Below are 115,343 nucleotides of genomic sequence, written 5' to 3' on the forward strand. Positions count from 1 at the left end.
CATTGCCTTGGATGACTGTTCTCGATAATGTGGGTTTGGCTTTACAATATCAGGGTATATCCAAAAAAGATAGAGATGCCAGAGCCATGGAACTCATACAGTTGGTTGGGCTGGATGGCCATGAAAAAAAATACGCCATGTATCCAACACTTTCCGGCGGTCAGTTGCAGCGAGTAGCCATAGCGAGAAGTATACTTGCAAATCCTGAAATATTATTGATGGATGAGCCATTTGGAGCCCTGGATATCAAGACCAGGATACAAATGCAAGACTTACTTCTTCAACTTTGGGAAAAATTTCATTCTACAGTGATTTTTGTTACTCATGATATTTCGGAGGCCGTATATCTCGGTGATGATATATATATAATGAAATATGCCCCATCCAAAATAGTTGAACATATTCACATTGACCTGCCACTGCATCGTACGCGTGATACTAAAAGAGATACTCATTTTACCCAATTAGTGCATCATGTGGAGGATACTATGATGAAAGTCAGCAGTGAAAAATAATAGCGAGGTTTAAAAATTAGACCCTAATAGTACAATTATTATTTTTTTGGAAAAAATGAGGTAATCCTGATAAAAGTAAGTTTAATTTTTGTTTTTGGATAATAAATTAACAAATTTTATTGCTAAAGAATAAACTTTAAATATGCTCTAAATTCAGGGTATTGTATATGAATATTTGATATATTAAATTTTGCAATATACCATAAAAGTCCTATCTTTACAATTTATTTGAATAACCTGATTATCTCAGTATAATGAAACATTTCCTTCTTCTTACCTTCGTGTTCCTGATTTTAGTCAATGTTGCTTTCGGTCAGAATATAGAAGGGAGGCTATTGGACAATGTTTCTGGGGAGCCCATCGTGGGAGCAGAATTTATGTTGAGGAAGACGAACAATTCAGTTTATTCAAATGCTTCTGGGAAGTTTAAATTTAATGAAATAAAACCAAATTATTATGTGCTGGAGATAAAGGTAAATGACATAGTTATCAAAAGTATTGAAATCACACATCTTTCTACAGGAACCAACCTTGGAGATATTTCAGTTACAGTCAGTAATACCCAGTCAATCAATGATATTTCAGTCATTGATATTTCTGATCTGGCATCTATCGAAAATGAAAATGATAATTTTTCAAGTGCTCTTTCAGCAGGCCGGGATCCATTTATTGATGCTACAACTTTCAATTTAATAGCCGGAAGGTTTCGGCCACGCGGATATTTTAATGAAGACGCAGAAATGATCATGAATGGTATGTTGATGAATGATCAGGATGATGGAAGAGTGCTCTGGACCGCCTGGAATGGGCTTAATGATGTGATGCGCAACAGGACAAATGTTGTAAATCTGTCTGAAAGTGACCTGACTTTTGGAGGTATAGGAGGAGCATCCATTATCGATCTGAGAGCATCAAGCCAACGAGATGAAAAAAAAATCACCTATGCCAACTCTAACAGGACTTTTCAGCACAGGTTAATGGCGACCTATAGTACTGGTTTGATGAAGAATGGATGGGCTATTGCTGCAACAGCATCTCATACTTATGGTACTCAGGGCTACATAAAAGGAACCCATATGCAGGGCAACAGTTATTTTTTGTCAATCGATAGAAAACTAAACGATAATCATGTGCTTAATTTTGTAGTATTTGGTTCTCCGCAGAGAAGGGGGAGATCTACCGGATCAGTTCAGGAAATGTATGATATTTCAGGTGATAATTTTTATAATCCCAATTGGGGTTTTCAAAATGGAGAAGTGAGAAGTGCCAGAGAATACCGAATTCATCAACCTGTATCAATACTGAGACACGACTGGAAAATAAGTAATAATACTAAAGTCATGACTAGTATTGGTGTTCAGACAGGCAGATATGGCAGTACACGATTAGATTGGTTTGATGCGCCTGACCCCAGACCAGATTATTACAGAAGATTGCCCAGTTACGCCACTGTACCGGAGACCAAAAGCCAAATTACAGAGTTTTTAAAGGCCAATGAAGGTAATAGACAAATTAACTGGCAAGCATTGTACGATGCAAATGCTACAAGAAATTATACTATTGAAAATGCAGACGGTATTGCCGGTAATAACTTAAATGGAAAATTGGCTGCTTACATCATGGAGTCGGAAAATTATGACAATCAAAAAATTAATTTCAATTCCGTAATAAATTCCCAAATAAGTGATAAAATCAACTTTGCCGGCGGTGTTCAATATTTGAATGAAAAAGTACATTATTACAGAAGAGTAGAGGACTTACTTGGGGCTGACTTTTATATCGACTTTAACAGATTTGCTTTAAGAGATTTTCCTGACAATAAGGACGCCGGTCAAAATGACATCAATCGCCCAAATCGTATTCTGAAAAAGGGTGATACATTTGGACATGATTATGATATTCACACCAATCGTGCATCTGCTTGGGGGCAATTGATTTATGTTACCCCAAAGTTCGATTTTATGACGGGACTGATGTTGACTCATCAATCATTTTATAGAGAAGGATTTACTAAAACAGGCATATTCCCTGATAATTCTTTTGGTAAGTCCGAGAAGAATAATTTTTTCAATTCAGCATTAAAAGGTGGCATTACATATAAAATTGATGGAAGAAACTACCTGACTTTAAATGGAACATACAGAACACGCGCACCTTTTGCCAGTGAGAGTTTTGTTTCGCCTCGCGTGAGAGATCAAGTCGTAAGTGATCTGAAGAATGAGCAGATCACTTCAGCAGATATTTCTTATCTCGCACGCTATACAAAACTAAAAGCGAGGGTGAGTGCATTTTATACGGATTTCAGAAATAAAATAAGTAATGACGTGTTTTATCATGAAGATTTCCGGACTTTTGTAAATTACATCATGACTGGAATAGATAGGAAACACACTGGTCTTGAGATAGGTATGGAGTACAACCTTACTTCCAAAATTTCGCTTTCCGCTGCAGGTGCTCTGGGAGAATACTTTCATTCCGGCAGACCTGTTGCTACCATTTCCAGGGATAATAGTGCTGCTGATTTTGTGACAGACAGGACCATTTTTATCGATAATTATTATTTCAGCGGGACACCCCAAACAGCCGGTACCGTAGGTATTACTTACCGAAGTACTAAGTTTTGGTTTTTTGACATCAACGTAAATGGTTTCAGCAAAAATTATCTTTCTTTTAATCCTGACAGGCGAACAGCAGAAGCAGTTAAGACGATCAATCCTACTGAACAAAACGAATTGTACCAATCGGTGATTCAACAGGAAAAGTTGCCGGATGGGATCACTGTGGACTTCTCAATGGGAAAGTCATTAAAACTTAAAGACGGTTCTTACCTTCGAATCAATCTCAATGCCGGCAACATTTTGAATAATACAAAATTTATATCCGGTGGATTTGAACAGTTGAGATTTGATTATGAAACAAAAAATGTCAACAGATTTCCCCCAAGATATTTTTATTCCTACGGGCTCAATTATAATCTTAATATTTCTTACACATTCGCGAGATAAAATATTTCTTGTTAGACAAAAAGCATAATCGTGATGCATCCAAAAATCATAAAACAATATAATCTAATCATTGGGGCACCATCTGACAGCCTTTTGCTCCGATGAGGCAGCTATACAATTAAAATACAAATATAAATAAAAATACATATGAAATTTTCAATTTATAAAATTTTTATCATGTCTATGCTTGGAACTGCATTGTTGCAAGCTTGTCTTAAGGGAGAGTTTGACGCTCCACCCACAGGTGGAAATGATCCGCAAATACCTGCTGAACAGATCATCAGTCTTCAGGAAATCATGTCCAAATATTATACTCCCGGGAAGTATACCAATATTGATATAGATAAACATATCAAATGTGTTGTAGTCGCAGATGATAAATCAGGAAATTTTTACAAGAACATCATTATTGAAGATGAAAATTCTGATCTTGGGATATCCTTATTGATTGATGAAAATGAAATTCACTCTTCATATCCAACAGGAAGAAGGGTATTTGTAAAGTTAAAAGGGCTGACAATTTCGGATTATAATGGACTGCCGCAATTGGGTATGGGTGTGGATAATTCCAGCAGTTCGCCCCGGTTAGGCCAGATACCACCTTCTCTAATGAGTCAGATCATTATTCCGGGATCATTTAATATTCCTGTTACACCACGCAAAAAGAAAATTTCAGAATTAGGGCCAAGTGATTTAAACACCCTAATACAGATTGAAAATGTCCAGTTTGTAAATGTGGGAGCGAATAAAAAATATGCCAACAACCAAGTAGATCCTCCTATCACTATCAATCAGGATCTTGCGGATTGCAGTGGCAATAGAGTTTTAGTAAGAAATAGCGGTTATGCAGATTTTGCCAATGAGTTGCTACCGGAAAAAAATGGTACGCTTACCGCAATTTATAGTATCTTCAGAGCCGACAAACAACTATTTATCAGGGATACCAAGGATGTGGTTTTTGATAAGGAGAGATGCGGCAGTGGTGCATCTTTAGTTTCTGTCAAAGATCTTCGGGCCAGATTTACAGGGACTGCCCTACCGGTGGTTTCCGGTTTTGTCCAAGGCGTAGTGATATCAGACATTGCCAATAAAAACATCAATGGACAAAATCTTGTGATTCAGGATGGGGATGCCGGTATCGTTTTAAGATTTAAATCAGCAATCAATGTTCCGTTGGGAAGTGAGATTAAGGTAAATATAGGCGGGGGCGAATTAAATGAATTTAGTAAAGTACTACAGGTTCAAAATTTGGAAAACACCAATGTCGAAGTGCTGCAATCTTCAAAAACTATTACACCTAAAGTATTGACTGTCGCGCAAATTGATCCTGCGATTCATGAAAGCACTCTTATTAAGGTCAACAACGTTATACTCATTAACGGGTCTAAGTATTCGGATAAAATCAAAGTCAAAGATGCTACTGGAGAGATAGACTTATTTACTTTGAATGCAGCAAATTTTGCATCAGATGTCATCAAAAATGGCACAGTTTCAATCACGGCGATAGCTTCAGAATTTACAACAGGAAAACAACTGTCTATCCGAAATCTAAATGATATATCAGGAGGAGCGGATTGTGATGTGAATGATGGTACGAAAGATTGTGATGGAGATGGTGTTAAAAACAGTGATGATTGTGCGCCCCTTAACAAAGATATTTACCCGGGAGCGCCATGTGATGATGGTAATATTGCTACAGTTTCTGATAAATATGATAGTACCTGCAAGTGTGTAGGTCTAACTTCCTCAGGAGCAATAGACGAATCATTTTCCAGCCAGACAAATAATGTGGATATCTCTCTTCCAGGGTGGCTAAATGTGGCTGTAAAAGGAACCAGGAAATGGCAAGCCAAACTTTTTAGCTGCCACTTGTCTGCTCAGGCCACAGCATTCAATGATACAGCACCTGAGATGGAGACCTGGATGATTACACCTGAAATTACTACTTCAGCGACTCCAACCATGTCATTTGAATCAGCCAAAGCATTCTGGACTCATGACGGACTGACGGTGTGGGCATCTGCAAACTATAAAGACAACCCAGCTACAGCCACATGGACAAAAGTAAATGCTAAATTAGCCTTGAAGGACGAAGCCGACAATACATTTATCAATTCCGGCAATATCGACCTTAAGCCTTTTGGATCTAAGATACGAATTGGATTTAAGTATGAAGGAAAAGGTGCATCACTGACATCGACATATCGAGTAGATAATATTAAAATAAAGTAGAAAATACCACATTTACAGTTAGAGTATGTTTAATTTTTTTTTAGTTGTAAATCAAGAGATTATGTTTCTGGCGATAAAATAATTAACGATTTTAGCTTGCCAGACAACTATGTTAATAGCCAGGCAGGTGAACTAAATGAGGCAGTTATTTTGAAGCTAGGTTCATAATATATTGATTTTAAGGCAATAAAAATTAAACTCTTAACACTTTCAAACTTCTTAACACCAATCAAAACATTATTCGGATGTTCTTAACACATCTCAAACTGACATCTTTCAGAAACTATGAAGACCAACAGTTTGAATTTCATCCTGATGTAAATGCATTTGTAGGTATGAATGGTATGGGAAAGACCAATGTGCTGGAAGCTATCTATTATCTTTGTTTTGGGAAAAGTTATTTTGCTTCGGGTGATAGATATGTCATCAATCATAATAATGATTTTTTTAGGATAGCAGGAAGGATTTCTGAAGATTTTGACAAAGAAGTTGTCGTCAGATTCAAGACAGGAAATAAGAAAGATATCGAAGTTTTAGGGAAAAAAATAGAAAGAATCTCTGACCACATAGGACAGATTTTATGTGTGATGATAGCACCTGATGATATCCACCAGCTACTTGAGAGCAGTGAAGACAGGAGAAATTTTATAAATAATACCATTGTACAATCTGACAAATTATACCTTGAACATCTATTGCAATACACCCATCTGCTTAAACAAAGAAATGCGCTGTTAAAATCTTTTATTGAAACCAAAACATTTGATCACCATCTTTTGGAAGCTGTTACGAGAGGCATGTTTCGACCCGCTAAGTATATTTTTGAAAAAAGGAGAGAACAAATTTCCAGTATCATTCCACTTTTTAATGATTTTTATAAGGGAATATGTGCTGGGAGAGAGATATGCAGTATTGATTATGAAAGTAAATTGGAGTTTCAAAATATGGAAGACCTTTTACAGGAACATATACAAAAAGACCGAATCCTGGGACGGACGAGTCAAGGTATCCACAAAGATGATTTGACTTTCCTTATCAACGGTGAACCATTAAAAAACTTTGCATCACAAGGACAATTGAAGTCTTTTGTACTGGCTTTAAAACTAGCTCAATACAAGATAGTAGAACAATCAACAGGTAAAAAGCCCATGATTTTGCTTGATGATATTTTTGATAAACTCGATGCATTTAGGGTAAGTCAGCTTATGAACGTTTTGAAGGAAAATAATTTTGGGCAGATATTTATAACAGATACTCAAGAAGCAAGGATAAATAAAGCATTAAAGGAAAATAACTATAATTTTAAAATGTTTTATATAAATCAAGGAATTGTTGTGAATCAAGCAGAATTAACTAAATAATCCTAATGAAAATGGATTTTTTAAAAAATATTCTTAAATTTGTAGTACATTTTGCAATTATATTTCTTAATAAAGGTAAAGCAGAATTAAACTTTTCAAAAATTAGTTGTCAAATGATGATATTCTTCAAAGGTATCCACGTAAGAAATGATCGATTTTATGAACTGGCAATAGCCAATCAATGTCGTCTCTGTCGGAAGAATTTATTTTGAGTCAAATATTCAAAAAACATACTCTTAAGATTTTTATATCATAAAAATAATTGTTCATGGCATCACTAAGCAAATATAACGGTACATGGAATGTAGGGCATGCAGCTCATTTGTTCAGAAGGGCTACTTATGGTGTGAAGTATGAAGTCGTAAAAGAATTTGGAAGCAAATCTTTGAGCGAAACAACTGCTGCACTATTTACTTCATTAGCTCAACCATCCCCGCCATTGAATCTCAACTATGCCACTGATCCCGATGTCCCGGTTGGCCAGACCTGGGTTGACAAAGGTACAAGTCAAAATGTGGATGGTTACAGAAGGCAATCTCTCAGGGCTTGGTCTTATGACCTGATGTTGTCCGGCTTGCCCAATATCAGGGAGAAATTGGTCATGTTTTTGCACAATCATTTCGTCACGGCTGACCTTGATGACCCACGTTATCAATACAAAAATATAGCCCTGATCAGAAGCAGGGCTTTGGGAAACTTTAAGCAGTTGACATATGATATTACTATTGATCCTGGTATGCTGAGCTACCTCAATGGCAATCTGAACACAAAAACTGCACCTAACGAAAATTATGCCAGGGAGTTACTAGAATTATTTACTGTTGGTAAAGGTCCGATAGCTGGCCCTGGAGATTATACCACATATACTGAGAACGATATAAAAGAAATTGCCAAAGTTCTTACAGGTTGGAGAGATCTAAGAGGCGCGGTACCTGTAACTTCTCAGTTTAATGTAGCAAACCACGATATAACGACAAAAAAATTATCACCAAGATTCAATAATTCATCCATTGCAAATACCGGAATCAACGAATACAAAAATCTTATTGATATCATTTTTCAGAAAGAGGAAGTGTCTTTGCATGTATGCCGAAGATTGTATACGTGGTTTGTAGCTTCTGAAATAAATGATGAAATAGAGAACGATATCATAAAACCTTTAGCAAAAGTATTCCGGGATTCAGATTATGAGCTTTTACCAACAGTAAAAACACTGTTGGAGTCAACGCATTTTTATGATGTTTGTGCACGAGGTATCATGGTGATGAATCCATTGGATTTTTTATTGAATCCTTTGGCGGCTTTTGATTTAGTCCTCCCGACAGATGCTGTACTAAGGCAACAGGTGCTCAGTGCGATCTATCAAACCTCACTAAACCATCAGATGGCAGTATTTTATGCTCCGTCTGTAGCAGGCTGGCAGGCATACTATCAGGAACCCAACTATTACAAACTATGGCTCAATTCAGTTTCTCTGCCACAACGAAAAACCTATACGGATGCTATTGCAGGAAGCGGACAAACTGTAAGTACATTCAGAATTCAGCTGGATATTCTGAAAACAGTCAATAAATTCAGCAAACCTGAAGATGCGAATGTAGTGGTGTCAGAGATAGGAGTTTTACTCTTTTCTAAGCCATTATCTTCAAATCAGGTCACTCACTTAAAGTCGGTTCTTGCTGCAGGAAGTAATGATGCTGGCTGGACCACAGCATACAATAGTTATAAAGCTGCCCCAACAAATACTGCTGCCCTTAATACAGTAAATACAAGACTCAGGAACATGGTCACTTATATGATGCGTATGCCGGAATATCATCTGAGCTAAATTTAAAAAATGATAATTCACAATTTTTTGAGATAAAAGTTATTGCTTTCAAATAAAACATAATTAAATGAAGCGTCGTCAATTTTTACAATCAGGATCTTTGCTTTCTGTGCCCGTAGTGTTGGGCGGTATGGACATTTCTGCCGTTGCCAACTCCTCCTTGTTCAATTATTTGAATATGGATGATGAAAGGGTATTGGTACTCATACAACTCAACGGCGGAAATGATGGTCTGAACATGATCATTCCCTTGGATCAGTATTCGGGACTTAGTGCAGTCCGACCATTACTTATGTTGCCGGAGTCATCTGTTTTGAAATTGACAGATAAAACGGGAATTCACCCTGCTATGAGCGGATTGAATAAATTATACAAAGAAGGTATGCTGGCTGTAGTTCAATCTGTAGGCTATCCGAATCAAAACCGATCGCATTTCAGATCCACAGACATTTGGATGAGTGCTTCAGATGCAAAAGAGTATATAGCCACAGGCTGGGCAGGACGTTATTTCGACGGCAATCACCCTACTTATCCTTCGGGTTATCCCAATAACAATTTTCCTGACCCTTTAGCAATCACAATTAGTTCTTTAGTCTCTGAAACATGTCAGGGGACAGTGAATAATTTTAGTTATGCCTTGACTGCTCAAAGTTCTGTAAAAATAGTAGAAGAGACTATTGCCGGACCTAGTGATAACACCTGCTACAGCGCAGAGGTTGAATTTGTAAGATCAACAATAAAGCAATCCAATGCTTATGCATCAAATATATTATCCGCTTTTTCAAAGGGTAAAAATGTAGCGACATATCCCACAACAAATTTGGCTACCCAATTGAAAACTGTAGCAAATCTAATAGCCGGTGGATTGCGAACAAAAATTTATGTTGTTTCGATAGGTGGCTTTGATACGCATGCCAGTCAGGTGCAGGTGGGTGAGCCGACAGTAGGTAACCACGCTAACTTATTAAAAACCATATCTGATGCGGTTTCAAGTTTTATGGACGATTTGAAAGCCATTGGTTTATCAGAGAAAGTGGTCGGAATGACATTTTCCGAATTTGGAAGACAAATCAGAGCTAACAATAGTTTAGGTACTGATCACGGTACTGCAGCTCCTTTGATACTTTTTGGAAGCTGTGTAAATGCCAATATTTATGGTAATAATCCTCAAATCACTTCCACCGTTGCCGCACAGGAAGGAGTACCTATGCAGTATGATTTCAGGTCAGTATATGCCAGTTTGTTGATTGATTGGTTAGGGGTTCCGGCTGAACAGGTAAAATCAGTACTGTTTAAAGATTTTCAAAAGTTGCCTATCGTCAAGAACTGCTCTAAACCATCTTCAGTAGATGATGACATTATTGAGATTCAGGCAAATATTGCACCCAACCCTTGTTCCGACTATCTTTATGTGAATTTTAACAATATCGGAAAGCATGTACATCTAAGCATTTTTAATGCTATAGGTTCTCAGCTCGATATTCCGGTCAATAAGACACTTTCGCAAGGTCCACATGAAGTAATGGTTGATACTTCAAGGTTTCAGTCGGGGTCTTACTTTGTACGATTGGCTGTAGATAATGCCGTACAAACATTAAAGTTTATTAAGATTTAGATTTAAATTTACCAGCTGGCGCAAGTTTCAGGCTGTTTCAAGCCTGATAAATGCAAATTGTGTCGTTAAATAATCTCTGGCACTACTATTTATCTCTGAAAAAGAGATATAGGATAAATGAATACAAAAGCCATACAATTTTTTAGGCTGTGTGGATTTGAGTATTTATACTACTATTCATGGGAAAGCCTTAGCATCGCAGCGACGCAGTAATTACTATTCCAAGCTGGGTTTGCATAGGTTTCTTAGTTTGCATAGTTTGCATAGGATGCTCACGATCTATACCACCATCTATGCTCATCCATGCTCTATGCTATCTATGCTTCAGTCTTAACTTCACTCAGCTTGGATGTCTGAATTTTGCCTTTAATACAGTAATCTTTTACTTTAATGATTGCAATTTCGAATATTTTAAAATTTAAACATATTTTTACACTTTTGTTAAAGGATAAATCTATGGCAAATAATAACTTATTGTATCTTTTGATTATAATGTTTTGTGGAGGAATTTTTTCCTGCATACCAGATACAGGGGACAAGTCATCGCACTTTGAATTGTCACTATCAGATAGTGAAATACAAATGATAATTGATCTTGGAGATAAACGTGATATAAAATCTCTTTATTCGTACTTGCGACACTCAAATCCGTCTTACAGGTTTCAGGCTTTGCAGATGTTCGGTTCTATAAAAAATGCTGAAGCCAATGATTCGATATATCCGCTTTTATCTGACCCAAACTTACAAATCCGAGCGGCCGCTGCTTATGCCATAGGTCAAAACGGAGACCCCAGTAGTGCCATCAGACTTATTTCAGCTTTCAGAGGAAAAGACACAGTCGAAGTAAATAATATTTTTAATGCTAATATACTTGAGGCGGTTGGCAAGGTAGGTAATCTTGATGATCTTAAAGCCTTAGCTACAGTGAAAACATACCGACCCTCAGACAGTTTGCTTTTGTTGGGCCAGGCCCGAGCTATATTCCGGATGGCATCAAGAAACATTATATGTGATGAAGGCACTTCAAGAATGGTCGACATACTACAATCTGAATTGATCGCTGATGATGTCAGAATATACGCTTCACATTATCTTGCCCGATCAAAAGATATCAACCTTGATATGTCAAAAATCAGACTCACTGACATTTTTAACAAAGAAAGAAATCCGGATGTCAGAGGACCATTGGCAATTGCTTTAGGGAAAAGTAAAGACACCATATTTGTTCCTGTTCTGAAAACTGCATTTATAGCTGAGACCGATTACAGAGTAAAGGCTAATATACTCAGAGCCATGAGCAATTTCCCTTACCATCAGATAAAAGATATTATCATCCCAAATCTTAAAAATGAAAATCTACATCTTGCTTCCACTGCTGCCAATGTCATAGTCACCAACGGAGATATCATGGATGTACCGCTTTATGCTCAATATGATACCATTACCGTGCCATGGCAAGTCAGATCAAAGATGAATGCTGCTGTGCTGGCGCATTCTGCATTGTTTTTTACAAAGAGCAAGACTGCTTTTTCAGAAAGGATAAAACAAAACATAAAAAAACGCTTCCTCTGACTATGAGAAAGTCTCTTATATAGAAGCTTTGAGCAAAGATCCCTTTAATTACTTTCAGCTTATACAGCTTTACCAGAATGAAAGCAACAATCATCCGAAAATGGCGGCCGTCGAAGGTTTGGGCAATATCTTAAAGAACCCTCTTTTTTTTAAAGCCTTTGGCAATGGTTATGGTAAGATAAAGTCTGAAATTCTCAATGTATTGGGGTCGGCGATTACAAGTGGTGATCAGGGGCAGATAGCTGTGGCTTCAGGCATTCTAAAAGATCAGGCTTTACAGTGGAGAGAGTGGGTGAAAGATGTTACTTTCATGAAAGATGCTCTGGCCAAATTAAAACTTCCGGCAGATATTGAGTCGTACAATGAATTGAACTCATGTATAGCATATATGGAAGGAGCAGAATTTAAAGCAGAAAAACCAACATACAATCATCCTGTTGATTGGTCTGTAATTCAAACCATAGGTGATTCGAGCATCGCTGCTGTAAAAACCACAAAAGGTATCATCAGAATAAAATTATACAAAAATATGGCACCTGGTTCTGTGGCAAATTTTGTAAATCTCATCAATCAGAAATTTTTTAATGATAAAAGTTTTCACAGAGTTGTCCCTAATTTTGTAATTCAAACAGGCTGCCCCAGAGGCGACGGTTATGGTTCACCAGACTATTCAATTAGAACTGAAGTACCACAAATTTCATACAGTGGAGAAGGCTATGTAGGTATGGCTTCTGCCGGACAAGACACAGAAAGCAGTCAGTGGTTTATTACTCATTCAGCTACCCCTCATCTCGAAGGCAACTATACTATTTTTGGAAAAGTAGTGGAGGGTATGGAAGTAGTCCATAATATACAAATGGGTGATAAAATCAATGAAATAATCCTTGTAAATAAATAATACCACTTCTAATACAATCTCACTCATTAGATTCGTTAAAATGAAAATTTGTTTTATTACTGACTTACATATAGACAATGAAGGTGTTTTGCCCTTCAATGTAGATGTAAGATTAAGAATTCAAAGAGTTTTATCCTATATAAAAAATAAAAACTACGACCTCATCATCCTCGGTGGAGATCTGTGTAATATGGAAGGCAATGTCGAAATCTACCAGTGGCTAAAAAAGCAAATAGATGACGTGGATATTTCTTGCCATATCATAGCAGGCAACCACGATGATGCTTCATTAATGGCCGAAGTGTTCGGGATAAAACATCTTTTGACTGAAAATGAGCTATATTATCATTTGTCTTTCATGAATACGGGAGATGTTTACTTCTTGGATACTTCAAAAGGAAGTATGTCTGATCAGCAATTCTTATGGCTTGAAGACAAAATCAAAAATCATACACATGATGATATTGTGATTTGTATGCATCATCCACCTGTTTTGGCTGGTTCAAAACATATGGAACCAAAATATTTTTTTACTCAATCCGAAAGGTTTAAATCACTTTGTGACAGAAATCCTTTAAAACGTTTCATTATTTTTTCAGGGCACTACCATATGGCAAGAACTGTTTTTAATGACAATATTATTTTATTTATCAGCCCTGCTACCTGTGTACAGATTGACCCGAACAGTGAAGAATTTGTCATAAGAGATACAATCAATTTCGGATATAGGGAGATTTTTTATGGAAATCATAAGGTCAATATGACCAACATTGTATATTTGCAATAGTTGCGGACAATTGCAAGTCAGTAACTCAGAGCAGAAAAATGTGGTGGGGAAAGTGTGTCTGCTCCCTAAGAGATGTTCGAAAACTAAAATACTGGTTTTGAGTCAATAAGAAGCTATTTTTTTTGCTGATTATACCAAACAGAAAATTGATTACGAAAATTTACTATCATAATTATTTAATTTACAATACATTATGATTTGAATTTTTACAGAATATTCTCTTTCCACTATAATATGTGTTGTCCTTATAATCTGATGGACGCGTATACCGGCAAATGATCAGAAATGTATCTACCATTTTTGCGTTTACCGTCTAAATGGATGTATTTTAGGATTTTAACTTTTGAAGAAAAAATGAAATCAATTCGACGAGTGTTATTCTCCTTGCCAAAACCATTGAAAGTGCCTTGTGGTCCATTTATTTTCTGTGGGAGCTTGTGATGAGCGGCTACTAATAACTGAATAGGTTTTTCTTCAGGGGTGGCGTTAAAATCACCCATCAGGATATAAGGTTGGTTTTCAGGATTTATTTCAGATACTTTTTTTAAAATCAATTCGGCAGATCTCAGTCTGGCTGACTGGCCTTTATGGTCAAAATGCGTATTGAAAATCCAGACCGATTTTTTACTTATCTTGTGGGATATCTGTGCATAAGAACAGATCCGGGGTAATGCTGCATCCCATCCAACTGAAACTTTATTTGGAGTATCGGATAGCCAGAATGTGCCGGACTGATATATGGTAAATACAGTCGTATCAATATAAATAGCACTAAATTCGCCTTTTTGGTATCCATCATCTCGACCACAGCCAGCATATGTATAATTTACAAGTGCACTGTCGAGATATTGCACCTGATGAAATAATCCTTCTTGTATACCTAAAATATCGGGTTTCTTTGTTTGGATTAATTCCACCATTTCTAGTTTTCTTAAATGCCAGTTGTCCAACGAATCTCTTTTTTCATCGTATCGGATATTCAAAGTCATCACATTAAATTTTTGTGATACTAATTCGTTATGAAAAATCACACTTAAAGCAATAAACCAGATGATTGTAAAATTATTCTTTGTCATATTTGAGTTGACTTTAATTAATACCTCAAAGCATTTTGATTACTTACTTCCTTTTTGGGAATTACCATCAGGTGTAAAAGTATAAAAAAAAATCCATTTCCATCACATCAGAAACAATTAGTGTGTATAACAAAATAGAAGTTATTTTCTCTAATAAAGAAATTCCTTGCTAACTTGTCCTTCGTAAGAATGAAGCCTATATGAAAAAAATATATTACAAAAGCTGGGGTTTCCCATTTTTGCACTAAAATTGTTTAAACTGCCCGCTACCCTCATTCCCTAAAGAGCCTGTCAAGCTACGCTTGAGACGACCCACCCTTTACCACTCTTCAGGCATCTGATCTCCCCTTCAGGGGTCGGGGGTAAATTGATGAAATATTCCATCTAGACACATTCTCAAAAGTGCCGTTAGCTCGTTTTCATTCTTATCCTAAAAGAAGTGCAATATGTTATACACACACAATTATGATACATTATAAAATCTTATGCCCGTAGTTATACACACTTTTATAGAATTTTATATGTATAGGTTGCAAAGTTTCCATATCTTTGCATTTTATAAAATAATGCGATTTTGATGACGACTGAGAATATTAAGATAGACAAATTCCTCCTGAAATCCTTCAACAAACATACACAAACCAGCAAAACAAAAGCAATCATTCAGATTATCAACTCTTTTGGACCTTTTCTTGCCATTTGGGTATTGATGTACCTATCGCTGGATTACAGTTATTGGCTTACTTTTGGTCTTGGGGTGATCAATGCCTTCTTTCTTGTACGTATATTTATTATTCAACATGATTGTGGTCATAGGACATTTTTGTCCAATGGAAAAGCAAGGGCAGTGGTTGGTTACATCTGTTCTTTATTCAGTACAATACCATATCATTATTGGTCAAAATCCCACCATCTACATCACGCTCACAATGGTCAGCTGGAATTAAGAGATATCGGTGACATAGACACGCTGACAGTCAATGAGTTCAAAGTTCTCAATAAATGGGGAAGATTTAAATACAGACTTTACAGGTCATTTTTAGTTATGTTTATCTTAGGGCCAATATATTATGTCGTGATACACAACAGGCTTCCTATGATAAAAATGGATGTTTTTAAAAATGAAAAATGGCGCCTTTGGCTGAATAATTTCATTTTAGTCAGTATTTTTTTGGTTTTAGGATATTTTTTAGGATTTGGAAAGTTCCTTCTTACTCATTTTACCATTGTTGTGATATTTTCAGTCATTGCCATCTGGTTTTTTTATGTACAACATCAACATGAAGAAGCTTATAAACAGTGGCGCGATAAGTGGGACTATCTCACAGCAGCCATCAGAGGATCTACGTATTATAAGGTTCCCAGGATGTTTAACTGGTTGACAGGAAATATTGGTATTCATCATATTCACCATTTGAATCCCGCCATACCCAATTATAATCTTAAAAGTGCATTGGCAGAAAACCAATGGATCAATCAGTATGTGACCGTCATTACTTTTTGGCAAAGTCTTAAACTTGCATCCAACAAGTTGTGGGACGAGTCTACCCAAAGGATGATTACTTTTGCGGAGTACTATCAGCGAGAAAAAGCAGGATCGGTCTGATACCCGTATAAAATTAAAATCTTCAAAATAATTTATTAGTATAGTAGTTATCGACTGATAAAACATGTTTTTATTATGTCAAAACAACAAACAAAAAATATTAGAAGCATATGAAAAATTAGCTTATAAATAAATAATGGTGGTAAGGTTTTGGTTTACCCGTTGAAATGCATAACAATCACCGATCGATTGAAATTATTTATTATCATAGAAAGATAATGGGTTTTACGGTGAAAAAGTCTTTGAACCCAAACCAGTAAAGGAATTTGAAAAATATGATCCAAGGCACTATAAAGAGTTATGCGATTTTCCTTCGTTTATTTGTGTGAGGGCCATTAAACAATGATTTAAATTAGTTTGAATGTTTGTAAGTACATTACCTATGTGTGTTTAACAAATTGCACGTTTTCAGTATTGTTCTTAAAAGACAACAAAAATGTGGTTGGATTGAGGGGCTCGTCCCTTTAAGGGAATGAGGGTAGTGGGGAAGAAAATATGAATTTGTACAATTTGTTATACACACATCACCTATTAACAAAACATTATTCCATGTCTGTTCCTGAACATGGTTTACTTGCAAAATATTTGATTATCTTTGCGGCTTCAAATAAAATTTACCCTTGCAAACATTTAAGGAATTAGGACTGAGTGACGATATCCTGAAGTCACTCGAAGAAATTGGTTTTGTTACTCCTACTGAAATACAAAGTAAATCTATCCCAAATCTTCTTCAAAACAGACCCGATTTTATCGGACTGGCACAAACAGGAACTGGCAAAACCGCAGCTTTCGGATTGCCTCTGATTCATTTTTTAGACACTTCCATAAGTCATGTTTATGCGCTCATACTTGCTCCTACCAGGGAGCTTGCTCAGCAAATATCCCGTGAACTTGAAAATTTCGGAAAATACAAAAAAGGCCTTAGGGTCCAGGTAGTATATGGTGGAACACCCATCACCACCCAAATCAGAGATCTGAAAAAAGCTGCACCACACATTTTGGTGGCCACACCCGGAAGGCTACAGGATCTCATAGATAGAAAAGCCGTCAAACTGGACCAAATTGAGTTTCTCGTGCTTGACGAAGCAGACGAAATGCTCAATATGGGCTTTCAGGAAGATATTGATAAAATACTTCAATTCACACCTGAAGAGAAGGTTTTATGGTTGTTTTCAGCGACCATGCCACCTGAAATCAGAAGAATTGTGGGCACATATATGGAGAAACCTTTTGAAGTGAAAATTCACTCTGAGAGCAAAACCAATGAGAACATAGACCATAAATATATCTACGTCAGCAAACATGACAAAGAAGCAGCACTCAAAAGGGTACTGGATTATCTTACTGATTTCTATGGCGTTGTTTTCTGCAAAACCAAGATGGATACTCAGGAACTCGCTGATTATCTTGAAAAAGAAGGGTATAGAGCTGAACCATTGCACGGAGACATGTCTCAATCTCAAAGAGATGCTGTAATGGCAAAATTCAGAAATAAGACTACTTCTATCCTGGTGGCGACTGATGTAGCTGCACGAGGTATAGATGTGGATTCGCTCACACACGTAGTGCACTATTCTCTTCCTGAAAACCCTGAATACTATACCCACAGATCAGGTCGCACTGCGAGAGCTGGTAAAAAAGGTACATCACTTGCCATTGTGACACCACAGGATATCGGAAGGATCAGGTTTTTTGAAAGGACAATAGGTGTAGATATCAAGCATATAAAAGTACCTCTCCAATCGCAGATGTATAGTAAAAAACTGGAAAAATGGACTGAAAAAGTACTTCATACAGATACTATAGAATTGAATGAAGACCTTATTTCAAAAGCATTGGAAACCTTTGAGTCTTTGTCCAAAGAGGATTTGGTTCAAAAAGTTCTGGCGATTGAGTTCAATAAACTGTATAAAAAAGTCGAAAAAGATGACTTGAATATCATATCAAATGAAAGAAGAGATGATCGTCAAGGTAGAAAAATCGAAACCGGCAGTAAACATCAAAGGGATGATAGAAGAGATAGGGGCTCAAGAGAAAGGGGTTATCATTCAAATCCGCACATGGATACTTTTTTCGTCAATATAGGCAAGATTGACAATATACACCCGGGAGTTCTGATTGATATACTTGCTGGTCACGCGGGTCTTTCAAAAAAGCAAATTGGAAATATTGACATCCAGAAAAGACATTGTCTGGTCGAAATTGATAAAAAATTTGCGAAATTTCTGGATAGTGGCAAAATTCTGAAATACAGAGGACGTCGCATAACTATAAAAAAGGAAGACGTAAGTCAATATTAGAAGATTGGGATTGCCCAATATCAAAAACCATTTACCAATATATTTTAATCAACAAGCATTAATCAATAACAAACTATATGGAGTCTATTCGTAATATTGCCATCATTGCCCACGTAGATCACGGGAAGACAACTCTAGTGGATAAAATCATCCATGAATGTAAGGCCATGGATGAACGTAAAGATACAGGAGAGTTGATTTTGGACAATAATGACCTGGAAAGGGAGCGTGGTATCACAATACTTTCAAAAAATGTATCTGTACAGTATAATGGAGTCAAAATCAATATCATAGATACACCAGGTCACTCTGATTTCGGTGGCGAAGTGGAAAGAGTTTTGAATCTTGCCGATGGTGTTTTATTGCTTGTGGATGCATTTGAAGGCCCGATGCCTCAGACAAGATTTGTGCTGAATAAAGCCATTGAGTTGGGCTTGAAGCCGATAGTTGTAATCAATAAAGTGGACAAGGAAAACTGCCGTCCCGAAGAAGTACAAAGTGACGTGTTTGATCTGATGTACAATCTTGGTGCTACAGAAGAGCAGTTGGATTTTGTCACGCTGTTTGGGTCAAGTCGGGATGGCTGGATGAGTTTTGATCACACTATCAGAACAAAAGACATTCAACCGCTGCTTCAGGCTGTCATCGATGTCATTCCGGAGGCTCCATACAAGGAAGGTCCGGTACAAATGGGTATTACTTCTTTAGATTTCAATGCTTTTCAGGGTCGTATTGCTATCGGGAGGGTGTATCGAGGAGACCTGGAAGAAAATAAGGATTACTTTATCTGTAAAAAAGGAGGAGTAATGAAAAAAGTCAGGGTCAAAGAACTTTTTGTTTTTGAAGGATTGGGCAAAGCCAAAGTGTCAAAAGTAAGAAGCGGAGACCTTTGTGCTGTGGTAGGCATTGATGATTTTGATATTGGAGACTCTATCGTGGATCTGAACGAACCTGAAGCTTTGCCAAGGATTGAAGTCGATGAACCCACAATGAGTATGTTATTTACGATCAACAATTCGCCATTTTTTGGTAAAGAGGGAAAATATGTGACTTCCAGACACCTTAGAGAAAGATTGTACAAAGAGTTGGAAAAAAATCTTGCTTTACGCATAGAAGATGGTGAGACTGAAGATAAATTTAATGTTTATGGCCGTGGAGTGTTACATTTAAGTGTTCTGATAGAAACAATGCGCAGGGAAGGGTATGAATTGCAGGTAGGAAAACCACAGGTCATCATAAAAGAAATAGACGGTGTAAAATGTGAGCCAATAGAAATTCTTGTGGTTGATGTCCCCGAGGTTTCGTCGGGAAAGGTTATAGAACAAATCACACAACGCAAAGGATTGCTCAAAGTGATGGAGCCCAAAGGTGATGTACAGCACCTGGAATTTGAGATTCCTGCCAGAGGCATTATAGGATTAAGAAATAATATACTCACATCCACACAGGGAGAGGCTGTGATGACACATCGATTTTACCAGTTTGAACCATTCAAAGGTGACCTGCCGGCAAGACTGAAAGGGTCGATGGTCTCCATGGAGCAGGGCCAGGCACTGCCTTTTGCTATAGACAGGCTGCAGGACAGAGGTAAGTTTTTTATAGATCCGGGAGAGCAAATTTATATAGGCATGGTCTTGGGCGAACATTCCAGGGACAACGATCTTGAAATCAATGTGATCAAAGGTAAAAAACTGACCAATATGCGGGCTTCAGGTTCTGATGAAAATATGAAAATAGCTCCGAAAATTCAATTTTCTCTGGAAGAAGCCATGGAATATATCAGAGAAGATGAATATCTCGAAGTAACACCTCAGAGTCTGAGGATGCGCAAAATCAGTTTTAAGCCTCAATAGACTTTTTTTATAAGAAAATTAGGAGTATGTTTAAATTTGTCCCGTGGAGCCAAATGATAAAAACTTATACATAATCTAAAAAGGGCTGTCATTCTACCAAGGGCGGCAGCCCTTTTTCAATACCGTCATTGGTTAATTGTTCGTTGTTTTTCTTATAAGCTCAAAACTTTCCACCATAGAGATCCATTTGACCGTATGATAGCGTGGCAATCAATCCAAAACAATCTTACCTTTATCACTGACGATGAGCATATTCATAAATACACTGATTGCGGCCTAACAGTAGTATGGAAGTAATCAATACTCAAAATAAATTGGTTTTATTTTAAAAAACCTACTTTACAAATCACCTTCCAAAGGTCTGATGATAATCTCTTCTACTACCGCCGAGGGTCCTAACTGGTAAGTATTCCAGACCAGATCTGCGATATCATTCGCTTCCATTAAACGCTCAAATGGCAAATCTACACCTGCCCATGAATCAGACCAGGTGGCGCCGGGCAAAACTGCAGTCACTTTTATCCCTTTTTCTTTCAGTTCTTCTCTCAATACTTTAGAAAACCCAAGCAATGCAAATTTGGAGATACTATAAGAGCCTCCATTCGGATACGCTGTAATACTTGCAATGCTGCAAATGTTAAAAATATGCGGTTTACCGGAATTCTTCATGTGAGGAAAAATTGCACGTGTAAGATGATATGCGCTGTACAAATTAGTTTCGATCAGTTTTTCCAGTTTTCCATCTTCTTCTTCCGTGATCTTTCCTGGGAAAAATACTCCGGCATTGTTGATGAGTACATCAATGACTCCAAATTGGGTGATACATTCCTGTGCAAAAGCTATGACTTCTGATCGAATACTGATATCAGTCTTGAAGGTGATCACTTTTGATGGCACTCCCAATCTGTCAGATTCAGACCTGAAAGCTTCAAGGCTGGTTTCATTTCGGCTGCAAATAGCCACGTTATGTCCTTCATTAATAAATTTCAGGGCTATAGCCTTACCAATACCTTTTGAAGCTCCTGAGATGACAATATTCATAAGAGTGTATTTTAATATTATCTAACGGCAAGTTGAGGATGATTGTTTTTAATGAATTCCTAAATATATCATATCCTGCAAAAAAGCCTGTTAACCACTTCCTGAATCCTTTTATCCGATTTATCCGTCCTTTTGTAGAGTATTTCGGTGACTTCGTACTGATGCATGCAACTTATAGATGTAGTATTGCGTCATTGATGTATAATTTTGATTATTAACCTATTAAATATTAATTATCATGAAGAGTTTAAAAAGTTTTATCGCAGTTTTCGTTTTTGCATTAATAACACAATTTTCTAATGCAGCTGAAGTTTCAAATGCTAAAAAACCTGAAGGTGTACAAATCCAGTCTATTTTGAATACTATTGATTTTACAAACTATATCAAAACTGAAACAAAGATTAATATCAGTTTTTTATCAACTCTCAGAATGAAGTGATCGTTGTGACCACTAATAACAAAGAATTGGATAATGTGGTCAAGAGTACACTGAACTACAAAAAAATAGCAGTAAATGAACTTGAGTATAACAAAGTCTACACTGTGCCGGTCCACATAAAATAAGCGTTTTTCATAGTTAATTGTTTTGTTGCCGAAGAATAATCAGTCTTCGGCTTTTTTTTTCTCTTTTTTTAAACCATAGGCCTTACTTTGCAAAAATTATTTTCACAATTGGTGGTTTTATTAAAACAAAAATTGCATTTGTTTCGTTATTCATTTGTAATATCAAAGAATTTTATTTTCTTTGCGGCCGATTTACCAAATATTAACAAATAAAATTTTAAAATAATTTACAATGGCAGACTACAAAATGGATAAAATCGATCTTAAGATTTTAAAGATGCTTCAGGAAAACAGTAAAATTACTAATCTTGATCTCTCAAAAAGAATTGGTCTTTCTCCTGCTCCAACATTGGAAAGAGTTAAAAAACTTGAACAATCCGGAATCATTCAGAGTTATCACGCAAAAGTAGATTCTTCAGCAATCGGTCTGAATGTAAAAACTTTTGTATTGGTATCTTTAGCATGGCAAAAGCCAAATGCTTTAGACAATTTTATTATGAAGGTGAAAAATGTCCCTGAGATCACAGAATGTTATATCATCACTGGGGATGCAGATTTTCTTCTGAAGATAGTTTGTAAAGATATTCCGACGTATGAAAAAATGCTTTTCAAGACATTATCTCAGATAGAAGAAATTGAAAGGCTAAAAACACTCATGACATTGTCAAAAGTGAAAAAAGAGAAAGTGTTACCTTTTGATTATGAAAATGCAGAAGAGTAAGCATCTGTAACTTTATTGGAAAAGGAACTGATTTTCGAGATATTTGATAATTAAAATCTTTTATTGTTATCGTCCTCTATCTTTTACGATAAATACCAAAAACCTTACCTAAACCGAGGTTTCCGTTATTGAAAATATAACCGTCTTTGTTTTGCATAAAAATAGAGGCGGTTTTTTATTTTAAACATACTCTTAATCTTAACCTTACTATCTGATGTTGTGGAAATTTTATGAAACTGACCCTGAAGTGTGCAGTTATCTCTTTGGAACGATGCACATGAGTACAAAAGAAGCTTATACTTTTGTAGAAAAGGCTCGCAAATATATTCAGACAGTTTCCACTTATGCTGCTGAAATGGATCTTAACGCATCACAGTCTTCTGACATCATTCGATATTTTTTATTGCCGGAAGGGGAAGTATTTTCTGGTTTTTTAGACCTAAGCAATACAAAAAACATCAGAAGGTCATTTATCGTTCCTTTAAAGTGGACATTCAAAACTTTGAAAATTATTCTCCTTTTTTTATCAATAACTTATTAGCAGAATTATCTCTGACCAAATCAGAAAATGAACCACTTGATCATCATTTGTGGTCATATGCATTATCATTGGGCAAGGAAATGACAGGTGTGGAGTCTCTTGCTGACCAGTTGGAGATATTAAAGAGTATACCCATCGACTTTCAGATTAAATCCTTTAAAGACACTGTTAAAAATATTTCAGCATTCAGAAAAAGAGTGTTGACTATCAATCGGTTATATAGTCAAGGTGATTTCAATAGTTTATATCGTATCACAAAAAAGAGTATGGGTAAAATCAGAAAATTGATGATTTATGGACGAAATGAACGTATGGTAAAAAGAGTGATAGAAATTCATCAACTCAAACCATGTTTTGTTGCAGTCGGCGCAGCTCACCTGGGAGGGAATAAAGGACTATTAAATCTTCTGAAAAAGCAAGGATATAAAGTAAAACTCGTGGAAATTTAAGATACTCAAATTTTTTTAGTTTTTTGTCCCTTACTGGTTGTATCTATTTGTATCTCACTTTTTTTAAAATAGCTGTGTATATTACTGACAACTACTTGTTAAACCATTTTTGAGGATCAAGTTTCACTTTGTCTTTCCACAATTCAAAATGTAATTCAGAATTTCCGTCTCCTCCTGAAGTAACAGTTCCTATTTTTTGGCCTAATTTGAGTTTTTGACCTTTGCTGACACTGACACTTTCCAGTTTCGAATAAACAGTATAATAGCTGCCATGTCTGATGATGATCATAATATTGAAACCGGGAATACTTGTGATACCGACCACTTCACCTTCATAGATACAGGTCACATCAACATCACCCGGAATAGTAAAATCTACTCCATTATTGGATACCTCAATGGATTTTATAGTAGGGTGGGGATGAATGCCAAACCGCCCTGTTATTTTACCTTTTGATACCGGCCAGTCAAGAGCACCTTGATTTTTGGAAAAACCTGAATTGTCTATTTCCTTTTTTTTGACAGCCGAAACATCAGATTTTTCTTTTGATTTTGACTTATTCAGCTCGGCAATGATGACCTTTTCTATAGCTAAATTCAAATTTTCTCTTTCCTTTTCACGTTTTTTCAGAGTTGCCTTCAGTTTATCTTCTTCCTGTGATAGCTTTTTTACAATCTGATCTTTTTCCTTTTGCTCTTTTTCCAGAGTGGCTACATTTTTTGAAGTTTCCTGGATGGTGATAAGGCTTTTTTCTTTTGTCTCTAATATTTCTTGATTTTTTTGTTTGATTTCACCGGTTAGAGATTGGATTTCCTGGAGTTTTTGGGATGTAAATGTTTCCAACTGATGCATATACCTCCATCTTAAAAAAAGATTATTCAGATTTTCAGAAGACAAAATATAAGTCCACTTCGAATTACTCATCTTTTTGTAATAGTTCCGGCGAGCCAAGGTAGCAAACTGACCTTTCAGCGATTCATGTTTTAATTTTAGTTTAGAAATAGTATTTTCATTTCTGTTGATGATATTATCGTTTATTTTTACTTCATACTGGAGGTTACTTAATAGCTTTTTTCTGCTACTCATCTGGTCTTCCAGAATTTTGAGTTTTGTAAGATTTTGTTCTTTGGAGGATTTGGTTTTTCAAGTTCCTTTGACGTTTTTTCGATATCCCTGATGATTTGCATGCGCTGCTTTTCCAGTTCATTTCTTGTTTGCGATCTGCAATCAGTATGCAGCAAAAATAAAATTATTGATAGCGATAGTATTTTAATTAATCCTTTCATAATGACTGGGAATTGAAAAATTAATATCTTTGGGAATATCTATTTCAACATCTGAAAGGTCCATAGTGATCGTGCTGTACTCACCCGATGGATTTGGAAAACGATATACTCTTTGATACGAAAACTGATCATGTTTGCCCGCTGCTCGGTAATCCGAATACAGAACTGACGCTGTCCTTCCCATCATATCGGAAATTTCCATTTTTGTCAATTCCAGGTTGTATCCATTGAGATAGTATTTTAGAAACAGGTCTCCGGATTTTGTTTCGATGACATAGTATATCGAATCTTTTGATAGTTTTGAGTCTGATGCTTCCGGAATGATTACATTTCCAAATAAGAGTTGTTGGATATCAGAAAATTCGGCATCAGTGTTTACATACGATTTAAGATGCTTCAGTGGCCATACTTCATATTCTGAGACGTATCGGTATAGAACCGTATATTTCTCTTTTTCAGCAAGAATTCTGGCAACTTCCACTAATTTTTTCACAGCTACCCAGATAATACTGTCTGACTTCATTCGCACATGAAGTGTTCCGGAAATATTTTCATCCGGCGATTCAAGCGAAGTGCTTGCTTTAGCACTAAACCACTGAAAGTCGATATTTCTATTCTTAAGTGCAGCAATGACTTCTTCCATGGACCTTTCTGGTACGGGACCAAGTCTTCTGGTCGTTTTGCAAGACCCCAGTAAGATGGCAATGAGCAAAAATATTATTGGGCGCATTAGTTATTTTTAAGGCTGGATATTTTATTCAACAGTAACTTTGAACGGTTACCCAAATCATAGGATTTTTGATAGAAAATCGCAGCGTTTCTGCCGTCTTCCAAAGCTATGTATATGTCACCCATCAATTCTGCAGCTTCAATACTTTTTCCATTGCTCATCTGTATGGCTTGTTCGGCATAAGTTTTTGCCTTATTAAATTCTTTCTTCAGGAGGTATATTTGTCCTGTGGTCGCTACGATTCTCGAATCCAGATCAGGATTTCCAGCTGCTATCATGGAGGCTTCTGCAAGTGTATTTTCCGCTTTTTTCAATTCATTTTTTGAAATCAAAGCTACCGATGCAAAATAATAGGACATGGCTTGATTTGGAAAAAAATCTATAGCATCTGATGACGTGGCAGCAAGAGATTCAAAGTCTTGGGTAAACATCTGACAAAACATAAGCTGCTCCCAGACAACATAATTTTTATTATTAAGACTGAGCGTTTTTTCATATTGCCTCATGGCAGCGACATAGTTTCCATTATTTTTGAGTACGTCACCATAGACAGCATGGGATTTGGCATCTCCGGGATGCGCGATGACCAACTTATCACATACTGATATCAGTTGATTGCCGAGTATGGTGTCTGCAGTCACGGCATGTTTTTGTACATAAGGAATCAATTCTTTGATTTTGATGTCAATAGGCGCATCAGCATTGGAGATCAGAGGCATCAAAGAAGCAAAATAATCATCGCGTGTCCCTTTTCCTTTGTTTAGCAAGAGCAAACCTAGTTTGGCATCATTATCATTTGGGTCGATTTCCAATATTTTTTTAAGATACGGTTCGCTTTCAGTTATTTTGTCGTTGGCATGTAATGTTTTGACAATCAATACGTAGTATTTTTTTTCTGAAGGGTATTTGGCAGTGATGGTTTTTAAAGTTCCTATACATTCATTGAGTTTTCCTGACGCATCCAGAATCTCAGCCTTCATGATAGTATTACCAACGCTCCACCCTATATTTTTTTCCTTAAATTCAAGTACCTGCAGTGCTTTTGAGTATTCTTCAGATTTCAAATGGATCTGCACTATCTGATCATAAGTTTCTGAGTCTTTTGGCTGCAAGGTGATAAGATGTTGCAGTGTTTTGATGGCTTCACTATTTCTTCCCAATTCCAGGTTAAAACTAACTTCCCACTTTCTTATCCAGATATTATCAGGCTCTAATTGTACCGCTGCTTTCAGATTGGACTCGGCCTGATTGATGTCCTTATTGCTTTGGTATAGTTTCGCAAGCTCAAAATTAATAGACGCGCTTGGCGGTGTCACTCGCCTTAGAGAATCGAGTAGTTTTATAGCTTCCGGTTTTTTTCCCGATGTCACTAATAACTTTGCAGCAATGAATTGGTCTTCTATTTTGACATCATCTTCGGTTTTTCTGCTGTCAATGGCCTGAGAATGAATTAATTTTGGTATCATCATACTCCATAAGAGATGAATAATCAAAATTCTTTTTCTAATTGTCATTTTTAAGTTTTAATACTGGATGAAATCTAAAACGTCAAAAGTAGGTTCAAAGTTATAAAAACACATTGAATTTTTTTTAATGTCTGTAGAAAGTAGCTCAAATGATAATTAGAATATGACGGCGTACTCTATTTTTTGCACTGAAATTGCTTGAACTGACCGCAATCTCTGCGTGACTACTTAGGCAGAGCTCATTTCCTAAAGAGCCTGTCAAGCTACGCTTGAGACGTCCTACCCAATCTATTGCACCAAAGCGTAGGTTTCCCCTTTTGGGTAGGGGTAAGAAAAGCCAACATTTCCACCTCTTAACCTCGGCATGTGTGCCTTGTCAGGGGTAGGCTACATCCCTTGGGAATCCTACCCATAAACCCCTAATTATTAGGATAATCATCTAAATTCAGTACTAAAAAAAAATCATATAATATAATTCAATGTTGGGATATACCCGAGTGTGCTTAAATTTGCCACTTGGAGCTTAATGATAAAAGTTTAAAACAAACCCTTACATCCTGCAATTATTTTATCTTTATTTTTTGATCTTTTGATTTCAATTTCTCTTTTTCTAACTTTTCAAAATATCCACGTAACAACCAGTTATGCTTTAACGCTTCCAGGTTTTGGTTGAGCAAGATGCCGGCATTATTAATCTGAAAAATTGCTGAATCCAGCTGAACTAAAGTTCGATCTACTTTTTTGACCAGATTTGGATCATTGGACAAATGGTTGATCAGACCTTCGCCACTTTTTACATTATCTATAGTTTGATTCGCGTTATCGATCGTAGAGTTTAGATTTTGTACTACGCCTTCAATATTTTTTGACACTTTTTCGATATTTGTGATGATGTTTTTTAATTTGTTTGCTGTTGATGTGTCTTTCAAGGTTCCTAGAACATTGTCCTTTTTATCTAATGATGACACCATTTCATTCACTTTTTGAATGGTTACTACTGATTGGTTTGAAGCTATTCCTAAATTATGAATCGTAAATTTTAAATCGTTGGCCATGTGGCCATCAGATAAAAGTTGTCTGATAATCCCGTCACCTGAAGATATTTCCTTGCTTATTTTTAGCAATTCTGCAGTAAGCAGAGCTGCATTTTCATTTGTCACGCTTAAAGTTTGAAGCATTTCATCTGTCCTTATTCTTGCAAAAGACTTCAAGGTGTCCCCTTTAGAAATAAGGCCTGCTTCCGGACTACCTGGGATGATGTTTACTACCATATTACCCACGAGGCCATCAGAAGTAATAGCTGCTTTAGAATCTTTTTTAATATGTTTTATTACATTTTTTTGCAATGAAATGATCACAACCACTTGTGAGTCGTTCGCCATATAGATAGATGTCACTGTGCCGGAATTCATGCCAGAGTATCTGACATTATTTCCGGCTTTCAGCCCATTGATGTTATCAAAAATAGCGTATACTTCTGTATTAGTGCCCCATATATTGCTTTGATTACCAATGAAATATGCAAATAAAAGGAAAATAGTAATACCTGAAATTACAAATATTCCAAGTTTTAGTTTATGAAAATCTGCCTTTTCCATTTTTTTAAATTAAGATTTAAAAAATGCCATCACTTTTGGGTCTTTTGATGCGTCAAGTTCTGCAAATTTACCTTCTGCGTAATTCATTCCATCAACCAGCAGAACCATCCTGTTCGCTGTAAACCTGGCGCAGTCTACATCATGGGTTATTACAATGGATGATGTCTTATATTGGCTTTGGATGGTTTTCATCAGCAAAATGATTTCTTTGGCAGTAATAGGATCCAGTCCTGTGGTAGGTTCATCATATAAAATTATTTTGGGCTTTAGGATTAATGTTCTGGCCAAAGCAATCCTTCTTTTCATACCACCTGACAATTCTTCAGGCATGAGATCAATGGTCTCCTCCAGGCCGACATTTTTCAATACTTCCATCACCATTGGTGTCGCGTCCCGGATTCTGCCAAACTTCAGAGTATGTCTTCTCAACGGAAACTCAATGTTATCTCTTACTGTCATGGAGTCATAAAGTGCACTTCCTTGAAATAAAAAACCTACATCTGTTCTGATTTCATCCAATTCCACATCCTGTAAGGTTTCCATATTCTTACCCATTATAGTAATCTGACCTGAATCCGGCTTTTCCAATCCTATCAGACATTTGATCATGACAGATTTTCCACTACCGGATTTTCCCATTATTACCAGAGTTTCTCCTTCGTACAGGTCAAGATCAAAATTGTCAAGTACTTTGTGATCTCCGAAAGTTTTACAAAGGTTTCGGATTTCGATGATTTTTTTATTATCGGTATATTGTGTTTTCATGATAAATATATCAAGTCTGCAATAATAACAGCTATAAAATCAATAAAAAACACAAGGATCGAAGCTTCAACTACGGCTGAGTTGGCGGACACACCAACACCTGCCGTTCCATGTATGGTAGTATATCCTTTATAGCAACCAACCAAACCAATAGCAAAGCCGAAAAAAAATGATTTTATGGTAGCCGGAATTAAATCTACAAAATCAAGCGAAGCCATTACTTCATTGAAAAATAGAATAAAAGAGACATCACCTTTAATATTTTCTATAATAAATGAACCTGTCAGTGCAATAATGTCTGCCAATAATATTAGTATGGGCAGCATAAAGGTAGTAGCAAGAATCCTAGTGACGACCAGATATTTGAATGGGTTGGTACCGGAAACTTCCATGGCATCTATTTGTTCTGTAACCCTCATCGAACCAATTTCTGCACCGATTCCTGAACCTATTTTGCCGGCACATATCAAAGCCGTAATGATAGGTCCTATCTCTCTGAGAATGGCAATTCCAACCATCGATGGTATCCAGGAGTCAGCTCCCAATTCAACCATTTTTGGTCTGGATTGCATCGTAAATACCAAGCCTATGATAAATCCGGTAATGGCGACCAATAACAATGATTTGTTTCCTACATTATAACACTGACGTAAAAACTCCTTTCCTTCAAAAGGCTTTTTGAAGAGTTCTTTAAAAAACTTTTGTGCAAAAAGAAAGAGTTCACCTGTTTCTATAAGAATCCATTTCAAACCTGTGTATTCTGCACTTTTCATTAGGTTTGGGTTTTTAGAGTAAGTTTATATTTTTATTTTTGAGGGCAAGCTGACAAATAGTATTTCTATTATGGTAAATTATGACGTCGAATGGAGGCAATTCAGGGAATATTTAACACAATCTAAAGTATTACTTGTTAGTCTCAGCCCAAAAATAAAATTTTGATTGTAATCTTAATTTACTCATTCAAAGGTAGCATATTTATGCCATATCTCTTGGTGATATTAGTCATACATGTGATTGTTTAATGTCAGTGTGTATAACAAATTGCACTTTTTTAGAATTCTTTTAAATAAACGGTAAATACATGGTTGAATTGGGCAGGTCGTCTCAAGCGTAGCTTGACAAGCTCTTAAGGGAATGAGGGTAGCGGGGAAGAAAAATTGAATTTGTTCAGTTTGTTATACAAACTTAATGTCATGACTGATGGTCAAATATAAACTTTAACAATATATTGACTAAAATATTTTAACTTTTCAGACCGTTATATTGTCTTACATCAAAATATCTCAACAGGTATGCATCAGGGTTTAATTAAAATTGCAAATCTATTTTTTATATGCACTATGGTCGTCAGTATAGTTGCAGGTCAGTCCACATACTTATCCAAAAAAGACAATGACCCAAAAGCAAAAACGATACTTGATAAGCTGAAGAAACAATATGACAGCTATAAGACTTTGGAAATCAGTTTTAGCATGGAACTGGAACTACCAAATAAGCCCACCGAAATTCAAAACGGCAGCGTCATACAGGATGGGAAAAAATATCAGTTGAAAATGAAGGACCAGGAAATATATTGCGATTATAAATCAGTATGGGTGTATCTCAAGAAAAACAAGGAAGTCCAGATCAGTGACTATGACGAATCGGAGTCATCGGCTATTATGTCTCCCAAACAATTGCTAACGCTCTACGAAAAAGGTGAATATATTTATGCCATCATTGAAGAAAGGAAAGTGGGAAATTCGACCTTTACAGATATTGAATTTAAGCCAGTAAGCAAAAAGTCTGATTTTACAAAATTGAGGCTGACAGTTGATAAAAATTTAAATAAAATGGTATCTTTACGTGTCTTTTCCAAAGATGGATCAAAATATACTTTAAAAATAAATGACATTAAGTCAAATAAAAAATATGACCCTGCACTCTTTACTTTCAACCCAAAAGCAGTAACAGGTGTTCATATTGAAGATCTGAGGATTGATTAAATAGAACCGAATTCAGTTACTCAGTTTACCAACCAGCGATTCTTGGTTTCAACCTCCAGGAATCGCTTTTTTTATTTACTTGGAATACGGTCATCACCAACGACCACAATTTAAAAATAGAAATGGACCTGCTTTCTACCATAATTCACAGACTGGATAAGGAGAGATTTTTTATTGCTGAAGGTCGGACCAAAAATACCAATTACGAACATATTTTCAATTTTAATGATTTTTTAGTAAAATCATTTTTACAAATAAGGTTAAAAACAAAAGGCCAGACTTTGCCTGACCTTTCACTTTTCTGATATTTGTTATACATCAACTATTCTTTTTTATCCGGTTCTGCAGATGTAATTTCTTTTGTCGGCTCTGTTCCTTTCAGATAAGTGGGAAGGTTTAAGCCAGCCATATTAAAAAGATCATTGAGCGGCGGTACAGACTTCATCATACCGGCTACAAAGTTGGCTGTGGCTCCATTGCCATTTTCATTGCCTCCATTTCCACTGTCCCAAACCGTGATTTTATCAATCTTGATATTTTTGACAGCTTCTACCTGTGTTTTCACCAATTCAGGCAATTTTTCAATCAGCAACAATTGGAATGCTTTCGATGGATCTCCACCAGCCGCTTGAACAACCTTTTCGTAACCTTCAGCCTGTTTGGTAAGTATTTCATACAATCCTTTTGCCTCCGCTTCCATTTTTGCAAAAATGGCATCTGCTTCTCCCTTAGCATTCACTCTTATGCGTTCTGCTTCGGCCTGAGCATCGATGATAGCTCTCTGTTTTGCTATTTCTGCAGGTATGACCACATTGGCTATCTGACTTGACCGCTCTCTCTCGGACCTGGCAAGTTCTGCCTTTTGCTCTGCTGAATATGCTTCTTCGAGTGCTCTTGCTTGTTGTACCTTCTCTGCAGTGATTGCTATACGATTTGACTCTGCTTCCTTTTCACGACGCAAGGCATCAGAATTGGCAATAGAGATTTTTGCTTCGTTTTCACCTTGCACAGCAATAGCATTAGCTTCAGACATCTTCACCCTGGTATCTCTTTCAGCTTCAGCTTTACCTATAGCTTCATCTCTGTTAGCGGCAGCGATGCTAACTTCTTTGTCTTTTTGGGTCATCGCCATTTTTACATCCCGATCTCTGTGAGTTTCCGCGATGGATATATCACGTTCTCTGTCTGCCATAGCTTTTCCTGTTTCTCCTATTTTTTCCTGCTCGGCAACACTTATTTTGGCTTCATTGATTGCTTTGGCAGCTGCTTCTTTTCCCAAAGCTTCGATATAACCTGACTCATCCTTGATGTCAGTGACATTGACGTTGATCAGTTTTAAGCCAATTTTTTTAAGCTCAGTATCCACATTTTTAGAAATGTTTTCAAGAAATTTATCTCTGTCGGAGTTGATCTCTTCAATGGACATAGTGGCAATAACCAGCCTCAACTGTCCGAATAATATATCTTTTGACAATTCCTGAATCTGTTCATGCTTCAGTCCCAATAATCTTTCGGCAGCATTATTCATACTATCCGTCTCTGTGGAGATGGCAATAGTAAACCTGCACGGTACATCCACCCTGATATTTTGTCTGCTTAGTGCATTGGTAAGATTGGCTTCTATTGAGATCGGTTTAAGGTCTAAATAGGCGTAATCCTGGATCACAGGCCAAATAAAAGCACCTCCTCCATGGATACATTTAGCAGATGTGCCTCCGGTTCGACCATACACTACGAGTATTTTGTCTGACGGGCATCTCTTGTACCTGGAGATCAGCGCCAAAATGATGATAAAAAAAACAAAGGCCGCTACTAAGATGATCAGCATAGGGCCAAAACCTGATAATTCATTCATAAAATAAAGTGATTTTGATTGGTTAATTAATAATTTTTAATTTTTATGGAAATACTATTTTCAAAGATTTTACATTACAATTTCCTGACGACCACAACTTCCTCCGGCAAAACATCAATAATCAACACCTTATCACCGGTTGCAATAGCCTCTGACTCCGCGATAGCCGGCAGTTCATGGACTGCCCCGTTGTGAGACACCTGAATTTTTCCGTTACCTTCACCTGCAGGTGGTATTCTCAGGTATACTTCTGCTTCCTGATTGATCACTGCCTGTGTGGTAAAAGTATTGTCTTCTTCAAGTTTTCTGAACTGCTGAATCAAGTAAAAGAATAATGTTACAAATATCACTCCTACACCTACTGAAGCAGTAATCAGAAGGAATTTGTTGTCTATAGTATTATAAAAACTGATACCACCCCAACTGAATCCCAAAAGGAAATTAATTATATTCCTTAATGTAAATAATTCCATAGGGCTGTCACCATGACCGAATTCTCCACCTGTATCATGATCTGTATCCATATCACCAATACCAATAAAAGTCATAACAGACTGCAGGATAAAAATCAGAGATACCGGCATAGCCACATACCAAAATGTCTTCAGGTAAATATCAGCATCACTCAGAAAATCAAACATAGTTAAAAGTTTTAATACAGTTTGTAAACACAATAAAGTGTTAATAAATTCCAAAAATACTTAAAAAATCTGACTAATAGTAGTTTCTTCATGACCAATTACTACAAAATTTTCGATGAATCTTAAAGTCAAACCGAAAGCAAACTAGATCTTTATCACGGGTCAAACAAAGTCGGGCAGGTTTAAAAATGACAGGAGATTTACTCATTCTTTGATTTTGGTATCTCCCAAAATTTGTTTATACAATAGTTCGAATTTAGTCATTTGAATAAATATAATTGAAACATTGATAAACAAAATGCGTTATTGTGTTATTTACACTATCTTTGCCTTTCCTTTTAAATAGAAATCAAAACATTTTATGGCTCCACTGATCCATGTCAACAATCATCAAAAAACAAAAATTTTAGCCACAGTTGGTCCCGCATCAAATTCTAAAGAAGCATTACTCGACCTGGTGCAAGCTGGTGTAAATGTATTCAGATTAAACTTTTCACATGGTGCGCATTCAGAACATCAGAAGGTTATCGACAATATTCTTGAAATCAATGAGCAGTATAAAGTTCACGTAGGTATTCTGGCAGATCTTCAGGGACCAAAACTTCGGGTTGGTAAAATGGAAAATAATGGTCTGGAAATATCCCAAGGCGATGTACTGACTTTTGTCAATGAAGAATGTATCGGCACGAAGGAAAAAATCTACATGAGTTATGAAGGATTTGCACGTGATGTAAAAGTTGGTGAAAAAGTGCTTGTTGATGATGGAAAAATTGTATTGGAAGTTATCTCAACCAATAAGATCAATGAAGTCAAACTTATGGTGCTTTTTGGAAGTGTATTGTCATCCAATAAAGGTGTCAATCTACCAGACACAGCAGTGTCACAACCTTCATTGACAGAAAAAGACCTGGAAGATCTGGATTATATCCTCACACAACCAGTCAACTGGATTGCTTTGTCATTTGTCAGACAGGCGCGCGATGTAAGAGATCTTCAGAAAAGGATAAAGGCAAAAAAACATATAGCAAAAGTTGTTTCAAAAATAGAAAAACCTGAAGCAATAACCAATATCAAAGAGATTATAAAAGCATCAGATGCCATCATGATAGCCAGAGGAGACCTGGGTGTAGAGATACCCATCGAAAAGCTACCCGCGCTCCAAAAAATGATCATTGCAAAATGTATCCAAAGAGCAAAACCGGTCATAGTAGCTACACAAATGATGGAAAGCATGATCACCAATCCATCTCCTACCAGAGCCGAAGTAACAGATGTTGCCAATGCAGTCCTTGACGGTACAGATGCTGTGATGCTCAGTGGCGAAACTGCCGTGGGAAATCATCCTGGATTGGTTGTGGAAGCGATGCGAAGGATTATCGGTGAGGCTGAAGCTCATTTTCACTTACAAGGTAAAAGACCGGCCCCTGACCCTGATTCAGACACATTCCTATCTGATACCCTATGTATCCATGCTCCTCAGATGGCAGAATCAGTTAATGCAAAAGCTATACTTGGTCTGACAGTGAATGGCTATACCGCCTTCAAAATGTCCGCATACAGACCTAAACCCGATATCCATATATTCTCAGATAAACCTTATATGTTGAATACACTGAGTCTCGTTTGGGGTGTTACTTGTCATTTGTATACAAAATTTACTACTACTGATGAAACCATTGAAGACGTCAATCAAATTTTAGTAGACGAAGGTATTGTGCAAACAGGTGATATAGTAGTTAATACAGGTAGTATGCCCCTTCACAAAAGATTCAGAACCAATATGTTGAAGATTACCATAATTGAGTGATATCTCTATTTATCTGTTTTGAGCAAATCAGGTCTTTTAGCCTCCGTGATTCTGAGAGCTGCTTCATATCGCCATTCATCTATGAGTCTGTCATGACCTGATAACAGTACATCGGGCACCTTCAGTCCCTTAAAATCTGCCGGCCGTGTATATACAGGCGGAGCCAGCAAATCGTCCTGAAATGAATCTGTCAATGCACTTGTTTCATCATTGAGCACTCCAGGGATAAGTCTTCCTATTGCATCAGTAATGACAGCTGCTGCCAGTTCACCACCTGATAGTACAAAATCCCCAACAGAAATTTCCATCGTTACGTGTAAGTCCCTGATCCGCTGATCGATGCCTTTATAATGTCCGCAGATGATCATTATACTTTTTAGGCAAGATAAACGGTTGGCTGTCTTTTGATTAAAAGTCAGACCGTCAGGAGTCAGGTATATGATTTCGTCGTATTTGGTATTGGATTTTAACTCTGAAATGCAAGCATCAAGTGGTTCACACATCATCACCATGCCAGCGCCTCCGCCATACTGATAGTCATCCACCTGATGGTGAATGCCAAGTCCAAATGATCTTAGGTTGACGACATTAATATTTAGTAAGCCTTTGTCTCCGGCTCTTTTCATAATGGAGTGCTCAAATGGACTCTTTAGAAGATCCGGTACTACGGTGACAATATCTATTTGCATAGCTTTTAGGTTTTTAGTTCCTGGATTTTCCCGGTTAGAGTATGTTTAAAATTTTTCTTAGTTGTAAATCAATAGATTATGGTTCTGGCGATAAAATAATCAACGCATTTAGTGAACTAAATAAGGCGATTATTTTGAAGTCAGGTTCATAATATATTGATTTTAAGGCAATAAAAATTTAAACATACTCTTAGTTTAGCTTAAGATATCCAAAATTCTTTATTCTTTTTTCATTCTATCTTTATCCAATTTATCTACTTTTTCCATAACTTCATCATGGAGCTTTGCCTTATATGCGGATATTTTGTCGCGCATGGACAGATCACTGACACCCAGAATGGAAGCGGCTAAAATCCCTGCATTTTTTGCACCATTCAGTGCTACTGTAGCTACCGGAATACCGCCGGGCATCTGAAGTATAGAAAGTACAGAATCCCAACCATCAATTGAATTGGAAGACTTGACAGGTACCCCGATTACGGGCAAGGGTGAGATAGATGCGACCATTCCAGGTAAGTGGGCTGCCCCGCCTGCCCCTGCGATGATCACCTGAATACCTCTGATATGCGCATTTTGTGCAAACTCTACCATCCTCAGTGGTGTCCTATGTGCGGAAACAATGGTCTTTTCAAATGGTATTCCAAAATATTCCAGCATTTCTGCAGCTTGATTCATGACCGGCAGGTCTGAGTCTGAGCCCATGATGATACTAACTACTGGTTTCTCCATATCAGGCTATTACTTTTAAGTTATTTTGAACAAATCTTGCTGTCTTGATGGCATCTTCCAGATTCTCTCCGGTGATAGTAACGTGCCCCATTTTTCTAAATGGTTTTGTCTCTTTTTTACCATAAATATGAGGATAGACACCACTTTTTGCAAGGCATAGCTCCATATTTTGATAGATTGGACTACCCGTGTACCCTGGTTCACCCAATAAATTAGTCATCACAGCAGGTCTGATTTGGGTAGTTTGCCCGAGTGGCAGGTCTAAAATAGCTCTCAGATGCATTTCGTATTGCGATGTAACACAAGCCTCAATAGTATGGTGGCCTGAATTGTGAGGACGTGGAGCTACCTCATTGATCAGAATTTTATTGTTTTTGTCCACAAACATTTCAACTGCTAAAAGCCCAATGATTCCCAATGACTCTGCCAGTCTTCGAGCGATGTCATCGGCTATGAGAGACAGTTCTTTGCTAATATTGGCGGGACTCGATAAAAATTCAACAAGATTGGCCGTGGGATGAAATACCATCTCCACAGCTGGAAAAGTACTCACTTCCCCTGATGAATTTCTTGCTACTATGATAGCTATCTCTTTTTCTACTTCAACTAAATCCTCTACAACGGATGGCTTGTCAAACAACCGGGACAATTGGTTTTTGGTTTTTATTATTTCCACTCCTCTTCCATCATAACCGTCAGTTCTGAGTTTTTGCACAAATGGAAATTCCAACTGTTTCTTTTCTATGGCTTTTATGACTTCATCAGCATTTTTACACAAAGCGAACTCAGAAGTTGGAAATCCATTTCCTTCATAAAACATCTTCTGCTTTCCTTTATCTTTGATGACTTTCAAGACTTCAGGTTGGGGAAATACCTTTTTACCTCTCCTTTGCAACTCTTCCAATGCTTCAATGTTGACATTTTCTATCTCGATGGTGATCACATCCGCATCCATGCCAAAAGCAAGAACATCATCATAATTTCTGATATCCCCGCATATGTAATCTGAACATACAAATGCTGCCGGAAATTCTCTATCAATATCCATCACAGATAGGCTGAGTCCAAGACGACTTCCTGCCTGAATCAGCATTTTGCCCAATTGCCCGCCACCAAGAATGGCAATTTTTTGATTTAATTTATTTTCCATTTCCATTATTGGAAGTACAAGCAGCAAAGATAGCAAAAAATCTAAATGAGAATCCTAGAGTATCTTTAATCTTCCATCATTTGCCTGCAAGCGCAAATTTTTTCCATCGTTATATTTTTCCTCCGTGCCGCGCCAAGCTATGCTTGAACTTCCGGTTACGACTGTGAAATATGCCTTACTTCATAAAAATACCTTTATCACCTTGACAGGACAATGTTCAGCTGTTTGCTTGCTTAAATCTATATCATCATCGGGAATGCCAAGGATATGGGTATCTTTTTTGAGCAGGCCGTTGATCAAAGTGGCTTTTCCGTCCTTTTTTGATAGTCGCCAGTATTCCGGTTGCATTTCGAAGCAAATGTTACAACCTATACACTTACTTCTGTAATGTATGATCTTAGCCATTTTCCGTTACTACTTTGTATAGTTTGTCATTGGATTTCAGTTCTTTTGGAAATGGGAAAGTGATCTTATCTCCTTTTTTTGCTTCGTCCTGCCTGATGCCATTGACGATGAGTTCATCCAATACAATTTTATCGGAGCCTATATTCCTACCTATGACCATCAGGAGGTCGCCAGCTCGAATTGTTCCGGTTTCTACAAGAAATTCGGCTACATTAATTCTCGGATAGTATTTGGTCGCTTTGGCTAAGTAAATTTTCTTTTCAGCGGCTATGGAACCAGGATTCTTAGTCCATTCTCCTAGTTTTCTTCCCATAAAATATCCTTCCCAAAACCCACGGTTGTACACCTTGTCCAACTCGGTCAACCAGTTTTTTACTTTTTCATCTGTATAACTTCCTTCTGAAACGGCATCAATGGCCTCCCTGTAACATTTTGTAGTAGTGTAGACATATTCTGCTGATTTACTTCGTCCTTCTATTTTGAAAACATCAATACCAGCTTCCATCAATTCGTCTACAAATTCTATTGTACAAAGATCTTTGGGTGACATAATGTATTCATTGTCGATCAGTAACTCATTGCCAGTCTCCAGATCTGTCACCTGATACGGTCTGCGACAATTCTGGACACAAGCACCCCGATTGGCAGATGCATTTTTTTCATGGAGACTCAGATAACATTTGCCGGAAACTGCCATGCACAAAGCACCGTGAACAAAGGTCTCAATTTTTATCAATTCACCGGAGACACCACGAAGATCTCTGCGATGTATTTCTGAAGTGATATGCTGTACTTGCTTCAAAGTGAGTTCTCTGGCCAAAACGACAACATCTGCCATCTGTGCAAAAAAGGCCACAGATTCGATATTGCTCACATTGGCTTGTGTGCTGATATGTAATGGCATTCCGATGGATTTACACATATCAAATACTGCAAAATCTGAAGCTATCACTGCATCTATTCTTTGATCTTTACATTCTGAGATGATCTTTCTGGCTAATTGCATATCATAATCGTACACTACAGTATTCAAGGTGAGATATGCTTTGATTTCATGTTGTCTGCAAATCTGTCCTACTTCAGCAATATCTTCAATGGTTATTGTTGGTATTGATTTAGTACGCATATTAAGTTGTTCTACACCAAAGTAGATGGCATCAGCGCCAGCCTTTATGGCACTGTATATTGACTCAAACGAACCGACAGGAGCAAGTAATTCCGGCTTTTTTAAGGTCATAGCTGGCGTAATTTGGCTGTAAAATGCCTCAACATAGGAGCTTCTTCTGTGATTTCCAGCCCTTTGATTTGATGACGTTCATTATATACTTCTATGATTACCTCTGATACATAATCTATATGACTTTGGGTATACACCCTTCTGGGTATAGCTAATCTGACCAATTCAAGGGAAGCAGGAACTAATTGATGCTCGGCGTCATACTTTCCGAACATTAATGATCCTATCTCCACACATCGGATTCCACCTTTGAGATATAGCGCACACACCAAAGCTTGTCCCGGATATTGTTCGACAGGAATGTGGCTTAAAAACTGTTTGGCATCAAGGTAGACGGCATGGCCACCTGCCGGCAACATGACAGGTACTCCGACATCTGAAAGTTTTTGTGTGATATATTCTATACTACGTATTCTATATTGAAGATAATGCTCATCCATCACTTCATTAAGACCAATAGCAATGGCTTCGAGGTCTCTCCCTGCCAGACCACCATAAGTAGGAAATCCTTCAGTGATAATCAACAGATTTCTGCATTGTGTTGCCAAATCTTTATTTCTTAAAGCGAGAAACCCTCCGATATTAGCAAATGCATCTTTTTGGCACTCATGGTAGCACCTTGCGCATAAGAAAACATTTCATTGACGATCTCTATAATGCTTTTGTTTTCATACCCTTTTTCACGAAGTTTTATGAAATAGGCGTTTTCTGAAAATCTACAGGCATCTATGTATAGTGGTACATTGTATTCTTTACAAATTTCATGGGTTTCTTTGATATTAGCCATAGAAACAGGTTGTCCCCCTCCTGAATTATTTGTCACGGTAATGATGACCATGGCTATATGATCTGACCCGTTTTGTTCGATATAGTTTCTGAGTGCCGTGGTATCAAGATTACCCTTAAAAGGCGCTGGGATAGTTGGTTTTTTGCCTGCTTCACATACCATGTCTACACCTTCAGCTCCTGAAAACTCAATATTGGCTCTGGTGGTATCAAAAAGTGTATTGGAGATAAAAACCTTACCTTTTCCCCCTGTGATCGAGAACAATATTTTTTCAGCTGCTCTTCCCTGATGGGTAGGTATCACGATCTCCATACCAGTGATATCCTTTACTGCTTTTTCAAATCTGTAAAAACTCGGACTTCCCGCATAGGATTCGTCTCCGATCATCATGCCTGCCCATTGCGCGCTACTCATGGCACTCGTGCCGCTGTCAGTGAGTAAGTCAATCATGACATCATCAGAGTGTAGTAAAAAAGTGTTGTAGTTTGCATCACTAAGTGCCTGTCTCCTATATTTTTCATCATTGAATTGTATAGGTTCTACAGACTTAATTCTGAATGGTTCAATTATGGTTTTCAATGTGGTAATTTTAACAAATGAGATGCAAAATTACAGAAAATAAATCTGATAGTAAAGACTAATATTATCCTACCGTATTTTATACCCAACAGAAAATGATTTGCAAAATTTAATAATCACAATTATTTGAAAATTAATAACTTGTGATTTAAAATTTTCACACAATATTTTCTGTTTACTATAAGTAGAGTAACAAAGGACCAATCTTATCCCCAATGTTAGCCACCTGAAAATAATAACAAACATTTTTAGATCACAATCACTCTGTTTTTGACTTCATTCCTGTTGCCGGAGTATCTAGATTCATAGGCTTTCTGGGCAATTTTTCATTTCTTTGAGCGGTTTGCCATACCATAGATGTGATAACAGTGGCTGCTTGTTTAAGATCATCAGCAACAAGGTGGTCCCAATTGTCCATATTGGAATGGTGGGTTCTGTTAGAATATGCAATTGGCTCCTGGATAAACTGAAACCCTGGAATGCCAACTCCATCAAAACCCAAGTGATCCGTGCCACCTGTATTCTCAAGTGTGATAGTATTTGCACCAAGGTCTTTAAATTCGTCTAACCATTCTCTGAAAATCGGAACAACATCTTCATTGCCCTGAGCATAAATGCCTCTTACTTTACCGGTGCCGTTATCCAGATTGTAGTATGCAGATATCTTTTCCTGATCTGGTTTTAATGACTTGGGAATCCAGCCACCCGGTTCCGTTTCTGCAAAATGTTTTCTGACATAGTTAATGGAGCCATAAAGCCCTTGTTCTTCACCAGACCAAAGTGCCAACCTGAGTGTCCTGCGAGGCTTTTGACCGCTTTCTTTTATATAGGTATTTAAAATTCTTGCTGCTTCCATCATCACGGCAGAGCCGGCTCCATTGTCAGTGGCTCCTGTACCGGCATGCCAGCTGTCAAAATGAGCACCGAACATAACTACTTCATCTTTCAGGTCAGAACCTTCTATCTCAGCGATCACATTATGATCCATTCCTTTGTTGGGAGATTCATATCTTGCTTTTATGTTAAAGCTCACTTTTGGACTCTGACCCCGGTTGATCAACCTAAGTAGTCGGTTATAATGTTCAACTGAAAGAGTTACCTGAGGTATAATTCTGACACCTTCTTCCTGAGCACGTTTGCCTTCCTGACCACCCGGACGAGCACCAGTCACAAAGACTGTTCCAAGGTCACCTTTGTAATTTCTGTCTATGATACAAAGCGGTTGCTCTGCATCTAAGAACTTCCATAAATCTGTCCCAAATGATCCTCCAGCCCGAGCCCAATCTCTACGTGGCCTCGGTGCCGGGACAGGTGCATTGGCCATCTTTAGCAGATCGTCAGAATTATATCTTCTAGCCGGAGCATCAAACCATTCGCTTATTTCTCTGATTGAATCCAGCATCACAATTTTACCTTTGAGTTTACCTTTATATTTTTCCAGTTCTGCTGATTCATTAGCCTGCAGGTATATCAACTCTCCAGATACAAGACCACTTGTAGATGGTGACCAAGCTTTGGGATAGGCTATCACCGGCCAATAATCAGGACTGTGTGCATGCATTTCAAAATGTTCAAGATGCCAGCCTCTACCAAATGGACCCCATTCTTCTTTGTGAACATTGGAAAGTCCCCATGATTTTAGTTCTGTTACGGCCCAATCCTGTGCTTTTGCCAATTTTGCTGAACCTGTCAACCGTGGGCCATATTCATCACATATAGTCGATGCGATCTCCATGACTTTGGATTCTTTTAATCCAATTCTTTTAATTGATTCGTTAAAATCTTTATTTTGTGTAAAAGATAAGGATGGAACAATAAGGAGTAAAAGAAATAAAATTCTGGACATGATTGTATTTAGTTTATTGTTTTGTAAATAAAATGCGAAGGTAAAAATATTTGTTATATTTTTCAGGATTAATCAAAATGTTTATCTCCCTTTTTATTTTTATTTTAAGAGTATGTTTAAAATTTTTCTTATTTGTAAATCAAGAGATTATGGTTCTGGGAATAAAATAATCAACGCATTTATCGAGCTAAATAAGACGATTATTTTGAAGTCAGGTTCATAATACATTGATTTTAAGGCAATGAAAATTTAAACATACTCTAAACTATATTCATCGGTTTTTCTTTAAATACCTGATGAATACGTTTTAAAAATTCGTCTGCATGATGTTTGTTAAAGCATAAGGGCGGTTTGATCTTAATGACATTATGGTCAGGACCGTCAGTGCTGGTCAGGATACCCAATTCTTTCATTCGATTGGAGAGATAGGCAGTAGGCTGGGGTAGTGGATTCATTTCCCCATCAATCAATTCAAAACCAAGAAACATGCCTAAACCTCTGATGTCACCTATCATACTATATTCCTGCTGTATATGCTGCAACCCTTGGATAAGATAATTTCCCGTTGCTTTGGCATTTTCTCTGAGCCCTTCTTCTTTGATGATGTTGAGCACTTCATGACCAATGGCGCAGGAAACCGGATTGCCGCCAAATGTGTTGAAATACTCCATACCATTTGAAAATGCATCGGCAACAGCCCGGGTACAAACTACTGCTGCTATCGGATGTCCGTTGCCCAACGGTTTGCCTATGGTCACTATATCAGGTACCACATCATGATACTCGAAAGCCCACCAATGTGAGCCAATCCTTCCTAGCCCGGTCTGCACTTCATCAGCTATACATATGCCACCGGCAAGCCTTACCATGGAGTACACAAGTTGCAGAAAATCCTTTGGCAACAAGATCTGTCCACCACAAGATACGATGCTCTCATGGATAAACGCTGCGGGTGATTTACCAGCCTGTTGTAGATTTTGAAGGATTTCTTTTGCATGATGAGCATATGATTGTCCTGTATTATCACCTCTGTATATCCCCTCTAAAACTATCCGGAAGTGGAAGAAGGTTTGTATATTTGGGTTTACCCCTACCACCTTTTCCATCAAATTTATACGAACTTACCTCAATACAAGCATTGGTATTGCCATGATATCCGGATTGTAGTGCTATCATGTCCCTTTGATTTGTAAACGTATGAGCCATTCTCAAAGCCAGCTCATTTGCTTCACTACCGGAATTTACAAAATATACTACTTCCAGTTCTTTGGGAAAGGTTGAAAGCAAGGATTCAGCAAATTTTAAGATGTTGTCATGCAAATATCTTGTATTGGTATTTAAGATAGCCATTTGAGCGGAGCCCGCGGTGACTATTTTGAGATGTTCATGTCCCACATGAGCCACGTTATTGACAGTGTCGAGATATTTTCTGCCTGTATCATCTATCAGGTATGCTCCGTCTCCTTTCAATATTTTAAGCGGCTCTTTGTAGGACAATGATAGGTTTTTACCTAATATTTTTTGCCTCAAGGCCTGTATTTCAACTGTAGATGGAGATTTTTTGGCTGACTCAGTGTAATATGAAAAAAGAGTATTTGGGTCAGGACATATACTTTTCCAAACTTCTGTTTCATTGTAATATGCTACTCCGGGGTAATCATGTTGATACCCAAGCATGTCCAAAATAATCTGAAAATGGAGATGCGGTGCCCAATCACCGTTTTCCTCGTGGTCGCCAATATATCCCAAAAGTGTTCCTTTTTCAACTCTTTGACCTTGCTTAATCACAGATAATGTACTGATACTCAGGTGCCCGTATAAACTGTAAAACTGTATTCCATTGACATCATGCAGGAGGATGATGGTTGGACCGTAATCTTTTGGATGATCATTATTGAAAATGCTGTAGACTGTTCCTTCAAGAATCGAGTGTACAGGTGTGCCAGATTCAAGCCAATAGTCCACTCCCAAATGAACCGTTCTGTATTCAGGGCCACAATTGCCTTCTTTTTTATATGCGTCTGTGCTGTAAAATGGTCTTACTTCCAGAAACCCATTTGCCGGTATCGTGTTAGCATGGGATTTTTCCACTTTTTATTTTCTCCCAAAAAGTTACAGCATCATTGTATTCTTGCTTATGCCCTATAAAAGTACTTCCAATGCTCATGTCAGGCTGGGAAATAAAATTGGTGTTTTCAGTAGGGAACATCCTGTTCAATTCAATCTTTTGATCTTTGAAAAAACTATTGACCTCCGTTTCATGTGGGTGAGGCATCAAACCTATAGCGGCTCTAAAACTGTAATAAGCCAGAGATGGGTGGATACCAGACCATTGGATAAGCAATCGTCCGGCTGCCTGATCGCTGATCTGAAGATATTCGTTTTCAGGTTCTTTTTGCTTGTTGATGGCAGATTTGGTCAAACTGATGACCAATCTCATACCTATGAGACAATACAAGTATCTGACTTCTGCAGCTTCTAATGGAAAGGAGTTATGATATCCTTTTAACACCGCACAAGCCGCCTGGAGAGGATCGTTTTGGCCCATGATGGCATAGGTTGCGGTTACTGCCACATCATTGATGATGGTTGATTTCACCGCATCTCCATAGTCAATAATGGAAACAACGATATTGCTGCCAAAATCTGTTTGAGTGATAATATTATTGTCATTGGCATCATTATGAATGACGCTTTTTCTGAGTTTTTCAAGATCTGATTTCGATTCCTTATATTGACTTATGACCTTCGAGAATGCAGTCTGCAAAGATGGATCAATGAGATGTATATAATTTTCAGTCCACTCAGCATGATCGAGATTCCAGTCAAAAACTCTTGAAGCTATGTGATGATCGAAGCCCTTCAATGCCAAAGTTGTTTGACCGGCTTTTTGACCTAAACTAAATAATAATTCATTAGTCACCGGAGATACCTTCGACCATAAATCCCCTTCTATCCAGGTCAACATTCTTACAGCTCTCGTCCTGTTTGTATCATCTTTCAGATATAGTGTTTTTTTACCATTTGCAGCTATTTTCATCATAGGTGCTGATGCTTTCAAGCTGCTTTTTTCAAGGTGCTCAAGGAGTTTTTCCTGGAAGTCCAAAACCTGAATGTCATAATCTTCAGGAGATATTTTCAGGACCCATTTTTTACTATTTTTTTGAGTTACTAAATAATTGGTATCTATTTCTCCGGGTAGGGGCAATATTTCACCTGATACACCAAATGTATCTAAACATCTTTTAACAAACGGTAACTGGTCAATCATATCGATGGGAAGTTATAGTCACAAGAATAAATTGCTCTCCACTAAATTGGATTCAATTTATTTTTCAATGAGAAGGGATAAAAAGATTTTAAAATTCAAATTTGCAAAAATAGAAATAAGTTTCATACAATTAATTAGGCAGCATAACATTTCGATTGTGACTCAAATTTTAATTGAGAAATAGAGGATCTATAAAAATTTATGCAACTTCACAGAAAAATGAAATTTTGAACCTTTTTTTTATTCAATCAAAAAAGTCACATACTTTTGTAACTTTTAGGAAATATTTAACGTTAACAAGATAAAAATTAAACAATTTTTTTCGTTAATCATTTATAGTCTTCATTTGTACAATCTATAATTTATGAAAAGCAAGTTAAAGCCGTCTTTGTACTTTGGTCTCATATTTATGGTAAGTATATCTTGTACTATTTACCTTCAGTCTCAGGATTTTTTTGAGTATCATGACTTGATGCCTGTTGATTTTACTGAAACGTATGTCATGGAAAATTCCGAACTTCCTGATTTGAATTTTTTGAAAGAAGTACTAAAATCAATTTTCAACATTATTAATCTTGCCTGACAATTTGCTGCAATCAATCTATACTACACATAAATACATATTTACATTTTAAGTCATTTTTGTGTGCTATCAAAATAGCAATAGAGCATTATAACATCGACTAATGGAGCCATATGGACGATAAAGTGTTAAAAAAATATTAAAAATCTTAATTTTTTATTCAACGCTTCTTGCATATTAGTTTGAAGTAATACTTTTGTACTCAACTCGGTCTTTAGTATTTACAACCACTATTATGAATTTGAGATTTATTTTTTTTAGTCTTTCATTTTTATTCGTTATTCCTTTAATTTCTCAAAATAGAATTAAATGGAGCACATGGGAAAACTTACCGAATAAACTTGAAAAGGCAGATAAAAAGTTTTTAGTTTACTTCTATTATGATGGGTGTAAGTGGTGTAGGGTGATGGAAGAATCTACATTTTCGGAAGGGCATATAGCCAAATTTGTCAATCAAAACTTTTACCCATTAAGGTTGAATGCCTTATCTTCCGGTAAGCTTATGGTAGCAGACAAAGCATACACCAGTGTGCGGATAGGTAAATATGATTTTCATGAGCTTGCTGCTGAATTGCTTTCAGGAAATATGTCATTTCCATCTATTGTGTTTCTTGATGAAAAGTTCCACAAATTGGCACATTTTGACTCCTATATTGAAATTCCAAAGTTTGAAATGTTATTATCGTACTATGGAGGGGATCATCATAAAAATACCCTTTGGAAAAGATACAGCACAAACTACTGTCGGGAAAGTAATTTTAATTCTTTGGTCAACGATAAGCATTAATTGTTATGTAAAGGTTTAAGTGTATCCTTACTTAAATCAAATTCTTTTTATAAGTCCTGTTAATAACACACCTCTTAGGGTTCGTTGCAAAACTTCTATATATCCTTTATATATATATTAAAAACTTACTGTGAGTATACCAAATTATATTTACCTTTACACCGTAAAACAAACGATAATTTTCATAATAAATCCTGCACCAATGAAATACATATTACCAACCTTGATTTGTATCTTTTTATTAAATGCATGTAAAGACAAAGTGATGACTGAAGAATCTAAGAAAGTGTCAGTAACCTACCCAACCACACGAATGGATAGCACTATTGCTGAATATTTTGGAAGCAAGTTAGGCGACCCTTATCGCTGGCTTGAAGATGATCTTTCAACTGAGACCGGACAGTGGGTAGATGATCAAAACAAAGTGACTTTTGGTTATCTTGACAATATTCCATTCCGAAGTGATATCAAATCCAGACTTGAAAAATTGTGGAATTATGAAAAATTTGGTGCCCCTTTTAAGGAAGGCGATTACACATATTTCTATAAAAACGATGGGTTGCAAAATCAGTTTGTTCTCTGGCGAAAAAAGGGAGACAAAGATGCAGAAATATTTATTGATCCCAATACTTTTTCAAAAGATGGCACTACATCTTTAGCAGGTATAAATTTTTCAAAAGATGGCTCGAAGGTAGCTTATCAGATTTCAGAAGGTGGTTCTGACTGGCGCAAAGTTATAGTGATGGATGCAATCACAAAACAAATACTTGAAGATACTTTACGAGATGTGAAATTCAGCGGCCTGTCATGGAAAGGTAATGACGGTTTTTATTATTCAAGTTACGACAAGCCCAAGGGCTCTGAATTATCTGCAAAAACAGATCAGCATAAATTATATTATCACAAGTTGGGAAGTAGCCAGAAAAGTGATAAAGTAATCTTTGGCGACAAGATAAAAAGACGTTATATAGGCGGAACGGTGACTGAGGATGACAGGTATCTGTTTATCTCAGCGTCTGTATCTACATCTGGTAATGAACTCTATATGGTGGACCATCAGGACAAATCTGGTAAGATTGTCACTATGGTGGATAACTTTGAGAGTGATAGTTATGTAGCTGATAATGATGGGTCTAAGTTGTATATCGTGACCAATCTTGGTGCTCCGAATCAAAAAATTGTCACTGCTGATGCTTCCACCCCGGGCACCGCCAACTGGAAAGACTTTATACCCGAAACTGAAAATGTACTTGATGTGAGCACAGGCTGCGGATCTTTTTTTGCCCACTATATGAAAGATGCCTTATCCTTCATCAGGCAATACGACTACAATGGCAAGTTGATCAGAGATATACAACTGCCTGGATCAGGCACAGCATCTATGGGAAATGCCAAGCGGAATGAAAAAAGAGATTTATTTTTCTTTTAGCAATTATGTGACACCCGGCAATATTTACAAATTCGAACCATCAACAGGTAAAGCGGAGCTGTTTATCAAGCCCAAAATCAATTTTTCTCCGGAACAGTATGAGTCAAAACAAGTTTTTTACACTTCCAAAGATGGAACTAAGATACCTATGATGATTTCTTACAGAAAAGGGGTCAAACTGGACGGTAAAAATCCGACCATACTCTATGGATATGGTGGTTTCAATATAAGTCTGACACCGGCCTTTAGTATCACCAATGCAGTGTGGATGGAGCAAGGCGGCATATATGCAGTCCCCAATTTACGTGGCGGTGGCGAATATGGCAAAAAATGGCATGATGCCGGAACACAGATGAAAAAGCAAAATGTTTTTGATGATTTTATCGCTGCCGCTCAATATCTCATCGCCAATAAGTATACTTCGAGTGATTTTCTCGCTATTTCAGGTGGGTCCAATGGTGGATTGCTCGTAGGAGCGTGTATGACACAAAGACCGGAGTTGTTTAAAGTGGCATTACCTGCCGTAGGGGTGCTTGATATGTTGCGTTATCATACTTTTACCGCTGGTGCCGGCTGGGCTTACGACTATGGTACTTCAGAACAAAGCAAAGAAATGTTTGATTACCTTCTGGGATATTCTCCTTTGCACAATGTGAAAGAAGCCAAATACCCCGCTACTTTAGTGACTACGGCAGATCATGACGATAGGGTAGTACCGGCGCATTCTTTTAAATTTATTGCTGCACTCCAAAACAAACATAAAGGAGACAATCCCGTACTGATCAGGATAGAAAAAAGTGCAGGGCATGGAGCTGGGAAACCAACCACAAAAATCATAGAAGAAGCGGCTGATAAAATTGGCTTTACCTTATTCAACATGAATAAATCCTATAAAATTGATATAAAAAATTGATATTTGAAAGCCAACCACAGAAAGAATTAATCACATGAATTTTAATCGAAAATAAGTACATATATCAGTAGAATAATCAATGATGACTTAAAATCTAAATACCATGCAAAAATAAAAATTATGTCGATCAAAACAAACAGCGATTCCTTGATGAGTTGCTTGTAATATTAAAAATACCTTCTATTAGTGCTGACCCAGCATTCAAATCTGAGGTAGCAAAAACAGCAGATGTCGTGGCTGATAGCCTCAATAAGGCCGGGTGCAGTCATGTCAAAGTGTACCCAACCAAGGGACACCCCATCGTGTATGGGGAACATATAATTAATTCTGAATTGCCTACCATTTTGGTGTATGGCCATTATGATGTTCAACCTCCGGATCCTTTAGAATTATGGCATAGTCCACCATTTGAACCTGTCATCAGAAAAACTGAAAAGCACCCTGATGGTGCTATCTTTGCAAGAGGATCATGCGACGACAAGGGACAATTCTATATGCATGTAAAAGCTTTTGAAGCGATGGTGCAAAATCATGCACTGACCTGTAATGTCAAATTTATGATCGAAGGAGAAGAAGAAGTGGGGTCTGTAAATCTTGGTCCTTTTTGTAAGGAAAACAGTGAAATGCTCAAGTGCGATGTGGTATTGATTTCTGATACTTCTATCCTGGGTAATGATATCCCTTCGATCACAGTTGGTTTAAGGGGGTTAAGTTATGTCGAGGTGGAGGTAGTCGGTGCCAATAAGGACCTTCATTCAGGAGTTTACGGAGGTGCTGTTGCCAATCCCGCACAAGTGCTTTGTGATATGATTGCTTCCCTCAAAGATGAAAACAAACATATCACCATTCCTGGGTTTTATGATGACGTGGAGGTCGTTTCAGATGAAGAAAGAGCAGCTATGAACAAAGCGCCTTTTGACAAAGTGAAATATATGCATGACCTGGGTATTGAAGCAACCATGGGAGAAAATGGTTATACCGTGCTTGAGCAAACATCTATTCGCCCCACTCTGGAAGTCAATGGTATTTGGGGTGGGTACATAGGAGAAGGTGCAAAAACTGTCCTTCCTGCCAAAGCCTTTGCCAAAATAAGTATGAGGTTGGTGCCCAACCAGAAAAGTGATAAAATCACGGAATTGTTCAAAATCTATTTTGAATCCATTGCACCTCCAGGAGTTAAAGTTATAGTCCGCCCACACCACGGTGGAGAAGCAGCTGTGACTCCATCAGATACGCCAGAATATAAAGCTGCCGCTATGGCCATGAAAGAATCTTATGATAAAGATCCTATTCCTGTAAGAGGTGGAGGTAGTATTCCAATAGTAGCCTTATTTGAAAAGTATTGGGTGTAAAAACCGTACTTATGGGATTCGGACTAGATTCTGATGACATCCACTCACCCAATGAGCATTATGGCTTGTTTAATTTCTACAAAGGAATAGAAACTATTCCTTACTTTCATAAGTATTATAAGGAACTGAAGAAAGATGATAAATAATTAATTAGATGAGAGTTTTTATAGTGGATAAAACCAAGCAGCAAAACTAATTGGTATCTGAACCTAGACATTAGTCGTTAATTATTGGATTAGCTTGAGGAAGTTTTTGAACGGAAAAGAAAAAAAATTGCAGCCCGTAGGATGACCGAACGGTGCGTTAGCACAGCATTGAACGATTTCAATGCTGAGTGAGGGAACTGCAAACCACGGCTTGCAGCATCGACAATATCAAAGGGTTCGATTCCAAAAAGGGGAAAAAAAAAGTCACTCAAATGAGTGACTTTTATGCAGCCCGTAGGATGACCGAACGGTGCGTTAGCACAGCATTGAACGATTTCAATGCTGAGTGAGGGAACTGCAAACCACGGCTTGCAGCATCGACGATATCAAAGGGTTCGATTCCACAAAGGGCAAAAAAAAAGTCACTCAACTGAGTGACTTATATGCAGCCCGTAGGGGAATCGAACCCCTGTTTCTAGAATGAAAATCTAGCGTCCTAACCGCTGGACGAACGGGCCAAAATAATGCTTTTCTTTAAAAGCGACGCAAAGATAGATACATTAGCCAATTTACAAAACAGAAAACAATCTTTTTTTTAAAATTATCTTTTTATCAGACTAATATCAAGTACAATATCTGAGCAAACAATATTTTTAAAACTAAGGAAATGGGAAACATAAAAGAATACCCGATGCCTGGAACCCTGTTTTTCGTAATATCAGTGGCAAAATCCAATATTGCCGGCTGGTTGGCCGAAAACCCAAGTAAGAGGGAGTAAGGGATTTTGATCAGTTTGTATCCAATCCAAAGACTCAGCATAGCCGAAACTATACTCAGCATGGTTCCAGCTGCAAAAATCTGAATCCAGGCTCCATCATTCAGACTCTGTAAAAGTGTGTTGCCTGACCTGATCCCTATTACAGCAAGTAAAAGGGTGAGTCCCAACTGATTGAGCGTTACGTTTGATCCATAAGGCAATGTCCATACTATCGGGCCGGTTCGCCGGAGAGTACCCAGGATTAATCCCATGATCAGAGGTCCGCCTGCAAAACCAAATTTAAATACCAAACCACCGGGTAATGTAAATTCTATCATCCCTAAGATAAGACCTAATGCCAGCCCAATCCCGAAGGAAAACAAATCTATTTTATTGGATGCATAGTAGCTGTCTCCAAATAGTTTTTGAATGCTCTTAATGTCTTCCCGTCTTGCAACAAACCTGATTCGGTCTCCCGGTTCCAGGATAGTATCGCTTTTTGCAAGCATTTCGATATCGCCTCTCCGGATACGTGTTATCACAGCATTGTACTTTTCATGAAGATTCAATGAAGAAAGCTCTTTTCCCACCACATCAGGATTGGATACAAAAATTCTTACAATGTCATACTCTTTTCTATCATAAGTCATATTATTAATAGCTTCTTTGCCCATGACTCTTTGGGCTTCATCCAGTTCTTCCTGTGTGCCTACAATGATGACTGTATCACCAAGGCTCAATTTGATGTCAAAATTTGACAATACAGTGCCATGAATCTTACTATCTATTCTGCCAAAAACGATGTTCCAATTGTACTCACTTATGATATCACGAAGTTGTTTTCCGGTCATTTCGCCATTTGTGATTTCAATTGCTCTACTGGTAAGATTTTCATCGAGAGGATATTCCTTTCGCAGCATTTGTTTTTCAGCATGATAATCTACTTTGAGAAATCGCTCCATGATTTTAATGGCTATCATTACACCCAGGACACCCATTGGATAAGAAAATGTATATCCTACCACCATATGTTGGATGGCATCGGTATTTCCTTTTTCCTTAAGATTGACCATGTCTATGACACCTGCCAAAGCAGTTGTATTGGTCGAACTACCGGTATAAATCCCCACTATCGTCGCTTTGTCAAATCCCATAAGATAATAAATCACTATCGTCAGAAGGGCTGAAAGCAATAACATTAATAACACAAAACCGATATCTCTCCACCCATTTTTATTGAAGGACTCAAAAAACGCCGGTCCTGATCTCAATCCTATGGTATAGACAAAAAAGATGATTCCGATCTGAAAGATGATCTCCGGTACGTTAAACAAAGGATTGGCAGCTCCAAAAGCAAGTCCTACAAAAAGCACTGCTGCCGTACCCAGACCTGTGCCTTTTATTCTAAAGTTTCCTACGAGATACCCAATTGCTATCACCAGAAATAGTAGAATCAAGGGATTTTCAATAAAATATGAACTCATAATCAATAAATAGCGTATGCTTTATTATCAACGAATTTTAGTAGTTTTGGTTGTATTTCTTCAAATCAAGCTGTCTGTTACATCCATTCTCATTCTCCATTCCTCCATGCTCCATGCTCCTTGCTCCATGCTCCCTTCCCCCTTCTCCCATCTCCCATAGTCCATCCTCCCTTCTCCGTGCTCCACATTCCTTTCTCCCTTCTCCCTTCTCCTTGTTCCATGCTCCTTCCTCCCTTCTCCATTCTCCCTTCTCCTTGTTCCATGCTCCTTTCTCCCTTCTCCCTTTTTCAAAGCCATACTTCAACAGCACCGCCTCCATTTTTTGAAAATGTAAATCTTATCTGGTGGTAATCCTTCAGAATGTGTTCTATTTCACTTTTCAGAACCCCTTGTCCCTTACCGTGTATTATAGTAATATGTGGATAATTTCTGTCTATAGCATCTCGGATAAATAGCCTGGTTTTTTCAAGTTGATAATCAAGTATTCTTCCTGATAACTCATTTTTCATATGTGGGGCCAGCTTTTCAATATGTAAGTCGATCGTGTGGTCAAATGATACTTTTATTGTTTTGTTGTCAGCCTTGATTATATTGTTTTCACGCTTCAGGTATTCATGAATGTCCGGAAAAACTTCCTTTTCAGGGACGATTTCAAGATTTTGAGCCGTTACTAAAAAAATCTTATTTTCATACTTAATTCGGGCTTTTCCTTCAGCATTTATACCCTCAAATATCCCAATCCTGCCTGAAGACTTGATCATGACTTTTTCTCCTGTCCAAAGTTCTTTCAGGTTCATATTTTTTATAAAAAGTCAAATTTTATCAACAAAACCTAAAATCTTATTTTTAGTTGTGTTTTTACCTCTGTTCTTGTATTGCCATTAATTAGTTCGTTGCCTGATCCGATCGTATTGACATTTTCAAAGTAAGTGCGGCCTATTCTGAATTCCCATGTGTAATTTCGTCCCAGCCTTAATCTTGTATTGATATAAAATCTGGATCCGCGATTTTGATAAAATGGAATAAAGAATTCATAAAGAATATCGTTTTCATAGGCGTATATTCGGGCATCAAAGCTATTGATGTCAAATATTGCATACCTTGCGGTAAATGAAAATGGTTTGGCAATGGGCTTGTACACCACATCCTGATAAAAAAGCATGCCTCTGGAATAGCTTGATTTTTCAAAGAAAGAAAATTCTGCACGGTCTCTGATTTCCCATTCTTTGGTAAGTTTGTAATTAAAATGTAACCTCAAGCGTTGCAGTGTGAGATGCTCAGGATAATCAATGATCCTTTCATTGCTGCTGTTGAGTTGTTTCTTTTCTATGCGGTATTGGACATAAAAATCCATTTTTCTTTTTTGAGTATATGCCAGCTTGATTAAAATTTCATTTCCATCTGTGAGTCCGTCTCTGCGGTATGTCACCCATGGATGAGACCAGACATCAGCATATGCACTTAGTGTTATATTTTTAAACGGTCTCATTTCCATACCAAGGTAAAATCCTTTTTCATTGATGGGTTGTGTGGATTCTCCAAAGGCATTTGCATTGAGTACCTGATAGTCCGGATCATAATTTCTGTATACAGCAGATACATCCAGTCTTCTGTCCAGTCCCATTAATACCCCGTGGATATGTGCTTGACCTCCGTTGTCACTAAATGCCCCTTCGCCAAAAAATGTTAAATTTTTATAACGCCATGTATAGTCGATGCTGCTGTTGATCAGAGTCTTACCATTGAAAAGATACTTTCTGTAAAGTGCATCGTCTCGAGTCAGAGTGGCATCAAATCCTGTGTAAAGTCCGTTTAATGCTATTTTGAAATCCCGGATTTTATACTCGATTTTTCCACCGACATTCGTTTGATGGATACTGTTTTTATTAGCCGCTTCAGTTTCTGTACGATGAAAACCATCAAATCTTATTGACCCGAAAGCATCAAAGTCTGTGTTGTCAATAGAATCTCTGTCTACAGTGGCATCGATAGGTTTATAAGAAATAAAAGCTGCTGCCTGGATAGATCTCGCTAAGTTAATGACAGCACCGGCACCCCTGAAAAAGTTAACTTCATTTACAGAGCTGTAGGGTCTTATCATTCTGCCGGCTTTCTTTACATTCATCACATAGGAAGATTTGCCGGCACCAAAGTCATTATGCAGTATTAATCCCTGACCCATACTTACTGCAAAATCACCAAGAGATACGATACTCAAAGTCTTATTGATATCTTTAGCGTACGCAAACATTGAATAGAAATCAAAACCATACTTATTGTGATTTTTTAAAAACGGTTCACCCGGGTCTTTTTCCATTGTAATACCAGCTTTAAAGAGCTGCCCAAATTCAAACCGGTATCTGACATAGAGATGATTTGGATCTCCTATGTAAGGAGTAGATCCAGATGCGGATGGCAAAAATCCTTTCCTGTCTTCCAGGACTCTTTTACCTTTTAAAAACAGGGTAGATGTCCCGTTTTTAATAGCATCTTTAAAGTCAAGATTAAAATCCGCCGGAGCCACATCACATTTTAGAAAAGGGGTAACATTTTTTATGACACCCATATCCCATGATGGTAGTGATTGTAGCTCATATATACTAAGATATGATCCAAACTGTGTGCGATGTTTGATAAAGTCTGTGATCTGGATTTCATTCAACAGATATAATTCTCTAAGATCATTTTCTGTAGCCTGATTGATATTCAGCGGATTTTCGTAGTAATGATTTAGATTTTCAAATATAGTATTGTAATCAAAGTTTTCAGCATCTGTTGATTCCAGAAAGTCTTCAATGATATTTGAAATAATATTATTGGACTGAGATTCATCCTGCCCGGTAACAGGATCGGTCCGGAAAATAGAATAACATATGAATAATATAATAAATCTCATGTTTGAATAACTTGGGGTAAAACTAATGAAATTCGTAAGAATATCAGAAATTGGTATGAAAAAATAACCAAATCGAGTTAATTTATTTAGAAAATTTCTAAATAACAAGAAACATATTATAAAAATTGTAATTACACTTTCAGTATTTTACTTTTGTGGCAATTTTAATTCAAAAAAGTCTAATTATATATCTATTCTTCATAAAATATATATTAAAAAAACATTAATGAAGGTTTATAAGTTTTTAAGTATCAGACTAATAGCCATCATGTCAATATTGATATGGTCGGCTCTTTCCATTTCTGCTCAGGTTTCTGCAGACGCGGGGAAAGAACTTTTTAAAGCCAATTGTGCAGCTTGTCACGCCAAAGACATGCGTTCTGCAGCTACGGGTCCGGCTTTGGGAGGATCCCAAGCACTTTGGGGTGATGATGAAGCGCTTTATGCATGGATCAGAAATTCTCAGGCGATGATCAAAAAGGGCCACCCTAGGGCTGTTGAACTTTGGAATAAGTACAAGCCTGTCGTGATGACAAATTTTGAAAAGCTGACTGATGATGAGATCGGAAGCATCTTAGCTTATGTCAATGGTACCTATGATGGAACCCTTGGCCCTGTAAAGAGCACAGCTTCATCTGCAAAAAAAGAAGAACCTAAAAGTCAGTTACCCTTATATCTTATTATAGCTGCTGTGCTGGCTGTTCTTGCACTTTTACTCACAAAAATAATTTCAAATCTCAACCAAATAGCAGCTGCAAGAGAAGGACGTCATGAAGAAGCAAAGACAATAGGACAGATTTTAACTTCAAAAGGAGTTGTCACATTTCTTATATTTGCTGCTATCATATTTGGTGCTTACACCACTGTCAATAAAGCAACTGAGCTGGGCAGACAGGAAGGATATGCGCCAGATCAACCTATAAAATTTTCACATGCTACTCATGCTGGTGTCAATAAAATTGATTGTCAATACTGTCATGATAGTGCGAGAAGATCGAAGCATTCGTCAATTCCGGGCACAAATACTTGTATGAATTGTCATGCAGCCATCAAAAACGGAAGTCAGTATGGAACAGCAGAAATTACTAAGATTTATGCCTCGATAGGTTATGATCCGGCTACAAACAAATATATTGAAGATTATGAATCTAAATCGGAAGAAGATATAAAGGCTATTTTTACAAAATGGATAGGGGACGAATACAAACGAGTTAAAGAAAAAGGTGATTTGGATAGTGAAGGCGAAAGAGTGGTAGCTCAACAGTGGGCTGATATCAAAAAATCATTGACCAACGATCAGAAAAAACAAATCCAGGGCCCGATAGAGTGGACAAGAATACACAATTTGCCTGATCACGTTTATTTCAATCACTCTCAGCACGTCACTGTTGGAAAGTTGGAGTGCCAGACTTGTCATGGAAAAGTTGAAGAAATGGAAGTATTGAAGCAAATGTCCCCGTTATCTATGGGATGGTGTATCAATTGCCACAGGCAAACGGAAGTCAAATTCAAAGACAATGCTTATTATGCAAATTACACGAGATATCACGAAGAATTAGCTTCAGGTAAACGTGACAAAGTGACTGTATCTGACATCGGAGGTCTGGAATGTCAAAAGTGCCATTATTAATCATACTCAAACTGAGTAAAATTTTAATTACAAATAACAATCCTGAATATATAAATGAAAAATCAATCAGATAATATTTGGATAGGTCAGAAAGACCTTACGAGGGATGAAGAATTTATGCAGTTGGCTGAACAGGAGTTTGCAGAAGAACAAGTCAGTTATGCTGATATGACTTCCAATCTTTCCGGTAACAGAAGGGACTTTCTTAAATTTTTGGGTTTTGGTCTCGGTGCTGCCACAGTTGCAGCCGGTTGTGACATTCCGGTCAAAAGAGCCATACCATATGTAGTAAAACCTGACACAATTGTACCGGGTATAGCTAATTATTATGCTTCCACATTTGTAAATGGTGGTGACTATTGTCCGGTGCTTGTAAAAACCAGAGAAGGAAGACCTATTAAAATAGAAGGAAACGATCTCTCATCCATCACTGGTGGTGGTACATCCGCCCGAGCTCAGGCTTCTGTTTTGAGCCTCTATGATACCAATAGATTTTCAGGACCAAAAATCAAAGATGGTGCGGGTTGGAAAGACTCCAGCTGGAGTGAAATGGATAAACTTGCCGTTACGACCATTTCTGCATCCAATAATATCAGACTCGTTACCAATACCATAATGAGTCCAACAGCAAAAAAAGCAATTGCTGAGTTTTCTGCAAAATATCCAAGTGTTAAAGTTGTCACTTATGATCCGGTTTCAGCCTCTGCATTGTTGGATGCCAATGAGCAAAATTTTGGCATCAGAGCCATTCCATCATATCATTTTGATAAGGCTGATGTGATCGTAAGTTTCAATGCAGACTTTTTGGGAACCTGGATTTCGCCAATAGAATATGCTGCTGCGTATGCAAAAGGCCGGAAGATAAATGATGTCACCAAAGCCAGAATGTCAAGACATATTCAGGTCGAAAACCATATGTCTCTCTCCGGATCAAATGCAGACAACAGAATCCTTGTAAAACCAAGTGAACAAGGTGTGGCAATCGCACATCTGTACAACGAAATCACAGGTTCAGGAGCTGGAGCTAATGGTCTGAATGCAAAAGCAAAAAAAGCATTGTCAAAAGTTGCAACCGAATTGAAAGCGGCTTCAGGTAAAGCATTGGTTGTAAGTGCATCGAACAATGTCAATGAACAATTGATGGTCAATGCGATCAATAATGCTCTGGGCAGTTATGGTACCACCATTGATATGGGGGCCACTTCCAATCAAAGACAAGGAAATGATAAAGCACTGAAAAGTCTTGTTGATGAAATCAAAACAGGCAGTGTAGATCTTATAATCTTTTGGGGTGCAAATCCTGTATATGACTCAGCATATAGTACTGACCTCGCAACTTCACTTGGAAAAGTAAAAAATAAAATTTCTTTTGCTGGTGTTAATGATGAGACAACGGATATGTGTACGGTGGTGGCTCCGGCGCATCATTTCCTGGAGGCGTGGGGCGATGTGGAGGCTAAAAATGGACATTTTACCCTTATTCAGCCTACTATTGCACCATTGTTTGATACCAGACAAGCAGAGCTTTCGCTTTTGATTTGGGCAGGAAGTGCCAATGTCGATTTGACAAAAGACCAGCCTTACTACGAATACCTCAAGCAATCCTGGAATACAAGTCAGTTTAAAGCTCAAAATGAATTCAGTTCATTTCAGGCATTTTGGGATAATGCTGTGCATGATGGAGTATTTATTGCCGGAAATGGCGGGGCACCTTCCTACAAGAGCGCAGTAATCGGAGAAGTGACAAAACCTGTGAGTGCTGAACTGGAAATATCATATTACGAAACAGTACATATGGCCAATGGTCAGTATTCAGGTAATCCATGGCTTATGGAAATGGCCGACCCGGTGACAAGAACAACCTGGGGCAACTATCTTGCAGTTCCTGTCAATTTTGATGGTGTAAAAACCATGGTAGGTTTTAATGATCTGGTAGATGGTGATTTAGTAGAATTGACTATAGGCAAAAAGACAGTAACATTACCTGTGGTTCAGCAGTTCGGTCAGATGCCTGGAACAGTATCTTTAGCATTGGGTTATGGAAGAACCTTGGCTGGAAATACAGGAACAAATGTTGGAGTCAACGTAAACGACAGTTTGACTGTTGGCGCTGATGGTCCTCAATATTATAACACAAAAGTTACAGTCTCTAATAAAAAAGGTAAAGAAAAAGATTTTTCTTGTGTACAGTATCATCACACAATTGGAGTAAAAGGTATAGATAAAGAGACAAATACAGAAATCAATGCTGATGAAGCCGCTTTAGTCTTCTTTGATTATTTCACAGGAGTAAAGGGATTTCAAGGCGCATTGACAGATAGGTCTGTGATATATACAGCCAATGTGAAAGAACTCAAAAATAGTGTAGAACACCTTCAAAAAAGGAGGAAACATGCACAACACCTGAATGAGCAACAAATATATGGTGGTTTTGACCACATGTATTCATTGGGTCATCATTGGGGAATGCATGTGGATCTAAATGCATGTATCGGCTGTGGTGCTTGTACAGTGGCCTGTATGTCAGAAAATAATGTACCTGTGGTTGGAAAGCATGAAGTAGCTATCCACCATGAGATGACCTGGTTACGGATAGACAGATACTATTATGGTGATGTTGAAAATCCTAATACTATCTATCAGCCTATGATGTGTCAGCATTGTGACAACGCTCCTTGCGAAAATGTATGTCCGGTAAATGCTACTAACCACAGTGCTGAAGGTCTCAATCAAATGGCATACAACAGATGTATCGGAACAAGATATTGTGCCAACAACTGTCCTTATAAAGTACGTAGGTTCAACTGGTTAGATTATACAAAAGCCGACATTTGGCCAGCTAATCAACCCAGACTTCAGCAAGAAAATGTACCATTTATGGCAGATAATCTCACAAGAATGGTATTGAATCCTGACGTTACTGTAAGATCAAGAGGAGTGATTGAAAAATGTAGTTTCTGTGTGCAGAGAATTCAGGAAGGGAAACTTTCGGCCAAAACAGAAGGCAGGTTACTAACTGACAGAGATGTGAAGACTGCATGTCAGACTTCTTGTCCTACTGGTGCCATCACATTTGGTGATATGAATGATAAGAAAGGTGATCTGACTTCAAAGTTGGAGTCGCCACTCAATTATATAGCTTTGGAAGAAATCAACGTAAGATCTTCAGTTACTTATACCATGAAGGTCAATAACAGAGACAAATCCCTGGATGCTTAATTTATAATTTCATTTTAAAAAGATAATAACATTCTAAATATAAACAATGAGTGCTGTTGTAAGTCCAATTAGAAAACCTCTGATAACCGGTAATAAAACTTACCATCAGATTACAGAGGATTTGATATCACCAACTGAAAAGACACCAACCAAGGAGTGGATTATAGGTTTTATTTTATCGGTTGCTGTATTGACCTGGGGTGTGTTTTGTATTATATGGACCATTTGGGTTGGTATTGGTTCGTGGAATCTAAACCGTACCATAAACTGGTCATGGGATATTACCAACTTCGTTTGGTGGATCGGTATCGGTCATGCGGGTACCTTGATTTCTGCCATTCTTTTACTTTTCAGACAGAAATGGCGTACAGGAGTCAACAGGGCTGCAGAAGCTATGACGATTTTTGCTGTAATGTGTGCAGGGTTGTTTCCTTTGATACACATGGGACGTATTTGGCTGGCAATGTTTATCCTGCCTTATCCGAATACCAGAGGCCCGCTTTGGCCCAATTTTAACTCACCACTTCTTTGGGACGTATTTGCCATCTCGACTTATCTTACGGTTTCATTGTTGTTTTGGTACACGGGATTGGTTCCTGACTTTGCCACAGTAAGAGATAGAGCTAAAGGATTAAGAAGGAAAATTTATAACACACTTTCATTTGGATGGACCGGATCAGCAAAACATTGGCAAAGATGGGAATCTTTATCGTTGGTTCTTGCGGGTCTTTCGACTCCACTTGTACTTTCTGTGCACACGATCGTAAGTTTTGACTTCGCCACTTCTGTGATACCTGGCTGGCATACTACCATATTTCCTCCATACTTTGTAGCAGGAGCGATTTTCTCTGGTTTTGCTATGGTATTGACATTAATGATTATCACGCGAAAACTTTTGCATCTGGAAGACTACATCACAGTAGAGCACATTGAGTCCATGAATAAAGTGATACTTCTTACAGGTACTATTGTCGGTGTAGCTTATCTTACGGAATTGTTTATTGCCTGGTATTCAGGGTATGTTTATGAGCAGTTTGCTTTTTTCAACAGGGCTTTAGGACCCTACTGGTGGTCATATTTCGGCATGATGTTTTGTAACGTGATTTCACCTCAGTTTTTCTGGAAAAAATCATGGAGAAGAAACATTACGTTAACATTTTTCCTTTCCATAGTAGTTAATATCGGGATGTGGTTTGAACGTTTTGTAATCATTGCCACTACATTGGCGAGAGATTATTTACCTTCAAGTTGGAGCTTATATTCTCCAAGTTGGGTTGAGATCGGTATTTATTTGGGTACATTTGGATTGTTCTTCACATGTTATCTGATTTTTGTAAGGGTGGCACCTGTGGTCGCAGTTGCAGAAGTTAAGGCCATCCTTAAATCCGCTGGTAACCAGTATGTAGGTGAAAATGCAACTCATAAACACCACAATCATGGTCATTCCAATACAGAACATCATTAAATAATATAAATAAACATTATAAATGGCACAAAATAATCATAACACTGAAGTTATATATGGTCTATATGATGATGAAGAAGATCTGTTACATGCTGTAAAAACAGCCAAAAACAGTCATCTTGAAATACATGATGTTTTTTCTCCGTTTCCTGTGCACGGTTTGGATCCGATTCTGGGATTGGAAGAATCCAGATTACACCAGGCTGGGTTTATCTACGGTGCTTTGGGTACGTTGACCGCATTTTTAGGCATGACATGGATTTTTACCAAAGATTGGCCAAATATTTTTGGTGGCAAACCATATTGGTCCGTTCCTGCTTTTATACCGATTACTTTTGAGATGACAGTATTATTTTCAGCTATAGGAATGACTGTAACATTTTATATTATCAATGGTTTGGGTCCGGGAGTAGTCAATAAGCATTTGGACGACAGGATCACTGATGACAAGTTTTGTATAGCATTTGACAAATCTCAGGTAAGTGTAGAGAATGCGGAGGCATTCTTTAAGTCAACCGGGGCATCTGAGGTTAATTCTAAAACAATTTAAGAATAGAAATAATGAATATCAAATATCAAATTTTCGGATTTTTATTATTCATTGCGTTGATATCCATGTCATCATGTCAGTCTGCTGGCGTTAATAAGACAGGGAGCGAATATATGCCGGATATGGCGCATTCCGTGGCATACGAAGCCAATACTTATGGGTACTATTACAACAATAGATGGGGTAGTGAAGATGATCTTCATAAAATGGCTCAACCACGACAAGCTGTTGAAGGTACAATAGCTCGAGGTTACGTTGGTTCAAAAAGTGCAGGCACGGGAATATCTTACCATCCAAATGGCAGTGTTCCATACTATTATGCGAATACGGAAGAAGACAGAACCAGAGCTATAGCTGAAATTTCTAAAAATCCTTTTCCTATTACAAAAGCAAGTCTGGAAAACGGTAAGTTGCTCTACAATATACAGTGCGCCATATGTCATGGTGAAAAAGCTGATGGTGCGGGCTACCTTGTAAGAGATGATGGTGGAAAATATCCGGTACAACCAGCTAATTTATTGTCAGATGAGTTTGTTGCTGCATCCAATGGCAGATATTATCATACGCTCATCTATGGTCGAAATTTGATGGGAGGATACTCAGACAAACTTTCTTATGAAGAAAGATGGAACGTAATACAGTATATCAGGTCTTTACAAGCAGCAAGCAAAAAGTTGGAGTACAATGAAAAGATAAACACATTCAATACTACGGACACTCCATACAGCGTAGTTGCAGTTCAAAAGGCTGCTGCCAATGTCGTCATAGCAACTCCCACTGAAGAAGCCATGAAGCAGGAAACAAAAAAAAGTGAACATTAAATTTTAATAGATAAAAAGTAATATAACGATATGAACCAATATACAATGACTTCCGGGCACCGCAATGTTTTATTTGGTGCCATGGGTATAGGTTTGATCTGTATGATTTTAACCTGGATCGGAGATGATGTTCACCATACCAGATTTTGGAGTAATTTTTTGCATAATTCTGTGTTTTTTACTATGATATCTGCAATGGCATTATTTTTCATTGCCGCATGTATCACAGCTTATGCTGGCTGGCATACTACTTTTAAGAGAATCTGGGAGGCTTATTCTATGTTTTTATTGGTAGGCCTTGGATTGATACTAATCGTTGGCTTGGGTGTATATATGCACTGGCATCATCTGTATCACTGGAATGTGGAAGAAGACGTAGCTAATGATCCTATTTTGAAAGGTAAGGCTTCTTTCCTCAACAAGAATTGGTACTTCTTCGGTACCTTAATTTTTGTGGGTGCTTGGGCATTTATTGCTCATAAACTGCGATCACTGTCTTTGGAAGAAGATAAATCAGGTAATGCTTCCTTTGCTCAACACAAATCCATGAGAGTTTGGGCCGCGGCACTCCTTCCTATTATAGGTTTTACAAGTGCTGCTTTGATATGGCAATGGGTGATGAGTGTGGATGCACACTGGTATAGTACACTCTTTGCTTGGTACTCCACTGCAAGTGCTTTTGTTTCTATGATTGCTCTTACTATACTTCTAATCATATTTCTGAAATCTAACGGGTATTATGGGGAAGTGAATGAAAACCATCTTCATGACTTAGGTAAGTTTTTATTTGCTATCAGTGTATTTTGGACTTACCTATGGTTTTCTCAATTTATGTTGATATGGTATGCCAATATCGGTGAAGAAACCATTTATTTTAAAGAAAGATATAATAATTATCCGGCATTGTTTTTTGGTAACCTAATCATAAACTTTTTGGTTCCTTTCTTTGTATTGATGCGGAATGACACTAAAAGAAAGTATGGATCACTGAGTTTTGTAGCCATAGTAGTTTTGTTGGGACATTGGATAGATTATTTCCTGATGATAAAGCCCGGAGCTTTGATCAATGCAAGTCATTCTCACGGTCATGCTGAAGATCATGGCGGAGATGCAGCTCATGCAGCAGGTCACGGTGCAGAACATGTTTCGAATTTTGTTGCAGGTTTTTCGATGCCTGGTTTGCTTGAGATTGGTACATTCATTGGCTTTTTAGGATTGTTTATGTATGTTTCATTGATAGTTTTATCAAAATCTGCTTTGGTACCCAAAAATGATCCATATCTGGATGAAAGCATGCATCATCATGTTATATAACAAAAATAAATTGATTAAAAGACAAATATTATAAAAGATGACTTATTTAGTAGCTTTTGGAATAATATTCCTTCTTGCAGTCATAGTAATACAGATAGGTAAATTATCTGAACTTGCTGCCAAAATCAGAGGGGAAGAAGTAGTAGAAAGAGCAAGCAATGATACTCAGGGAAAGGCTTTAATGGTCTTTATGGTGGTATTTTTAGTAGGCTGTGTAGCATCTGCTATATACTATAAAAATGACATGTTAGGTTATGGCCCTTTGACATCTGCGTCAGCTCATGGATTTGAGCTGGATCATATTTTTAATGTCACTTTGTTTTTTACTGGCATTGTATTCATAATTACACATATTGTCTTGTTTTGGTTTGCTTACAAATACAGAAGTCTTGATAAGAGAAAAGCTTTATTTTTTGCACACGATTCAAAACTGGAAATGATCTGGACTATTGTTCCAGCAGTAGTTATGACATATCTGGTTGCCAACGGACTTATAGCCTGGAATAATATTTTTCCTACACTTACAGAAGAAGATAAACATATTGAAATTGAAGCCACAGGGTACCAATTTGCCTGGGACATAAGATATCCCGGTTCTGACGGAAAACTTGGAAATAAAGATTTCAGACTCATTGACCCGGCCACTAACTCCCTTGGTATTGACTGGAAAGACGAAGCATCAGTGGACGATATTATCTTAGGTGGAGCTGATAAGATTGTTTTGCCAAAGGATTCTTTGATAAAAGTGAGAATAACTGCAAAAGATGTGTTGCACAACTTTTACCTTCCGCATTTCAGGGTGAAAATGGACGCTGTACCCGGCTTACCAACTTCGTTTATCTTCACTCCTGTTTTGACGACAAAAGAGTTCAGAGAACAATTGAGTAAATATCCTGAGTGGCAGGTACCATCTGACCCTAATGATCCGGAAGGCCCTAAAAAATGGGAGACTTTTGAATTTGAACTTGCCTGTGCTGAATTATGTGGTAAAGGTCACTACTCTATGAGAAGGCTGGTAGAAATAGTAACTCGTGACGAATTTAATACCTGGTTGGCTGGTCAAAAACCATATTATGCATCCAATATAAGAGGAACCGAAAAAGATCCTTGGGATGGTAAAAAACTTTTTCCTTATGAAATTAAAGCAAGAGGTTTTGAACTAAGATCTGCTGTGGCACGATATGTTGATGATACAACGGGAACGATGAGTAATATCATCAATCTTGACCATGTTTTTTACAATACAGGATCGTCAGATCTCAATTCTGAAATTTCAAAACATGAACTTGACAATCTGGTAACACTTATGGGAAGGTTTCCAAAATTGCGAGTTGAATTGGCAGGGCACACTGACAATGTAGGTGATGCTGCTGCAAACCTTCAATTGTCAAATGCAAGAGCCGATAAAGTCAAAGCTTATTTAGTTGAAAAGGGTGTAGCAACAGCTCGAATGATTGCTAAAGGGTATGGACAAGGCGCTCCTTTGGAATCTAATGATACACCTGCAGGCAGAAAGAAAAACAGAAGAACTGAACTTAAAATTTTATCAAAATAAAAATTTGTAAAAATTAGTTATTATGTCGAATGTAACGCACATAGAACAAGATGCCCTGATTCGTGATAATGGTTATAATGATCACTTTCATGACCATCATCATGGGGATAAGTACCAAACCAATTTTATCTTCCATTACATATTCTCAATGGATCATAAGATAATAGCCAGACAATTTTTGATCACCGGAATTATTTGGGCAATTATCGGAGCTGCCATGTCTGTGGTTTTTAGACTTCAATTGGGTTTTCCTGAGGAGAGTCTGACATGGATTAAGCCATTCTTGGGAAAATGGATCGTAGTTGATCCTACTACTGGAATTGGAAAATTGGCTCCGGAATTTTATTACGCCTTAGTTACCATGCACGGTACGATCATAGTATTCTTTGTATTGACTGCCGGATTAAGTGGTACTTTTAGTAATCTATTGATCCCCTTACAGATCGGGGCAAGGGATATGGCTTCACCATTCCTTAATATGCTGTCATATTGGTTTTTCTTTTTAGCTGGTATTGTGATGTTTTATTCACTATTTCTCAGTACAGGACCGTTCTCTGGTGGTTGGGTGGCATATCCTCCACTAAGTGCTTTGCCACAGGCATCTTCAGGATCAGGTACAGGTATGACGCTGTGGTTAGTGAGTCTTACATTATTTGTGGTTTCAGTTTTACTGGGTGGTATCAATTACATAACCACTATACTTAACCTCAGAACGAAAGGTATGACTATGTGGAGAATGCCGCTTCCTATTTGGGCATTTTTTGTAACTGCGATACTAGGTTTATTGTCATTTCCTGTACTGGCGTCAGGATTCTTTATGTTGATTTTTGATAGAAGTCTTGGTACCAGTTTCTTTCTAAGTGATATATTTATTGCTGGTCAGGCTTTAGACAGAGTAGGAGGTAGCCCCATATTGTATCAGCATCTATTCTGGTTTTTAGGTCATCCTGAGGTATATATTATTATCTTACCAGCTATGGGATTGACTTCTGAAGTATTGTCTGTTCATGCGAGAAAACCTATATTTGGTTACCGTGCTATGGTGTATTCCATTATGGCCATTGGTTTCCTTTCATTTATTGTTTGGGCACACCACATGTTTATGGCAGGTGTCAACCCTTTTATTTCTAACTTTTTTGTAGTTTTTACCTTAATAATAGCTGTTCCGTCTGCCGTTAAGGTGTTCAACTGGATTACGACTCTTTATGGCGGTAATCTCCGACTCAATACTCCGATGTTGTTTGCCATAGGATTTGTTTCCATGTTTATCTCAGGAGGTCTTACTGGGATATTTTTAGGAAACTCTGCTATTGATATTCAGATGCATGATACCTATTTTGTAGTTGCACACTTTCATATAGTAATGGGTGTTGCTGCATTTTTTGGTATGTTTGCCGGTGTGTATCATTGGTATCCAAAGATGTACGGAAGATTTATGAATGAAACATTGGGTAAGATACATTTTTGGGGAACCATGATCTGTGCTTATGCTATTTTCTGGCCGATGCACTATATAGGTATGGCAGGAGTTCCACGACGATACTATTCTTTTGATGCTTTTGATGCATTTAAACATTTTACTGAAATGAATAAATTCATCACCATTTTTGCCATTATAGCCTTTTTTATACAACTGGTCTTTGTCATCAATTTCTTCTACAGTATTTGGAAAGGCAAAAAAGTCAAGTCTCAAAATCCGTGGGAAGCTACCACATTGGAGTGGACAACACCTATCGAGCCGATACACGGAAACTGGCCTGGTAATCTTCCCGTTGTGCACAGATGGGCGTATGACTATAACAAAGATGAGCGGGAATTTGTACAACAGCACATCCCTTTGAAAGAAGGTGAAGTGGGTGACCATTGATCTGGAAAAATAATATCACATCTTGAAAAATAATTCGATATACACAGCATCCGTTCCACAACATCGAGCCTTTGCAGGTAAGATAAGGGATTACGTTATGCTCGTAAAGATGAGGTTGAGTATAGTTGTAGTCTTTTCTTCACTGATGGGTTACTTTATTGCATCCGGTGGAGATGCTACATTTTCAAGAGGCGTTTTACTCGCTTTTGGTGGACTTTTAGTCACTTTCGCTGCTAATGCTTTAAATCAGGTTCTTGAAAAAGATTTTGATATACTTATGACAAGAACAGCTGACAGACCTGTAGCCACTGGCCGCATGAAGTCGTCCGAAGCTGTCATGTTTGCTGGTTTAGCGTGCTTAGTTGGTATAAGTATATTGGCTTCATTCAATCCTGTGACAGCCCTTCTTGGCATGATATCACTTATTATTTATGCATTTGTGTACACCCCATTGAAGAGGTATAGTACGCTGGCAGTAGCTGTTGGTGCTATTCCCGGTGCATTACCTGTCATGATCGGATTTGCAGCGCATGATGAGACTATCACTTACATGGCCTTAAGCATATTTACAATACAATTTTTGTGGCAATTTCCACATTTTTGGTCTATTGGTTTTTTAGGCTTTGATGATTATAATAGGGCGGGTTATAAACTGTTGCCGGTTAGAGATGAACAAATTGACAGAAACCTTGGCTTGTCTTCTATGTTTTACGCATTAATGTCTTTACCTGTTGCTGTGTTCATGTTTATGTACCTCAATGTAAGTTTTACCAGTACTATTATAGTTTGTATAGCCGGTCTGATCTATATGTTATTCAGTTATCAATTGCATAAAATATTTGATCGTCCTTCTGCAATGAAGCTTATGTTTTATTCCTTTTTGTATCTACCTATTGTCTTACTTACATATTTATTATTTTAAGAAGGATGAATGACAATAATATAATGATAAATAAAAGGAATACTATCCACCCGCATAAGTTTGCTCTTTGGGCGGCTATGGCGAGTATTACCATGATGTTTGGCGCTTTTACATCAGCCTATATTGTAAAACAAGCTGCCGGAAATTGGCTTGAGTTTGCTATGCCAGTTGCGTTTTACATAAGTACACTTATGATTCTGATTTCGAGCATTACATTGCACATGTCTTTTAAAGCTTTTAAATCAGGTCTGGAATCCAGGTATAAATTGTTTTTGTCCATTACACTGTTAGCAGGTCTTGGATTTGTGGTATTGCAGTATTTTGGTTGGACTTCTTTGTACAAGATAGGAGTTGATCTCAAAGGTAATGTGTCAGGATCATTCTTTTATCTTCTTTCAGGTATACATGCGCTGCATGTTTTGGGTGGTATTGCAGCTTTATTGGTGGCTGTGCTTCATGCATTTACCTTAAAATTTAAAGTTACAGATCAAAGGATCAATAGATTTGACCTTGTGGTAAACTATTGGCACTTCGTTGATTTTTTATGGATATATCTTTTTATATTTTTATTAATAAGCAAATAAAAACACAGATAATATAATGGCTTCAGTATCAATAGCACAAGAACATGATCATGCACATACCACTGAGGGAGGCTCTTGGAAAGGAGGAAGCGAGCCGTTCAAAGCGTCTTATGGTAAACTCATGATGTGGTATTTTTTACTATCAGATGCCTTTACGTTTTCAGGTTTCCTGATTGCGTACGGTGCAATGAGATTCAGCGTACCTACATGGCCGGTTCCGGACTTTGTTTTCAGTACTTTTCCGGGTGGATTTCATCACAAGCCACTTTTGTTTGTTACTGTTATGACATTTATACTACTCGCCAGTTAATTTACAATGGTAAGGGCGGTACAGGAAGGTCATCGGGAAAATAAAAGTGGTGTTGTAAAGTGGATGCTGTGGACTATCGTCGGTGGACTTGCCTTCTTAGGTTGTCAGGCATGGGAATGGACCACATTGATGGGTGCGGAACATATGACTATCAAACAAAACCCTTTTGGCACACACACAGAAACAGGCGTTTATATGATGGGTGATGGTCATGATATCAAAGAAGGAGATACATTTAAGCCAGGGCAATCTTATCTGATTCATCAGCATGATGGAAAGTTTGCTCCATTGAAGTATAAAGTTACTGAAGGCCCTGATGCCGGTGTTGTCAAGGAACAACAAATGGGTCCTAAAGCCTTTGGTGCCTTATTTTTCTTCATTACAGGATTTCATGGGTTTCACGTATTGTCAGGTGTTGCATTTTTATTGATAATTTGTTTGAATGCAGCCACGGGTCTTTATGTTAAACGTAAAAATGGCTACGAAATGGTGGAGAAGATCGGATTGTACTGGCACTTTGTAGATTTGGTGTGGGTATTTGTTTTTTTATGTTTTTATCTTCTTTAATATTTTGTTTTAATTAATTAAAAAACTTGATCGATGGGACATTTATCATATGAAGCTTCTAAAAGTATTGCGACTACAACAATATTGAAACTTGCAGCAATAACGGTATTTGAAGTAGTTATGGCATTGCTTGGAAAGGGATACATTATTGATGGGGTACACTTTCCGTGGTACATTATGGCTATTTTGATGATAGGTATGAGTATAGTAAAAGCATACCTTATCATTTATGAATTCATGCATATGAAATATGAAGTGCCTGGCTTGGTTAAAACAGTTTTGCTTCCGACTTTGCTTCTGGTCTGGGCTGTTATTGCCTTTTTATATGAGGGAAATTACTGGAATGATTCAAGACAAGAGGTAATAAACAAAGTAAAAACAGAACTTCCGGCCGAAAATCCCAATCAAAGAAAGTAATGCTTTACTAAAAGCATTATAAAATTCCTTAATATAAGCCATTAGTTATTTGGTCTTGTTGTATTGTTTTAAGTGGGTTTGATCTGAATATAGAGATTTTATATTACAATTCAAACATTGTTAAATCAAGATTGTTTGTCTTAAAAAAATGTAATGGGAAGACTTATTTCCTGGATTGCCTTAGGTTTTTTTATTGTAGTTGTACCGTTTATTAGCTGGTTCTACTTAAAGAAAGGATTTGATTACCGAAGAACACTTTTGTCCGAAATTTCAGTTAAAGATAGTATCTCACATTCATTAGATATCGCATTATTATTCAGAGGGAAAACTACAGTATTTTCCAAAAATGGTTTTTCTGAAAAGCCTGAACTTATCACTGGCTTGAATGAGCAGTTTCAAAAAGTTGTCAATTTTCAGTTAATGTCGGTAGATAGTTTAGCTGGATTGAATGTCATGCCAAAAGATTATCTGGCTGATTTCTTCAGTAAATACGAGAATTCCCAGCTAATATTGATCGATACTGCTATGCGTGTCAGAAATGTCTATGGCAGTGACAAAGAGTCTGTCAAAAGACTGGTAGAACATATTTCCATTGTCTTACCACGTCAGAAAGAGTCTGATATCGAGATGAAATAATAAATTTTATGGAACACAGATATCCTAAACCTGATATTAACTTAGCGAAAAGATTAAATAAAATCAGCGTTGTCTTAACTATTGTGGTATTTATTACTGTTGGGCTGATGCGAAGAATTAAGTTTGATTTAGGTATTGATTTTAGTTTTCTGCCGCCGGTAAGTGCTACCCTTAATAGCTTAGTTACTTTGTTTCTATTTGCGGCTTTATATTTTATCAGGAAAAAAGATGTTGTAAATCATAAAAAGTCGATTTATGCAGCTTTAACACTTTCTGCGTTATTTTTAGTGTGTTATGTATTATATCATTTTACCACTAATGAAACCACATATTGCAAAGAAGGCTTTATAAAATATATATACTACTTTTTTCTGATCACACATATTGTACTTGCTGGTATTTCTCTTCCATTTATTTTATTTACTTTTGTCAAGGGATTGACTTTTCAGGTGGAAGGTCACCGAAAATTAGCAAGATGGGTGTTTCCTATTTGGTTATACGTAGCCATCACAGGTCCGCTTTGTTACTTTCTATTAAAACCTTGTTATTTATGAAAAATAAATGGATGATTTTTGTTCTGGTAGTTTTAGTCATTGCTTTGTTCAATGTCGATTTGGTAGCGCAATGTCCTATGTGTAAATTATCAGCCGAATCCAATTTGCGAGATGGGGGAACTCAAGGTAAAGGGCTCAATAACGGTATACTTTATATGTTTGCCATGCCATACCTTATCGTAGGGACTTTAGGATATTTATGGTATAAGAACAGAAAAAACTATGATAAAGAACCTGATACGCCTTAAAATTTCAATTGCGAAACAGGGATAGTATATTCGAATCTCTGATTTTTATTGACATCGATCAGTTCCATTTTTAATTCCACATCTTTTAAACTCCAGTCGATTGTTATCTTTCCATAGTGATTTTCCATTACCGGGCCTTCAATTCTGTTAATATTAGGAGTAGCAAAATGCCATGTTGATGAAATTCCGCTTGAAGTAAAATCATAAATAGGGTAGCAGCCTTCTTTTTCTAATTTTGATATTTCTGCATAATGTACATCTCCGGAAATAAAAACTACGCCATTTGCTTTAGTTTTTTTGATCAGATCAATCATTTTTTGCTGTTCTGATGGCATGTTGGCCCAAGCTTCATAACCATTGTATTCGATAGAGAATTGTGTGCTGGATCCTATAATTCTTACATCGGCCGGCTTCCTGAGTTCTGTCTCTAGCCATTTCCATTGGGTTTCACCCAACAAAGTGGAGTCAGAATGTGCATGCGGATAGTAATCTAATGAATAAAAATATTTTGGGTTGGCATGAAGCTCTCCTCTATAAGTCCGGAGATTATCTCTGAAGGTTCTAGTATCCAGAAGAATGATCTGAAGTTTTTTTCCTGCTACATCTTGCATATATGAAGTGTAGATGCCCGGTCTTTTCCGTCTTTCTGATGAAGCCGGTTCATCAAAAAAGTCGAGGAAAATGTCCTTGGATTCTATTTTTTTGTTATAATGCCTGCCTATATCATTCCAGCCGTAATCGTGATCATCCCATGTTGCCAGAATTTTGGTAGACTTTTTTAAAGCTTGAAATTCAGGTTTGTCCGAGAGTTTTTTATATTTTGCTTTAAGTTCATTCATATCATAGGTATCTCCGTATATATTATCTCCAAGGTAAATAAAATAATCCGGCTTGGAATCTGCGATATGTCCTAATATAGGTTGGGCTTTATATTCATGAGCACAAGAGCCGAATGCAATAGTCGTTATTTTAGTATTTTGGCTAACAGAATGGCTAAATAATCCAAAGACTGTAACAAGAAGCACTAAGATTGATTTGATATTAGTCATACTATATTTTTTAACAAAAGTAATACAAATATTCTTAATCAGAATACTGTGAACGTTAAGTTATGATTGTACACATCAATATACAAAGGATATTCTTTTGTGAGTTTATTGTACTGCGCAGATTCAGGAGTCAATCTGTGTTTTGATACTTTCACTGTCAGCGAATATCTGCCCGGCTGGTACATTTTCAGACCTAACGGAAATACACGACTCTCCCCTGGATAGAGATTGTTATCATCCGTTTTTTTTGCTTCAGGATGCCATTCCCAGTGTTCCCCAATACGTCCGGATGCTTCTTTTATAATTTTACCATCCTGATTTTTAAGTTGAAAATCAATCATGATAAACCTTTCTGGATTTCCTGTTGGTACTCTATGTCCGGCTTCTGTATTTCTTAATGTAAGCGTATAGTAAATAGAATCGCCTACCTTGTATTTTTTATTCAACGTGGATGAAATAAACTCAAGGCTTTCAAGTCTTTCTGGTTTGTGTGTGGGTGATTTGGGAATACCTGAAGCGGGGAATGAATGATACCGACTCTTCCGGGGTGCATATCCGGGTACAATTTCGCGATGTGTTTCGGGCATGTGGCAGGAGATACAGTTTTTTTTATCGTAGAAAGGGCCTGCTTTCCACTCATCGCCGGTTTCGAATGAACAGGCAAGTGTAGGTGTAACAACCGCATTTGCATTGTGACAACTGATACACAGATTTTCTGAGAGGTGAACTACATCTTTTACAACAGGATGTGGAGCATTGGGAGCACCGGTGGGGCCTATGATTTGATTATTCCGGACATGACAACCTGCGCAAGTAATACCTTCCATTTGCAGAGATTTGTCAAAATGAGGATTTGGAACTTTTACTGGTTTATAAAGATCACCATCCTGTAGGCCTTTCACTATAAATTCTTGTTGATTCTGAAGAGGAATATGGCAATTTATGCACATAAAAGGGCTCGATTCCTTTTTTAGCTCAGCCTGAAATTGCATATCTGTCCAGGCTTGTGCATGAGTAGACTTTTGCCATTCTTCAAAGTGGTTTTTGTGGCATGATCCGCAATGTTGGGCACTTAAAGAAGCAAGGCCCTTAGGTACTTCCTGATTAGGAACAGCAAATTCCCAAGGTTTACTCAACGGGACAATAAAGATATTATCATCAACATATATTTCAATATATACTATGCATAAAGCAATAATAAATAAGGAAATAACGGGTAATCTATATTTTTTCAAAGGAGTTATCTTTTTAATCTACTTATCACAGATTTATGGAATCATTTTTTGTAATTATGGCAAAGATATGCAGATACTTCATGTAAAAAGGTGATTAAAGTTACTTTTTGTAAGAATAGTAAGCATTGCAGTATGATTCTTTTCGAAGTCAGCATTGCACAGTCATCCCCAACAAAATAAAAGGGAGTATCCCCAAATTGCACTATATTATATAATTTATAATTCAATGTCGTTTAGTTAAGGCAATAATATTAAGTCCTTCCCTTCTAAGGGCCATTTTAAGGGAGGGTTGGGGTGCGTAAAAAACAGAGCTGTTGTTTATACCTATCCCCCGGTTTGCTTACCCATCCACAAGCCGTAGTTTGTGGTTCCTTCATTAAATAGTGATTTCGTATCACGATTTTGCTTTGCACCATTCAGTCATCCTCAAGAAGGAAGTGGTGACGCACGAGTCTTAGCGGGGATGATAAAAAGGCTTAGTTCTTGTTATACCAAACAGAAAATTGATTGCGAAAATTTATAATCATAATTATTTGATTTGCAACATATTATGATTTATATTTTTCGCAGAATATTTTCTGTCCACTATAAAATATGAATATTGAATAAAACTTTGATATTTTGTTACAAATAAAGGAAGTCAGAGCTTGAATTTTAATATTCTTTTGACCTAAAGCAAATATTTACAGACATTCTACTTATCATATATATACAGACTCTAACATTGTCTAAAATATATAACAAAAGTTATATTGCTTCGCTGAGATAAGCCCCTTACCTTTGCATCAGTTAGTTAATAATTTGGTATATTAAAGGCATCATAAGAAGTCGGTAAACAAATCATTACCGTCGTACTCCGAAAAGCCTAATTCTTATTGTTGTATGGATAAGCTACTAAAGAGATGCACTCAAAGGATTGTCTCTCTTTTTTTTTAACATTTATTACACTTATGGCAAAATAGTTCACAAAATATTAGGAAATATAATTTCTTCTTTTTTTTTGTGTCGATATATTATTTTGTAAACTTATAAAACTATGAACTCATGGATGCATTAAATGTAATTCTGGAAGTTATTAGAATCGTTGCAGGCGCTATTATTACTGACGAAGCTGATGGATTCTAAATGAAAAATGGAGATGTACTTCTGATGTTTTGGGGGTACATCTTCTTTATCATATTTAAAGTGAATTAGGGTTAAGGTATTTTATTAAATATTAATTCTACCTTGTCAAATTTTACGGACTTTCCCTTTGATTGGAAACTGTTGGGTTAACCCAACAGTTGTGACCCTAATTTGGCATCAATGAAGATGTCAGGGCTACGCCCCTTATTGTTAATTATTTAAGCCATTTTACGAAGATATCAGAGCTAACGCTCCTTCTTTTAATCATTTCAATGGGTTTAAAAAGTCCCTGCCTCGTCGGCAGGCAGGCTTCCATTTTAAGGATGACTGAATGGTTGCAAAGCAAATTGAGTGAACGATTTCACTCAAAAATGAAGGAACCACAAACGTCGGCTTGTGGACACATTTAGGTTGGGTAAATTTAGAGAAATAGGGGCGTTAGCCCTGTAATCTTTGTAATCAGAATCCCGAAACACATCATCAGGGGCGTTAGCCCTGCAATCTTAAAACAATATCAGCATCAATGAAGATGTCAGGGCTACGCCCCTTATTGTCAATTATTTAAGTTATTTTACGCAGAGATCAGAGCTAACGCTCCTTCTTTTAATCATTTCAATGGGTTTAAAAAGTCCCTGCCTCGCCGGCAGGCAGGCTTCCATTTTAAGGATGACTGAATGGTTGCAAAGCAAATTGAGTGAACGATTTCACTCAAAAATGAAGGAACCACAAACGTCGGCTTGTGGACACATTTAGGATGGGTAAATTATGAGGAATAGGGGCGTTAGCCCTGTAATCTTTGTAATCAGAATCCCGAAACACATTATCAGGGGCGTTAGCCCTGCAATCTTAAAACAATATCAGCATCAATGAAGATGTCAGGGCTACGCCCCTTATTGTCAATTATTTAAGTTATTTTACGAAGATATCAGAGCTAACGCTCCTTCTTTTAATCATTTCAATGGGTTTAAAAAGTCCCTGCCTCGCCGGCAAGCAGGCTTCCTTTTTAAGGATGACTGAATGGTTGCAAAGCAAATTGAGTGAACGATTTCACTCAAAAATGAAGGAACCACAAACGTCGGCTTGTGGACACATTTAGGATGGGTAAATTTAGAGAAATAGGGGCGTTAGCCCTGTTATCTTTGTAATTAGAATCCCGAAACACATAATCAGGGGCGTTAGCCCTGCAATCTTAAAACAATTTCGGCATCAATGAAGATGTCAGGGCTACGCCCCTTACTGTCAATTATTTAAGCCATTTTACGAAGAGATCAGAGCTAACGCTCCTTCTTTTAATCATTTCAATGGGTTTAAAAAGTCCCTACCTCGCCGGCAGGCAGGCTTCCATTTTAAGGATGACTGAATGGTTGCAAAGCAAATTGATTGAACGATTTCACTCAAAAATGAAGGAACCACAAACGTCAGCTTGTGGACACATTTAGGGTGGGTAAATTTAGAGAAATAGGGGCGTTAGCCCTGTAATCTTTGTAATCAGAATCCCAAAACACATCATCAGGGGCGTTAGCCCTGCAATCTTAAAACAATTTCGGCATCAATGAAGATGTCAGGGCTACGCCCCTTACTGTTAATTATTTAAGCCATTTTACGCAGATATCAGAGCTAACGCTCCTTCTTTTAATCATTTCAATGGGTTTAAAAAGTCCCTGCCTCGCCGGCAGGCAGGCTTCCATTTTAAGGATGACTGAATGGTTGCACAGCAAATTGAGTGAACGATTTCACTCAAAAATGAAGGAACCACAAACGTCGGCTTGTGGACACATTTAGGGTGGGTAAATTTAGAGAAATAGGGGCGTTAGCCCTGTAATCTTTGTAATCAGAATCCCAAAACACATCATCAGGGGCGTTAGCTCTGCAATCTTAAAACAATTTCAGCATCAATGAAGATGTCAGGGCTACGCCCCTTATTGTCAATTATTTAAGTCATTTTACGAAGATATCAGAGCTAACGCTCCTTCTTTTAATCATTTCAATGGGTTTAAAAAGTCCCTGCCTCGCCGGCAGGCAGGCTTCCATTTTAAGGATGACTGAATGGTTGCAAAGCAAATTGAGTGAACGATTTCACTCAAAAATGAAGGAACCACAAACGTCAGCTTGTGGACACATTTAGGGTGGGTAAATTTAGAGAAATAGGGGCGTTAGCCCTGTAATCTTTGTAATCAGAATCCCGAAACACATCATCAGGGGCGTTAGCCCTGCAATCTTAAAACAATATCAGCATCAATGAAGATGTCAGGGCTACGCCCCTTATTGTCAATTATTTAAGTTATTTTACGCAGAGATCAGAGCTAACGCTCCTTCTTTTAATCATTTCAATGGGTTTAAAAGTCCTGCCTCGCCGGCAGGCAGGCTTCCATTTTAAGGATGACTGAATGGTTGCAAAGCAAATTGAGTGAACGATTTCACTCAAAAATGAAGGAACCACAAACGTCGGCTTGTGGACACATTTAGCCGCCTGACCACTATGTAGTAGGCGGGCAGGGATGGGTAAATTATGAGGAATATATTAATTCTACCTTGTCAAATTTTAAGGACTTTGCGATTGATTGGGAACTGTTGGGTTAACCCAACAGTTGCTATGCCCCTTGTTTTCAATTATTTAAGCCATTTTACGAAGATAGCAGAGCTAACGCTCCTTCTTTCAATAGAATTATATAATATATTAAACAACTGCCCTGATTTTTCTCCTATCGACTTGAGCTTAAACCACATTTGCTTTCATTCTCTTATCCTGAATTCACGTTATTTACTTTTGCGTTTATACTTACTTCCTTATCATTTCATTCACTTTTTCCATCAGCCAGGGTTTGGAGACTATACCTTTGGTTTGTGAGATATCTTCTTGTATTTTTAGGATTTTGAGCTGGTCCCTAGGATTTACCTTCATCAGTGCTGATGTATATTTAATTAGATTTAGATAGTGTGTTTTTCTTTCAGGAGTAATAGATTTTTCTCTTCTAATATACATTTTATAAGACAACGTTAATGATTCTAAGGCATCATATTCATCCAGCTCATAATATGCAGCCAATTGCAGTGTTTTCGCGTTCAGATTGTACCAAACGTCTTCATAATTTACTTTATTCAGGTGGTCAAGTACTTTGCCATAATTTTTTCGGTAAAATTCCAAACGAGCTAAACTAAATTCTACAGCATTGTCCCGGTATCTGGGGTCAAGATATTCGGCATATTCGTGGATGAAGTTTTCTGTCCAATCAAATTCGTTGACACGAAGAGCAAAAAAAACCACATTGCGGAAATCTGATGGTGATAAATCCCCACCTAAAAACAGCTTATTTTTTTCAATTGTTTCCTTATATATTAAATAAGTTTCTTCTTGGAAAGAAAAATCTCCTTTATTCACTTTGTTTACACAATAACTAATTGCTGTGTAGTAAATTTCTTTTTGCTCATACTCAGGAAATAAATAAATATATTCATTGATAAGTTTTTTAAGTTCGTAGTAATGTTCAATTATGTTTTCATCAATATAAGTCAAAACCATAGTATAATACATCTTTATTGCTGGATATTCTGAATACGGGTGTCTTGATGATTGTTCAAGAATTGAATCGATGTTAAATAGAGTGATCTCCAGTTTGTACATTTTCTGCCAACTTAATAATGAACAAAATTGTCTAAGTTTTTCAGCAATGTAAAAAATATCCAAATTTTCTGAAATTTTCTGAATATTCAATTCCCTATCAATTTCAAATTTTTCGTTCTTTTTTTCATTTTCAGTTTTAAGACTAAAAATGTTTTTTTCAATCATATATTTGTTCAGATAAAATTCAGAAGACTGGTTGATTTCATATTTGTGGAGGCGACCTATATCTCCCAATATGCCATTATACAATTTAGTCATATTTCTTTTGCCGGCTCCGGCGAGTTTGTGGCACGCCCTGAGACTCGTCATACTTTCATATTCCTGTTGGGCTATAAAATCCTCGAGCAGGGATAGCAGGTCGGAATTCAACTTTAGGAATCTTTGATTGTGGTACGGTTCATTTTTAAAAACTACTTTCCAGGAAGTCTCATTGGAGAGATCATCGGCAGTTCCTTCTTTAATGTGCCTTTCCAAAAAGTCATAATAGTCCGATATGTTTTTGTTGACATTAAAATATGGCGAATGGATGTATTTGCTGAAACTATTAAGTTCATAAATACTCAATCCTTTTAAGGCAAATAATATTTTTTTTTCTTTCATCTATGATGGTATTGCGACACGAAGTTAATTTTTTATTTTTATTTTTTTGGAAAAATGTTTATCTTTTTGCCCTTCGACCACTATGCAGACGAAGGAGGACAGGTGATCATCGACCACTAAGCTGAGCAAAGCGAAGACTGGTGTGCGAAGCATAACTCTGTATTCCTCTTTTCGCTTAAGGGTCGCCCTACGGGGCGCACCTCAGTCGAAAAGCCCTTCGACCACTACATCATCGACCACCAAGCTGAGTGCAACGAAGACTAGTGAGCGATTTTGACACTTGTTCCAACTCCTTTTCGCTTAAGATTCGCCCTTCGGGACGCTCCTCAGTCGAAAAGGATCGACCCCTAAGCCGAAGAAGGAGGGCTGGTGAGCGAAACATGATCTGTATTCCCCTTTTAGCTTAAGGGTCGCCCTACGGGACGCACCTCAGTCGAAAAGGAGAATCGACCATTGGCAATCATAGATATAAAATCCAATAATACGTTACTATTACAATTAGTGTATGTTATAATTTATGTATTTTTACTATATCAAGGGTGGTAAATGCATTCAAATTATAGATATGTTTCATGTATAAAATTCTGTATTTTACTTATATAGAATGTTAATGTTGACTAATTTACAGATGGATAAAATTATTATTACTTTTTTTTCAATATATATTTGGTTGTCTCAAATCAGTTTTTTATCTTTGCGTTTGATTTATAACCAAATGATGGGATAGTCTCCCTAAGACGAACCATGAAACACCTCCGAATTAAAATAATTTTCCTTCTCATCGGGCTTTATAGTCAGTTGGCTTTGGGTCAAATCAATGATGCTGACAGGCATTTTGTGATATTGTCTGGTCAGGAAAAGCATGATACTATTTCTTCCAAATTTCAGCCTTCGTCGGTATCGAGTTTAGTCAGTAACACCATTGTTGGTATATCAAACATTGGCAATGAATTGTGGAAGATCACCATTTCTCCCACTCAAGGATCAAATGATTTCACAGGGAAAGCCTCCGCTGTCATACAGTATACAGACGGTATAAAGCCAAGATGGATTACTTACCATATTAATCTTGTCGCTTCTGCTATTACCACCAAAGCTGATTTTGTGACCATTGCCACTGATGATCAAATTGAAATTAATGCTTTAGCGAATGATATTACTACCGCTACATCGCTGACACTTGCAGGCATAAGCCATGTACAAGCAGGTACAGCGGTGCTCAATAATGGTAAGATTTTGTATACACCAGCTGCTGATGAAGACAATGATTTTATACTTTACAGCGTCAAAGATGATAAAGGTGCTGTCGCCAATGGGGTAGTGTATTTGCTTAGGGAACAATCAACTGTAGCCATAAAAGATACGATACAGCTCAGTCTTTTTAATACACAAACAACCTTTATTACGCTTCCTTTTTCCGGATTTATACAGAACACACCTCCCTCCTATGGTCAGATAGAATTAAAACACGAGCAGGTATACCAATATACACCCAACAAAGGAAGCAACAATCGGGATGTTTTTGTACTGAAAAATGGCAACTATGAAAGATTGATTGTTGTAAACATCCTGAAAAAAAATCAGAATACCAGCAGTGTAAAAGATGATGCCATTTTTACTCCCAAAAACACATCAATAAGCTTTGATGTATTCAAAAATGACCTGAGTTCAAATTTCCCGATCACATCGTTTTCACCCGAACTCACTAAAGGCAACAAGGGTAGCTTTACATATACTCCACCTTCAGGGTACACGGGGATCAAAAACTTTACATATACGGTCAATTATGGTAACTATCAGGCACAGGGAAAAATAACCATTACTGTAGGTAATTTTGCTCCTATACAACCTGTGGATTATACTTTCAATACATTGAAGAATGCACCATTGGCTATTACTTACAATGTTCCTATTGCTCAGTATTCATTTAAAGTGCTTAACGAACCTGAATTTGGAACCGCAGAGGTATTTGACATCAATACAAGTATCACCGACGAATGTAATACCATTAAGTCAAAAGCAATTCTGACATATACGCCTTACAACAATTATTACGGATCAGACTCTTTTGATATAGAGTACTGTGTGCCCAATAATCCATGTGTAGTGTATAAAATATATATAAGGGTGCATGATCATAATGGCAGTGTGTGTCCATGTGCAGGACCTAATTGTGTTTGGTCAGGAGATATGAATGGAGATGGCAGGGTTTCTATTTCAGATATTCTACCCTTAGGCAGATTTATAGGTTTGAGTGGAAAATCCAGATCAGATATCAACCTACCTTATCGTGGCGGGCAAAAGTCTGAAGACTGGGCTTACCAACAGCCTAATGGTTTGAATATCAAACATATTGATGCTGATGGTGATGGATTATTGAGCGTAAGTGACACGGCCGGTATTATTACCAATTTTGGTCTTGTACACAATTTTGTGCCCACTGAAGTATTTGCTCTCAAAGAATATGGATTTCAGCTCGTACCCAACTCAACAGAATTGGATTCAGGTGATCTTTTGGTGCTGGACGTGATACTCGGTACACCTTCTAAACCATTGGTGGACCTCTTGGGAATGGTATATTCTCTCAATTTTGCACCCCATATTTTTGCTCCCGGAAGTATTTATGCGGAATTTTATAAAGACAGTTGGTTGACTAAAGGAAATGGATCTATTCAAATGTCAAAAAATTCTGCATCAGGTACATTGCAAGCTGGGGTTGTGAAAGCAGGGGCTATTGTTGTTGATGAAGCTGAAGGTTTTAAACCAAAAGGGGCTTCGGGCAATGGAAGTATTGGTAAAATATATGCCATAGTTGTTGATGAAGCAGAAGGCTTTAAGACAAAAGATGGCTTTGGAACACAAAATGATGTGCTGTACAGAAATGTATGGACCGATGGCATCGAGCTTGAAGATATAGATGGAGAAAAATACAGGATCCCGGATGCCTACGCAGAGTTCAGGGTCAACAGGGAGAAAAAAGTACCTGTGCCTACAGAAGACAAACTCATCATCTACCCTAATCCGGTACAGGATGCACTCAACCTACACTTCAACGGACGAAATATCATCAAAGGATACAAACTTTATGATGCGATGGGGTCGATGGTAGCAGCTATGGATGAAGTCAATCAGCAATCGATTTCGGTTAATACATCACTGATGACAGCTGGCGTGTATATCATGCAGGTAGTCACTACACAGGGCACCATTACTAAAAAAATCACAGTTAGCCCTAAGGAGTAAGTTAACATTCATCTCTTTTTGCACACTCTGAACATTTATTTACCCATATATTTATCTTTAACTAAAGATGAACAAATATGAGGTTTAAGGTTGATTGCATTTTGATGGAAGTGTAATTGACTTAGACTTTTGAAGATGTCACCTACTTTGGCAAATTATACAGACTTTCGGATTGACTGGAAACTGTTGGGTTAACCCAACAGTTGTGACCTTAATTTACCCATGCATTTCTCTTTAACTGACTATGAACAAATATGAGGTTTCAGGTTGATAATACCGTCGATAATTTTTTTGAGAAAAATTGTGTCTTCATTATACTCAAAATCAAGATGTTGGTTAACCCATTTTTCACAAACCAATTTATTTTGAGTATATATAACCAAAGTTATATTGTACAAAAAATCAGAAGATCTTAGATTTGCGCCACAATCACTAAAAATCTTTACAATCATGACAACAAAATTTATTCAAATTATTTTTTCATTCGCTTTGATGGTGACACTAGTACAGTGTAATCAACAAAAAGCGAAAAACACAAACGATCCCGCGATCATCTCCCAAGACAGCCTTATTAAAAAAGGGCAGTATTTAGTGACCATCTTGGGATGCAATGACTGTCATTCACCCAAGCGCATGGGAACAAACGGACCGGAATTGATCCCAGAATTGGTATTGTCTGGTTATCAATCGACAACCCAACTGCTACCGATGCCCAATGATGCACTTAAAAATGGCTGGACATTGTTTTATCCTGACCTCACGGCAGGTGTTGGCCCTTGGGGCGTGTCATTTGCGGGCAACCTTACTCCCGATGAGACTGGGATAGGTTCATGGTCCAGGGAACAATTTAAAATTGCGATTACCAAAGGAAAATTTAAGGGAATGGAAGATGGCCGCCCTCTGCTTCCACCTATGCCTTGGCAAAATTATGTGAACATGGCAGACGCAGATGTAACAGCTATTTATACATATCTGAAGAGTTTGACTCCTGTTAAAAATGTAGTACCTGCTAATATCCCTCCAAGTCCTGTAAAATAATCAGGTATGCTTAAATTTTTATTGCCATAAAATCAATGTATTATGAACCTGACTTCAAAATAATCGCCTTATTTAGTTCACCTGCCCGGCTATTAACATAGTTGTCAGACAAGCTAAATACGTTGATTATTTTATTGCCAGAACCATAATCTCCTGATTTACAACTAAGAAAAATTTTAAACAAACTCTAAGCCAACTTTATAATCATGCAAAAATATCATTGCTTTTTTAGTTTTTTATTGTTGTTTTTTTGGTCGCCTATCCTGAGTCAGAAAAAGCTTGAAGGAAATATATTGAAGTCCACCCAAGAACCATTGGCATTTGCATCGGTAGTACTCAAAAACTCCATCAAAAACGTATTTGTAGCTGGTACTGTCACAGATGAACAAGGACTTTTTATATTAACAAAAGTCGATCCCGGCACCTATGTACTAGAGCTTGGCATGTTGGGTTACGAACCAAAAATTATTGAAAATATTGTAGTTAAAGATCAAAATATCGTTTTGGAAAGCACAATACTTGTGGAAGCCGCCCAAACCATCGATGAGATACAAGTCAGTGCACGCAAGACTATGTACGAAAGAAAGGTAGATCGACTTGTGGTCAATGTACAGAGTTCAGCCCTTGCAGCAGGTAGTAGTGCATTGGATATCATCGAGCGATCACCTGGTATGACGGTCAATAGGCAAGGTGGTGTCATCTCGATGGCAGGAAGAGACGGTGTAGTCGTAATGATTAATGGTAAACGACAATTTATTCAAGACGATGCGCTGATTGGTCTCCTTTCGGGGATCAATGCCAATAATATTTCAAAACTCGAAATCATATCAACACCACCCGCAAGTTTTGATGCAGAAGGAAATGCCGGATTTATCAATATTGTTCTCATCAAAAGTGACAATGAAGGATATAATGGAAATTTCGGAATCACACTTGGTGGATATAAGGGTTTCATAGGAAATACCAATGCCGCTATTTCATTCAATACAAAAAAATGGTCTTCGTATATTGACGCATCTCTAAGTGCCAATCACCAAAGTCAGGACTTTAGGTTTGAGAGGACTGTTTTTTCAGGGCAGAATGCTACCAATATCTCAACAATAAATGATAGAAACCCGAAAAGAAATGTTGGTACGCTTAGAATTGGTACAACTTATACTTTTGGTCAGTCATCCATATCGTGGGGAGCTAATGGTTATCTCAACAATTGGTCTATGGATGCAAAAAGTACAGCCGAGATTACAAAAAATCAAAAGTATGACAATACGATATTAAGTACTCAGACTGAGAAAAACGAATGGAAGCATGGTGGCTTGAGTCTGGGATTTTCACATAGATTTGGTAATAAAAGTTTGCTCAATATTAGTTCTGACCTACTGAGTTATACGACAGAAAACCCTACGATTTATACCAATAAATTTGTAAAGCCGACCACGGAAACTGGAATAGCAGCCAATAGTAAAAGCTTCAAAAGTACTCCAATTCAGGTTTGGGTCAATGCGATAGATTATGAATACAAACTGGGGAAGTTCAATCTGGAATCGGGAGCCAAACTGACGCTTTCAAGTTTCGATAATGATGCATCGGTCGATTATCAGATAAATAATATTTGGGTTCGCCAGCCACAATATTCAAGTTATGCTGCTATGAATGAAAATATAGTCGCAGCTTATACCTCAGTAGGTGGCAGTTTGTCAGAAAAAACAAGTTTTAAGTTAGGTTTGAGATTTGAAGAGTCTGTCACTACGATTAAAAATGAAGTTGATTCTACATTGATCAACAGAGATTTGCCTTATCTCTTTCCCAGTATTTTTATTAGCCATGCATTGACTGAAAAATCTTCCATCAATATTTCAGCATCAAGACGTATCACAAGACCTACCTTTAATGATTTGGCTCCCTTTATTTTTTTCACAGACCCTACGTCTTTGGTCACGGGCAATCCGGCTCTTTTGGCAGTATTATCTCAGGCGATCAGTGGTGAATACAAGTACAACAATAAAGTCTTTTCTATACAGTATGCCGTAGATCAAAACCCAATAGCACGGTTTGTCCCATCATTGGAGGGGACATCCAACAACATCATAGCCAGAGTCAGAAATTTTGATAGTTTCACCACATTGTCTGCAACAATTGCTTTCCCTATTGTAGTCAAAAAATGGTGGGAGATTAATATTAATTTGACCAGCTTCAGGCAAAAAATATACGGTATATATGAAACTTCAAATATAGAAATCCAACGACTTTCTGCGAATGCATTTGTCAATAATACATTTTCCTTGCCCAACTCTTTTACGGCTGAAATAGGTGGGTTTTTCAATACAGGTGGATTTTTTGGACCTTTTCAGAATAAGCCATTCGGATCATTAAATCTTGCGGTTCTTAAAAAAGTAAAAAAATCGTCCATCACTATAGGTGTAGACAATGTCTTGAATACGATGCGGTTTAGGTCAGATTTTGTGGATCCCGGCACAAAAAACGAATTTTCCAACAATATGATTTTCGCACAGACAAATTATAAGATAGTATTCAGACGTAACTTTGGTAGCACAAAAGTAAAATCAAACCTGAATAAAAAATCAAGTGCAGCTGAAGAAAGAAAGAGAGTAGAGTGATGACCAAAATTTCAAATTCAGACCTAAAAATCTAAAATGATAATCTATTTCGACATCCAAATACTGTATTCTGACCTATGAAACAACATGCTGACGGTTCCTTCACTAAATTGAGCTCCCACTCAATTTTGCTGTCGCACCGTTCAGTCATGCACCATACTGTGTGCAGCTATGCTGTAGTGGTGACTACAGCATAGCTGCACACAGTATGATTTGTCGCTAAAAGTGTAGATTTTCTTGTATTTGAAGCTCTCACTACGAATCTCATTTTAGATATTTAGGTTAAAGCTTATCTGACTGATAGAATTTTAGTCAATTTTTATTTTAACAATATAACAAGACTTTGTGTGATTTTTTAAAGTTGGACCAATTTCGATCTGGTATCAGACCGGATCATTCAATTTGAAATAATTTAAAATCAAGATCACCTTTCACCACTCATTTGAATTTCTACCCCACTTTTTTTCTGAAATCCCTTGATATTGTATGCAATTCCTAACATAAAATATCGGCTGAGTACGTTGCTGACAGTGATGTCTGTATAGTTGAGATTGGATGATGTTCTGATGCCTTGATTTTGGTTTAGGATGTCAAAACAGCTCAAAGTGGTCCTTAATCTTTTATCCTTTGTGATGTAAGAAGTAATACTTGCTGTCCATAAGGGATATGAAGTGGATGATTCGGAGAAAGAAGGTTTTATAGTTAAATAATCAAATCTGGATTTAATATTTACCCAATCCTTGATATTCAATCCCAGCTCAGCATACCATGTTTTTTCTGAGTATGACTGATTGAGGTTTTTATCAGATGCAAAACGGGAGTCAGAATTATTGATTTTATATCCACCGAGGATGTCCAATACATTTTTATTGCGGTTTTCTATAGAAAAATTGTACCCATAGCCATATCTTTTCACAGGATTGGCTACCTCATTGATGATAGAGTAGCCCTGATTGTAGTTGCCTTTCAACACAAGTCGGGTTTTTAACTTCAATGGTCGGATAGGAGTCTCATATTCAAGTCTGCTTGAAGTAGTGATTTCATTTTTGATATTTTCAGGCGTGTAATATCTCACTAATGAACTGTCTATGGTGAGTGCTTCTGAAATTTTATTATGGGTATAATTGGTCTGTAGATTAGCATATAACATAGTAAAATTAAAAGCATCGTATCTCATATATGAGAGATTCATATTGTGCATTTGCTCAGGTCTTAATGATGGATTTCCTATATAAACAGAAAGAGGGTTAGTATTATTGACCACAGGTTGAAGTTGTTGCAAAGTAGGTTCGTTGAGTTCGCTGAAATAATTAAAATTCAGATTTTCAGAAAGACCAAACCTGAAAGTGTAAAAGGCATTGGGCAGTATTGCATTAAAATTGTTTTTGATCTTTTGCGGATTTTCATTGATGATACCTGTCAAAGTGGAGTTTTTATATCTGGCTCCAACTGTCAGGTTGTATTTTTCACCGCTGAAGATAAAGTTTGTACCGGCATTTCGCTGTACATAGTCTCTTTGAAAGTTGTTGGACAACAGGAGATTCCTTACAGGGTTGTCATTGATGATGTCGAAATAATCACTACTGGTTTTATTTGTGTTATTGGCGATGGATGTTTTAAATTCTATGTATCTCTTTCTTTTTAGAGGTTCCGTCCATGATGCTTCAGCCTTGTAATTCAATCCATCATTTAGTCCGGTTTGATTCTGGATCAATTTATTGACTATAGTCTGCGGAAAATAAAAATTATAAAGGGTGTTCAAATCTGCATTGGAGCTATTGTGAGCGTTGCCACCTGAAGCGTTAAGACTCCAGACTCTGCCGGGTTTTGCCGATTTTATTTGCCACAGGATGTTTCCGGACAGATTGTGATTATTTCCATTTCGCAAAAAGTCGTTGGTGTTGTCATTTTGTTTTATTCGTAATGCGTTCTGAAGGCTATTCCATTCATTTGAAATCAATCCATTATTACCTAAAGAACCATTGGCTCTGATGACAAGATTTTGTGTGGAGTCTACCTTGGTTTTAAATCTCAATGTAAAACTCCCGGAAGTGTTGTCGGACTGCTGGTTTTCATCAGAGGTAGTAAAAAATTTTCTCTCCGGAAGAAGATTTTCCCTGATAGAATTTCTGATCAAGTTATTGTTAAAATGGTTGCCAAAGCCTGAAAACTCAAGAGTAGTTGACGATGAAAAATCTTTGTTGAAATTGAGCCCGCCTGCAATTGATTTCTGGATGCCCTGATTGCCACCTGGGTTGATGGGTAGCCCACCCATATCATCCATATTTAGGGTAAATCTGCCTCCACCGCCGCCACCCAGCATGGCACCGATTCCACCCATAAAATCGATGTATTCATTGAACGAAAAGTTTTGCTCATTGATATTGTTGGCCATGCCGATAAAAGAAGTTCGTACTCCTGGTTTAAAACGGTTGATGTTAGCCCTGGCTTTGAATCTTTCTTTTGTTCCGGCTGATGCTTCTGCTGTGCCAAAGTAACCCACTTTTTTATCTTCCTTTAATTTAAGGTTGATTGATCTTTCTCTACTACCATCATCAATACCTGTAAATTCGGTATGGTCTGATTTACGATCGAAAACCTGAACTTTATCCACGGCATCTGCATCCAGATTTTTTGTAGCTATTTTGGTGTCTTTCCCGAAAAACTCCTTACCGTCTACCAGAACATTTTTTACATTTTCACCAAGGGCTTTGACAGATCCGTCTCGTTGTACTTCTACACCCGGCAACTTTTTTAACAGGTCTTCCACCATATCACCGGGTTGGATTTTGAAGGCAGAAGCATTGTATTGTATTGTATCTTTTCCGAAAGTGATGGGGTTTGCAAAATCCTTTATCTCAATGACATCCAGCATCTTTGATCCGGGTTTCAATTGGATTTCATCCATAATAATGTCAGCATCCTTTATTTCCAAAGGCATTTCTATGGTTTCATAACCCAAATATGAAATCTGAACAATATATTTCCCTGATTTTGGCGCTTTAAGGACATACTCACCTTTCCTGGAAGAATTGGCAAAAGCGGCCATAGTGGAGTCACTTGCCATGAGCAGGATTACAGTGGCATATTCCACAGGATTTTTTTGCTCATCAGTAATGATGCCACTTACTTTTTGCCCTGACATATATGATGCAATGAGTATTAGCGAGAAAAGTATGATGTATCTTGACATGTTATTGGTTTATTTTAATTGTTATCCAATGTTTTATTGAGTATAAATATTAAATATACAAATAATTACATATTAGATAATTGTATAACATAATGAATGAAGAACAAAATTTGTAATTAGCCTGAGCAATATTGCTTCTGACCTTTCAGCTTAAGATTAAGAATACTCAAAATCTTTAATGTTTCTCTTCCCTGATGATCATCTTTACACCGGTACCTTTACCATTTATGACACCCATTTCTTTCATTTTTTCTTCACGAATCTTTTCAAATTCTTTTTTACTGACTTTTTTTGCCTTTGGTTGGCTTTTCAAAGACAAAGGAAGGAGGAAAATCTTCTATCGCAGTAGCCAGGGTCATTCTGTCACCATTGTCCTGTTCTATTGCCAATATCATACCTGGTAATCCTGTATACCCACCTGGTCCGACAGATGGTGGAATTTGTGATGTAAACCACGCAGTGACGGTTTTGGATGTGTCTGACAATGTGGCTTTTTGGCAGACAAAATTTAAAATTTTCTTTTGTTCAGGTGAGATTTTCCATATGTACTCTGTGGGTTTATCCATGATCAGAAATTCTTTACCCATCAGATCTTGCGATTGAATCAAATCTTTGTTTTCAGTGTTGATATAAGTTGTAGATTCAGGTACTTTAAAGACCATTTGGAATTTGGTATTGCCTTCTTCATGATTAATTTCTGTATCTTTTGGTTTGTCATAATTTTTGTACAAGGATTCACTGTCTTTAAAGTACAAAACCTTGTCTATCGATTGTGAGGGTGGTAGCATTTTGGCAAGCTCCGGATTTCCGCCTCCAACATCAATTTTAAATTTTACCGTTTCTTTAAATATGATTTTTCCGGAAGTACGCTGTTGACTGAAAGTAGTGAATGCATTGAGCATCAAAATAATAAATAAAATTTGCTTCATCATAATTTGTGAAATTTTAAAAGAGTTTAATAAATGATTATCGTCACAAAAGTAGAAAACCAGCTTCACATCATGGGTTAATCAATGTTGGAGTAAGGTTAAATAAGGTTAAAGCTGGTTAACAGGGTGTTTTTATTCTTAATTTTGCAGTAAAAAATGAGTCACATGCGACAGCATAGATACAAACATCTTTTACCCATGTTGATGAGCATGATTCTGCTGGCAGTGTTTCTTGTTGTGTATTTATATAAAAATTATAAAACGTCTTCACAAGATCTGCAAGGCCAGACACAACTTTATTTGGAAAATGCTTTCAAGACTGCTGAGAGTCAGATGTTTGACAAAATGTTGATTGAACTCCGAGGAGTTTCAATATTTGACAGACATTCGCCGGGCCAGAATGATGTCAAAATTGAAAAAAGAAATATTTCTTTCGCCAAGGTTGATACAACGAAAACCGCTGTAATGAAGGCTATTACCTTGAGCAGCAAAGCCATTACAGACATTTTAGATACTAAAAGCAACCCTTTGAACAGAGATTCCACGAAGAAGCTCCAAATAAGAATGAGTGACAGGGACTCCATGAATTTTGACACCTTATTATTGACCAATCATGTAGCCAATAACTTCACTCGTAAAATATCATTTATCAGGGTAGATAGCATTTCTGGAAAAAATGCGGACAACATGGTCTGGATTGATGATCCTCAGCCAGCGACCCAAAAGCCCAAACAAGTATCTGTTGCCAATCGATCCAATGTTAAGGTGAAAATTAGTATAAAAAACGACTCACTCGGAATTGATTCAACAATTTCCGGTCAACAAATAACAGATATTAAATTAGTGAAAAATTTATTTCAGGAAAACATTAAGAAAGCCGGCATTCATATAAATCACTTCATTACAGAAGATTCATTGAGTAGAGGCAACAGTAAGAATCCTGAATATTGTGAGTTGATAACAGGGAAGAAGTATTTTCTTAATATCGACAATAATCAAAGGTATTTACTTATTAAGTTGGCACCGGATTTCGTCATATCATTGTTGCTTTTTATTGCTGTGGGTTTTGCTTTTTATCATCTTATTTCTTCGTATAATAAAAATCAGGAACTATCTGATCTAAAAGATGACTTTCTGCGCAATATGACGCACGAGCTCAAAACTCCTTTGGCTACTATGGGCGTGGCAATAGAAGCATTACAGAATTTTAAAGCAGATGGAGACAAACAACTGCGTGAGGAATATCTCCGTATAGCAGAAAATGAAAATTTCAAACTTAGCAATCTTGTAGATAAGGTTCTTACGATCACAAATCATCTGGACAATCAGACTCAACCATACGAAAATACACATTTGCCAAACCTGACTGAGGAGGTTTTACATTCATTCAAACTCAGATTGGATCAGAAATCTACCCAATACAGACTTGAAAATCGATTGACTGACAGTTATTACCAGTTGAATCAACAAGTATTGACTATGATCCTGCACAATCTGATAGATAATGCCATAAAGTATAATCACGCTCCGGAGCCCTTGATCAATATAAAATTGGATGAAAATAATACACATCTTTTCATTTCTGTAAATGACAACGGGACACTTATAGACGCAACTCACCAACAAAAAATCTTCGAAAAGTTTTACAGAATACCACATGGCAATGTGCACGATGTCAAAGGACACGGTTTGGGATTGTACATCGTGCAACAACTTGTCAATTCTATCAAAGGTACTATCCAACTTGAAACCACTGAAAAAGGCAATCATTTTATCATTCAACTTCCTAAAGTGAAGACACACTCATGAAAATTCTATATATCGAAGATGAAATATCGCTTGCTCGAATAGTAAAGGAATCATTGCAAAGTAGGGGTTTTGAAGTCATTCATTTTGCTGACGGTATCGAATGGGAAGCACATATCGGCGGTTTTATTCCGGATATATGTTTGCTGGATGTGATGTTGCCGGGCAAAGATGGTTTTGCAATAGCAGGTGAAATCAGACAGATTTATCCTGATCTACCTGTGATATTTATTACAGCCAAAATTCAGACAAAAGACGTGCTCGAGGGCTTTGAAGCAGGAGCCAATGACTATATCAAAAAACCTTTCAGTCTCGAAGAATTGATCGTCAGACTTAAAAACATTTTCCAATTGACACAAAAAAATCTGCAAAACATGCCGAAAGAAGAAAACTGCATCAGGATAGGTGCATTTTCTTTTTTTCCTGATAAACTCGAGTTGATTCATGGATCAGAAACAAAGCGGCTGTCCTACAGAGAAGGTCAACTGCTCGGTATGTTGTGTCAGGATAAAAATGAAGTGACTTCCAGAAAACTCATCCTTGATACACTCTGGGGCGATGATAGTTTTTTTAATTCACGTAATCTGGACGTGTATATCACAAAACTCAGGCAATATCTGCGCTACGATGAAAAAGTACAGATTCTTACACTGAAGGCAGTAGGATATAGGTTGGTGGATCAGTGATGGAGATGTAGGCTATCTGAGAAACCATTATTTTTTAAGGGCATCGATCTTACCTGCCAATAAAAAATCCTTTTCTGTCAGGCCACCTGCATCATGTGTGCTCAACTTGATACGGACGGTGTTATATACATTATACCAATTGGGATGGTGACCTATCGACTCTGCCACAAGAGCTACTTTTGTCATGAAGCCAAATGCTTCAACAAAATCTTTAAATAGAAAATCTTTACAAATGAATTGACTTTCCCTATTCCATAAATCTAATTTTTTCAAGCCTTCATGGATTTGTTTGTCGCTTAATTTATTCATCGATCTTATTTACAAAGTATAAACAAATCTTTGGTTATTATTTTTTTAATCTATCTTTATCAACCTTATATAGTCGAGCATAGCTCTGTTGATTCCTACATTCATATTGTTGTTCCAGAGTTCAAATTTTAATTGGAGTTGATTGTTGCCTTTTTTTAAATTGAGAACCAAACTATTCGAAAATCCCCAATCGGACCACTCTTCCTGTCCTCTCTGCGGAAAAACAAAGGAACCGATATATTTATCACCCAAATATAAGCTTCTGATAGCACACTTGTTATCAGTATTCCATGGACCGGAACCATTGGAATATCTGAAATCAACCAGATATTTTCCATCTTCGTCTACAGACACATTCATTGGCAGCGTTTGATTTAGATCATTGGAGATTTCTACAAAACCATCTGCTGTGTGACCTGAATACATTCGGTTTGACTTTTGAGCGAACCGTTCCATTTGAAATGTGCTCAAACTTGCTTCAGGTGCGATGAGCAATGGTTCGCTGATGAAAGATTCATAACCTTCAGTATCTATAGCACTGACACTAAACTCTGCAGGTTCATTGGTATTTATTTTTATACTGTTATTTTCTGTTTTTGCCCACTCTTGTCCGTTTCTGTATATTTTGTAGTGAATAGCATTAGGTATTGGCGGCCAGGAAATTTCATTGTCATTTCGGACCAATACCGGATTAGGAAGAGAAAAGTGGTTTTGGGTAAGGTGGAAACCTTGTTGATCGAAAGCAATATTGTCCATTTCGATTTCAATGTTGATGGTGCCTGTTGCGGTGGACTCTATGTATGCATTTGCCATCTTGTGGCCATTTATTTTGAAAGAACTGATGTTTTTACCAAAACCAATAACCTTGATGTTGAGTGTTGCATTTCGGTATTTGAATCCTGACAACGTTTTTACACCGTCATAGGAACGAGGAATGACCGGACAGAATTTTATGCCATTAACACCAAATGTCATACCCATAAATACTCTGTGTACCATTGCGATATTGCCAGCCATACTCCACAGCATTCTGTCAGAATTGATCTCTGTACCCTTAAAATCACCTGAGTGTGCCACGAAATTTTCATAATTGGAGAGAAATAGTCCACCAGCACGATAAATGGATGCCAGTCCCTGATTTAATGCTTTTTCGTTACCTGTTTTGGCGGCGGCGAGATTCCAGTATGACTGTACAAATGGCCACACAGCATTGTTGTGATACGGTGGTATGCCTGGTATCTGTGGATAGATACAACTTGCTCCGTAAGCTGTAATTGGAGACATGGAGATAATCTGAGCAGCACGTTCACTATCTGCTACATCAAATATGATAGCAAGGGCTTCACCGAGTGCTTCAAATCTGTCCGACCTGATTAATTCTTTCCGTCCGTATCTGAATTGAGCATAATATCCCTTTTCCGGCATCCACAGTTGAGCATTGATGGCTTTTTTTATACTTTCTGCGCTTTGTTCATATATTTCAGCAGGCTCGCCAAGGACAGATGCCATCGAAGCCAGGATCTTATGGGCCTGATAATGAACGACGTTTGTACCTAAATTTTCGGAAGTGTAAATATCTGCATTGTTCATCCATTTGGGATAGGTTTGTTCTCTCCAGTCCAGGAAAGACGACTCGCCCTTATACAGTCCTGATGGTGCCGCGAGAGTAAAGTAGTCATCATCGAGACTGTTTTTTATGATGCCATATGTTTGCCTGAGCCATTCTTTATCTCCGGTGACTTTATAAATTTCCCATGCTGCCAGTGCCCAGGTAGTACGATCTGATGAAACTGGCCAGGCACCACCAGAGCCGGTATCCTGAATAATTCTGCCCCTATTGACTTTTTTCATCAGACTGATTTTGGCTATTTCAGGCTCGTGGTACGCAAATGCCAGAAATATGCTGTATGAAATATCTCTGGTCCATACACCGCTCCACTTGGCACCGGTGCGCAATGTACTGTCGGGTTCTATGTTTTTTTTGGCTTCTTCAAGGGACAGATTATAAAGAGCATCCACGATAGGCTGATCTGACTTGTATGTGGGTTTGTCATGGGTATTCCATGTTTTTTTCCAGTGTGCTTCAGTTGCCTGGTCATAAGAATATGGATTCATATTCAGCGTGATAGTGTAGATGTGATTTTCGCCGGATGGCAAGAGTTTCAATCCTTTGCCACTCAAGCCTACAAAATCCCAACTCAATGGTTCCGAACCTCCGGCTATATAAAATCCTTTAAAGTCTGATTTGGCGATTCTGGTTCCATTATGCGTTTCGTAGTACCCTTTTTGGTCAAATTGTTCCATCACAGGAGTCATATCAACTCTGAAAGTATAGGAATGATTGGGTTTCAGATATGTGGTAGGTCGTTCATCGCTGCGGACAGGCATCTCACCAAATTTGAAGATGGGTGACTCGTGGTCATCATCAGCGATCACTACCTGATGGTCCACACCGAAGGGAAGTTCATTATCTTTTTCGTTGATAGAAAATTTAAAGCTAACCATCCTGGAGTAGGTGTCACTTGCCGGACTCTTGTAGTTGGAACTGATATGTTCTGATGAATGTACTTTTGACAGATTGTTTCCCTGAATGACTTCACCTTTCTTAAGGGTAAATGCGTCAGAAGAGTATAGAATTTCCGATGGCATAATTATTCTTTTTGTCTGGCAGGATGCCATTATTATAGTGGTCAATAAAATGATGATTCTGTTCATGTATGATATTTATTACAAAATTGAAAAGCAAAACGCAGCTATGAAAATAACTTTATCCTTCATGATTTCATGATGATCAATATACCACTAATTTTTTAACAAGACTACCTTGTTTACTATCCGCCTTAATAAAATAGATGCCTTGCGGAATGAGAGAAATGTCATTGACTTCGTTAATCGACAGTTCAGCCACCATTTTTCCTGATATATTAAACAATCTGATAGCAGGGAAGTCTATATCTGATGATATAAATACCTGATTACCTGCGGGGTTTGGAAAAATATTTAATTTTACATCATTCAAAACAACTTGCCCAAGAGATGATATAGTGTCTGCCTTAAATGTAGTATTGTAAAACACAAGTCCGCCACGTTCGTTCCCTACTGCCATTTCATAATATCCATCCCCATCAATATCTGCAAGCGATGAAGTAACTTTCCTGCCTTGTTTGATATTACCGGTGAGTTCATGGAGTTTTTTGAATCCTGAATAGAGATTGCCTTCTATCTCATGGTAAGTGATGAAACCTGCATCTTCTGTACCCATGATCATATGGAGTTTATTGCCGGACTTAAAGAAGAACGGTGCTCCATTTTGAGTAGGAAAGTCATTGGCTGGATGGATTTTGCCAGCTTGTCGGGTATTAGGGAGGATTTCAGCTTCCGGTTTAAATTTTGGAGTGGAAGCAGTTCCTATATTTTTGAAAAAGTTGAGTTCATTATTTTTTTCACCGATGACTAAGTCTTTTAAACCATCATTATCAAGGTCTATTATCTGGGGTTTTGCATTCTGTCCTACAAATATTTCACTGAAAAAGTATTGAGCTGTACCAAATGTCATTGGTTTTCCTTTGCCTGCAGTATTGAATGCAAGATATAATTGGCCTCGTGCATCTCCGACCACAAGATCATCATCTCCATCCTGATCTATGTCACCCAATGCCGGAGCGAATCTGCCCGTTTGGTCCCCAAATTTTGAAAAAGACAAGTAATCTTCATCAGTGATATTGTACTTTGCTTGCGCAGTTGTTCCGGTATTTAGTAGAAGTGCCATTCTGTTTCTTCGTGCTCCATTTTTGAGTTGGACACCTCCTGTACCCATGATGATATCCATCAATCCATCTCCATTGACATCCCCAAATGCAGGATGTGAGGCACTGTTGAAATATGCCATTTCATCTATCAAAAAGTTATTCTTAAAAAACTTGAAATCAGGTGCGCTGTCAGTACCTGCGTTTTTATATAACCATACATGATTTTCAGATTCTGCAGAATTGATTTCATTGGGTGTGACGATGAGTTCTCTCTTTCCGTCAGCATCTACATCTACATAATATGCCCCAAGAAAATAGTCAAGATTTGCGGGGACATCACTGACCGGGAAATTATTTTCAAGCTTTGTCATATGTGCATTGGCAAGACTGCCACCGTTAAACAATCTTGTCAGTTTAGGACTTCCTATATCTCCAATGATGATGTCCATATCTCCATCGCCATCATTGTCAAATACAGCTATGGATGATCCGGAATGTCTCAAGCCGGTATTGGTGGTAGTAAGTCCGGTTGAACAACTGAATCCACTGGAGCTTAAGGAGATTGTTTCGTTAAATTGGTTTTCAGCAAATTTTCCCCAACAAATATCCTGCCTGATATATTTCAATGAATCCAACCCTAGTTTTTCTTCCACACTTACATTCTTATAAAACGAAGCATAACTACCATCTGCTTCAAAAGATATGATGTCCAGGTCGCCATCACCATCCACGTCAGCAATGGCTGGCATATCTATGGAGCTTACATATATCTGAGTATAGTTATTGGATATGGGGAACATCAATATTTCCGGCAAACCATAATTAAAAGTAATCAATCTGAAAGTATATCGGCCGCTTTGGTCTCTTGAACCTCGCCATACTTCAATACACCCTGGATATTTGCCGGATGCAGTAAAAACGTCCATCACTCCATCTGCATTAAAATCTCTTAATAAGGCCCAGTTCCGCATAGTTGGAAAGATGGAAATGTACTCAGGGGCAAACCTAAAATCTATGGTGCCCACCGCACCTGTTTTTACAAATGGTAAAACCTGATCGCCATTTCGGTCAAATACAAATAAATCATTTTTTCCGTCATTATTGAAATCAATGTTGGAAAACTGCCCGGCTCTCAATCCTCCTGTAAACGGGAATTTCAATTCTTTACCTCCCGAATATACAGGGATGTCCAGCCTGTCAAAATTTTGACCATTCGATGGTAATATAACACATAATGTTAAAAAAATCGTGACTATAGACAGAATGCTCTTTCCTGGCATATCAAAAAGTTTTTGATACTCTATAAACGTATAAAAAACCAAAATGATTGTTTTAAATTAAGTTTTATCAAAACATCAGACTGGAAGCTAACTCATGAGAGCTTCCAATTCAATTGCTGTATTTTCTTATCACAGAGAGCATAGCATCATTAGGTAATTCGTTGATAGGATAGAGTTTCATTAACTCAATAAAATCTCTTGTGATATTTTCACTAAAGCCTAAGCTGAATGCCAGTTTGAAGATAGATCGCTCTTCATCACTATTGATTTTTGAATCAGCATTGATCACAAACAGGAGATGGTACAATATATTCATTCTTTCCTGTTCATTTTGATGCAGAAGGATATTGCGGTGAAATTCCGTATTTTGGTAGGTCTTTATGAGTTCCGGCTCAAGTTTTGCCAACCTGCAGAAATATTTCAAATAGCTGAATTCTTCATCCTGTAGAGGAGGTCGGCATTTGTCATTTTTACCAGTAACTGTAAAATAGTTCGGTTTTTTTCATCAGTCGATAGATTATTCCAAAACATTTTTTATTTTAATTTTATTTTTGATTGTAAATATAATTACTTTGTACAAATTTTCAAAAATTAAAGTCACAAAACAGTAATATGAGGAGTAAAATTGCGGGTATTGGCCACTATGTTCCGGAAAGAATAGTCAAAAATGAAGAATTGGCCAAACACATGGATACATCTAATGAATGGATTATAGAAAGGACGGGTATTGAAGAAAGGAGATATGCCCTAAAACATGAGGAAACTCCCACTACAATGGGTGTCATAGCTTCAAAAATAGCTATCGAAAGAGCTGGTATACAACCCGAAGATGTTGATTTTATTATTTTTGCCACATTAAGTCCGGACTATTATTTTCCTGGCTGCGGTGTTTTATTGCAAAGAGCATTAGGGATTACAAAAACGGAAATTGGTGCTTTGGATATCCGAAATCAGTGTTCCGGGTTCGTGTACGGACTTTCGGTTGCGGATCAGTTTATCAGGTCAGGAATGTATAAAAATATTCTCTTGGTTGGTTCAGAAATGCATTCAATGGGCCTTGATTTTTCTGACGAGGGTAGGGCAGTGACTGTGATTTTTGGAGATGGTGCCGGTGCCGTCGTTTTGCAGCCGACTGAAGATGAAGGCAAAGGCGTATTGGTCACTTGCCTGCATTCAGATGGCACTCATGCTGAGGAATTGGCTATGATCAACCCTGGATCTCATGGAGGTTATCATCTAGGTACAGAAAAATATGGGTATCCTCCACAAGACACACTTGGAGGTGTATTTGTCACACAAAAGATGGTGGATGACAATCTCCTTACACCGAATATGACCGGACAATTGGTATTCAAAACAGCAGTTGTCAAATTTCCTGAAGTGATCAAAGAGGCCCTTGCAAAAACAGGGTTGACATCTGAAGATATTGATCTTCTTGTGCCGCATCAGGCAAACTTGCGTATCAGCCAGTTTGTTCAAAAAGTAATGCGACTTCCTGATGAAAAAGTCATCAATAATATACAAAAATACGGAAATACGACAGCAGCTTCTATACCTATCGCATTGAGCGAAGCGTGGGAAAACGGCAGAGTCAAAGATGGAGATCTTATATGTCTGGCTGCGTTTGGGAGTGGATTTACATGGGGCAGTGCGCTGATAAGATGGTAAAATTGCAAGATTTGTAAATGAAAGTAGATATCCTTGCTATAGGAGTGCATCCTGATGATATAGAGTTGTGTGCTGCGGGAACCTTGATTCGACATTTGGATCTCGGCTATTCGATAGCATTATGCGATCTTACTCAAGGCGAATTGGGTACCAGAGGGAATGGCACGCTCCGTTTAAAAGAAGCAGAAATTGCCAGAAAAATCTTTGGCGATCAGGTACCAAGGGTCAATCTGGGTATGGCGGATGGATTTTTTACTCATGACGAACATCACATTTTAAGAATTGCGAAAGTCATCCGGCTTTTCCTGCCGGAAATAGTATTGTGCAATGCTGTTTCTGACAGACACCCTGACCCCGGCAGAGCTTCAAAACTTATCAGTGATGCATGTTTTTTTCAGGCTTGAGAAAGATAAAAACCACTGGACGCGATGGTATCGAACAAAATGCCTGGAGACCAAAGGCTGTGTACCATTACATACAGGATAGAAATCTTAAAGCTGATCTTGTGGTGGACATTTCAGCATATATGGATAAGAAACTGGAGACTATCATGGCCTACAGCTCACAATTTTTCAATCCGGATTCAGACGAACCTTCCACTCCGATTTCCGGCAATGACTTCATTGAATTTATCAAAGCAAAAAACAGGACATATGCACGCGATATAGGTACTGAATATGCGGAAGGGTTTACCGTCGAAAGGACGATAGGGGTCAATAATTTATTTGATCTTTTTTGATACTGATGATTACTTTTTAGTACCCTTAAAATCGCAATCATCTGTAAGTTTATATCCCGCCGGAATCGTAATAAAACCACCCAAAGTAGTTGGCTCCTTAGTGGTGAGTTCCAATGTGATGACACCTGTCAGGATTTTATTATCAGTGCTGATTTTAAGTTTTGTTTTGACTTTTCCTTCCACCAACACCTGAGCATCTCCGCCTCCCGGGACAACATCTCCTACTTTTACTTTTAAATTGGTCAAGGTGGCATCTACAGACATGGTATCTTTTGTCAATTTACCCATTACCGGCAGCGGTCCAATTGTAGATTCTATGATGATATTGACTTCATCTTTTTTGATCAATTCAGTTACATTCAATTGTGCCATAGTAAACACTGCTGCGAAAGATCCTTTACATTTAAATTCACCGTTATACTCCCCAAGAAATCTTTTCTGATAAGTACATGTTGAATTATCCACAGCGGCCTGTGCATTAAAATTATCACCAAGTGGGTCTGTACAGCCTGATATGACTTCAGGATGTTTATTACATGCCAGAAAAATAGTTGAAACTGTGAAAATCAGAATTGCGAATTGTTTGAGGTTTGCATTCATATCAACTTTTATTTTATGTTTACTTCTACAAAGATATGCTTTATTTTTTATTTTCAAGCATGTTAACATAATTAAGGTCTCCTATTCTGAATCGGAATGGAATCCTGCTCCTGACTTCTATTTTGTGTTCGAGTTTGCAGAAAAAAGGTAAGTTGTCGGCTTTAAACTTTACATTTGCAAATCCGGTATTGCTGATAGCAGACATCTGAGGTCTAAACGATAGCCATTCCCTCATATGTGTTGTATCAGTTTCTTTATATTTTTGATAAGTTTGAGCATTGGCATGATATCCAAGTGAAAAACCCATCACACATATCAAAAAAAAGATCCATTGTATCCATCTTTTGTTATTCTTCATTGGGCACTCTTTGTTTCCATTTTTCTTTTTTACTTCCCTCGTACATCTCGTATTTACAGAATAAGGATGGAATTTCACCATTCAGCAGGGCCTTTTTCGATGAAGGTCTGAGTCCCACATGCTTCAAAGCATCAAGATGACCTGAAATAATCCATGCAGTACAATTTTTAAACGACATTTTCAGTTTGTCACCTATATGTTTGTAAAAATCTGTAACATCGTCCTCTTTTAGTCTGGCATCATAGGGCGGGTTGAAAATTAAGGTAGTGTTTTGTGCACCATCATGGTAAAAAAATCATTTTGTTCCATTTTAATCAGATCACTTAGCCCTGCTTCTGCAATATTGACCATAGCTGCCTGGACAGCTGATTTAGTCTTATCTTCACCTGAGATGGGTGGCAAGTTGGTGTGAATTATTCCATTTAAGGCATTATTACAGACTTGTTGGTACAACTCAGAATTAAAATTTTTCCATTTCATGAAAGTGAAATTTCTGTCTAATTTCTGAGGTGGACGATTGGATGCTATCATGGCAGCTTCACACAGAATCGTACCCGAGCCGCACATGGGATCTATTAACGGAGATTTTTTGTCCCACCCTGAAAGCAAGATCAGACCGGCAGCGAGAACCTCATTCAAAGGTGCATCCACATGATTTTTTCTATATCCCCGCATATGCAGTGACGAACCACTGCTGTCCAAACTTATGGTCACGATGTTTTGGCGTATATGAACATTGATTTTTAAATCAGGGCTTTTAACATCCACACTCGGTCTTTTTCCATATTTGTCTCTGAATCTGTCAGCGATGGCATCTTTAGCCTTGAGTGCTATATAGTTGGCATGTCGGAACTGATCCGAATTGACTATAGAATCAATGGCAAAAGTGTCATCAACTCCTAAGTAATCTTCCCAAGGCATATCTTTAATCTCGGTGTATAATTCAGCTTCATTCTTTATTGAAAATTCCCTGATAAATACTAATACCCGAAGGCATGTTCTCAAAAGAAGATTGGATTTGTATAAAATGGACAGATCGCCCTGGTATGTGACAGCTCTTTTTAGAATTTGAATGTCTTCTGCACCTATAGACTCCAGTTCAGTTGCAAGAACATGTTCCAGATTTTCAAGGGTTTTAGCTATTATTTTCAATATATGGATTTTTGAACGGGATTAGATATTATCCTCCACATTCTTTCTTTAGTTCGATCATCAATGTATGCCATAGATCTTTGACTTCCTGTACTTCATCTGCATTGCAAAAGTCCGTGATCTCGAGTATGGTTTCATTAGTGATGTCTGATTTATACATTCTGAATTCAAGAAACTCGCTACGATCATCAGCATCATCCCATACAAATCGCACTCTTTCATCTTCGATATCATCTACGAGGGTGGCTGATTCACTACTTCCTTGCCAGTAAAAAGTATACGCATCATTAGTAATATCCACCTCAATACAGTACCATCTTACGAGACACGCAGGGGTTGTCACAAAATTGTAAATTATCGTAGGTGACGCCCTGAAAATAAACTCCATATCCAATCTTTCCCTTTTCATCGTGGTGAATTACTTCTTTTATAGTTTTAAATAAAGGCGCAATAAAAAATAAATTTTCCAATTGTCAAAACAAAAGAACTTTTTTTGCAAATAATTAATTATTATTGTCTTATACATCTTGTTTTAAAAACTATTTTTTCTTAAGCAATGTTATTATTTTCTATAATAGTCAAAATTGATATCAAGAAAAGTGAAAATAATGTTATCTTTGCGGCTCTTTTTAAAAATCCTTACTCACAAGTGTATTAAATACTCATAATGAGACAGTTAAAAATAACAAAGTCAATTACTAACAGAGAGAGTCAGTCTCTTGAAAAATATCTACAGGAAATCGGTAAAGTCGACCTATTGACTCCTGAAGAAGAAGTTGATCTCGCACAGAAAATTAAGGAAGGGGATCAGGAAGCATTAGAAAGACTGACTAAAGCCAATCTGCGTTTTGTGGTTTCGGTAGCTAAACAATATCAAAATCAGGGCTTATCGCTAAGTGATCTTATCAATGAAGGCAATTTAGGATTAATCAAAGCAGCACAGAGATTTGACGAAACCCGTGGATTTAAATTTATATCTTATGCTGTTTGGTGGATTCGCCAGTCTATCCTTCAGGCCCTTGCAGAGCAATCCAGAATCGTGAGGCTACCGCTCAATAAAGTGGGGTCATTAAATAAAATAAACAGAGCATTTTCTGAACTCGAGCAAGAGTTTGAAAGAGAACCTTCTCCGGAAGAGCTAGCTGAATTGCTGGAAATACCTACTGAAGAAGTAGAAACTACATTGGGTGTAGCCGCGAGACATGTTTCTATGGATGCACCTTTTATCGATGGGGAAGACAACTCACTACTCGATGTGCTGGAAAATAACAGTACTCCGGATACGGATTCAGCGCTGGAATATAAAGAATCATTGAGAAGAGAGATCGAACGGTCACTCAATACGCTGACAGACAGGCAGGCAGATGTTATAAAATTATATTTTGGTATAGGAATAGAACATCCTATGTCGCTTGAAGATATCGGTGATAAATTCGGACTTACCAGAGAAAGAGTTCGTCAAATCAAAGATAAAGCCATCAATAAGCTAAGATCAGTCAACAGAAGCAAATTGTTGAAAAACTATTTGGGAGCATAATGACATAGCCCGTCTGTAATCATGAATGGACGACTGGATAATTTTTCGATCTTCTAATTCGAAATTATTCATTGGATTTTTCCAAATGATCATTGTGAAAATCAATTGGTCAAACACACACTTATAATCTTGTTTTCCAAATATTTAAATACTTTATTCAAAGAAGAATACAGCTGTATCAATTCTTTTATTTAAAATATACAATTGAGCATTTGACATTTACTCAATATTTAGATTAAATTTGCTGTGTTCAAAATGTCTAAATTCAGGTGTTGGATAATATCATATTATATTTCGAAAGTATATCCCCCGTTCAGGGAGCATTTTTGGCCACTTTGTTTACATGGGCTTTGACTGCTTTAGGAGCGTCTTGTGTATTTTTTTTTAGAACCATGAATAGAACCTTTTTGGATGGCACTTTGGGTTTTACAGGTGGTGTGATGGTTGCCGCCAGTTTTTGGAGCCTGCTTGCGCCTGCCATTGAAATGAGTCCCGGCGAAGGATTTGTCAAAGTGATGCCATCTTCAATTGGTTTTTTTCTGGGAGCTCTTTTTATCTTTAGTTTAGATAAGACTTTACCGCACTTACATATCAATTTTAAGGAATCAGAGGGAGTGAAATCTCCCTGGCAAAAGACCACTCTGCTTGTTCTGGCCATCACATTGCACAATATTCCGGAAGGACTCGCCATAGGAGTATTGTTTGGTGGTGTTGCTGCAGGTATACCTGAAACATCAATCACAGCTGCTGTCATTCTGGCCTTGGGTATTGGAATTCAAAACTTTCCTGAAGGTATAGCTGTCTCCATGCCATTGAAACGTATGGGCATGTCAAATTCCAAGAGTTTCCTTTATGGGCAATCTTCTGCATTGGTTGAACCTGTTGCGGCTGTAATCGGCGCTTTAGCAGTTCATTTTTTTATTCCTATATTGCCATATGCTTTGGCATTTGCTGCGGGAGCTATGATTTTTGTAGTAGTTGAAGAGGTGATTCCCGAAACACAATTGGCCAATAATACGGATATCGCTACCCTTGGGTTTATATTAGGGTTTATCATTATGATGACATTAGATGTAGCTTTGGGATGATAGAACGGGATAAAAATAGTTTAAGGCAAAAATTGAAATTGTTCAGTGATGAACTCATTAACGAAATCTACACAAAATCAAAAATAATAGATGTTCCTGCAGGTACTCAGATACTTCGATTGGGACAGTATGTAAAGGTATTGCCTATAGTACTTTCAGGAAGAGTCAAAGTTTTTGCTTACGGAGACGAAAAGGAATTTCTTCTTTATTATATCAAAGAAAATGAAAGTTGTATCATGTCATTTTCAGCATTACTAAATAATGATGTAAGTAAGATTTGCGCTATAACCGAAGACACTACCACTATCCTGACTTTGCCAGGCGAAGATGTATTGAAGTGGACTAAAAAATTTCCTGAATTCAATCATTTTTATCTAAAATACTATCAACACAAGTATGATGATCTGCTTGAAACACTCAGACAGGTAGTTTTTGAAAAATTGGACACAAGGATACTTAAATACCTGAGCGAAAGATCTAAAATATCGGGTAACGAAGGAGTTAGAGTCACACATAAAGAGATTTCATCAGATTTGGGTACATCCCGGGAAGTGGTGACGCGCATCATCAAAAAGCTTGAAACAGAACAATATATCAAAATTGAAAAAAATTTTATAAAAATTCTTTAGTTGTGATAATTGTCACAAGAATTAAGAGTACTAAATGTCTAAATTTGTATTTGAAATCATTTATTAACCATTTAAATTCTTTTGAATCATGACAAAAAATATGGGAGGCACTGATAAAATCATCAGACTCGGACTTGCAGCTGTAATTGCTTTTTTTATATTATAACGGCACCATCAGCGGTACTCTAGGAATAGTACTCGGTATCCTGGCAATAGTTTTTGCGTTGACAAGCCTGATAAGTTTCTGTCCGCTCTATCCTCTCTTGGGAATAAATACCTGCAAGAAATATATCCGATATTCTGTTAGAAAATTATTAAAAATTTTTCTAAATAATTGCGTAATTTAATGTAAATATGTCGTGTTAATAGTCTTATTGAAAAAATAAAATATTTAAACTAAAATTTGACAATTAATATGGCATTTCAATTTACAGACACTAATTTTCAGGAATCAGCCTTAGCAGGTGGTGTATCAGTAGTAGATTTTTGGGCAGAATGGTGTGGCCCCTGTCGCCTCATTGGACCTATTATCGATGATTTATCCACTCAATATGAGGGTAAAGCTACTATTGGCAGAGTCAATGTTGACGGAAATCCTGAGATCTCAATGAAATACGGCATAAGAAGCATACCGACCATTTTGATAATTAAAGATGGTCAGGTCGTAGATAAGCAGGTAGGAGTCACTACCAAAGCAGCTTTGGAAGCAAAATTAGCTGCACATTTATAACATACCCTTAATTCAGGGAATAAAAGATCTTTGTCATTTACATGGCAAAGATTTTTTTTTTCATAAGAACAGGAATCATTTCAATTCATATTTACTTTTTCTTTTTTTTCAAATCGTACATTTATTTTTAGTAGTGAAATTGTATTTTTGAAATATCAACTTCACAAATTAACAGGGATTTATAGTACCTTTGTTACCTTTTAGTACCTTATAAATGAAAGTAAAAAGAGTCATATTGATAGTATTGGATAGTGTAGGGATAGGTGCACTACCTGATGCAAAGGCATATGGAGACGAGGGCAGCAACACGTTGGGACATATTGCAGCAAAGGTTTCCAATCTTCACATACCCCATTTAATCCAGCTTGGTTTAGGCAATATTGATGAAAAAAATGCATTAATTAAAACAGCGAAACCTATAGGGGCATATGGTAAAGCTGCGGAAGTTTCATCAGGTAAAGATACTACTACCGGACATTGGGAAATTGCCGGGTCAGTACTATCTGTGCCTTTCCCCACATTTGTAGATGGCTTTCCGGAGTCGTTTATTGCTGCATTTGAAAAAGCTATAGGCATCCAAACCTTGGGGAATTACGCTGCTTCCGGAACTGTCATTATCAATGATCTTGGAGATAAACATATAGAGACAGGATATCCTATTGTTTATACATCTGCAGACAGTGTTTTTCAAATTGCTATGCACGAAGACATCATTCCTATCGCGAAGCAGTATGAAATATGTAGTATTGCAAGAAAGATGCTGACAGGAGACTTGAAGGTTGGAAGGGTGATAGCCCGGCCATTTATTGGCAGTTCTGGAAGATACACAAGAACAAACAACCGGAAAGACTTTGCGGTACTTCCACCAGACAACCTTCTCACAGCTGTCGAAAAGGATGGTAAGACAGTCCTGGGTATCGGAAAGATTTATGATATTTTTGCTGGTAAAAATGTAACCCAATCCATCAAAACAGCCAATAATCATGAAGGTATCATTACCACCATAAACTCCATAACTAAAAAATCAGAAGGTCTTATTTTTACCAATCTTGTAGATTTTGACATGATCTACGGTCATAGAAGGGATGTATCTGGATATGCAGCTTGCCTTGAAGAGTTTGATAAGTGCCTTCCGGACATCATGGGGTCGATGTTTGATGATGATGTTTTGATCATCACGGCAGACCACGGCAATGACCCCACGTGGTCTGGCTCAGATCATACAAGAGAATATATACCTGTCATCGTATACGGTAAAAGTATAAAACCTGGGATAAATTTTGGAGTGAGAAATTCATTTGCAGATATTGCCGGCACTATCGCTGATATTTTAGGCATAGAATTTGAGACAGTAGGATTGAGTTTTAAAGATATAATTTATTTGACGTAGGTTTCACACATCAGAAATCCGTAACCCAATTATAAAAATAATAACACATTGCTGGATTTAATTAAAAAGAAGAGGAACGGGGAAGTGCTCAGTTCTGACGAAATAAAGGAGATCGTTGAGGGTTTTGTTTTGGGGCATATTCCGGATTATCAAGTGGCTGCATGGTTGATGGCAGTATATTTCAGAGGTCTTAATGATCAGGAGACTGCTTATTTGACTGATGCCATGATGCGTTCCGGTGATTTAATAGATCTATCTTCGATTCCGGGAATCAAAATTGATAAACACAGTACAGGCGGTGTTGGAGACAAGACAACTTTAGTACTGGCTCCTTTGGTGGCTGCAGCAGGTGTGCCAATAGCAAAAATGTCAGGAAGGGGATTGGGGCATACAGGAGGCACATTAGATAAACTGGAGTCAATTCCGGGTTTTAATGTGGATATGACAGCTAAACATTTTTGCGACCTTGTCAAAAAACATGGTATTGCTATCTGTAGCCAGAATTCGAGATTAGTTCCGGCTGATAAAAAATTATACGCTTTGAGGGACGTGACAGGGACGGTGGACAATATTTCCCTAATCGCTTCCAGTGTCATGAGTAAAAAACTGGCTTGTGGTGCTGACGGAATTGTAATAGATCTAAAGATTGGTGATGGGGCTTTCATAAAAACCATTGAAGATGCCAGCAAACTGGCTGAAATAATGCTTTCTACAGCAAAAAATATGGGCAGAAAACTTGTTGCAGTGGTGACTGACATGGAAGAACCCCTTGGGTATGCTATTGGCAATTCCTTAGAAGTGATTGAAGCTATAAAAACTTTGAAAGGACAGGGACCTGCTGATCTGACAGAATTGTGCCTCGAACTTGGGGCACAGATGATGGTGTTAGGTGAAAAAGCTGATAGCGCGGCTTATGCAAAAAAACAACTCAGAGCATTGTTGGAAAATGGAAAGGCCTTTGAAAAATTTGTAGAACTGGTCGAAATCCAAGGCGGCAATGTTCAATATATCCTTCACACAGATCATTTCAAAAAATCAAAATATAAATCTGAGTTCAGGGCTACTTTCAATGGATTTGTCAAACACCTTAATGCCATGGAAATTGGTTTGGCTTCGGTAAATCTTGGAGCCGGAAGGGAAACTAAAGAAAGTGAGATAGATCATAGTGCAGGAATAGAATTATTAAAAAAAGTGGGCGATAAAATAACTGAAGGTGATGTACTCGCAGTTTTACATTGTAATGATGAAAAATTATTTATAAACGCCTTGGAACATATGCAAAAGGCTTATACCTTTAGCACTGTAAAACCTGGTGAAACGCCATTGATAAGAAGCATAATAGCTTAATGACCATAAAAAATGAAATGATGACAGTCAAATCTAAAGAAAAAAAGATTATCATAGAGTCTAAGACAAAAATTCATATCATGCGCAACGATGGCATTCCATTTGATGCATCGCTTATTGAGCATATCAATATCAACAAAAGTGCCGTAGAGCGAAGGGCCGCTACCATAGGTACACGAAGAACTGTCAAAAAAGAATGGCAGGCAGCATGGCTTTTGAAAGCTATTTCCTGTATGGATCTGACGACATTGGCAGGCGATGACACCAGAGGAAATGTACTGAGACTGTGTGCTAAAGCCAAAAACCCTGTGCGAAAAGACCTTTTGGAGGCAATGGGTATGCAGGATGCCAACATCACCACCGGAGCGGTCTGTGTGTATCACAATTTGATACCATATGCAGTTGATGCCTTAAAAGGAAGCAATATACCTATAGCGGCCGTATCCACCGGCTTTCCGGCTGGTCAGATATCAATGGAACAAAAGCTAAAGGAAATTCAGATGTCAGTTGCAGCAGGTGCATCAGAGATAGACATCGTGATCAGCAGGGCTCTGGTATTGCAATCAGATTGGAAAGGATTGTACGATGAAATTGCCGCATTCAGAAAAGCATGCGGTCATGCGCATATGAAAACGATACTTGCCACGGGAGAAATCCCTACACTGACCAAGGTGGCCAAAGCAAGTATGGTGGCTATGATGGCAGGATCAGATTTTATCAAGACCAGCACAGGTAAGGAGTCAGTCAATGCTACATTACCTGTCAGTCTTGTCATGATAAGAGCGATTAGGGAGTATCTTGCACTTACAGGTTTCAAAGTAGGCTACAAACCTGCAGGAGGCATAGCGAAGGCAAAGGACGCACTCAATTATCTCATCTTGATGAAGGAAGAATTAGGCAACGAATGGCTTGAACCTGAATTATTCAGATTTGGTGCCAGCAGCCTTTTGGGCGACATTGAAAGACAGCTGGAACATTTTGTTACAGGCAGATATTCAGCTTCTTACAGACATCCTATGGCCTGACAAGCTAAAATTATTTACAAAAACTCAACCATGCCAACAAAAAAATCCCTGACTCACTGCACTAAGATATTAAAGGATCTGGTCGGTTTTCAAATATTAGGAGGACAATCCAATCTTGAAATCATAGATTATATCATGGCTATTCTGCTTGAAAAAGGAATAGAATACCACTTGGTGCCCAATAAAGAACTCACAAAAACATCGCTCTTATGCAGGATCGGACCTGCAGCGGATGGCGGAGTTATCCTGTCAGGCCATACCGATGTGGTCCCTGTGGCCGGACAGGCATGGACTACAAGACCATTTCATCTTACAAAAAAGGAAGATAAATTGTATGGCCGCGGGTCGTGTGATATGAAAGGTTTTTTGTCTTGTTGTCTTGCTTCAATTGATTTATTTAAAAATTCAGGATTAAAAAAACCCATCTATTTTGCTTTTTCATATGATGAAGAGATCGGATGCCTTGCCGGCGAAGAACTGGCTGCAGCGGTACATAAAATATACAAAGAAAAACCTGCTTATGCTATCATAGGCGAACCTTCGATGATGCAACCTGTAGTAGGGCAAAAAGGCATATGTGTCCTTGAAACTACAGTAAACGGCTCTGCGGGACATTCCAGCCGGATCAGAAGTGAAGTGAGCGCCATTCATGTATGTGCACGATTGATCCAATGGCTTGAAAACAAAATGGATCAGTATGCTCATGGTAATATTACAGACAATAGATTTAATCCACCACACACTTCCATCCATGTAGGTAAAATATATGGTGGAATAGCTCCCAATGTCATAGCCGATAGATGTACTTTTTACTGGGATGTCAGAGTGATACCCGGGCATAATGTGTATGATGTCATTCAGGAGTTTGCAGAATATTGCAGATCAGTGGAAGAAGAGTTAAGACCTAAGTTTCAGGGATTTGCTATTCATACTAATGAAGACCATCCGCCTGTCCCACCTTTGGGAACCCCTAATGAAGCATCGGTAGTCAACTTAATAGAAAAAATCACAGACAATCATGAGCTGCAAACAGTGGCTTATGCTGCAGAAGCGGGACAATTTAGTAATGAAGGATTTGAAACGGTCATCTGTGGACCAGGTGATATAGCTCAAGCCCATCGCGCAGATGAGTTTATTGCTATAGATCAACTTGAAAAATGTCTTCACATGCTGGAAAACCTGGCGCAAGAATTCAGTAAATGATTTGGTCAACTATATCCCATTATAATAGCATTTGACTTAGGGTATGCTTAAATTTTTATCGCTCCAAAATCAATGTATTATGAACCTGACTTCAAAATAATCGCCTTATTTAAATCACCTGCCAGCCTATTATCATAGTTGTCAGGTAGGATAAATGCGTTGATTTTTTTATTGTACGAACCATAATCTATTGATTTACAACTAAGGAAAATTTTAAACATATTCTTAATCGAAGAGCTAAACACCACTTTTTAAATAAAAAAAACAAGGTAAAAAGGCTAAAGGAAATCAACCTTATGCCCTGTTTATTTCATATTTACTCTATTTGCCTTATTGCGTCTTCCTGATATTTAATCCGAATAAACCAAGCTTCACGCCTGTCTGGATGGTCAGACCACTCAGTTGGGTATTGGTCAGATTGACTACAGAAGTATTGCTATCAGCATTATGAATATTGATTCTGTATCCAGCTCCGACAAAAAGCTTTCCGTATCTGAAGAGGTTCAGGTCCAAATGAATTGCGGGTTGGACAAATGCAAAACGAGTTGAATTTATACTATGCTTACGATACCCAATTCTTTTATCATCATGTCCAAACCTACTACCATCACCATAGTGTATAGTTGCATTTATCGAATCTACAGATGCATTACCATACCCCGATGTAAGAGGAATAGAAATATGAACCAATTTGTGAGGAGTAAAAGAATATTCAGCTCTTGCCCCTATACTCCGATATTGGAGTCGCAGGGCTTGATTTACATTGATATCTGTGGGGGTGAAATTTCTTTGATTGGTGATCATAGTGGCTCCTAATGCAAACTTCTTATTGATGATAGCCATCAATGAGCCTCCTCTCATTCCTGTGAATTCTCCTGCCAATTGACCGTATTGTACTTCCGGAGCTATGTAAAGTCCGAGCGTGTTGATTTTGAAATTGGAAAAAAGTGTTTTGGTAGTATCACTGCTCACATTTACATTTTCTGTAACTTGTGCATTCGAGTTGGTATAGGCTAAGATGAAAAATGCAGCGCTAAGTGCTATTAAAAATCTTTTTAACATGGATATAAATTTTAAAATTTGTAATGAAAATTGAATACCACAACAATACGCATCATCAATGGAAATGGTGTGGTGTGGAAAAAAATATATTGAAGTACCACACCATTTTGAAGTTATCTTCGTATAATTAACTAATATCAAAACCCATAAGTTGATTGTTCCTTAATAAAAAAAATAGTTTTGACCCCAATGATATCAATAGTATCATTGCTGCTTGTCTGAGAAAAGAGAGACAAGCTCAACAAACATTGGTAGAACAATATCTGCCGTATGGCAAATCTATTTGTATTCTTTATTCTCAAAACACTTTGGATGTTGAAGAAATGGTCAATGATGGTTTTGTAAGGGTATTCACCAATCTTTTAAAATTTGATAGTTCAAGATCATTCAAATCATGGCTTAGGGCTATTTTTATCAATAGTTGTATTGACCATTATCGCAAAAATAAATCGTTTTCTTTGATGTCATCCATTGACGATGTACATGAGTTTGAACTGGATTATCAAACAAACGTCATAGACGAAATGGCTGCTGAGGAA

The 115,343-nt window shown here is 37.5% G+C and carries 88 protein-coding genes, 1 tRNA gene and 6 pseudogenes (2 of these 95 cut by a window edge); 55 read left to right on the plus strand and 40 right to left on the minus strand.

From position 1 onward, the window contains the following. The 9 genes from IPK35_09310 to IPK35_09350 all read left to right on the plus strand — a co-directional run. On the plus strand, positions 1 to 515 hold the 3' portion of the coding sequence (locus tag IPK35_09310) for an ABC transporter ATP-binding protein (GenBank protein ID MBK8053453.1). The gene continues 298 nt to the left of window position 1, outside the view; only the last 515 of its 813 coding nucleotides appear in the window; its start codon lies beyond the left edge, outside the window; it ends in the stop codon at positions 513 to 515. 254 nt (positions 516 to 769) lie between these two features. Next, entirely contained in the window at positions 770 to 3,520 is a 2,751-nt protein-coding gene (locus IPK35_09315) for a TonB-dependent receptor (protein ID MBK8053454.1), read from the plus strand. Positions 3,521 to 3,667: 147 nt separating this feature from the next. Beyond that, positions 3,668 to 5,752: a choice-of-anchor J domain-containing protein gene (locus tag IPK35_09320; protein ID MBK8053455.1), complete on the plus strand. Its 2,085-nt coding sequence runs from the start codon at positions 3,668 to 3,670 to the stop codon at positions 5,750 to 5,752. A gap of 245 nt (positions 5,753 to 5,997) precedes the next feature. Further along, positions 5,998 to 7,113, plus strand: coding sequence for a DNA replication and repair protein RecF (recF, locus tag IPK35_09325; GenBank protein ID MBK8053456.1), 1,116 nt, complete (start codon positions 5,998 to 6,000; stop codon positions 7,111 to 7,113). Between the two features lie 268 nt (positions 7,114 to 7,381). Next, positions 7,382 to 8,941: a DUF1800 family protein gene (locus tag IPK35_09330; GenBank protein ID MBK8053457.1), complete on the plus strand. Its 1,560-nt coding sequence runs from the start codon at positions 7,382 to 7,384 to the stop codon at positions 8,939 to 8,941. Positions 8,942 to 9,008: 67 nt separating this feature from the next. Next, positions 9,009 to 10,556 (plus strand): DUF1501 domain-containing protein, encoded by a 1,548-nt coding sequence (locus IPK35_09335; protein MBK8053458.1) that lies wholly within the window; start codon positions 9,009 to 9,011, stop codon positions 10,554 to 10,556. A 456-nt stretch (positions 10,557 to 11,012) separates the two neighbouring features. After that, on the plus strand, positions 11,013 to 12,128 hold the full coding sequence (locus IPK35_09340; protein ID MBK8053459.1) for a HEAT repeat domain-containing protein: 1,116 nt from the start codon (positions 11,013 to 11,015) through the stop codon (positions 12,126 to 12,128). Positions 12,129 to 12,516: 388 nt separating this feature from the next. Beyond that, a complete protein-coding gene (locus IPK35_09345) occupies positions 12,517 to 13,026 on the plus strand; it encodes a peptidylprolyl isomerase (protein MBK8053460.1) in 510 nt (169 codons plus the stop codon). A gap of 40 nt (positions 13,027 to 13,066) precedes the next feature. After that, positions 13,067 to 13,813 (plus strand): metallophosphoesterase family protein, encoded by a 747-nt coding sequence (locus tag IPK35_09350; protein ID MBK8053461.1) that lies wholly within the window; start codon positions 13,067 to 13,069, stop codon positions 13,811 to 13,813. A 245-nt stretch (positions 13,814 to 14,058) separates the two neighbouring features. Here the strand turns inward: IPK35_09350 and IPK35_09355 are convergent, their stop codons facing one another. Beyond that, positions 14,059 to 14,889, minus strand: a complete 831-nt coding sequence (locus IPK35_09355; GenBank protein MBK8053462.1) for an endonuclease/exonuclease/phosphatase family protein — start codon at positions 14,887 to 14,889, stop codon at positions 14,059 to 14,061. Between the two features lie 577 nt (positions 14,890 to 15,466). Here IPK35_09355 and IPK35_09360 point away from each other — a divergent pair. The 3 genes from IPK35_09360 to typA all read left to right on the plus strand — a co-directional run bounded on the left by IPK35_09360 (position 15,467) and on the right by typA (position 20,648). Beyond that, positions 15,467 to 16,495 (plus strand): fatty acid desaturase, encoded by a 1,029-nt coding sequence (locus tag IPK35_09360; protein ID MBK8053463.1) that lies wholly within the window; start codon positions 15,467 to 15,469, stop codon positions 16,493 to 16,495. Between the two features lie 620 nt (positions 16,496 to 17,115). After that, positions 17,116 to 18,795, plus strand: a complete 1,680-nt coding sequence (locus tag IPK35_09365; GenBank protein ID MBK8053464.1) for a DEAD/DEAH box helicase — start codon at positions 17,116 to 17,118, stop codon at positions 18,793 to 18,795. A 77-nt stretch (positions 18,796 to 18,872) separates the two neighbouring features. Next, entirely contained in the window at positions 18,873 to 20,648 is a 1,776-nt protein-coding gene (typA, locus tag IPK35_09370) for a translational GTPase TypA (GenBank protein ID MBK8053465.1), read from the plus strand. Between the two features lie 339 nt (positions 20,649 to 20,987). Here the strand turns inward: typA and IPK35_09375 are convergent, their stop codons facing one another. Continuing rightward, positions 20,988 to 21,689: an SDR family oxidoreductase gene (locus tag IPK35_09375; protein MBK8053466.1), complete on the minus strand. Its 702-nt coding sequence runs from the start codon at positions 21,687 to 21,689 to the stop codon at positions 20,988 to 20,990. A 238-nt stretch (positions 21,690 to 21,927) separates the two neighbouring features. Between IPK35_09375 and IPK35_09380 the strand changes: the two genes are divergently transcribed. From IPK35_09380 to IPK35_09395, 4 genes are all read left to right on the plus strand, one after another. After that, the gene (locus IPK35_09380) at positions 21,928 to 22,128 is read left to right on the plus strand and encodes a hypothetical protein (protein ID MBK8053467.1); all 201 of its coding nucleotides are present in this window, start codon (positions 21,928 to 21,930) and stop codon (positions 22,126 to 22,128) included. A gap of 357 nt (positions 22,129 to 22,485) precedes the next feature. Continuing rightward, positions 22,486 to 22,974, plus strand: a complete 489-nt coding sequence (locus tag IPK35_09385) for an Lrp/AsnC family transcriptional regulator (protein ID MBK8053468.1) — start codon at positions 22,486 to 22,488, stop codon at positions 22,972 to 22,974. 214 nt (positions 22,975 to 23,188) lie between these two features. Further along, positions 23,189 to 23,515, plus strand: coding sequence for a TraB/GumN family protein (locus IPK35_09390; protein MBK8053469.1), 327 nt, complete (start codon positions 23,189 to 23,191; stop codon positions 23,513 to 23,515). After that, the gene (locus tag IPK35_09395; protein MBK8053470.1) at positions 23,461 to 23,964 is read left to right on the plus strand and encodes a TraB/GumN family protein; all 504 of its coding nucleotides are present in this window, start codon (positions 23,461 to 23,463) and stop codon (positions 23,962 to 23,964) included. Before IPK35_09390 ends, IPK35_09395 begins: the two co-directional genes overlap by 55 nt. A 91-nt stretch (positions 23,965 to 24,055) precedes the next feature. Here IPK35_09395 and IPK35_09400 read toward each other — a convergent pair whose 3' ends face one another. The 7 genes from IPK35_09400 to IPK35_09430 all read right to left on the minus strand — a co-directional run bounded on the left by IPK35_09400 (position 24,056) and on the right by IPK35_09430 (position 30,583). Next, positions 24,056 to 25,051: a peptidoglycan DD-metalloendopeptidase family protein gene (locus tag IPK35_09400; protein MBK8053471.1), complete on the minus strand. Its 996-nt coding sequence runs from the start codon at positions 25,049 to 25,051 to the stop codon at positions 24,056 to 24,058. Next, positions 25,048 to 25,251 (minus strand): hypothetical protein, encoded by a 204-nt coding sequence (locus IPK35_09405; GenBank protein ID MBK8053472.1) that lies wholly within the window; start codon positions 25,249 to 25,251, stop codon positions 25,048 to 25,050. The genes IPK35_09400 and IPK35_09405 overlap by 4 nt, the downstream gene beginning before the upstream one ends. Then, entirely contained in the window at positions 25,235 to 25,981 is a 747-nt protein-coding gene (locus IPK35_09410; GenBank protein MBK8053473.1) for a DUF4292 domain-containing protein, read from the minus strand. The genes IPK35_09405 and IPK35_09410 overlap by 17 nt, the downstream gene beginning before the upstream one ends. Beyond that, a complete protein-coding gene (locus tag IPK35_09415; protein MBK8053474.1) occupies positions 25,981 to 27,495 on the minus strand; it encodes a hypothetical protein in 1,515 nt (504 codons plus the stop codon). Before IPK35_09415 ends, IPK35_09410 begins: the two co-directional genes overlap by 1 nt. Positions 27,496 to 28,010: 515 nt before the next feature. Beyond that, a complete protein-coding gene (locus tag IPK35_09420; protein MBK8053475.1) occupies positions 28,011 to 29,045 on the minus strand; it encodes an MCE family protein in 1,035 nt (344 codons plus the stop codon). A gap of 9 nt (positions 29,046 to 29,054) precedes the next feature. Next, complete coding sequence (locus IPK35_09425; GenBank protein MBK8053476.1) at positions 29,055 to 29,810, minus strand: ATP-binding cassette domain-containing protein; 756 nt, start codon at positions 29,808 to 29,810, stop codon at positions 29,055 to 29,057. Beyond that, positions 29,807 to 30,583, minus strand: coding sequence for an ABC transporter permease (locus IPK35_09430; protein MBK8053477.1), 777 nt, complete (start codon positions 30,581 to 30,583; stop codon positions 29,807 to 29,809). Before IPK35_09430 ends, IPK35_09425 begins: the two co-directional genes overlap by 4 nt. Before the next feature lie 519 nt (positions 30,584 to 31,102). On the opposite strand from IPK35_09430, the gene IPK35_09435 reads away from it, so the two are divergent. Beyond that, positions 31,103 to 31,795: an outer membrane lipoprotein carrier protein LolA gene (locus tag IPK35_09435; protein MBK8053478.1), complete on the plus strand. Its 693-nt coding sequence runs from the start codon at positions 31,103 to 31,105 to the stop codon at positions 31,793 to 31,795. 322 nt (positions 31,796 to 32,117) lie between these two features. Here IPK35_09435 and IPK35_09440 read toward each other — a convergent pair whose 3' ends face one another. Then, positions 32,118 to 33,650 (minus strand): flotillin family protein, encoded by a 1,533-nt coding sequence (locus IPK35_09440; protein MBK8053479.1) that lies wholly within the window; start codon positions 33,648 to 33,650, stop codon positions 32,118 to 32,120. A 74-nt stretch (positions 33,651 to 33,724) separates the two neighbouring features. Continuing rightward, positions 33,725 to 34,291: an NfeD family protein gene (locus IPK35_09445; protein ID MBK8053480.1), complete on the minus strand. Its 567-nt coding sequence runs from the start codon at positions 34,289 to 34,291 to the stop codon at positions 33,725 to 33,727. A 373-nt stretch (positions 34,292 to 34,664) separates the two neighbouring features. Between IPK35_09445 and pyk the strand changes: the two genes are divergently transcribed. Further along, complete coding sequence (gene pyk, locus IPK35_09450; GenBank protein MBK8053481.1) at positions 34,665 to 36,098, plus strand: pyruvate kinase; 1,434 nt, start codon at positions 34,665 to 34,667, stop codon at positions 36,096 to 36,098. A 5-nt stretch (positions 36,099 to 36,103) separates the two neighbouring features. On the opposite strand, the gene trmD is transcribed toward pyk, so the two are convergent. The 10 genes and pseudogenes from trmD to IPK35_09500 all read right to left on the minus strand — a co-directional run bounded on the left by trmD (position 36,104) and on the right by IPK35_09500 (position 46,791). Further along, entirely contained in the window at positions 36,104 to 36,787 is a 684-nt protein-coding gene (gene trmD / locus IPK35_09455; GenBank protein MBK8053482.1) for a tRNA (guanosine(37)-N1)-methyltransferase TrmD, read from the minus strand. 219 nt (positions 36,788 to 37,006) lie between these two features. Further along, positions 37,007 to 37,516 carry a 5-(carboxyamino)imidazole ribonucleotide mutase gene (purE, locus tag IPK35_09460; GenBank protein ID MBK8053483.1) on the minus strand — a complete coding sequence of 170 codons (510 nt, stop codon included), beginning with the start codon at positions 37,514 to 37,516 and terminating at the stop codon, positions 37,007 to 37,009. A gap of 1 nt (position 37,517) precedes the next feature. After that, on the minus strand, positions 37,518 to 38,666 hold the full coding sequence (locus IPK35_09465; GenBank protein MBK8053484.1) for a 5-(carboxyamino)imidazole ribonucleotide synthase: 1,149 nt from the start codon (positions 38,664 to 38,666) through the stop codon (positions 37,518 to 37,520). A gap of 180 nt (positions 38,667 to 38,846) precedes the next feature. Continuing rightward, entirely contained in the window at positions 38,847 to 39,071 is a 225-nt protein-coding gene (locus IPK35_09470; protein MBK8053485.1) for a ferredoxin, read from the minus strand. Beyond that, entirely contained in the window at positions 39,064 to 40,308 is a 1,245-nt protein-coding gene (locus tag IPK35_09475) for a U32 family peptidase (protein ID MBK8053486.1), read from the minus strand. The genes IPK35_09470 and IPK35_09475 overlap by 8 nt, the downstream gene beginning before the upstream one ends. Beyond that, a pseudogene (locus tag IPK35_09480) lies at positions 40,305 to 41,674 on the minus strand (tryptophanase). The gene IPK35_09475 and the pseudogene IPK35_09480 overlap by 4 nt, the downstream one beginning before the upstream one ends. A gap of 259 nt (positions 41,675 to 41,933) precedes the next feature. Continuing rightward, on the minus strand, positions 41,934 to 43,520 hold the full coding sequence (locus tag IPK35_09485; protein MBK8053487.1) for a M20/M25/M40 family metallo-hydrolase: 1,587 nt from the start codon (positions 43,518 to 43,520) through the stop codon (positions 41,934 to 41,936). A 260-nt stretch (positions 43,521 to 43,780) separates the two neighbouring features. Beyond that, the gene (locus IPK35_09490) at positions 43,781 to 44,629 is read right to left on the minus strand and encodes an aminotransferase class III-fold pyridoxal phosphate-dependent enzyme (GenBank protein ID MBK8053488.1); all 849 of its coding nucleotides are present in this window, start codon (positions 44,627 to 44,629) and stop codon (positions 43,781 to 43,783) included. Further along, positions 44,544 to 45,611: an aminotransferase class III-fold pyridoxal phosphate-dependent enzyme gene (locus IPK35_09495; GenBank protein MBK8053489.1), complete on the minus strand. Its 1,068-nt coding sequence runs from the start codon at positions 45,609 to 45,611 to the stop codon at positions 44,544 to 44,546. The genes IPK35_09490 and IPK35_09495 overlap by 86 nt, the downstream gene beginning before the upstream one ends. After that, positions 45,592 to 46,791 carry a phosphotransferase gene (locus IPK35_09500; protein MBK8053490.1) on the minus strand — a complete coding sequence of 400 codons (1,200 nt, stop codon included), beginning with the start codon at positions 46,789 to 46,791 and terminating at the stop codon, positions 45,592 to 45,594. Before IPK35_09500 ends, IPK35_09495 begins: the two co-directional genes overlap by 20 nt. 364 nt (positions 46,792 to 47,155) lie before the next feature. Between IPK35_09500 and IPK35_09505 the strand changes: the two genes are divergently transcribed. The 4 genes and pseudogenes from IPK35_09505 (at position 47,156) to IPK35_09520 (ending at position 52,001) form a co-directional block, all read left to right on the plus strand. Further along, a complete protein-coding gene (locus IPK35_09505) occupies positions 47,156 to 47,374 on the plus strand; it encodes a hypothetical protein (GenBank protein ID MBK8053491.1) in 219 nt (72 codons plus the stop codon). A 235-nt stretch (positions 47,375 to 47,609) separates the two neighbouring features. Then, positions 47,610 to 48,161: a DUF255 domain-containing protein gene (locus IPK35_09510; GenBank protein ID MBK8053492.1), complete on the plus strand. Its 552-nt coding sequence runs from the start codon at positions 47,610 to 47,612 to the stop codon at positions 48,159 to 48,161. A gap of 202 nt (positions 48,162 to 48,363) precedes the next feature. Continuing rightward, positions 48,364 to 50,503, plus strand: a pseudogene (locus IPK35_09515) (S9 family peptidase). Positions 50,504 to 50,601: 98 nt separating this feature from the next. Further along, positions 50,602 to 52,001: pseudogene (locus IPK35_09520) on the plus strand (dipeptidase). Between the two features lie 446 nt (positions 52,002 to 52,447). On the opposite strand, the gene IPK35_09525 reads toward IPK35_09520, so the two are convergent. The 5 genes from IPK35_09525 to IPK35_09545 form a co-directional block, all read right to left on the minus strand. Further along, positions 52,448 to 52,519, minus strand: a tRNA-Glu gene (locus tag IPK35_09525). A 94-nt stretch (positions 52,520 to 52,613) separates the two neighbouring features. Then, positions 52,614 to 54,242, minus strand: a complete 1,629-nt coding sequence (locus tag IPK35_09530) for a hypothetical protein (GenBank protein ID MBK8053493.1) — start codon at positions 54,240 to 54,242, stop codon at positions 52,614 to 52,616. A 37-nt stretch (positions 54,243 to 54,279) separates the two neighbouring features. Next, positions 54,280 to 54,552, minus strand: coding sequence for a hypothetical protein (locus IPK35_09535; GenBank protein ID MBK8053494.1), 273 nt, complete (start codon positions 54,550 to 54,552; stop codon positions 54,280 to 54,282). Beyond that, positions 54,530 to 55,039, minus strand: a complete 510-nt coding sequence (locus IPK35_09540; protein ID MBK8053495.1) for a Smr/MutS family protein — start codon at positions 55,037 to 55,039, stop codon at positions 54,530 to 54,532. The genes IPK35_09535 and IPK35_09540 overlap by 23 nt, the downstream gene beginning before the upstream one ends. Before the next feature lie 35 nt (positions 55,040 to 55,074). Further along, on the minus strand, positions 55,075 to 57,138 hold the full coding sequence (locus tag IPK35_09545; protein MBK8053496.1) for a helix-hairpin-helix domain-containing protein: 2,064 nt from the start codon (positions 57,136 to 57,138) through the stop codon (positions 55,075 to 55,077). A gap of 226 nt (positions 57,139 to 57,364) precedes the next feature. Here IPK35_09545 and IPK35_09550 point away from each other — a divergent pair, with 226 nt between their 5' ends. From IPK35_09550 to IPK35_09625, 16 genes are all read left to right on the plus strand, one after another. Continuing rightward, the gene (locus tag IPK35_09550; GenBank protein ID MBK8053497.1) at positions 57,365 to 58,768 is read left to right on the plus strand and encodes a c-type cytochrome; all 1,404 of its coding nucleotides are present in this window, start codon (positions 57,365 to 57,367) and stop codon (positions 58,766 to 58,768) included. Positions 58,769 to 58,822: 54 nt separating this feature from the next. Then, positions 58,823 to 61,987, plus strand: coding sequence for a TAT-variant-translocated molybdopterin oxidoreductase (locus IPK35_09555; protein MBK8053498.1), 3,165 nt, complete (start codon positions 58,823 to 58,825; stop codon positions 61,985 to 61,987). Positions 61,988 to 62,033: 46 nt separating this feature from the next. Further along, entirely contained in the window at positions 62,034 to 63,452 is a 1,419-nt protein-coding gene (gene nrfD, locus IPK35_09560; GenBank protein MBK8053499.1) for a polysulfide reductase NrfD, read from the plus strand. A gap of 22 nt (positions 63,453 to 63,474) precedes the next feature. Beyond that, positions 63,475 to 64,002 carry a DUF3341 domain-containing protein gene (locus IPK35_09565; GenBank protein ID MBK8053500.1) on the plus strand — a complete coding sequence of 176 codons (528 nt, stop codon included), beginning with the start codon at positions 63,475 to 63,477 and terminating at the stop codon, positions 64,000 to 64,002. Positions 64,003 to 64,013: 11 nt separating this feature from the next. Next, positions 64,014 to 64,823, plus strand: coding sequence for a cytochrome c (locus IPK35_09570; protein ID MBK8053501.1), 810 nt, complete (start codon positions 64,014 to 64,016; stop codon positions 64,821 to 64,823). 30 nt (positions 64,824 to 64,853) lie between these two features. After that, positions 64,854 to 66,137 carry a hypothetical protein gene (locus tag IPK35_09575; protein MBK8053502.1) on the plus strand — a complete coding sequence of 428 codons (1,284 nt, stop codon included), beginning with the start codon at positions 64,854 to 64,856 and terminating at the stop codon, positions 66,135 to 66,137. A gap of 37 nt (positions 66,138 to 66,174) precedes the next feature. Beyond that, positions 66,175 to 67,692 (plus strand): OmpA family protein, encoded by a 1,518-nt coding sequence (locus IPK35_09580; protein MBK8053503.1) that lies wholly within the window; start codon positions 66,175 to 66,177, stop codon positions 67,690 to 67,692. 22 nt (positions 67,693 to 67,714) lie between these two features. Beyond that, positions 67,715 to 69,559: a cbb3-type cytochrome c oxidase subunit I gene (locus tag IPK35_09585; GenBank protein ID MBK8053504.1), complete on the plus strand. Its 1,845-nt coding sequence runs from the start codon at positions 67,715 to 67,717 to the stop codon at positions 69,557 to 69,559. Between the two features lie 97 nt (positions 69,560 to 69,656). Next, complete coding sequence (gene cyoE, locus IPK35_09590) at positions 69,657 to 70,481, plus strand: protoheme IX farnesyltransferase (protein MBK8053505.1); 825 nt, start codon at positions 69,657 to 69,659, stop codon at positions 70,479 to 70,481. A 5-nt stretch (positions 70,482 to 70,486) separates the two neighbouring features. After that, on the plus strand, positions 70,487 to 71,065 hold the full coding sequence (locus tag IPK35_09595; GenBank protein MBK8053506.1) for a cytochrome c oxidase subunit 3: 579 nt from the start codon (positions 70,487 to 70,489) through the stop codon (positions 71,063 to 71,065). Between the two features lie 16 nt (positions 71,066 to 71,081). Further along, on the plus strand, positions 71,082 to 71,375 hold the full coding sequence (locus IPK35_09600; protein MBK8053507.1) for a hypothetical protein: 294 nt from the start codon (positions 71,082 to 71,084) through the stop codon (positions 71,373 to 71,375). A gap of 6 nt (positions 71,376 to 71,381) precedes the next feature. Beyond that, complete coding sequence (locus IPK35_09605) at positions 71,382 to 71,942, plus strand: cytochrome c oxidase subunit 3 (GenBank protein MBK8053508.1); 561 nt, start codon at positions 71,382 to 71,384, stop codon at positions 71,940 to 71,942. A gap of 33 nt (positions 71,943 to 71,975) precedes the next feature. Further along, complete coding sequence (locus IPK35_09610) at positions 71,976 to 72,359, plus strand: cytochrome C oxidase subunit IV family protein (GenBank protein ID MBK8053509.1); 384 nt, start codon at positions 71,976 to 71,978, stop codon at positions 72,357 to 72,359. A 153-nt stretch (positions 72,360 to 72,512) separates the two neighbouring features. After that, positions 72,513 to 72,995 carry a hypothetical protein gene (locus tag IPK35_09615; GenBank protein ID MBK8053510.1) on the plus strand — a complete coding sequence of 161 codons (483 nt, stop codon included), beginning with the start codon at positions 72,513 to 72,515 and terminating at the stop codon, positions 72,993 to 72,995. 8 nt (positions 72,996 to 73,003) lie between these two features. Next, positions 73,004 to 73,549, plus strand: a complete 546-nt coding sequence (locus IPK35_09620; GenBank protein MBK8053511.1) for a DUF420 domain-containing protein — start codon at positions 73,004 to 73,006, stop codon at positions 73,547 to 73,549. Beyond that, positions 73,546 to 73,797 carry a hypothetical protein gene (locus IPK35_09625; protein MBK8053512.1) on the plus strand — a complete coding sequence of 84 codons (252 nt, stop codon included), beginning with the start codon at positions 73,546 to 73,548 and terminating at the stop codon, positions 73,795 to 73,797. Before IPK35_09620 ends, IPK35_09625 begins: the two co-directional genes overlap by 4 nt. On the opposite strand, the gene IPK35_09630 is transcribed toward IPK35_09625, so the two are convergent. The 3 genes from IPK35_09630 to IPK35_09640 form a co-directional block, all read right to left on the minus strand. Then, the gene (locus tag IPK35_09630; protein ID MBK8053513.1) at positions 73,794 to 74,846 is read right to left on the minus strand and encodes an alkaline phosphatase family protein; all 1,053 of its coding nucleotides are present in this window, start codon (positions 74,844 to 74,846) and stop codon (positions 73,794 to 73,796) included. The genes IPK35_09625 and IPK35_09630 overlap by 4 nt on opposite strands. A 38-nt stretch (positions 74,847 to 74,884) precedes the next feature. Next, complete coding sequence (locus tag IPK35_09635) at positions 74,885 to 76,081, minus strand: hypothetical protein (GenBank protein ID MBK8053514.1); 1,197 nt, start codon at positions 76,079 to 76,081, stop codon at positions 74,885 to 74,887. A gap of 3,904 nt (positions 76,082 to 79,985) precedes the next feature. Then, the gene (locus IPK35_09640; GenBank protein ID MBK8053515.1) at positions 79,986 to 81,428 is read right to left on the minus strand and encodes a hypothetical protein; all 1,443 of its coding nucleotides are present in this window, start codon (positions 81,426 to 81,428) and stop codon (positions 79,986 to 79,988) included. A gap of 744 nt (positions 81,429 to 82,172) precedes the next feature. On the opposite strand from IPK35_09640, the gene IPK35_09645 reads away from it, so the two are divergent. The 3 genes from IPK35_09645 (at position 82,173) to IPK35_09655 (ending at position 88,324) form a co-directional block, all read left to right on the plus strand. Then, on the plus strand, positions 82,173 to 84,671 hold the full coding sequence (locus IPK35_09645) for a T9SS type A sorting domain-containing protein (protein ID MBK8053516.1): 2,499 nt from the start codon (positions 82,173 to 82,175) through the stop codon (positions 84,669 to 84,671). A 450-nt stretch (positions 84,672 to 85,121) separates the two neighbouring features. After that, positions 85,122 to 85,709 (plus strand): diheme cytochrome c-553, encoded by a 588-nt coding sequence (locus IPK35_09650; GenBank protein MBK8053517.1) that lies wholly within the window; start codon positions 85,122 to 85,124, stop codon positions 85,707 to 85,709. Between the two features lie 206 nt (positions 85,710 to 85,915). Beyond that, positions 85,916 to 88,324, plus strand: a complete 2,409-nt coding sequence (locus IPK35_09655; protein MBK8053518.1) for an outer membrane beta-barrel protein — start codon at positions 85,916 to 85,918, stop codon at positions 88,322 to 88,324. 424 nt (positions 88,325 to 88,748) lie between these two features. Here IPK35_09655 and IPK35_09660 read toward each other — a convergent pair whose 3' ends face one another. Continuing rightward, positions 88,749 to 91,517 (minus strand): outer membrane beta-barrel protein, encoded by a 2,769-nt coding sequence (locus IPK35_09660; protein MBK8053519.1) that lies wholly within the window; start codon positions 91,515 to 91,517, stop codon positions 88,749 to 88,751. 278 nt (positions 91,518 to 91,795) lie between these two features. After that, positions 91,796 to 92,449 (minus strand): GLPGLI family protein, encoded by a 654-nt coding sequence (locus IPK35_09665; protein ID MBK8053520.1) that lies wholly within the window; start codon positions 92,447 to 92,449, stop codon positions 91,796 to 91,798. 162 nt (positions 92,450 to 92,611) lie between these two features. Between IPK35_09665 and IPK35_09670 the strand changes: the two genes are divergently transcribed. Both IPK35_09670 and IPK35_09675 read left to right on the plus strand, forming a co-directional pair. Beyond that, on the plus strand, positions 92,612 to 94,255 hold the full coding sequence (locus IPK35_09670) for a HAMP domain-containing histidine kinase (protein ID MBK8053521.1): 1,644 nt from the start codon (positions 92,612 to 92,614) through the stop codon (positions 94,253 to 94,255). Further along, positions 94,252 to 94,938: a response regulator transcription factor gene (locus IPK35_09675; GenBank protein ID MBK8053522.1), complete on the plus strand. Its 687-nt coding sequence runs from the start codon at positions 94,252 to 94,254 to the stop codon at positions 94,936 to 94,938. Before IPK35_09670 ends, IPK35_09675 begins: the two co-directional genes overlap by 4 nt. Positions 94,939 to 94,965: 27 nt before the next feature. Here the strand turns inward: IPK35_09675 and IPK35_09680 are convergent, their stop codons facing one another. The 4 genes from IPK35_09680 to IPK35_09695 form a co-directional block, all read right to left on the minus strand. Beyond that, entirely contained in the window at positions 94,966 to 95,247 is a 282-nt protein-coding gene (locus tag IPK35_09680; protein MBK8053523.1) for a 4a-hydroxytetrahydrobiopterin dehydratase, read from the minus strand. A gap of 45 nt (positions 95,248 to 95,292) precedes the next feature. Then, positions 95,293 to 97,962 (minus strand): glycogen debranching protein, encoded by a 2,670-nt coding sequence (locus tag IPK35_09685; protein MBK8053524.1) that lies wholly within the window; start codon positions 97,960 to 97,962, stop codon positions 95,293 to 95,295. 76 nt (positions 97,963 to 98,038) lie between these two features. Next, positions 98,039 to 100,276: a T9SS type A sorting domain-containing protein gene (locus IPK35_09690; GenBank protein MBK8053525.1), complete on the minus strand. Its 2,238-nt coding sequence runs from the start codon at positions 100,274 to 100,276 to the stop codon at positions 98,039 to 98,041. A gap of 109 nt (positions 100,277 to 100,385) precedes the next feature. Then, the gene (locus IPK35_09695) at positions 100,386 to 100,682 is read right to left on the minus strand and encodes a hypothetical protein (GenBank protein MBK8053526.1); all 297 of its coding nucleotides are present in this window, start codon (positions 100,680 to 100,682) and stop codon (positions 100,386 to 100,388) included. A 206-nt stretch (positions 100,683 to 100,888) separates the two neighbouring features. On the opposite strand from IPK35_09695, the gene IPK35_09700 reads away from it, so the two are divergent. Both IPK35_09700 and bshB1 read left to right on the plus strand, forming a co-directional pair. Beyond that, positions 100,889 to 101,944, plus strand: coding sequence for a ketoacyl-ACP synthase III (locus tag IPK35_09700; protein MBK8053527.1), 1,056 nt, complete (start codon positions 100,889 to 100,891; stop codon positions 101,942 to 101,944). 17 nt (positions 101,945 to 101,961) lie between these two features. Then, a pseudogene (gene bshB1 / locus IPK35_09705) lies at positions 101,962 to 102,683 on the plus strand (bacillithiol biosynthesis deacetylase BshB1). Positions 102,684 to 102,692: 9 nt separating this feature from the next. Here the strand turns inward: bshB1 and IPK35_09710 are convergent. The 4 genes and pseudogenes from IPK35_09710 to IPK35_09725 all read right to left on the minus strand — a co-directional run bounded on the left by IPK35_09710 (position 102,693) and on the right by IPK35_09725 (position 105,202). Further along, positions 102,693 to 103,283: a hypothetical protein gene (locus tag IPK35_09710; GenBank protein MBK8053528.1), complete on the minus strand. Its 591-nt coding sequence runs from the start codon at positions 103,281 to 103,283 to the stop codon at positions 102,693 to 102,695. Positions 103,284 to 103,323: 40 nt separating this feature from the next. Next, entirely contained in the window at positions 103,324 to 103,641 is a 318-nt protein-coding gene (locus IPK35_09715) for a hypothetical protein (GenBank protein MBK8053529.1), read from the minus strand. Next, positions 103,631 to 104,802 (minus strand): annotated as a pseudogene (locus tag IPK35_09720) (class I SAM-dependent RNA methyltransferase). The gene IPK35_09715 and the pseudogene IPK35_09720 overlap by 11 nt, the downstream one beginning before the upstream one ends. A gap of 19 nt (positions 104,803 to 104,821) precedes the next feature. Continuing rightward, positions 104,822 to 105,202, minus strand: a complete 381-nt coding sequence (locus tag IPK35_09725; GenBank protein ID MBK8053530.1) for an activator of HSP90 ATPase 1 family protein — start codon at positions 105,200 to 105,202, stop codon at positions 104,822 to 104,824. A gap of 258 nt (positions 105,203 to 105,460) precedes the next feature. Between IPK35_09725 and IPK35_09730 the strand changes: the two genes are divergently transcribed. The 9 genes and pseudogenes from IPK35_09730 to argE all read left to right on the plus strand — a co-directional run bounded on the left by IPK35_09730 (position 105,461) and on the right by argE (position 113,742). Next, complete coding sequence (locus IPK35_09730; GenBank protein ID MBK8053531.1) at positions 105,461 to 106,330, plus strand: sigma-70 family RNA polymerase sigma factor; 870 nt, start codon at positions 105,461 to 105,463, stop codon at positions 106,328 to 106,330. Positions 106,331 to 106,599: 269 nt separating this feature from the next. Next, entirely contained in the window at positions 106,600 to 107,418 is an 819-nt protein-coding gene (locus IPK35_09735) for a ZIP family metal transporter (protein MBK8053532.1), read from the plus strand. 32 nt (positions 107,419 to 107,450) lie between these two features. After that, positions 107,451 to 108,047 (plus strand): Crp/Fnr family transcriptional regulator, encoded by a 597-nt coding sequence (locus IPK35_09740; GenBank protein MBK8053533.1) that lies wholly within the window; start codon positions 107,451 to 107,453, stop codon positions 108,045 to 108,047. A gap of 88 nt (positions 108,048 to 108,135) precedes the next feature. Continuing rightward, positions 108,136 to 108,394, plus strand: a pseudogene (locus IPK35_09745) (DUF2892 domain-containing protein). A gap of 68 nt (positions 108,395 to 108,462) precedes the next feature. Continuing rightward, the gene (trxA, locus tag IPK35_09750; protein ID MBK8053534.1) at positions 108,463 to 108,777 is read left to right on the plus strand and encodes a thioredoxin; all 315 of its coding nucleotides are present in this window, start codon (positions 108,463 to 108,465) and stop codon (positions 108,775 to 108,777) included. A 214-nt stretch (positions 108,778 to 108,991) separates the two neighbouring features. Continuing rightward, positions 108,992 to 110,167: a phosphopentomutase gene (locus IPK35_09755; protein MBK8053535.1), complete on the plus strand. Its 1,176-nt coding sequence runs from the start codon at positions 108,992 to 108,994 to the stop codon at positions 110,165 to 110,167. 48 nt (positions 110,168 to 110,215) lie between these two features. Beyond that, positions 110,216 to 111,514, plus strand: a complete 1,299-nt coding sequence (locus IPK35_09760; protein ID MBK8053536.1) for a pyrimidine-nucleoside phosphorylase — start codon at positions 110,216 to 110,218, stop codon at positions 111,512 to 111,514. Further along, positions 111,514 to 112,539, plus strand: coding sequence for a deoxyribose-phosphate aldolase (gene deoC, locus IPK35_09765; protein MBK8053537.1), 1,026 nt, complete (start codon positions 111,514 to 111,516; stop codon positions 112,537 to 112,539). Before IPK35_09760 ends, deoC begins: the two co-directional genes overlap by 1 nt. A gap of 30 nt (positions 112,540 to 112,569) precedes the next feature. Continuing rightward, a complete protein-coding gene (gene argE / locus IPK35_09770; GenBank protein ID MBK8053538.1) occupies positions 112,570 to 113,742 on the plus strand; it encodes an acetylornithine deacetylase in 1,173 nt (390 codons plus the stop codon). 330 nt (positions 113,743 to 114,072) lie between these two features. Here the strand turns inward: argE and IPK35_09775 are convergent, their stop codons facing one another. Then, complete coding sequence (locus IPK35_09775) at positions 114,073 to 114,804, minus strand: hypothetical protein (protein MBK8053539.1); 732 nt, start codon at positions 114,802 to 114,804, stop codon at positions 114,073 to 114,075. Positions 114,805 to 114,959: 155 nt separating this feature from the next. On the opposite strand from IPK35_09775, the gene IPK35_09780 reads away from it, so the two are divergent. Then, positions 114,960 to 115,343 carry the 5' portion of an RNA polymerase sigma factor gene (locus tag IPK35_09780; GenBank protein MBK8053540.1) on the plus strand. Its footprint extends 219 nt past the window's final position, so 384 of the gene's 603 nt are visible here — the first part of the coding sequence; its start codon is at positions 114,960 to 114,962; the stop codon falls past the right edge of the window.

This window comes from Saprospiraceae bacterium (assembly GCA_016713025.1).
Lineage (GTDB): Bacteria > Bacteroidota > Bacteroidia > Chitinophagales > Saprospiraceae > OLB9.

Coding starts and splice junctions, on each gene's coding strand:
- IPK35_09315 (MBK8053454.1), top strand. CDS start 770: ATGAAACATTTCCTTCTTCTTACCTTCGTGTTCCTGATTTTAGTCAAT.
- IPK35_09320 (MBK8053455.1), top strand. CDS start 3,668: ATGAAATTTTCAATTTATAAAATTTTTATCATGTCTATGCTTGGAACT.
- recF (MBK8053456.1), top strand. CDS start 5,998: ATGTTCTTAACACATCTCAAACTGACATCTTTCAGAAACTATGAAGAC.
- IPK35_09330 (MBK8053457.1), top strand. CDS start 7,382: ATGGCATCACTAAGCAAATATAACGGTACATGGAATGTAGGGCATGCA.
- IPK35_09335 (MBK8053458.1), top strand. CDS start 9,009: ATGAAGCGTCGTCAATTTTTACAATCAGGATCTTTGCTTTCTGTGCCC.
- IPK35_09340 (MBK8053459.1), top strand. CDS start 11,013: ATGGCAAATAATAACTTATTGTATCTTTTGATTATAATGTTTTGTGGA.
- IPK35_09345 (MBK8053460.1), top strand. CDS start 12,517: ATGGAAGGAGCAGAATTTAAAGCAGAAAAACCAACATACAATCATCCT.
- IPK35_09350 (MBK8053461.1), top strand. CDS start 13,067: ATGAAAATTTGTTTTATTACTGACTTACATATAGACAATGAAGGTGTT.
- IPK35_09355 (MBK8053462.1), bottom strand. CDS start 14,889: ATGACAAAGAATAATTTTACAATCATCTGGTTTATTGCTTTAAGTGTG.
- IPK35_09360 (MBK8053463.1), top strand. CDS start 15,467: ATGACGACTGAGAATATTAAGATAGACAAATTCCTCCTGAAATCCTTC.
- typA (MBK8053465.1), top strand. CDS start 18,873: ATGGAGTCTATTCGTAATATTGCCATCATTGCCCACGTAGATCACGGG.
- IPK35_09375 (MBK8053466.1), bottom strand. CDS start 21,689: ATGAATATTGTCATCTCAGGAGCTTCAAAAGGTATTGGTAAGGCTATA.
- IPK35_09380 (MBK8053467.1), top strand. CDS start 21,928: ATGAAGAGTTTAAAAAGTTTTATCGCAGTTTTCGTTTTTGCATTAATA.
- IPK35_09385 (MBK8053468.1), top strand. CDS start 22,486: ATGGCAGACTACAAAATGGATAAAATCGATCTTAAGATTTTAAAGATG.
- IPK35_09390 (MBK8053469.1), top strand. CDS start 23,189: ATGTTGTGGAAATTTTATGAAACTGACCCTGAAGTGTGCAGTTATCTC.
- IPK35_09400 (MBK8053471.1), bottom strand. CDS start 25,051: ATGAGTAGCAGAAAAAAGCTATTAAGTAACCTCCAGTATGAAGTAAAA.
- IPK35_09405 (MBK8053472.1), bottom strand. CDS start 25,251: ATGAAAGGATTAATTAAAATACTATCGCTATCAATAATTTTATTTTTG.
- IPK35_09410 (MBK8053473.1), bottom strand. CDS start 25,981: ATGCGCCCAATAATATTTTTGCTCATTGCCATCTTACTGGGGTCTTGC.
- IPK35_09415 (MBK8053474.1), bottom strand. CDS start 27,495: ATGACAATTAGAAAAAGAATTTTGATTATTCATCTCTTATGGAGTATG.
- IPK35_09420 (MBK8053475.1), bottom strand. CDS start 29,045: ATGGAAAAGGCAGATTTTCATAAACTAAAACTTGGAATATTTGTAATT.
- IPK35_09425 (MBK8053476.1), bottom strand. CDS start 29,810: ATGAAAACACAATATACCGATAATAAAAAAATCATCGAAATCCGAAAC.
- IPK35_09430 (MBK8053477.1), bottom strand. CDS start 30,583: ATGAAAAGTGCAGAATACACAGGTTTGAAATGGATTCTTATAGAAACA.
- IPK35_09435 (MBK8053478.1), top strand. CDS start 31,103: ATGCATCAGGGTTTAATTAAAATTGCAAATCTATTTTTTATATGCACT.
- IPK35_09440 (MBK8053479.1), bottom strand. CDS start 33,650: ATGAATGAATTATCAGGTTTTGGCCCTATGCTGATCATCTTAGTAGCG.
- IPK35_09445 (MBK8053480.1), bottom strand. CDS start 34,291: ATGTTTGATTTTCTGAGTGATGCTGATATTTACCTGAAGACATTTTGG.
- trmD (MBK8053482.1), bottom strand. CDS start 36,787: ATGCAAATAGATATTGTCACCGTAGTACCGGATCTTCTAAAGAGTCCA.
- purE (MBK8053483.1), bottom strand. CDS start 37,516: ATGGAGAAACCAGTAGTTAGTATCATCATGGGCTCAGACTCAGACCTG.
- IPK35_09465 (MBK8053484.1), bottom strand. CDS start 38,666: ATGGAAAATAAATTAAATCAAAAAATTGCCATTCTTGGTGGCGGGCAA.
- IPK35_09470 (MBK8053485.1), bottom strand. CDS start 39,071: ATGGCTAAGATCATACATTACAGAAGTAAGTGTATAGGTTGTAACATT.
- IPK35_09475 (MBK8053486.1), bottom strand. CDS start 40,308: ATGACCTTAAAAAAGCCGGAATTACTTGCTCCTGTCGGTTCGTTTGAG.
- IPK35_09485 (MBK8053487.1), bottom strand. CDS start 43,520: ATGTCCAGAATTTTATTTCTTTTACTCCTTATTGTTCCATCCTTATCT.
- IPK35_09500 (MBK8053490.1), bottom strand. CDS start 46,791: ATGATTGACCAGTTACCGTTTGTTAAAAGATGTTTAGATACATTTGGT.
- IPK35_09505 (MBK8053491.1), top strand. CDS start 47,156: ATGAAAAGCAAGTTAAAGCCGTCTTTGTACTTTGGTCTCATATTTATG.
- IPK35_09510 (MBK8053492.1), top strand. CDS start 47,610: ATGAATTTGAGATTTATTTTTTTTAGTCTTTCATTTTTATTCGTTATT.
- IPK35_09530 (MBK8053493.1), bottom strand. CDS start 54,242: ATGAGTTCATATTTTATTGAAAATCCCTTGATTCTACTATTTCTGGTG.
- IPK35_09540 (MBK8053495.1), bottom strand. CDS start 55,039: ATGAACCTGAAAGAACTTTGGACAGGAGAAAAAGTCATGATCAAGTCT.
- IPK35_09545 (MBK8053496.1), bottom strand. CDS start 57,138: ATGAGATTTATTATATTATTCATATGTTATTCTATTTTCCGGACCGAT.
- IPK35_09550 (MBK8053497.1), top strand. CDS start 57,365: ATGAAGGTTTATAAGTTTTTAAGTATCAGACTAATAGCCATCATGTCA.
- IPK35_09555 (MBK8053498.1), top strand. CDS start 58,823: ATGAAAAATCAATCAGATAATATTTGGATAGGTCAGAAAGACCTTACG.
- nrfD (MBK8053499.1), top strand. CDS start 62,034: ATGAGTGCTGTTGTAAGTCCAATTAGAAAACCTCTGATAACCGGTAAT.
- IPK35_09565 (MBK8053500.1), top strand. CDS start 63,475: ATGGCACAAAATAATCATAACACTGAAGTTATATATGGTCTATATGAT.
- IPK35_09570 (MBK8053501.1), top strand. CDS start 64,014: ATGAATATCAAATATCAAATTTTCGGATTTTTATTATTCATTGCGTTG.
- IPK35_09575 (MBK8053502.1), top strand. CDS start 64,854: ATGAACCAATATACAATGACTTCCGGGCACCGCAATGTTTTATTTGGT.
- IPK35_09580 (MBK8053503.1), top strand. CDS start 66,175: ATGACTTATTTAGTAGCTTTTGGAATAATATTCCTTCTTGCAGTCATA.
- IPK35_09585 (MBK8053504.1), top strand. CDS start 67,715: ATGTCGAATGTAACGCACATAGAACAAGATGCCCTGATTCGTGATAAT.
- cyoE (MBK8053505.1), top strand. CDS start 69,657: ATGCTCGTAAAGATGAGGTTGAGTATAGTTGTAGTCTTTTCTTCACTG.
- IPK35_09595 (MBK8053506.1), top strand. CDS start 70,487: ATGAATGACAATAATATAATGATAAATAAAAGGAATACTATCCACCCG.
- IPK35_09600 (MBK8053507.1), top strand. CDS start 71,082: ATGGCTTCAGTATCAATAGCACAAGAACATGATCATGCACATACCACT.
- IPK35_09605 (MBK8053508.1), top strand. CDS start 71,382: ATGGTAAGGGCGGTACAGGAAGGTCATCGGGAAAATAAAAGTGGTGTT.
- IPK35_09610 (MBK8053509.1), top strand. CDS start 71,976: ATGGGACATTTATCATATGAAGCTTCTAAAAGTATTGCGACTACAACA.
- IPK35_09615 (MBK8053510.1), top strand. CDS start 72,513: ATGGGAAGACTTATTTCCTGGATTGCCTTAGGTTTTTTTATTGTAGTT.
- IPK35_09620 (MBK8053511.1), top strand. CDS start 73,004: ATGGAACACAGATATCCTAAACCTGATATTAACTTAGCGAAAAGATTA.
- IPK35_09625 (MBK8053512.1), top strand. CDS start 73,546: ATGAAAAATAAATGGATGATTTTTGTTCTGGTAGTTTTAGTCATTGCT.
- IPK35_09630 (MBK8053513.1), bottom strand. CDS start 74,846: ATGACTAATATCAAATCAATCTTAGTGCTTCTTGTTACAGTCTTTGGA.
- IPK35_09640 (MBK8053515.1), bottom strand. CDS start 81,428: ATGAAAGAAAAAAAAATATTATTTGCCTTAAAAGGATTGAGTATTTAT.
- IPK35_09645 (MBK8053516.1), top strand. CDS start 82,173: ATGAAACACCTCCGAATTAAAATAATTTTCCTTCTCATCGGGCTTTAT.
- IPK35_09650 (MBK8053517.1), top strand. CDS start 85,122: ATGACAACAAAATTTATTCAAATTATTTTTTCATTCGCTTTGATGGTG.
- IPK35_09655 (MBK8053518.1), top strand. CDS start 85,916: ATGCAAAAATATCATTGCTTTTTTAGTTTTTTATTGTTGTTTTTTTGG.
- IPK35_09660 (MBK8053519.1), bottom strand. CDS start 91,517: ATGTCAAGATACATCATACTTTTCTCGCTAATACTCATTGCATCATAT.
- IPK35_09665 (MBK8053520.1), bottom strand. CDS start 92,449: ATGATGAAGCAAATTTTATTTATTATTTTGATGCTCAATGCATTCACT.
- IPK35_09670 (MBK8053521.1), top strand. CDS start 92,612: ATGCGACAGCATAGATACAAACATCTTTTACCCATGTTGATGAGCATG.
- IPK35_09675 (MBK8053522.1), top strand. CDS start 94,252: ATGAAAATTCTATATATCGAAGATGAAATATCGCTTGCTCGAATAGTA.
- IPK35_09680 (MBK8053523.1), bottom strand. CDS start 95,247: ATGAATAAATTAAGCGACAAACAAATCCATGAAGGCTTGAAAAAATTA.
- IPK35_09685 (MBK8053524.1), bottom strand. CDS start 97,962: ATGAACAGAATCATCATTTTATTGACCACTATAATAATGGCATCCTGC.
- IPK35_09690 (MBK8053525.1), bottom strand. CDS start 100,276: ATGCCAGGAAAGAGCATTCTGTCTATAGTCACGATTTTTTTAACATTA.
- IPK35_09700 (MBK8053527.1), top strand. CDS start 100,889: ATGAGGAGTAAAATTGCGGGTATTGGCCACTATGTTCCGGAAAGAATA.
- IPK35_09710 (MBK8053528.1), bottom strand. CDS start 103,283: ATGAATGCAAACCTCAAACAATTCGCAATTCTGATTTTCACAGTTTCA.
- IPK35_09715 (MBK8053529.1), bottom strand. CDS start 103,641: ATGAAGAATAACAAAAGATGGATACAATGGATCTTTTTTTTGATATGT.
- IPK35_09725 (MBK8053530.1), bottom strand. CDS start 105,202: ATGAAAAGGGAAAGATTGGATATGGAGTTTATTTTCAGGGCGTCACCT.
- IPK35_09730 (MBK8053531.1), top strand. CDS start 105,461: ATGAGACAGTTAAAAATAACAAAGTCAATTACTAACAGAGAGAGTCAG.
- trxA (MBK8053534.1), top strand. CDS start 108,463: ATGGCATTTCAATTTACAGACACTAATTTTCAGGAATCAGCCTTAGCA.
- IPK35_09755 (MBK8053535.1), top strand. CDS start 108,992: ATGAAAGTAAAAAGAGTCATATTGATAGTATTGGATAGTGTAGGGATA.
- deoC (MBK8053537.1), top strand. CDS start 111,514: ATGACCATAAAAAATGAAATGATGACAGTCAAATCTAAAGAAAAAAAG.
- argE (MBK8053538.1), top strand. CDS start 112,570: ATGCCAACAAAAAAATCCCTGACTCACTGCACTAAGATATTAAAGGAT.
- IPK35_09775 (MBK8053539.1), bottom strand. CDS start 114,804: ATGTTAAAAAGATTTTTAATAGCACTTAGCGCTGCATTTTTCATCTTA.